Here is a 108,385-nt window from a genome sequence, read left to right on the forward strand (position 1 = left end):
GAGCGGGCGGGGTCAAGGCCGTCAGCCGCCGGAGGCGGGGGCGCGCAGCGCCAGCCTTGAGCCCGCTCGATCACCGGTCTACTTCAACACAGTTGCTCCTCGGGGAGCGATGCACTATTGCCCCCGTCGCCTTGCCGATGGCTGATGCCGCGGTCCGGTTGGGCCGCTCACATCACCGCAAGACTTGGCGCACAGACCCCGGGCGCCAGGACCACACGATTTTGCCGTACGCCGATCACACCGGTCGAGTGCGCGAGGCTCTTCGCTCACGGCTCTCCGCCCTGCGAAGCTCTTCGCGCCGATGTAACCTGCGTCCACCGCCGCCCGGCCCGCGTGTCGTGACGATCGCGATACCCCCCTCTTGCTTGGGCCGGGTTGCCGCGACACATACGCGATTTCCGAATTTCGGTAAAGCGGAATGTTTTGGATGGCGCGCGTTGACCCACGGCTGGCGTGTTTTGCCCCGCCGGCAACGCGATATCATGTAGCCTGGATGGAGCGCAGCGTAATCCGGGATTCCATCCGCTCCCGGATTACGGTTCGCTCCGTCCGGGCTGCCGCCGTTATCGCGCGTGACTGCTTCAACATCGTCCTTGCGCTTGCAATGACGCAGGCGGCGACAACGGCGATCTTCAGCTCACAATGTATGCCGCAAAAAGAACGACCCGCCGCTCGATGAAGCGGCGGGTCCTTGCAACGAAGCCCGATTCGCTACCAGTTGCGATAGCTGCCGGTCAGCGTGCCGTTGTTGTTGCCGTCAGGACCGACATCGCCCTGCGTTGAGCTCGGGGTCGGATGGCGGGTGCCGTTGTACGCGCCATATGGTCCGGCGACATCCGGATAGTACGCGCGCGGCTGAACCGGTTCGTAGGCGGGGGCGGTGCGGTCCCAACCCACGCGCGGCCCATTCCAGTCGTAGCCCTGCGCCGATGCGGCTGTTGCGCCTGCGACGAGCGATGCCGTGACCAGGCAGAGGAGTTTTGACTTGTTCTGCATTGAAGATGCTCCTTGCTTGTGTCGGGGCCAACGGTTGCAATGCGGGAGCGTTCCGGACGTATTGGCCGGGGAGCGATCAACTCCGATCAACTGGTTATGAATCGCGTGCCGCGGAACGAAGTCGCTGAAATGGGACGGAAATTCCAGGCGTTCTGCCGCACCATGTTCCCCATTAATCCCGTGGCTTAACCAATAATTAATTATACGTTTGCTGGCGGGCGACAGCCCGGCCTAGCGTGTGGTGGGGGAGCCGCGACCCGCGAAGCCAAACGAGTTGGTGCGTATCATGATGTCGAGATCACAAGGGGCGCTATTCGCCTCGCTCAGCGCAGCCGCGCTGCTCCTTAGCCCCAGCGACAGTTTTGCCAGGCCCGGTGGCGCCGCGCCGCACGGGCTGGCCGCCGCGCCTCCAAATGCAATGGCGCGTGCGCCGATCGGGCCTGGCGCCCGGTTCCACCGGCGCGGCAATCCCTGGGTCTATTGGCCGGGTGGCGGCGGGTTCTTCTACGACGGTGCGACGTATAGCCAACCTTTCGGCGAGGCGGCTCAGTCGTTCTCCAGCGATGTGCGCTATACCTATACGTATGACGTTCCCTGGGATTGGGCGCACCGCTTTCCGCCGAATGTCGTGCCGTCCGACCGGCCCTATGTGCCGAGCTGCCCGACGGAGCAGGTGACGGTGCCCGGCCGCGGCGGCGGCGAGCACACCGTCAACATCATGCGCTGCTACTGAGCTAGGCCGTGTACTCATAAAGCAATGTCGGCTCCTGAGGGCCGAGCGGAAGGGTCCGCTCGGTGAGACATAGCGGACTAGATTCGCTACCCCGAGTTCTCCGCATCTTGACCCCAAATCGAAGTCGGACTTGCGGAGCCGCGCGTCCATTGCCAGCGGAGCTTGCCCACGCTCTTGGGACCGTTCCTATGCGGCGCGAACGTAGCCGTAGCGCAGGTTCGATGGTTGCTTCGAAGCTTGCGTGTACTCGTTCTTGAGTGCCGCGAGGCGGTCCTCGGAAAAGGCCGGCATCCTGGTATTCTCGGCCGCCTTCAGCTTGATCTTGTAGAATCTGGTTGCGTTGCCCGCGAAGATCAGCTGCTTGGTAGCGCTGTTGGCGTCGCCAAGCGCCGCAAACCCGTACTTCTTCTGCATATCCTCCGGGATTTCGAGCCGGCGCAGCGCCTCGATCTGCCACTGTGGTGAACCGTACCAGACCGAGTCGGTGCCCCACATGACGTGGTCAACACCCATCCCCTTTATCAGCGTGCCAATGAGCGCGGCGCAGAACTTCGGATGCGCCACCGCCGAGTTGGCAAAGGACGTGCCGAGCTCGGCATAGACGTTGGTGACGCCGAACTTCTGCGGGATTTCCGCGAGATCGGTAGCCCACTGGATACGGCCGGTCTGCTCGAAATCCGCCCACGCACGATCGGGTAGCTCGAGGAACGGCCGCAGCGCCGAATGATAGATCACGAAGTTCATCTGCGGCCAATCCTTCGCGGCTTTTCCGATGTCCCACGCCGTTGCATATTCCCAGACGCCGGCGAACGACTTCTCGTAATCGGGCGGCAGCAACCCCTTGTGGATGCACAGCGTGTTGATGCCGGCCTTCACTGCTTTCTCGTAGAACGGATACATCACCTGCTCGTCGTCGAGCCGCCATGGGAACTTCGAGGGCGCCAGCGGATCACCAATCGTGTAGGACTTCCAGGAATCCGGTTTGTAGACCTCGATCGCCTTGTCCACCTCGTCCATCCAGCCGGGTTGCTTGGGGGTGATGACGCTATGCGCCAGCAGGCGGCGCGAACCGGCGAAGTCGTTGATCAGTTCTCGCGCCTTGACGATCTGCTCATTGGATAGCAGCCACCAACTCGGGTCGTCGAAGGGCGCGCCGCTCAGGAGCGCCATGTTGGTGTCGCTGTCGTAGTAGATCTCTTTCACATAGTTCTGGAACTTGTAGCGGGCGAGCGAGGAGACGCCTTCCTCCTTCATCTTCGGATTCCAGTGCTGGCTCGCAAAGTCCGCCAGCCCCAACAGTTCCTTGTGGTCGAAGTCGTCCCGCACGAAATGAGTCTGGACATCGAAGATGAATTGGCCTGCAAGGCTTTGCGCGCGGGCCAGCATCAGCTCGGGCTCGCGGGCTTCAGCGGGCGCGACCTGGAAAACATTGCCGTAGATGTCGTTCATGGCGAGGAACGCTGCCGCCATGCCGCAGCTCGTGTGCAAGAACTGCCTGCGGCTCAAGCCGAGATGCCTGCCGTTGACATCAGCGAGCTCGTTGATCCGTGCCTCGACTTTCTTTTGCGTATCGCTCTGCGGGGGCGGGAGATACTCGCCATTGGAGACAATCTGGGTCGGGATAGGCGTTGCCGCCGATGCCGCCTCCGCGCCCGCGACGAGACGCTGTTCTCGCTCACTAAGCCAGGTGCTCATTGTTGTCCTCCCGTTTGTTGGCCGTCGACCGCGCTAGGTGCGCGCATGAGGCGCGTGTGGCTACTCCCAATCAGTTGGCAGGACCGACTAGGCGTACCTCTCCGGTTCAGCTACGCATGAAGCCATCACGCGCCCAAAGCCTAGGCGAATCTCTGCATCGCTTCATCCTGCGAGAGCGCAGGCATACCCGAGAAACCACTTGCAGTTATGGGTATCATCGCTGATTCAATGCTCAAACTTCTACTCGCGCAAGCGATGTGATTCGACAGTCACGCTGTCCCAACGCCGCATCATTCTTTCATCTGATCGTTTTCAGCTGGAGTAAAAGACTCGTTGCTCAAATGGACTGCGTCGGCTCATGACTCCGAGCCGAACACCGCAGCAGCGGCCGCTATGTCGGCACTCTGCCGGAGACCGAACCTCATACGGTGGCTGCGTTAACTGCTGCTTTAGGACCCAGAGCCATCCTGCGCCACACGGCTCATTTCGGCCCAGCATCGCAGTTCGTGCAACCATCGAACGTGATAAGCTGTCTCCATCCTCCTCAAGGTGCGATGAGGATCGAATGAAGCGGGGGAGTTCATAGCGGCTACTGCGGCGCTGCTCGCTTCGCAAAAGCATGCGGGGGCTCAGCTGGCTGGCCGTGCTGTTTGTGCCGCTCTTGAGGGATGAGCGGACATCTGGAGCACCCAAACTAAGCGCGTAATTTATGAGTACACGCCCTAGCCCAGCTCGAAGCTGGTGACGCCGAAGACGCGGTCGATCCGCAGCGACCGGATCGGTCCCGTGTACATCCGCGCCGTCTCGAACACTGGTTTGAGCCCGAGCTCGCCCGCGAGCGCGATGGCCTCGCGATTGACGGCGGGGACATCGAGGAACACTTCGCCGCCGGCCACACCCGCAAGCAGGGCCTGAACGATCGCTTCCGCCGCCGCGCGATCGTCGGCAACGAGCGGACCGATCTTGTGACCCGTTTGGCACGGCCGGATCACGCCCCATGCGGACAGCTTGCCGTCGCGCAGCAGCGCGCGGCCGACATGGCCTGATGTGTTGATCCAGGCGTGCAGGAACGCGCTACGCGCGGCAGGGAAGACGGTGGCATCATCGGCTTCAACACGTGCAAACGGGATGTTATCGAGGGCGACGACATCGGCAGGCGGTTTCGGTGGCGCGGCTACGGTGCCGCCATAGCGGATATTGGCGTAGGCGAGCTGGAAGCCCGATTTTCTGTAATTGTCTTGCTGCGCGACCACGCCATCGAGCCCGATCACGCGAGTGCCCGCGTGCGCGATCGCCGCGTTCCAGATGCGCAGGCCATGGCCTTTGCCGCGAAAACTCTCGCGCACGATATAGAAGCCGAGGAAGGCGAAGCGGTCATCGTAATTGACGCAGGAGACGGTCGCGACCGGCTCGCCGTCGATCTCGCCGAGAAAGAAGCCTTGCGCATCGGGGATCGCAAAGCAGGCGGCATCGGCCAGGCCCGGATTCCAGCCCTCGGCCGCGGCCCAATCGATGGGGACGGCGATCTCCTCCGGACGCAAAATGCGGATCTGCAAATCGCTCATGACGAATGCTCTCGACGATGGACCTGCCGGCGGGTCTGGCGGTAGAAGGCCTCATGATAGGTCGGGCATGCGGCTCGCCTCAACGATATTCGCAAGGGATGATCGGTCATGGCGGAGAAGGTTGCACTCGTCACCGCGGGCGGCAGCGGCATGGGGGCTGGGGCGGCACGGCGGCTGGCAGCAGATGGGTTTCGCGTCGCGATCCTGTCGTCCTCCGGCAAAGGCGAGGCGCTCGCCGCCGAGCTCGGCGGCTTCGGCGTCACCGGTTCGAACAAGTCCAACGACGATCTGAAGCACCTCGTCGAGGGCGCGATGACCAGGTGGGGACGGATCGACGTGCTCGTCAACAGCGCCGGCCACGGGCCGCGCGCGCCAATCACGGAGATCACCGACGAGCAATGGCATGCCGGGCTCGATACGTACCTTCTCAACGTGATCCGTCCCACCCGGCTGGTCACGCCAGTGATGCAGGCGCAGAAGAGCGGCGCCATCATCAACATCTCGACCGCCTGGGCGTTCGAGCCGAGCGCGATGTTTCCGACTTCGGCCGTATTCCGGGCAGGGCTTGCTGCCTTCACGAAAATCTTCACCGACGCGCATGCGGCCGACAACATCCGCATGAACAACGTGCTGCCGGGCTGGATCGACAGCCTGCCGCAGACCGAGGCGCGGCGCGACAGCGTGCCGATGAAGCGCTACGGCAAGGTCGAGGAGATCGCGGCGACGGTCTCGTTCCTGGCCTCCGACGGCGCGGCCTACATCACCGGCCAGAACATTCGCGTCGACGGCGGACTGACGCGCTCGGTTTGAGCGGACCCTCAATGTGAGGCGACGAGCCGCGCCAGTTCCGGCAGGATCTTGTAGCGCGCAATCTCGTGCGGATATTCGCCGCGATTGGCGAGCAGGATCAGGCCGAGCCGTCGCGCCGGCACGAGACCGATATAGCCGGAAGCGTTGTTGAGACCGCCCGGCTTGTCCACGAGGGCGACGCCGGGCAGATGCACGCTCTCCCAGGCCATGCCTTGTCCGAATTTTTCGTCGATGCGGAAGGCCTCATGCTGCGTCATCCGCAACGCCTCGCGCAGATGCGGATCGAGCGAGCGGCCATCGACGCAGGCGGCAACGAAGCTCGCGAGATCCCGCGCCGAAGAGAACATCTGGCCCGTGCCGGAAAAGTCAAAATAGCTCTGCTGGTTGCCGATCGGGCCGATTGCCATGCCCTGGTCCGAATAGCCCTGGACCACGCGCCGCATCCAGGCCTCGTCCATGACAGCGCGGTTGTCTTCGCCGCGCTCGGGGACACAGGTCGCGGTCATGCCGAGCGGTCCAAGGATGCGCTGTTCGAACAGGGTCGCGATCGGAGCGCCGTAGCGGCGCTCGAGCACGAGCTGAAGCAGGACGTAGCCGGCGTGGGTGTAGATGCGCTGCCGTCCGGGTGCGACGCCGGGCGGCGGTGCGAAGGCGTTCAGCATGGCGATGAACTGGTCGCGCGTAAACTGCTCGTCCGGCCAGGGCGGATGATCGGTCGGCAGCAACAGCCCCGAGGTGTGCGTGACCAGCTCGCCGATGGTGACGCGGCGGACGTAGTCGCCGTTCAGCTCGGGAAGGTATTTCGGCAAATGGTCGTCGAGCCCCAGCTCGCCGCGCAGCGCACCGAGCGCCACGAGAGTCGCCTCGAAGGGTTTTCGCAAGGAGGCGACATTGAACAGCGTGTCCGGCGTCACCGGCCGTTTTGCCGCATCATCGGCAAAGCCGTAGGTGAAGAACTCGACATGGCGGCCGGCATAGAGCGCGGCGGCAAGGCCGCCCGCATGATCCGGCGTCGCGGTCGCCGTAAGCCCGTTCGCGACGATGTCGCGCATCTGCGCAATCATGTCGGAATCCGCCGAGGCGCGGCCGGGCAAGGCCAGTGCGAGTGGAACGAGCGCTGCCCGGGAGAGCGCCCTCCGGGCCCTTCTTAACGTGACGGCGCGCACGCCCCAATTCACGATTGCGCGTTGAGGGTTCCGCCTGGCGGGGCCCGAGACCGAATCACTTAGCCTGTGGGCTAACAATGATTGACGCGAAACGGTGCTGGCGCTATAGTTAGCTTCATGGCTAACCAATTGTCCCGGCTCGATCAGATCTTTGCCGCGCTCGCCGACCCCACGCGGCGGGCGATCGTGATGCGGCTCTGCGCGGGCGAGGCCTCCGTCGGCGAGCTCGCCGATCCCTTCGACATGGCGCTGCCGAGTTTCATGAAACACATCCATGTGCTGGAGACGAGCGGGCTCGTGCTGTCGGAGAAATCCGGCCGCGTCCGTACCTGCCGCCTCAGCCCGGATGCGCTGATCAGCGCGGAAGACTGGTTCCAGCAGCAGCGTGCCGTCTGGGAGATGCGGCTCGACCGGTTCGCAGTCTATGTGATGAAGCTCAAGAAAGAGAAGGAAAGGGCGGCCGCCAAGCGTCCGTCCCGGACAACCAAACGGAAAGGTTCTGAGTGATGACGAGTTCTGCCAATGCCGCCCTGTCGCAATGGTCGCTCGACCGCGAGATCGTGATGTCGCGCGTGATCGACGCGCCGCGCGATCTCGTGTTCGAGGCCTGGTCCGATCCGAAACACCTGCCGCAATGGTTCGGACCGAAGGGGTTCAAGGTCGAGACCTTCGAGATCGACGTGCGCGTCGGCGGAGTCTGGCGCTTCAACATGGTCGGCCCCGACGGCACCGTCTATCCGAACCGCATGCGCTTCCGCCGCATCGAGCGGCCGTCTCTGATGGAGATGGATCACGGCGCCGACCAGGACGACGATCCCGGCCTGTTCCGCTTCACCGTCACCTTTGCCGAGCAAAGCAACGGCAAGACCGTGCTGACGCTGCGCCAATTGGCCTCGAGCACCGAGCAGCGCGACGCCATGATCGGATTCGGCGCCGTCGAATACGGCTACCAGACACTGGACAAGCTGGCGGGGTATGTGGCCGGGATGAAGGGCTGAGAAGGGCCGCACTCATTCCGAGGTCGATGCTTCGCATTGAGCTAGCTGAACGCGTTCTAGGTTCAGCAGCTCGGAAGGTTCTAAGTTCGGTAGCTCGGCAAGACCGGTGCGGCCCCGGCGGAGAGAATTCGGCGGGGTCGCATTAACGCGTGGCTCGGTCGTGCTCGGCTTTCGGAGGACCTGACCGATTGTCCCGCTAGCGTCGCGGTGTGGTGCCGTCTGACGGTGGGGTAGTCTCGTTGCGCATGCCTTTGGGACTGGAGGCACCTTGTCCGCCGCGCTCCACATGCGTGATGTCGCCACCGCCGCCGGCTCCGGAACCGCCTGCGCCCGCACCGCCTCCATCGCCCGAACCTGCGCCGGCTCCCGCGCCGGCACCCGCGCCGGCGCCGGCACCAGCTCCGCCGCCGGCGCCCCCAGCACCACCACCGGCGCCGCCGCCGCCCGCTTGTGCGAACGCTGCGCCGACTGAAGCGCCGGCCAGCATCGCGGCCGTGAAGATCGTCAGAAATGTCTTACGCATGATCTTGCTCCTTGAAGTTTTACCACGGACCAATCACGCGCGTCGCCAACCGTTCCTACGTTCATTGATGTTGGAGGACCTTCCGGCGGTGGACCGGAACGCCCGGCTCCGATGCAGGTCGCCTGCGGCAATCAGCCCGGTACCCTTAGGAACAATCGCCCCTTCTTCCTGGTTGCGGCACGAAGCCACTCAAACGGAGGACAGGAAAATGGCTGACGCAGCCCGCGATACGTTCGTGGTCGGACTACGCAACGCGCACGCGATGGAAATTCAAGCGAGAGAACTGATGGAGCGCCAGTCGGAGCGGCTGGACGAATATCCCGAAGTCAAGGCAAAGGTCACCGCGCACCTTCAAGAAACCAATGAGCAACTGAATCGGCTGGAGAAGTGCCTCGAGGCCTGCGGCGAGAGCACGTCCAGCCTGAAGGACACGACGCAGTCGGTCATGGCCAATATGATGGCGATGGCGCATTCGGTCGCCGGCGACGAGATCCTCAAGAATACCTTCGCCAACAACGCGTTCGAGAATTTCGAGATCGCCGCCTACAAGTCGCTCCTGACGCTCTGCGGCGCCGCCGGAGCGCCCGAAGCCAAGCCGCTGCTCGAAGTCTCGTTGAAGGAAGAGCAGCGCATGGCCGCCTGGATCGACTCAAATGTCGAGAAGGTGACCATGGAGTACCTGACGCATCAGCGCCAGGCCGCGTAGTTCTCCGCGTTCCCAGGATATCGAACCACCGGCGCGCCAGGGCGGCCGGTGGTTTCTCACGATTGCCAACGGGAGCGAGCGTTCGGCCCCGAGGAACGATCGCTGCACTCCGGCTTTGGCAGTGATGACGCACATCATCTTCAGTGACTATCGCAACCCCGCCGCCGAGCAGGCCTTCGAGATTGCCTGGGATTTTCTCGCGCGAACTGGCGCCATTCGCGACGAATTCGAGGCCTGCGCGTTCCTGGCCCAACGTATCGCCGTGATGGTAGACGAGGGTCAGACGAACCGGATCCGCATGGCCAATCGCGCGATCTCCGAATATCAGCATCAAGTCGACGAAGCCGATAGCCTCATCCGCAGCGGCGGCCGCCGTGCCGAGGGACGTTCCTGACCGTCATTCGCCTTTGAGGCCGGCGTCGCGGATCAGCTTGGTCCATTTCCGCGTCTCGTTGTCGATGAATTGGCCGAACTCGGTCGCGGTGCCGGGGCGCACTTCGAGGCCCTGGGCGGTCAGCTTGTCCTTGATTGCGGGTTCGGCGAGCGCGCGCAGCACCTCGGCCTGGAGCTTGTTGACGATCGTGCGTGGTGTCGTCGATGGCGCCATGAAGCCGTACCAGCCGGCGGCGGCCACGTTGGGAAAGCCCTGTTCGCGCAAGGTCGGCGCCTGCGGGTAGAGCGCGCTGCGCTCGGGCGAAGCGACGCCGAGCACGATGAACTTGCCGCTCTGGATGTAGGGCAGCGCGGTCGGCAGCGCCGTCAGCGTGGCGTCGACGCGGCCGGCGAGCAGCTCGGTGTAGGAGGCGGCATCACCGCGGAACGGGATGTTGAGGCCCTTGACGCCGGCGTCCCGGAACAGGAGCTCGCCGGCAAGGTGCGGCTGCGAGCCCGCGCCGGGCGAAGCGAAGGTGAGGCCGTCGGGCTTCGATTTGCCGTAGGCGATCATCTCCGGCAGCGTCTTGAACGACGCGTCCGCGCTGATAATCAAGAACAGCGGCGCGATCACCGCCATTGCCACGGGTTGCAGATCCTTTCGCTCGTAGGTCAGCTTGCCGAACAGCGCTTCGGCGGTGGCATAGGGAGCTGCGACATAGAGAATGGTGTAACCGTCGCCCGGCGCATGCGCGACCAAAACGTTGGCGATGCGCGTGCCGGCGCCCGGCTTGTTCTCGACGATGAACTGCTGGCGCAGGCTGCGGCCGAGCTCCTCCGCCAGGAGACGCAGCGAGATATCGTTGGAGCCGCCGGGCCCGTAGGGTGAGATTAGCCGCACCAGACGTGACGGCCAGGCGTCCTCAGCGCGAGCGGAAAATGGCGGGTTCGCCAGGCAGGCGGCGAGGGCGCCCAGCAATGTTCGGCGTGTGATGATCATGATGGCCTCCCCGACGTGGGGCGCCAGCTTGTTTGTTCATGTCCTGGCGCCCTTCTTGTCTTGCTTGCGTGTCTCGGCTGCCGGCTCCGCCGCCTTGACGGTCGCACGGATGCTGTCGGCGAGCGCCGCGATGCGCGGGCCGATCTCGCCCTCCAGCTGCCCCGGCTGGAGTCGGAATGCCGGGATGCCGCAATTGATCGAGAACGACTGCTTCGCTTCGCTCGCGTGAAACAGCGGCGCGGCGACGGCGTGGATCGAAGCCATATACTCGCCCCAGCAGGTGCAGAAGCCGCGGCTGACGCATTGAGCGAGGCCCGCTCGGTATTTGTCCTGGAAGGCGGCCCACAACTCGGAATCTTCGGCAGCGATGCGCCGTTCCAGTTGGGCCGCTTCGGCCGGCGGCAAGATCGCTGCCGCGGCGCGGCCCATGGCGGTCATTACAACCGGAATCGGCATGCCGATGTCAGGGACGTGCGGGCCGACGTCGCCGGAGCGCGCAGTCTCGACATAGATCATGGAGGTCGCATCCAGCAGCCCGATCGAGACGGTGCCGCGGACACTCTGCGCGAGCTCCTGCATCATGGGCCGTGCAATCTGGCGAAATTGCATGTCGGCGAGCAGCGGATGCGCCATGCGCAAGGCCCGTGCGCCGACGCGATATTTGGCGCGCTCGGGGACGGAGCGGAGATAGCCGAGCTCGGCCAGCGTGTGAGTCAGCCGCGCCACTGTCGGTCGCGGAATCCCGGTCAGTGTCGACAGCTCCATGTTGCCGAGCTCCGTTGCTCCGGCCCTGAAGGCTTCGAGCACCACGAGGCCCTTTGCCAATGTCGTCGCAAACGCAGCGTCGTCTGCGCTGTCGGCGAGCACCGCGGCGGCCGACGAAGAGGCGAGGAGCGGTTTGGAGCGGGATCGGGCCATCCGGGCTTTAATGAACCGCGCGGGGACGGTTGTCCAATAAATTCAGAAAATACGCCGTTTCTGTCCAGTATACGGACAAAGATAAATCCCTCCAGCCTGGTCAGGAGCCGCACGGAAGGTGCCGCTACACACACGTTTTTGTCGTGATTCCACGGCGTCTTGTGACAGGATTATTACGAACACATGTCACATCGATTACAGCGGAGCGATTCATGTTGCAGTGGCAGGCACGGTCAAATCCCCTCGCGTGGTGGTGGGGGTCCCTGACGCTGGTCAGCGCTGCCAATATCCTCGTCTGGTTCATGCTGTACCGCGAGTTCTACCCGACCGTTGCGGGCAGCCTCAGTGGCGGCTCGGATATCGGCCTGATGTTCCTGCTGTGCGCGGCCTATGTGTTCGGTTGCGCGTTTCGCTCAGTGCTGCCGCGCGCCGATGTGCAGCGCATCTGCCTGTTCGATACCTGGCTGTCGAGCGTGTTCGTCGGCCGTACGGTCGCAACCGTCGCCGAAGTCTGCTTCGCGGCGCAATGGGCGATCATTCTGCATCAGCTCGGGACCATGACCGGCGCGCAGACCGCGGTGAACATCGCGCTCGTGATCGTGCCGATCGTCATCATCGCGGAGTGCTTCTCCTGGTACGCGGTGGTGACCACCAACTTCCTCTACAACGCAATCGAGAATTCGCTGTGGGCGGTGACCTTCTTCCTCGCCGGCATCGCACTGTGCCGCCTAATGCCGGAATTCCAGGGCGTGGTGCGCTGGGCGCTGATCGCGGGAATCGTCGGCATCGCCTGCTTCCTCGCCTTCCTCGTGACCGTCGACGTGCCGATGTATCTCAGCCGCTGGCGGGCAGGGCACGCCGAGGGCGGCAGGTTCCTGGGCTTCCTCGAAGGCCTGCACGATGTCGCGACGCGCTGGGTCGTGACTCACGACATCGCGCATTGGAAGGGCGAGCTGACCTGGATGTTCCTGTATTTCAGCGCCGCGGTGTGGTCGAGCTTGGCGCTCTGCGCACTCTACGCGATGGAAGGCTATCTGGTGCGCTATCTCGCCTGACGGTCAGATTTTCGGTTGACGCGTACTCTTGAAGCGAAGCGGCATCCAGCTTCGCTTCAAGGGGCTTTACTTGCCGACCAGGCTGCATTTGCTGCGGTCGAGCGGACGAAAGGCCTGGTCGGGCGGGATCGTCGCGACCAGCTTGACGAAATCCCAGCGACCTCTGGATTCCTCGGGCGTCTTGACCTGCACCAGGTAGAGATCGTGCACCATGCGCTGGTCCTCGCGAATGCGGCCGTTGGGCGTATAGGCATCCGACACCGGCGTCGCCTTCATCTTGGCCATCACGGACGCGCTGTCGTCGGAGTCGGTGTCCTTCACGGCTTGCAGATAGTGGCGCACGGCGGAATAGACGCCCGCCTGGATCTGCGAGGGCATCGCTTTTCTGCGCGCATAGAACGCATCGGAGAACTTCCGCGCGGCGGGCGAGACGTCCTCGAAGAAGGAGGTGACGATGAGATCGCCGCGCGTCGCCTTGAGCCCGACCGCCTCGATGTCGACGTTCTGGAACGACATCGGCACGATCTTCATGCCCTGGGCGGCGAGGCCGAATTCCTCAGCCTGCTTGATCGCGGTGGCGTTGTCGCCGGCGACGTTGATGGCCAGGATCCTGGCGCCCGAGGACTGCGCCTGCAGCAGGAACGAGCTGTAGTCGGGCGTGCCGAGCTGGGCTTTCACACTGCCGGCGACCTTGCCGCCGAGCGCAGCGATGCGCTCGCGCGCGGTTGCCTCGATCGAATGGCCGAAAGCGTAGTCCCCGGTGATGAAGAACCATGGCTCCTTGCTGGTCTGCATGATGCCGGACACAACCGCCGTCGCGGTGGAATAGGCGTCCTGGGTCCATTGCACGCTGGTCGGCGCGCAGGCTTCATCGGTGAGCTGGTTGGCGCCGGCACCGGAGACGAGGAAGATTTTGCCGTTCCCGCGCACCAGCTCCTGCACCGCGAGTGCGGCGCCGGAGCTGCCGCCATCGGCGATGGCCTGGACCCCGTCGCTGAACCATTTTCGCGCCAGCGATGCGGCGAGATCCGGCTTGTTCTGGTGATCGGCCTGCAAGATCTCGATCGGCTTGCCGTTGATCTTGCCGCCGAACTCCTCCGCGGCCATGCGCGCCGCCTCGACCGAGCCCGGGCCCATGGCGGTCGCGAACACGCCGTTCATGTCCGTGAGAACGCCGATTCGGATGGCGTCAGCCTTGATCTCGGCGTGCGCGCTGGTGCCTGCAAGTGCCAGCGCGATTAGCACAGTGGCAACGGATGTCGTGCGGAGGGTGGCCATGGCGTTTCCTGATGTCGTTATGTTTGATTGATTGGCATCGGTGATCAGGCCGGTTCGGCGATGACCGTGTTGCGCAACGTGCCGATGCCGGAGATTTCGACCTCGACGGTGTCGCCGGGGCGCATCCACAGCGGCGGCGAGCGCTTGGCGCCGACGCCGCCGGGCGTACCCGTGACGACGACGTCGCCGGGGACGAGCGGGCAGATCGTCGAGATGTAGGAGATCAGCTTGGGGATGGCGGTGATCAGGAGGTCGGTGGTGGTATCCTGCACGATGGTGCCGTTCAGGCGCGTCTGCAAGGTGAGCCTTGACGGATCTGGAATTTCGTCCGCCGTCACCAGCCATGGGCCAAAGCTGCCGCTTTCGGCAAAGGTCTTGCCGGAGAGGAACTGGCTGGTGTGGCGCTGCCAGTCGCGGATGCTGCCTTCGTTGTAGCAGGAATAGCCCGCGACATGGTCGAGCGCGCGGTGTGCGGGAATGTGCCGGCCTTCCTTGCCGATGACGAGTGCGAGCTCGCCTTCGTAGTCGAAATCGTCGCTGACCTTCGGCTTCACGATCGGCTGGAGATGGCCGACCTGGCTGCAGGCGAAGCGCGCAAACAGCGCCGGCTTTTCGGTGACGGTGCGACCGGTCTCGGCCACGTGATCGCGATAGTTGAGACCGACGCAGATAATCTTGCCGGGATCGGGGATCACGGGCGCGAAGCTGATCTTGTCGAGCGCGTGATCGGGGGCCGCGGAGTCGGCCAGCCTTGCCGCCTCGGCGAGGCGATCGGCCTCGAGCAGCTGCCGCAGCGTGGTGCACCCGGCTATGCGCGCGCCGAGATCGACGACACCGTTGTCCTTGACGGTGCCGAACGAGGGACGGCCGTCGACGATGAAAGAAAGCAGTTTCATGAGATATCCTCGAGAAAGTGTCCGCTCAGGCCGCTGACGGCACGTGGGTTGGAGGCGCAATGGGGGCGATGAGGCGGTCGAGCTCGGCCTCGTTGCGGGCGGACCCGCGCACATAGCGGTCCGGGCGAACGAGTGCGGCGATGATGCCGTGCTCGCGCAGCCAGGGGCTGATGCCGTTGGCATCCTCGCTGGTCAGGATCTTGAGCCCCGTCTGCGACAGCGCCAGGCGCGGCAGTGCGGCCGCCCTCTCGACGAGCAGGAGATGATGATAGCCGGTCCGGTCGTCGCTGCGGCGTCCGTCGCTCAGCATGAATTGCGGTGCGAGGTGTCCGGCGAGCGGCAGGTCGCCGAACGCGAGGCCGGGGCCGAGCAGGGGCTTCTTCACTTCCAACTTGACCGGCGCGTTCTCGCGCGCTTCGCCGGCGGCAAGGCCGGCCTCGATCGCCTTGGTGTTGATGATCCCGCCGAGGCGAATGGCGAGCTCGATGAACTCGCGCACATGCGGCAGGCGTTCGCTCTGATAAGTGTCGAGCAGATCGGGCGCGGCGCTCTCGCGGATCACGCTCGCCAGCTTCCAGGCGAGGTTGGCGGCATCGCGGATGCCGGCGCACATGCCCTGGCCGAGGAAGGGCGGAGTCTGGTGGGCGGAGTCTCCCGCGAGCAGCAGACGTCCGCTGCGCCATCGTTGCGCGATCACGGAATGAAACGTGTAAACCGCGGCGCGCTCGATCTCGGCATCGTCCGGCGTGATCCAGCGCGACAACAGCTCCCAGACTTTTGCCGGCTGCGTGACCTCCTGGGTGTCCTCGTCGGGCAGGACCGTAATTTCCCAGCGCCGCCGCGTGCCGGTGCCGCGCACGTAAGTTGCGGGCCGCCTCGGATCGCAATGCTGGAGGCTGTAGTCGCCGAGGTCGTCGCGCGCGCGCTTGAGCAGCACGTCGATCACAAGCCAGCGCTCGTGGAAGCCGAGGTCGTCCATGCCCGAGCCGATGAAGCGGCGCACCAGGGAGCGGGCGCCGTCGCAGCCGATCACGTAGCCGGCGCGAACTTCCCTGAGTCCTCCGTTGGAGAGGTCCTCATAGCGGACGCGCACGCCGGCCTCATCCTGATCCAGCGCGAACACGTCGCAGCGACTGCGCAAGGCGACATGTGGCCAGCGGGCGAGGCCGCCGATCAGCACGGTCTCCAGATCAGGCTGGTGGAAGCGGTAGCTGAGATTCCAGCCCATCGGTGTCGGCGTCTGCGGGCGCGACCAGTCCAGCAGCATGCGGCCGTTGGTATCGAGAAAGAGCATGCCGGGGCTGAGGATGACGTGCGGCAGGATCGCGTCAGCAAGGCCGATGGTCTGGAACACGCGCATGCATTCGTCGTCGAAATGCACCGCGCGCGGCAAATGATAAGTCCGGGCCTCGCGCTCGAGCACGAGCGTTCGCGCGCCGCACAGGCCGAGCAAATTGGCGAGCGTGGCGCCGACCGGACCGCGGCCGACGATCACGATGTCAAACTCTTCTGGGGCGGATTTATCTTGCATGGGGCTATCTTTTCCCCAAGCGGTGCGATCCCTTCAACACTGCCGCGCCAAGTGTCCGCCCAGCGGACGGCGACTAGACCTCGACGGGAATGGCTGACGCGGTCTCCTGAAGCTGGCCCGCGAACTGCGCCACCGCTTCCTCGATGCCCAGCGCGGAGCGGATCCAAATAATTGAGATGCAGCCGAATACGGTGCCGTTGCGAACGATGGGCACGGCGATCGAGGAGGTCTTGGGATTGTATTCGCCCTCGCTGCGGATCGCGTAACCGCGCGCGGCAGTCTCCGCGATCATGCGGTCGAGCCGGCCTTGGTCGAGGAAGGGGCGGTCGTCGGCCTCGTCGATGCGGCGCAAATGACTGACGATCAGATCGCGCTCGCGCGCGGGGCAGGCGGCGAGATAAGCGCGCCCCGCGGACGTTCGCAGCATCGGCAGGCGCTTGCCGATCATGCCGCGGTCGATCGAGAGGGGACTGCGCGAATGGGTGGTTTCCTGCACCACCATCGCGGCGTTCTCGTAGGTGGAGAGATCGACTGGCCAGATCAGGGTCTTGCTGAGTTCGGCGAGATAAGGCGCTGCCGCCTGACAGATCACCACGCCGGGGTCATAGCCGTCACCGAGGCTCAGCGCCCGCCGGGTCACACGAAATCGGTCGTCGCTGGCGCTGCGCGCGACATAGCCGAGTTCCTCCAGCGTTTCGAGCAGGCGATAGACGGTGGGACGGGGCAGGTCGAGCGCGCGGGCAACGTCGCCGGCGCGGATGCCGCCGGAGCGGTTGACTTCCTGCAGCACGTCCAGCCCGCGCTTGAAGGCGCGGACGCCGTCAGACTGCCGAGGCTGGCCGTTCCGCGTCCGCTCCTTGGACACTTTGTATTTCCTCCCTTGTGGCACATCCCGGCGCGCTTATTGTCGTTGCGAACGCGAGGCGATTGCGGAACGCCACCGTAGGATCGCGCGCGGCCGGTATCAAGCTCGCCGCAGTACGGCGATCGCGATGCCTTCGGGAAGGAATTCGATGGAAATCGCAGCGCTCGGGTATATCGGAATCAGTTCATCCCAGCTCGACCAATGGAGCCTGATGGCGACCGGGCTGCTCGGGATGCAGCAGGTCGATCGTGGCGGCAAGGTGCGGGCCTTCCGCATGGACGACCGCAAGCAGCGGCTGATCGTCGACGGCGGCAGCGATGCGGGCCTTGCGGTGATGGGATGGGAAGTTCCTTCGACCGCCGAACTGGACAAGTTGGCAGGACGGCTCGAAAGACATGGCACCAAGGTGACGAGGGGCTCGCGCGCACTCGCTGACGAGCGGCATGTCGGCGAGCTGATCGCGTTCGCCGATCCCGCCGGCAACCGGCTGGAGGCTTTCTGCAAGCCGGAGCTTGCGAGCGAGCCGTTCGAGCCGGGCCGCCCGATCTCGGGCTTCCGCACCGGGCCGCTTGGCATGGGGCATGTCGTGCTCAATGTGGAGAATGTCGAGGTGCTGTTGCCGTTCTATCGCGACGTGCTCGGTTTTCACGTTTCCGATTTCGGGCTGAAGCCTTACGGGCTTTATTTCTTCCACGTCAACGGCCGTCACCATTCCTTTGCGATGGTCGGATCGGGGCGGAAGGCGATGCATCACTTCATGGTCGAGCTCGGCTGCCTCGATGATGTCGGGCAGGGCTACGACCTCGCGCAGATGGACGAGGGACGCACCGCCTACACGCTGGGCCGGCACACCAATGACCACATGACCTCGTTCTACGTGAATACGCCGTCCGGCTTCTTCATTGAATACGGCTGGGGCGGACGCGTCATCGATCCCGAGGCCTGGCAGCCGCACGAGACCTCTGATGGGCCCTCCCTATGGGGTCACGAGCGGCTGCATATGCCCGAAGAGCAGCGCAAGCGGCTACGCGACATGCGGCTCGACGCGGCTGCCCGCGGCGTGCGCGTCGCCGATCCGCGTGTGCCGCCGCTCAACTGCGCGTGGCTGGACTCGGTGGTCGCGCGCGAATGATGCTCGGCGGCGCAGCTCAGGCCTCGCCGAGATCGACCTCGGTCAAGATTCCCTGGCGCAGCGCCAGCCGCACCAGCTCGATGTCGGAGCCGACGCCGAGCTTGTCCTTGATCAGCGAGTGCAGGTTCGCCACTGTCTTCGGGCTGACATGCAGCGTCGCGGCGATCTGCTCAGTCGTGTTCTCGGCGAGCAGCAGGCGGAGCACCTCGAATTCGCGCGGCGTGAGCACGTCGGCGGCCGAGCTCTCGCCGCCGATGCGGCTGAGAGCAAGCTCATGGTCGATGTCGGGGCTGATGGCGATCTTGCCGGCGAGCACGTCCTTCACCGCGCGCACCAAGGTCTCGGGTGGACTGGTCTTGGTGACGTAACCCCTGGCACCGGCGCGGATCGCCTGCACGGCAAAGCCGGCATTCTCGTGCATGGTGAAGACCAGGATCCTTGCCGCCTTGTCCCATTGCCGGATCCGCCTGACGGCCTCGATGCCGCCGATGCCGGGCATGCTGAGGTCCATGATGACGAGGTCGGGTGCCTCGGATTTGTACAGCCGGTAGGCTTCCGCGCCGTCGGCCGCCTCGGCGACGACGCGCAAACCCGGCTGTTTCTGGAGCACGGAGCGATACCCCTCGCGGACGACGGAATGGTCGTCGACCAGCAAGATGGTCGCTTCAGTCGTGCTCATGCGGCGTGCTCCAGTGCCTGCCGATCGGTGGCCGCGAGCGGAATGAACACGCGCAGCGCGGAGCCATTAGGGCCGGTCTCGAAGCTCAGCCGGCCGCGAAGCGCGGCGACGCGCTCGCGCATGCCGAGCAGGCCCATGCCGGATTTGACGGCCGCCTCGTTCGGCCGGCCGTCGTCCTCGATCGCGAGCGCGATCTCATTTTCGGCCATCGTCAGATGAAGGCTGACCTTCGTGGCCCCGGCGTGCTTGGCCGCGTTGGTGAGCGCTTCCTGCACGATCCGGTAGAGATTGGCGCTGACGGAGGCGGGCACGTTCTCGAAGGCGCCGTCGAACCGGATATCGACGCGGGTCTGGCCGCGGCTGCGGCCGTTCCACCCCGCCACCAGGCCTTCGAGGCTCGCGACAAGGCCGAGCTCGTCGACGTCGGGGGGCCGCAACCGGAACAGCGCGCCGCGCAGCGTCTCCATCATGCCGGTCGCGGTCCGGGCAATGCTGTCGCACTCTCCCAGCAGCCCCGGGCAGTCCTGCGCCGCCGTCTGGCGGGCGGACGCGGCAAGCGCGCGGATTGCGGCGAGCGACTGGCCGAACTCATCATGCAGCTCGCGCGCGAGATGGCGGCGCTCCTCGTCCTGTAGCGCGATCAGTTTCCGCGTCAGCTCGTTGCGTTCCGCAAGCGCGATGTCGAGGCTTTCGGCGAGGTGGTTGAAGACGTCGCGGATGGCAGAGAGCTCGGCGAGATCGAACGGCGGCAACCGGGTCGTGAGGTCGCCACCCGCGATTCGCTCAAGGCCGCTGCCGATCATGCGGGTGGGGCGCAGGGCGCGAGCGAGTGCGGCATAGACCAGCGCGCAGAGCAGCGGCAACGCGATCGCTAGCGCGATCATCAGGCGGCCAGCCTCGTGCCAGGCCTCGGCCGTCTGCACGGTGGGGTCGACCGAGACCACGGTCTCGCCGAGCGTCGTTCCGCGCACGATCACCGGGCGTGCCGCCTCGCGGCCGGGGTCGAACAGGCTGCGATAGAAGGCGGCGAAGGCTTGCGGCGGCGGGCTCGCCGGGGCAGGCGCGCCACTACAGAAGCGCTGAAGCATCTCGCCGCTAGCGCTCCGGAATCCAAGACACAGACCGGCGGTCATCACATGGGCCGAAACCGGATCAAGGTTCGGGAAGTCGGAGCGGGGGCTAGCTACCCACTGGACCTTGCCCTGTTGCAGCTCCAGTGTCTTCGCCACGATGGCGGCGATACCGTCGATGCGCGCATGCGCTGCGCGTTCGGCCGTAACAAGGAAATAGGCGGAGATCGCGGCGAAGCAGGCGGCCGATATTGCGGCCACGCGGAGCGTCAGACGGACCTTGAGATCGAACCTCGGGCGATTCCACATCGGCGGGCACCTGGTGCGAACGGGTTTTGTCGCTCGTCCATTAAACGGCAGAACGCAACCCGCGGGAAGCGTTCGCGTCCTTCCGCAGTGCAATGTCGTGAAATTTTCCCGGCGCTCGTCGGGACAATTACGGCTGCGTGGCCTCAGGCGACCCGTCCAGATTTGCAGGGCCGCTCCATCCCACGAGGCTCCTTCATGCACTGCTTCCGGCTGATTCTCTCTGCTTTTTTCCTCTTCGGCCTCTCTTCGTCGCGAGCCGATGCCGAGGCTGCGATTGGCGTTGCCATGGACGACTTCAGCTATACCGATACGTCGGGCGAGCCGGCCAACCAGACCGCCGCCCACGAGCGGCGGCTATCGGCGTTCATGGCCGCGCTGAGGCGGGATATCGGCACGGACCGGCGCTATCGGCTGCTGCGGTCTGCCGAGGACGGTGCGGCGTTCAAGGTCGTCGGCGGCATCCAGAAGACCAGCACGCTGGTGCAATGGGCCAAGGTCGCCGTGATCGACGTCGGCGCCAAAAGGCTCGTGATGGACAAGCTCTACACCTTCCGCGGCGACAATGATGAATCGTGGGAGCGCGCCGAGATCTTCGTGTCCCGCGAGGTCATGGCTGCGCTCGCCACGCCAGCTCCGGTCGCGCTTGCCGTGTTCGACTTCGAGCTCGAGGACATGACGGCCGCTTCCGCGATCGTCTCGGCTTCGGACGCCTCGTATCTGGCCGAGGTCAGCGCCGCCGTGCGCGAGGCGCTCGGCCATTCCGGCCGTTATCGGATCGTCGATGTCGGCGGAGGGACGGCGAGGACGGGCGCCTTGCGGGATTGCGGCGGCTGCGAGGCCGCGATTGCGCAGAAGCTCGGCGCGGACCTGTCGCTGATCGGGGTGGTGCGGCGTGTCAGCCGCACCGAATACACGCTCGGCTTCCAGGTGCGCGATGCCAAGACCGGCGCCGTGGTGGCGCGCGGCGACAGCGGCCTGCGCCTCGGCGCGGACTATTCCTGGAAGCGCGGCGCCGTGCGGCTGGTCAGCGACCGGCTGATCGAGAGTCAGCAGGCCACCGACGCTCCTAGAAAGTAAGCTGCACCTTCATCGATTGTGAGCGGTCGCTGGCGAGTTCGAAGGCGGCGACCGCGCTCTCGAACGGCATGGTGGCCGTGATCAGCGGCTTGACGTCGATCAGGCCTTCGCCCATCAGCCGCACCGCGAGCTCGAACTCGGAATCGAAGCGGAAGGTGCCGCGGAGCTGCAATTCCTTGGCGACGATGGAGTTGATCGGCAGCGTCATCTCGCCACCGAGGCCGAGCTGAACGAGCGTGGCACCGGGCCGCAATACGTCCAGCGCGGTACGGAGTGCGGCCTGGTTGCCCGAGGCTTCGAACAGCGTATCGAACACGCCCTTGCCGGCACGCCAGGAATCGAGCGCAGTGGCATTGGTCGCGACATTGATCGCGTGCGTGGCGCCGAGCTTCTTCGCGACCGCGAGCGGGGCGTCCGCGACATCGGTCACCACGATCTCGGCGGCGCCGCCGAAGCGCGAAACCAAGATCATCAGCGCGCCGATCGGGCCGCAGCCGGTGATCAGCACGCGTTTGCCGAGGAGAGAACCGGCCTGATTGCCGGCATGCAGACACACGGCGAGCGGTTCGGCGACCGCAGCTTCGGCGAGCGACAGTCTGTCGGCGATCGGTACGGCCCGCGTGGCGCCGACCGTAATGAATTCGCGAAAGCCGCCTTGCACATGGGGGACGCGCATCGCGCTGCCGAGGAAGCGCATGTCGAGGCACTGGTTGTGCATGCCTTCCCGGCAATGCAGGCACTGGCCGCACGGATTGCTCGGATTGACTGCAACGCGCGTGCCCGGCCTCACCTGGGTGACGCCGTCACCGACGGAAGCGACCACGCCGGCGATCTCATGCCCCAGCGCCATCGGCTGCTGGATGCGGACCACGCCGAAGCCGCCGTGATGGTAGTAGTGCAGATCGGAGCCGCAGATGCCGCCATTGGCAATCTTGACGCGGACTTCGCCCGGTCCGGGCTCCACATCCGGATAGAGGTCGATCCGCAAGTCTTTCGGGGCGTGAATGACGACGGCGCGCATGGTTTGTTCCTTCAGCGGTTCGCGGGTCACATCGCGGCAATCATGCCGCCGTCGACATAGATGATCTGGCCGTTGACGTAGGTGGAGGCGTCGGAGGCCAGGAAGATCGCCGCGCCGACCAGCTCATCCGGCTTGCCCCAACGTTTCGACGGGATGCGGCTCATCAGCCAGGTGTTGAAATCGGTGTTGTTGACCAGCGCCTCGTTCATGTCGGTCAGCATGTAGCCGGGGCCGATTGCATTGGCCTGGATACCGTGCTGGGCCCATTCCACCGCCATCGAGCGGGTGAGATTTTTGATGCCGCCCTTGGCCGCGGTGTAGGGCGCGATGGTCGGGCGCGCGAGCTCGCTGCCGAGCGAGCCGATGTTGATGATCTTGCCGCGCTTGCGTGGGATCATGCGCTTGGCCGCCTCGCGGCCGATCACGAAGGCGCTGGTGAGATTGGTCTCGATCACCTTGCGCCATTCGTCGGTAGTGAACTCGACCAGCGGCTTGCGGTGCTGGATACCGGCATTGTTGATGACGACGTCGACGGCGAGGCCTTGTCTGTCGAAGTCGTTGAAGGCAGCGACGATCGCGGGCTCGTCGGTGACGTTGAACGCGGCGCCTTCGGCCTGATGTCCGGCGCTGCGAAACTCGGCGACGGCCTGCTCGACGCGCTTGGGATCGACGCCGTTGATGATCAGCTTGGCGCCGGCCCTGGCCATGCCTTCGGCAATGGCGCGGCCGAGGCCGCGAGAGGAGCCGGTCACGAGCGCGGTACGGCCGGAAAGGTCGAAGAGGGCGGTGCTCATCTCAAGAATCCTTAGACGTTAGAGCGGCGCACGATCAGATCGGAGCGGTCGAAGACGGCCGGCAGGAGGTCGACGCCGAGGCCGGGGCCCTCCATCGGATAGACAAAACCATCCTTGATCATGGGCATGGTGGTGACGAGCTCATTGTACCAGCCCTTGTAGAAGGCGCGCACCGATTCCTGGATCAGCGTGTTGGGCTGGCTGAACGACATGTGGATGGCGGCTATGAAGCCGATCGGGCCAATGCAGTCATGCGGTGCGAAAGGCCGATGATAGGTTTCGGCCATCGCTGCGATCTTGCGCCCCTCGGTAAGGCCGCCGGTCCAGCACAGATCGGCCATCACCACGTGCATGGCGTCGCGGTCGAGCATGTCCTTGTAGGGGAAGCGCGAGCCCAGCGTCTCGCTGGCGCAGACCCAGACGTCGGTCGAGCGCGCATATTCGGCCAGGGCCTGCGGCGAGTTCATCCGGATCGGGTCCTCGTACCACGTCGGCTTGTAGGGCTCGAGCGCGCGCGCGATCTGCTTGGCAGTCGGCAGATTCCATAGCGAATGGAGCTCGACCATGATCTCCATCTTGTCGCCGACAGCTTTGCGGATCTTCTCGAACGGCTCGATCGCCTGCTTCATCTGAGCGGCGGTGATGTAGAGACCTTTGTTTTCCTGGGCGGCGGGATCGAACGGCCAGATCTTCATCGCGGAGATGCCGCTTTCCAGGAGATTTTCGGCGAGCGCGTCGGCGCGATGCATGAAGCCGTCGAGATCTTCGTAAGGTCCCTTGGAGGCGCCGAGATTCCAGTTCGCGACCGGGCTGATATTGGTCGAGCGGACATATTGGGTGCCGGCGCAGGTGTTGTAGATGCGCTGCTTGTCGCGGCAGAGGCCGCCGAGCATCTGGTGCACCGGCTGGCCGCAGACCTTGCCGAACAGGTCCCACAGCGCGATGTCGATCGCCGACGCCGCGCGGTATTCGACGCCGGTCGATGACTGCGCCATCGGCAGGTTCAGCATGTCGCGGTGGATGGCTTCGATGTGCAGGGGGTTGCGGCCGAGCAGCCGGCCGGCAAAGGTGTCGTGAATCTGCGCCTCGACCGCGCCCGCGCCGTAAAAGGTCTCACCGAGCCCGATCATGCCCGCATCGGTGTGGACGCGCACCCAGATGACGTTGGAGAATTCTTCAGTGCGCAGGGTCTCGATCGACGTGATCTTCACGGCAATAATCCTCCCGTCGGGCCCATAGCGCCCGCCTTGTTTGTCATTTCTGCGCCACCATTTGCCGGCGGGCCGATGGGCAGTCCTACGCCTGCTTGTAATATTTCACAATATGTTTTAGGGATGTCACAAGCAAGGCGCCAGCTCGCAACGAGAGCGCAGGTTGACGGAGGACGACATGGCACGGCGCAAGCGCGCGCTCGAGGTGGTGAGAAACGACGATAGCGGCGAGGGCAGGCCCTCCCGGCGCAACCGCCTCAACTTCTTCGAGCTGGCCTATCAGAGGATCGAGGAGCTCCTCGTCCACTGCGAGCTCAAGCCGGGCCAGTTCATGACCATGCTGGAATTACAGCAGATCACCGGCTTCGGCCGCACGCCGGTGCACCACGCCGTCAATCGTCTCTCAGCCGACACGCTCATCATCATTCGTCCACGGCACGGCCTGCACATCGCCCCGATCGATCTGGCGCGTGAGCGCATGCTGCTGGGCTTACGCCGCGACATGGAGCGCTTCGTGATCCGTCTCGCGGCCGATCGCGCCAGCCTGTCGCATCGCAATCAGGCGCTGCACATCGAGCGCCTGCTGCGCGAGCGCCGCGCCAGCCTGACCCTCGACGAATTCAACAGCATCGACCGTCGGATCGACGCGCTGGTGCTGGAGGCCGCGGGCGAGCCGTTCCTGGTGCACACGCTGCGGCCGCTGCACACGCTGTACCGGCGCATCGGCTACATCCACCACCGCTTCATGCCGGGACAGACCGAGCTGTCGGGCACGATCGATTGCCATCTCGCCGTTCTCGCTGCGGTCGCCAATCGCCGCGTCGAGGATGCGGTGAAAGCGAGCGATGCCCTGATCGATTACATGGATGCGATATTCACCGGCATGGAGGCGGGGATCGATCCGCGCCTGCTCGATTGCAGCATCGAGCCGCTGCTCGGCGCGTGAGAAAGTTTGAAGGAAGGAACACACATGTCGACGATGGCGATGCCACAACCGAGCGCGAGCGAGGCCGCGGTCCGCTACCTCATCACGAACTACAGTCCCAAAGGCAACAAGGTCGGCTGGCTGATGATGGCCTCGATCCTGGTCGAGGCCTGGGATCTGTATTCGATCGCCTTCGTGCTGATCTTCATCAAGGAGCAGTACAATCCCGATCCGCTGATGCTGGGCCTCGCCGCAGCCGGCACCCAAGGCGGCGCCCTGATCGGCGCGCTGCTCGGCGGCTGGCTATCCGACAAGATCGGCCGCCGCGTCATGTTCCTGGTGACGATGGTGATGTTCATCGTGCTGGCATTGGCGCAGGCGTTCGTGCCCAACGTTGCCTGGCTCGTCGTGATCCGCTTCCTGCTCGGCATCCCGCTCGGCTCGGACATTTCGACCGGCTACACCTACATCATGGAATCCATGGCCAAGGGTGAGCGCGAGGTGATGGGCAACAGGTGGCAGTTCATGTTCGCGGTCGGCGAGGTCCTGACCATCGGCGTCATCGTGATCTTCCTGCTGATCGACATGAACCACGAGATGCTGTGGCGCGTCACGCTCGGCCTCGGCGCGGTGCCGGCGCTGATCATCCTGATCATGCGCCACGACGTACCGGAGACGGCGGTGTGGCTGGTGCAGAAGGGGCGCTACCGCGAGGCCAAGCAGGTCGCGCGCGAGATGTTCAACGACAATCTCGACATGCTGCCGGACCGGGACGTCGAGGTGCCGAAGGTCTCGACCCGCGCGTTCCTCGCCGATCTCAAGAAGGATCCGATCCGCTGGCGTGCCACCCTATATGGCTGGATCGCCTGTTTCGCGCAGGCGAGCGAGTTCTCGACCTTCGCGTTCTACCTGCCGGTGCTATTCGTCATGGTCGGCGTGTCGAGCGTGCTCGGCAATAATCTGGTGACGATGGGGCTATTCAGCTTCGCCGCTCTGTCGGGGTGGGTCGGGCCGCTGCTGACGCCGAAGATCGGCCATCGCGGCATTGCGATCGCAGGCTTCTCCATCGTGCTGGTGTCACTGCTAGTCGCTGCGTTTGCGCTCTTCACGGACAACAAGATGCTGCTGCCGTTCGCCGCGGCCGGCATGCTCTGGGGCCACTATTGGGACGCGTCGAACTGCATGACCATCCCGACCATGGTCGCCCGGCCGCGATACCGCGGCACCGCCAGCGGCTTCGCCTATATGTTCGTGAAGCTGCCGTCGTTCCTGGCGATCTTCCTGTTCCCATCGCTGTTCGCGGCGATCGGGCAAGCCAATGCCACCCTGTTCGTCGCAATCTTCCCGGTGATCGGATTGCTGGCTGCGATCTTCATCCTGCCGGAGGTCTACGGCTACGAGAACGACTGACGAAGCACGACCTGGTCGCGGCGTCATCGCCGCGATCGGGCCGGACGGTCACGGGCTCAGAAGACCGGATCGATCCCACCTCACGGCCGAGCAGGCCGATCGTCTGCCGCAGCGTCGCCGGCCGCATTGATCTACCGCAAATAGCTCGCACCTGATTTCGAAAGCTGCGTCTGGCTTCCTTACCAGATTGCCGCCGCCAACGCCGCGATCAGTGCGGGCGGGGTCACCAGCAGGCCGAGCTTGAGGAATGGCCAGGCGCCGACCTCGATCTTCTCGCGCCGGAGCGCAACCAGCCAGAGGATGGTGGCGAGCGAGCCGGTCACCGACAGATTGGGGCCGAGGTCGACGCCGATCAGGATGGCGCTGACAACGGGCGCGGGCAGATGATCGCTGGCGGCGACGGAGCCGGCGACAAGGCCGACCGGAAGATTGTTGGCGATGTTGTCGGCGAGCGCGGTGGCAATGCCGACGCTCCAGGCGGCCTGCGGGACGGATTGCGCCACCGCTTGGTGCAGCAGCGCGCTGAGCTGCGCGATCACGCCGGTCTTCACCAGCGCCTCCACCATGACAAAGAGCCCGCCGACCAGCGGCAGCACGCTCCAGGAGACGCCGCGCAGCACGGGCATAGGCGATTGACGGTTGATCAACAGCACGGCGGCCGCCGTCGCGGTCCCGCAGACGAACGTCGGCAAGCCCAATTGCAGATCGAGCGCAGAGGCCCAGATCAGCACGATGCCGATGGCGCCGATGCCATAGGCGGTCAATCGGCCGCCGCGTCCGAGTTTCGGTTGAGGGACACTCGTTTCGATCGTTTCCTCCTTCAACTCGCGGTGCAGCGCAAGGCGCAATGCGACATAGGTGAAGCCGATCGAGGCGAGTGACGGCAGCGTGAACTGACGCAGCCATGCTCCAAGATGCGGCATGTGCTTGCCGAAGACCACGAGATTGGCCGGATTGGAAATCGGCAGCACGAAGCTCGCGGCATTGGCAATGAAGGCGCAGACGAACAGATAGGGCAGCGGCTTGGCGCCGGCCGCGCGAGTGGCGGCGTAAACGGCCGGCGTCAGCACGATCGCGGTGGCGTCGTTCGAGAGCAGCACCGTCACCAGCGTGCCGACGAGATAGATCAGCAGGAACAGCCGCTGCGGAGAGCCGCGTGCATGCTCGACGGCAAAGGCGGCCAGATAGTCGAACAGGCCTTCGAGCCGTGCCAGCTCGGCGATCAGCATCATGCCGATCAGAAACAGATAGACGTCGACACCCTTCTCGATGCCGGTGAGCGCATCCCGCCACGGCAGGAAGCCGAGGAGCACGAGAGCGGCGGCACCGATCGCTGCCCAGATCGCCTCGGGCAGGCGAAAAGGGCGGATGATCACGCCTGCGGTCGCAGCGACGATGATGCTCCAGGCCCAGATGGCGTCAGACGGCACGTTTCAGTCCTCAAGGTGAACCAGATCTATTCGGCAGCGATAGCCGATGCGGCGCAGCTGTCTTCCCCCGCGCGCACAGATCGCCGTCTGCGATTTGCCGCGTCTGCGGTAGCGCGAAGAAGCAGATCACGGCGCCGATCGCCGCCACAGCGCCAAGCGAGATGAACGCTGCATGGTAACCCGCGCGGACCACGACCAGGCCTGCCAGTGTCGTCGATAGTGCAGCTCCAATGCTCTGAGCGGTGATGACCGCGCCCTGCGCGACGTTGAAGCGGCCGGTGTTGCGCATGAGGTCGGCGACGATAACCGGAAAGATCGCGCCGAAAATGCCGGCACCAACACCGTCCAGAAGCTGCACACCGACCAGCCAGAACGGATTGTCCGAGAGCGTATAGAGGATGCCGCGGATCGGCAGGATCAGCAGCGCGGCGAGGAAGAAGCGCTTGTGGCCCCAGCGGTCGGCTTTGGCGCCGACCAGCATCGCGAACGGTACCATCACGACTTGCGCGGCGACGATGCAGGCCGACATCAGACTGGTGCCCATGTTCTTGTCCTGCAGCGCGAGCTTCTGGCCGACCAGAGGCAGCATGGCCGCGTTCGAGAGGTGAAACAGCACGACGCAGAGCGCGAAGACGAGCAGGGGGCGGCAGGTCAGGAGCACGCCGAGGCCCGAGGGGTGGTCGGGCAGATTGTTCGCGTGAGCGTGGTGCAGGCCGCGAGCAAGATCGTGGTCAATGGCTCGTTCGGGGATCGCGACAATGCTGGCGAGGCTCGCAATCGCCATGGCGCCGAGCAGGTAAAACACGACGGTCGGGCCGAACCAATAGGCGAGGACGCCTGCCAGACCCGCAGCGACAGCGTTGCCGGCATGGTTGAAGGTCTCGTTACGGCCGATCCGCCGGGTAAAAGCGGCATGGCCGAAGATGCCGAGCGAGACGGCGGCGATTGCAGGCGGAAAGATGACAGCGGCGGCCTGGGCAATCCCCTGCGAGATCGCGACTGGCCCGAAGTTCGGAAACAACGGCAGCGATAGCGAGGCAAGGGTCACCATAATGGCGGCTATCACCATCGCGAGCCGCTTCCTCGGCGTTGCATCGACCAGCGCACCTGCCGGCGTCTGCGCTACGATGCCGGCGATCGTTGCAATCGACATCACGAGCCCGATGCGCGCCTCGTCCCAGCGCTGCTCGGTGAGGAGATAGACGGCGAGGTAGGGCCCGAGCCCGTCGCGCACGTCGGCGAGGAAGAAATTGGCCGCATCGAGCGCGCGGCCGGCGTGCCTCGCTTGATCGGAGTTTGCGCTCGACATCGGATCTCTCGGCCGAGGCTCAAGGTGGCCCCGGCAGCAACCTTCGTGTTGCCGGCCTGGTTCCGCGGATCACGCCGGGCTCCTCAAAACTTGACCGCGAGCAGCACCGCGCCGCCGCCGATCATGGCAATGCCAAGCCAGCCCTGAGCCGTCGGGCGCTCGCCGAGAAAAGCGAAGGCGAACAGCGCGATCAAGACGACGCTGAGCTTATCGATCGGCGCGACCAGCGTTGCGGGCCCGAGCTTCAGCGCTCGGAAATAGCACAGCCAGGACGCGCCGGTCGCAAGCCCCGAGAGCACCAGGAATAACCAGGTTCTCGACGAGACCGCTGAGGGCATGGCGAACTGGCCGGTGCAGAGCAGCAGCACCGATAATGCGAGCAGGACCACGATGGTGCGGATACAAGTGGCGAGGTCCGGATTGATATTCTCGACGCCGACCTTGGCAAAGATCGCGGTCAGCGCGGCAAAGCAGGCGGAGAGGATCGCCCAGGTCTGCCAGGCGGAGAGGAGCGCGGGTTTCATCAGGGTCTTTACGTGTGGCGGCTGATCATCGTTGTGCGGGCAATTGCAGCCTAACACTCAAATGTCGTCTCGGCGAAGGCCGCGACCCACAAGCACGAAAAGGTGTTTGGCGAAGAGCGACGATGCGTGTGCCACAAGGGAAATCACGCGGTATGGATCCCGGCTTTCGCCCGGACGCCGAAAGAGGTTCACCGTGCCATCGACAGCTTCTCCGTGATCGCCTTGCGCAGGATGCGCGAGAGCGATTCCACCGAATACGGCTTCTGGATCAGCTCGAAGCCGCGATGGGCGTTCTCGGCGAGCACGTTGCTGTAGCCAGAGGTGAGCACGACCGGCAGACCCGGATACTGCTCGCGGATGACGCCGGCGAGCTCGACGCCGTTCATGCCGGGCATGATGACGTCGGAGAAGACGAGGTCCACGGCGAATTCGTTCTCGTCGAGGATGGTCAGCGCCGCATTGGCATTGGCGACGCGGCGGACGACGTAGCCGAGATCCTCCAGCAACTCGGTGGAGAAGCGGCCGACCTCGTCGTCGTCTTCGACCACGAGGACGCGATAGCCGCGCCCGGTGGCCGCCGCCTCATAGGTCAGTGCCGCTGCTTCCTTGTCCGTTACAGGGCTCTGCGCCCGCGGCAGATAGATGGTGAAGGTCGCGCCTTTGCCTTGCGCGCTCGTCACCGCGATGTCGCCCCCGGATTGTTTTGCGAAGCCGAAGGCTTGGCTGAGCCCGAGTCCCGTGCCCTTGCCAACCTCCTTGGTGGTGAAGAAGGGCTCGAATATCGAGTCGAGATGTTCCGGCGCGATGCCGCGACCCGTGTCGCTGACCGAGATGGCGATGTAGTCGCCGCCGCGCGGCGATTGTGCGCGCAGGCTCGGAATGCCCTCGACCTTGCGCACCGCGATGATGAGGCGGCCTTCGCCATCCATGGCGTCGCGGGCGTTGACGGCGAGGTTGATCAACGCGGTCTCGAACTGGGCGATGTCGGCCAGGGTGAAGCAGCGGGTATCGTCAATCTCGACCGCGATGTCGATGCGGCCCCCGACCAGCGGCCGGATCAGTTGCGCGATGCTCTCGACCTGGCTGCCGACATCGAAGATCTGCGGCTTGAGCGGCTGCCGCCGCGCGAATGCCAGCAGCTGCGCCGTCAGCTTGGAGGCGCGCTCGACCGTCTCGGAAATGGCGTCGACATAGCGGCGGCGGCGCTCCTCCGGCAGCTCGCGGCGGCGCAGGAAGTCGGTCGCCGAACGGATGATGGTGAGGAGATTGTTGAAGTCGTGCGCGACGCCGCCGGTAAGCTGACCGATCGCCTCCATCTTCTGCGACTGCCTTAGCGCTTCCTCGCCGCGCCGGCGCTCGGTGATGTCGACGGCCTCTGGCACGGCACCGGTGATGTTGCCGTGGCGATCGAGCACCGGACGCATGCCGAAGTCGAAATCGCGCTCGCCGACGGGAAGGTGCAGGCGCATCTCGAGCCGCACGGCTTCGCCCTTGAGCACCCTGTCGAAGGCCTCTCGCACGGCAGCACTCATGCCGCTCGTGCCGGTGAACCAGGGCGTCTCCCACAACGGCTTTCCGATCACGTCCGAGGAATTCGCCTTGATGCCGGCGAGCGCGGTCTTGTTGGCGTAAAGCAATTCGCCCGTGAGATTGACGAGGCCTTGATATTGGTTACTGGTCTCCAGGATCGCACGCAGACGCGCCTCGTTGGCTTCGAGCTCGGCGGTACGCTGGGCGATGCGCTCTTCCAGAGTCTCGTTGAGCTGCCGGAGCTCGATCTCGGCCTGCTTGGCCGCGGTGATGTCGTGGGCGACGCCGATGAAGCCGATATGCTTGCCAGTCGGATCCCAGCGCGGCTGCGATTCCGAGCGCAGCCAGCGCCATTCGCCCTTGGCATTCTTGTAGCGCGCTTCCAGCACGAACGGCTTTAGCGAAGCTTCGCCCTGGACGGATTGCTGAAGCACGTGCGGCAGGTCGTCCGGATGCAGCACCTTGCGCCAGTCGAAATCGATGGCCTGATCGTAGGGCAGGCCGACGAAATCGACATAGGCCTGGTTGGCGAAGGACCGCTTGCGGTCGAGCTTGGTCACCCAGATCGGCACCGGCGCGCTGTCGGCAATCAGCCGAAAGCGCTCCTCGCTCTCGCGCAGCGTCTCGCGCGCGAGCATCTGGTCGGTGATATCGATATGGGCGCCGACGAGCCGAATGGCGCGGCCGTCCCTGTCGCGCTCGATCTTGGCGACGACCCGGATCCAGCGGGTCTCGCCGTCGCTGGGACGGATGATGCGGTATTCGGCAGTGTAGTCTTGGCTCGTTCCGGCGAGAGCCTCGAAGAAATGGCTGACGGTCGCGTCGCGGTCCTCGGGATGGATGCGGTTGACCCAGTCCTCGTGCGTCTCGTCCGTGGCCTCCGGAGGCAGCCCGTGGATCATCAGATATTCGGGCGAACGGCGGTTCTTGAACCCTTCGCGGAAGTCGACCTCGACGCCGCCGACCTTGCCGATGCGCTGGATGCGTGCGAGCTCGGCCTCGCGCTCCTGAAGCGCGCGATAGGCGTTGTCGCGCTCGCGCGCGACGTCTTCGAGGTGCTGGCGCAGCCTTTCGGCAGCGAGGGTCTCGGGCAAAGGATCGGTCAAGGCGTCGGCCGTTGTCATGCAGGTGCGCACGTGCCGGACCGATATTCACACAGACGGAGCGTGATGGCCATCGCTTAGAGGGGAATATGCAGGTAAGGCGCAGGATGACGGAGGATATGAACGAACGCCTCCGCTGGCTATTTGTTCCTGACGTTGGAACGATGGGCCCTCTGCGCGCCTATCTGCGAGGCGCCACAACTCATTCACAAGCCTTCCTTTCCGAAGAGGCTAAATCTTGAAGCTCTTTGTCTGCCAAGCCTGCGGCAACGTCCTGTATTTCGAGAACCGCGCTTGCGAGCGCTGCGGCCACCGCGTCGCCTTCCTGCCGGAGAAGGAGACGATGTCGGCGATCGAGCCCGACGGCGGGGCCTGGAGGACGCTGGTCGACAAGGCCGAAAGCCGCATGCTGTGCCGTAATGCCGAATACGATTCCTGCAACTGGCTGACGGATACAGGTAACGGCACGGGTTATTGCCGCGCCTGCCGTCACAACGGCATCGTGCCGGATCTGTCGGATCCGGCGCAGCTCGCCGGCTGGCGCGAGCTGGAGGTGGCGAAGCACCGGCTGTTCTATTCCCTGATCCGCTGGAAGCTGCCGCTCCAGACCCGGCAGGACAATCCCGCGCATGGGCTGATCTTCAATTTCCTCGCCGACGATCCGCACAGCGGAGAGAAGATCATGACCGGCCATGACAACGGCCTGATCACGATCGCGCTCACCGAGGCCGACGACCTCGCGCGCGAGCGGCGCAGGCTCGAGATGGGCGAGCCCTACCGGACGCTGCTCGGGCATTTCCGCCACGAGGTCGGGCATTATTTCTGGGACGTGCTGGTGCGCGACGGGGACAAGCTAGACCAATTCCGCGCGATGTTCGGCGACGATTCGGCCGATTACGGCCAGGCCCTGCAGCGTCATTATGCCGAAGGCGCGCCGCCGAACTGGCAGCAGAACTACGTCGCGGCCTATGCGACGATGCATCCGTGGGAGGACTTTGCCGAGACCTGGGCGCACTATCTCCACATCGTCGACACGCTGGAGATGGCCGCCGAGTTCGGCATGGAGGTACGCCCCAAGGTCGACCGCGACGGGGAGCTGACGGCGCGCATCCGTTTCGACCCCTACGAGGCCCGGGATGTGGAAGCGCTGGTCAACGCATGGTTGCCCTTCACCTTCGCCATGAACAGCGTCAACCGCGCCATGGGCCTGCGCGACCTCTATCCCTTCATCCTGTCGCCCGCGGTGGTCGCCAAGCTTGGCTTTGTTCACGGCCTCGTGCGGGACGCGGCCAAGGCCGGGAAGCTGTAGGTGGTGCCAGGGCCAGCCGGCTCCGTTGCGCAAGCCCATTCCGGTCTTGCGCTGGTACGCCAGAGGGGAGGGATTTAGACCGTTGCCTCCGGCCCATTTTGATGTACCACGGGAGCCACACGGCCCGTTTCCCATAGGCCCCAGCGGCCAGGTAAGGGGTCCCCGCCCAAGGTCGAGACTCAAGAAAAGCATGTTCAAACGCATTCTGATCGCCAATCGCGGCGAAATCGCCTGCCGGGTCATCAAGACTGCCCGCCGGATGGGAATTCAGACCGTTGCGGTCTATTCCGAGGCCGACCGCGATGCCCTCCATGTCGAGATGGCCGACGAGGCCGTGCTGATCGGCCCACCCGCTGCGGCCGAGAGCTATTTGGTGATCGAAAAGGTCGTGGACGCCTGCCGCAAGACCGGCTCGGAAGCGGTGCATCCCGGCTACGGCTTCCTGTCCGAGCGCGAGGCGTTTCCGCGTGCGCTGGCGGCGGCCGGCATCGTCTTCATCGGCCCGAACCCCGGCGCGATCGCGGCGATGGGTGACAAGATCGAATCCAAGAAGGCGGCTGCCAAGGCCAAGGTCTCGACCGTGCCGGGCCATCTCGGCGTCATCGAGGACGACAAGCACGCGGTCCGCATTGCCGACGAGATCGGCTATCCCGTCATGATCAAGGCCTCCGCTGGCGGCGGCGGCAAGGGCATGCGCATCGCGCACTCCAAGGCCGAGGTCGCCGAGGGCTTCAATCTCGCCAAGGCCGAGGCCAAGGCCTCATTCGGCGACGACCGCGTCTTCGTCGAAAAATTCATCGTTGATCCCCGCCATATCGAGATCCAGGTGCTGGGCGACAAGCACGGCAACGTGATCTATCTCGGCGAGCGTGAATGCTCGATCCAGCGCCGCAACCAGAAGGTCATCGAGGAGGCACCGTCGCCGCTGCTGGACGAGGAAACCCGCCGCAAGATGGGCGAGCAGGCGGTCGCGCTGGCGAAAGCCGTGAACTACGATTCCGCCGGCACCGTCGAGTTCGTCGCAGGGCAGGACAAGAGCTTCTACTTCCTGGAGATGAACACGCGCCTCCAGGTCGAGCATCCCGTCACCGAACTCGTGACCGGAATCGATCTCGTCGAGCAGATGGTCCGCGTTGCCGCCGGCGAGAAGCTCGCCATTGCGCAGAAGGACGTCACGCTGACCGGCTGGGCGGTTGAATCGCGCCTCTATGCCGAAGATCCGTTCCGCAACTTCCTGCCTTCGATCGGGCGCCTGGTGAAATATCGCCCGCCGGCGGAAGCCAGCCAGGATGGTATCACCGTGCGTAACGACACCGGCGTCCAGGAGGGCGGCGAGATCTCGATCCATTACGATCCGATGATCGCCAAGCTGGTGACCCATGCCCCCTCGCGCGCGGCCGCGATCGAGGCGCAGGCGACAGCGCTGGATTCCTTCTATGTCGACGGTATCAGGCACAACATTCCGTTCCTGTCCGCGCTGATGCACCATCCGCGCTGGCGCGAGGGACGGCTCTCCACCGGCTTCATCGCCGAGGAGTTTCCCAAGGGCTTTGCGGTGCGCGTGCCCGAAGGCGAGGTCGCGCGGCGGATCGCTGCGGTCGGCGCCGCCATCGATCATGTGCTCGGCGAGCGCAAGCGGCAGATCTCGGGCCAGATGGGCGGCCGCATCGTGCAGCGCGAGCGCCGCCGCGCAGTCTGGCTCGATCGCCAGGAGATCCTGCTGGAGGTTGCGCGCGAGGGCGAAGCAATCACGGTGCGTTTCGTCGATGCGGACGGCAAGGCCGGCAATGCGCATCTGCTGCAATCGCCGTGGAAGCCCGGCGATCCGGTCTGGCAGGGCACCATCGATGGACAGTTCGTCGCGCTGCAGGCCCGCCCGATTGCCAACGGCATTCGTCTCGCGCATCAGGGCGTGGAGGTGCCCGTCTATGTCTGGACCGAGGCGGAAGCGGCCTCGGCCCGGCTGATGCCAGTGACAACGGCTTCCGACACCGGCAAGAAGCTGCTCTGTCCGATGCCGGGCCTCGTGGTCTCGATCGCCGTGAACGAGGGGCAGGAGGTCAAGGCCGGCGAGACGCTCGCCGTCGTCGAAGCCATGAAGATGCAGAACGTGCTGCGCGCCGAGCAGGACGGCACTGTGAAGAAGATCCACGCCAGCGCCGGCGCGACCCTCGCGGTGGACGCGCTGATTTTGGAGTTTGCGTGAAGCGCGCCGGAGCGCAACGCCAGACGCTCCTCAGGATGAGGAATGGAGAGTGAGGCAACCATGGCCTTTCGTTCCCGCCGCGAGAAACTGCGATCGATCCTGTCGGGCTCGGCTTGCGTCCATCCCGGCTCGGTCTACGACGCTATCTCGATCCGCATTGCCGAGGACCTCGGTTTTCCGCTCGGCATGTTCGGCGGTTCGGTGGCCTCGCTCGCCGTGCTCGGCGATCCCGACGTCACGCTGATCACGCTGAGCGAGCTTGCCGAGCAGATGCGGCGGATGTCGCGCGCCTCCGCGCTTCCCGTCCTCGTCGATGCCGATCACGGCTATGGCAACGCGCTGAACGTGCGCCGTACGGTGCAGGAGCTGGAGACGGCGGGGGCTGCCGGCCTCACCATCGAGGACACGCTGCTGCCGGCGGCGTTCGGCGAGGCGAAGACGCAACTGATCCCGCTCGAGGAAGGCGTCGGCAAGATGAAGGCGGCGCTCGACGGCCGCAGCGATCCCTCGCTCGTCATCATGGGGCGCACGGGAGCTGCCTCGATCACGTCCATCGAAGATGCGATCCGGCGCGCCATGGCCTATGAAGCCACCGGCGTGGACGCGCTGTTCTTCACCGGCATCAGGTCGCACGCGGAACTCGCGGCCATCGCATCCGCCACGCACCTGCCGCTCGTGCTCGGCGGCGCGCCGGAGGAATTGAACGCTACCGACTATCTCGAGAGCCAACGCGTGCGCATCGCGCTGCAGGGCCATGCGCCGATCGCGGCTGCAACGCAGGCAGTGTACGAGACTCAGAAGGCATTGCGTGAGGGCACGGCACCGAAAGCGCTGAAGGGATTGCCCACATCGGAACTGACCAGCCGCGTCATGCGCGAGGCCGATGTGAAGGCGCGCAGCGCCGATTATCTTGGACCGAGAAAATGACGCGGGCGATCCTCCAGGTCGTGATCCGCGGCCGCGTCCAGGGCGTCGGCTACCGCGCCTGGGTCGAATCCCAGGCGGCTGCATGCGGTCTCGAAGGCTGGGTCCGCAACCGCCGTGACGGCAGCGTCGAAGCGCTGTTCGCGGGGACGCCCAAGCACGTCGCCGACATGGTCGCGCTGTGCCGCCACGGCCCGCCGTCCTCGCGCGTCGACAGCGTCACCAGCGAGACTGCGGGTGCCGAGGAGCTGAACCTGCGCCGGGCAGGGGAGGCGTTTTCGGTGTTACCGACGGCGTAGGTGTGCTCCCGCTCCCCGGTTGCGGCAAGCTATCGCATCTTGAGAGCGTTTCCCTGCGGCCATCCTTCGAGACGCCAGCTTAGGCGGGCTCCTCAAGGATGAGGATGGAATGCGCGGCAGCAGTTTCAACGAGCACCGAAGCCGATTAGCCTCATCCTGGAGAAGACTGCGCAGAGGGTCGTCTCGAAGGGACGAGGCGCGCAATCAGAACGCCGCCATGCGATTGCCCTGCCGCAAGCGGGGAGAGGTGAGCAATCACCGCGGCAGCTTGGCGATCGCCTCGCTGAGCTCGTGGATCTCGTAGGGCTTGCGCAGGATCGGGAAATCGCCGCGCACGCCGGCGGCGACCTCGCTATAGCCGGTGGCGAGCAGGATCGGCAGGCCGGGCCGGATCTGGCGCAGGTGCTGGGCGAGGCCGAGCCCGTCCATCTTGCCGGGCATGACGATGTCCGAGAATACGAAGTCGACGCCGTTCTTCTCGATCTCGAGCAGCGCAGCTTCGGCATCGGCGACCCTGCGCACGCTGTAGCCGAGCTGTTCCAGCAGGCCGACGCTGACGGAGGCGACGTCCGGATTGTCCTCGACCAGCAGCACCGTGCCGCTGCCGCGGAACGATGATGCTCCCGCCGGCTCGCGCGATGGCGCGTCGTCCGCGCGCGGCAGCAGGATGGTGAACGTGGTCCCCTTGCCAAGCTCGCTGGCGACCTTGATCGTGCCGCCCGCCTGGTGGGCAAAGCCGTGCACCTGGGAGAGGCCGAGTCCGGTGCCTTTTCCGATCGGCTTGGTCGTGAAGAACGGCTCGAAGATCTTGTCGAGGACGTCATCGGGAATGCCGAACCCGGTATCGCTGACGTCGATCGCGACGAAGTTGCCGGCGAGCGTGGGCTCATGGAGTACGACGTTGTGCGCACCGATCGTCACCGTGCCCCCGTCGGGCATCGCATCGCGGGCATTGATGACGAGGTTGAGCAGCGCGGTCTCGAGTTCGGAGACGTCGGTCTTGATCGGCCACACTTCGCCGCTGATGTCGAAGACCAGACGCACGGAGCTGCCGACGCCGGCATCGAGCACCTCGCGGATCGCCGCGATACGCTCGGCGAAATCGACCGCCTGCGGATTGACGCTCTGTCGCCGTGCGAAGGTGAGGAGCTGGTTGGTCAGCGCCGCGCCGCGCTTGGTGGCGGTCTCGATGGCCGAGATCGCGCGCTGAACCTTGGCCTCGTCGTCAGTGCCCCTCTTCAACATGTGGAGGCTGCCGCTGATGATCATCAGGAGATTGTTGAAATCGTGAGCCACCCCTCCGGTGAGCTGGCCGAGCGCATCGAACTTCTGGGATTCGGCGAGCTGCTTCTGCATCACCTCGAGCTTGAGCTGCGTATTGCGGCGTTCGGTGATGTCGCGCGTGATCTTGGCGAAGCCGACCAGCTCGCCGTCCTCATAGATCGGATCGATCACGACGCTGGCCCAGAAGAACGTGCCGTCCTTGCGGACACGCCAGCCTTCCTCCTCGTAGCGGCCCTTTTCCCGCGCGATGCCCAGCGCCCGCGCCGGTTTGCCGTTGGCGCGGTCGGTCTCGGTGTAGAAGCGCGAAAAATGTTGGCCGAGGATTTCCCCGGGCGAGTAGCCCTTTATGCGCTCGCCACCGATGTTCCAGCTCGTGATGATCCCGCTGGGGTCGAGCATGTAAAGGGCGTAGTCGGCAACGCCTTCAACCAACAGCCGGAAACTGCGTTCGCTCTCGAACAAGTCTCTCTGCTGACTAGACTTTTTAACCATTCCGGACCCCGCCTCGACGGGGGCAAACGCCCGAGGCGCCGGATGGTTCCCCCAATCTGGGACATTTTTAGGCAAACATCGGGGGGCGTATGCAAATCGGCCGCCGCTCACGAGACGCTGCGCAGCGCGTTCGAGGCCATCTTGTGAGCGTTCGGCCTCAAGCCGCCGTGCCGCTCCGGAACGTCGCCGTCACTGCACGCAGCGCCGTAAGCTTAGCGGGATCGCTAACCTTGGAATGCAGCATCACTTTCGAGCTGCCGAGTTTCGGCAATTTGTGTGCCGGCCCGATGTCGACCAGCCCGGGAGGCGCAATCCGCCGCGCCAATGGCGCGACCGCGAGGCCGGCAAGCGCGGCCGCGACGGCTGCCGTGACGCCACCGCCGACGAAGCGCTCGCGCCAGGCGATGCCGGCCTTGTCGAGTGCGCGGACGGCAACGGCGCGGACGCCGCAAGGTGGGGCGAGCGTCGCAAGCGGCAACGGCTCACCCTTCCGTAGCGTGAAGCGTCTTGCGGCGAACCAGCCGAACTCGTCCTCGGCCAATTTTTCGCCGCCGCGACGGCTGCCCTCCTGGCGCACGATCACCGCATCGAGCCGCCCCGCGTCATAGGCATCCTGCATCTCGCGCGAGAAGCCGATGGTGACGGCGAGGGTGAGATTCGTAGACATCGCGTGCAGGCGTTCGAGCAGTGGGACGAGTTCGGGCCCCGCCGCATGGTCGGAGATGCCGAGCGAGAGCGTCTGCGCGACTGAAGCCTCACCTGACAGCGCCCGGTCATGCGCCTCCATCAGCGCGCTGGCACGATCGCGGAACGCGGCGCCCTCGGCGGTGAGCCGGACCGCGCGCGGCGAGCGTTCGACGAGACGCTTTCCGAGCAGCGTCTCCAGCCGCTGCAGCTTCAGGCTGACGGCCGCCTGTGTTGTGCCGAGCGCCTCCGCGGCGCGGGTGAAGCTCTGGAGCTCGGCGACCAGCAGGAAGGCCTGGACGGTGGCGATGTCGAGGACGGCTGTCATCACAAGTCGTTATCATTGATATCATCAACGATAACATACCAAAATGGCGAAGGGAGATCTAGCTTCTCATCAACGCCGCGCGACCTGCGCGGCTCCGGAGGAGAACATCCATGCCCCTGATCACCGTGTCCTACACCACATCCCGCCAGTCGCCCTCGCTGAAGGCCGACATTGCGAACGCCGTGTCCGAGCTCACCGCAACGATCCTGCACAAGGACCCCAAGGTGACTGCCATCATCGTGAAATCGGTCGATGCAAGCGACTGGTTCGCCGGCGGCAAGTCGCTCGCCGAGCAGAAGCTTGCGAGCTACTGGATCGACATCCACGTCAGCGAAGGCACCAACACCAAGGACGAGAAGGCGGCCTATCTCGCTGCCATGTTCAGGCGCATGGCCGAGCTTTTGGGCCCGCTGCATCCCGAGACCTATCTGCACGTCGACGAGGTCAAGGGCGATGCCTATGGCTTCGGCGGCCTCACTCAGGAGCGCCGCTACATCGCCGGCAAGCTCGAGGTCCCGCTCAAGGCGGCGTGATGCCGGAGGTCGCGGGTGACGATCTCACCCGCGGCACGGACCGGACATGGAGGATGGTCAGCTCGCGAGCCGGAGCTGAACTTCGGAGTTGTTCAGAAAGCACATCTTGTCGAACAGCTTCAGGTCCAGCGGATTTGGCAGCCTGACATCGCCGAGATCGGGGCATGGCTTGACGGAGGGGTCGTAGGATCGATTGATCTGCGAAATGAAGACGACGACCAATCCCCTGTCGTGTGCGAACGATTTCAGTGCGCGCACCTGAACGGAGAGGTCCGGCTTGTCCCGCCTCTGATCGAGCAATTGCAGATAGTCTATCACCACGACCGTGCCGCAGGGAGCTGCGGCCATTTGCTTGACGACGTAGTCGGCGCTGATGGCGTCGGAGCAATCGATCTCGAACAGCCTGTCGAATTGTGCGGGGTCCACGCCGATCGCGCGGAGGCGGTCCAGAACCTCTTTCTCGGTATATTCGAGCGAGAAGAACGCAGCGCGATGGCCCGACCGCATTGCCTCCACCGCAAGCTCGAGGCTCATCAGGGTTTTGCCGTGACCAGGACGCGCGCCGACCAGCACCAGGTCGCCCGGCCGGAATTGCGAGAATAGCCTGCTGGCCGGCGTCACCGCCGCCGCCTTCGCCGCGAGCATGCTCCAGGCCGAAAACCCCTCAATCGTCGCGATGCGGTCAAGCGCCTCGTGAAGCGGAATGCCTCGCTCGCGGGACATGCGTTTCGCCTTGCGCTTCAGATGATAGATGGGCGCAGATAATTTCATCGCGAGAACCTCCCATTGCGAGCATGATCGCAACCCCTCCTTATGCCTGGCGCTCGAACAGTCGGTCGAAGATCAATTCGCCCGGTATGAAGTCTACTTTCCCGGCGGAGGGGGGGAGGTGTGGGCGACACCGAAACAAGCATAGCTGATTCCGCGAAGACCACGGAAGCGTCAGACCGCCGCTTCCGGCACCAGCGCGCGTGTCGGCCCGAACAATTGCTCGAACGCCTGGCGCAGCGCGATGTCGACATCGGCCATGGCCACGAGCTGGCCGAGATCGACCAGCGAGGTGACGCCATAGCGGGGATCGGCGACGCCGCAAGGGATGATGCCGGCGAAATGCGACAGCTCCGGCTCGACGTTGATCGCAATGCCATGGAATGACACCCAGCGTCTCAGCCGGACGCCGATCGCCGCGATCTTGTCCTCATGCTCTGGCCCCTTGTCCGGCCGCCTGACCCAGACCCCGACCCGGTCCTCGCGCCGCTCGCCGCGCACGTTGAAGGCCGCCAGCGTGCGTAGAATCAACTCCTCCAGGCTCGCCACATAGGCCCGGACGTCCGGCCGGCGGCGCTTGAGGTCAAGCATGACATAGGCCACCCGCTGGCCGGGGCCGTGATAGGTGAGCTGGCCGCCGCGTCCGGTCGCAAATGTCGGGAATCGTGGATCGAGCAGGTCGGATTCTTTGCCCGAAGTGCCGGAGGTGTAGAGCGGGGGATGTTCGAGCAGCCAGACCAGCTCGGCAGCCTCGCCCGCGGCGATCGCCGCGACTCGGGCCTCCATGGCGGCTACCGCGTCCGGATAGGGCACCGGAGCGTGCGAAATAAGCCACGTGACGGGCTCGCCGCCGGCGGCGGAAAACGACGCCAAATCGAGCCCGTGACGCGGGTTTTGGCGGGGGTTTTCAGGCGAATTAACCATTGGCTAACCATAACGTGGTGATCATGACCGGAGCAAATGCCAAGTTCTTTGGTTCAAAGTCCTTTGGTTCACAGTCCCAAGTTGCGGCGGTCCTGACAGTGCCCACTCTCGATAAAGTCACCGTGGATCTCATGGTCGTCCTCGGGACGACCACCATGCCGATCCATCAGGTATTACGTCTTTCCCGCGGCGCCATCATCGAACTGGACGCAACCGAGGCCGACGAGGTCAAGGTTTTGGCCAATAATTTGCCGGTCGCCTCCGGCGTCGTGCTGGTCGATCGCAACCGGATCGCGGTCGAGGTCAAGCAGATGCTGCCGCGCACGCCGGGGACGCGGTAGCGCCCCGGGGACGAGGTAAAGGCCTGGGCACGGGCTGAAGCCAGATCCCAAGGGAAGGGGCATGAACTTTCCTGCCTTGTGGAATTCGGGGCCTTTGCAGGCTTGTATCCCCCTGATGGATTTGTTAGATCGGCGGCCGCTGATCCGGCCAGCCTAAGACCTCAGGCCGGCATCTCCTAGCGCTCGTGGCGGAACTGGTAGACGCGCTGCCTTGAGGTGGCAGTGGGTAACACCGTGGGGGTTCGAGTCCCTCCGAGCGCACCACACCCACATATTCGGAGCGTCCGGAGCGGTCGCTTCGTCTGCGGACGGCTGGTCGAATATTCATCCCCTTTGTCCGGTCCACGAATTCAGGCCGGACGCCCCACCAAAAGCGCCATTCACGCGGGTCCGCGAGCGAACCCGCTCGCATCAGGCCACGTTAGCGCAGAATTACCAGTCATTTGGTACGAAGGAACTAGTTCCGGGGGCGGGCGTTATCCAGGCAAATCCAAGCAAGTCGAATTCCGCAACCAGAGGGGAGCCAGGCCATGGGCCGAATGGCGAGCGATGATGCGCGCGAAAACGAACCTTGGACCGCGATTTTGTCTGCTCTCGAGAACGGCGCCATCGTGGTCGATAGGAAGGGAAACCTCGTTTGGGTCGATGAGAAGACCCGAAGTCGGCTGGATGGAAGTCTCAAGAGCCTTGAGCTGCCCCTTCGGAGGCCGGCAGGTCAAAGCATCGATTGCTTCGTTTCGGTTCGAACGCTGACGCTGTCGGATGCGCCGACCGCCATCTGCATCATTCAGGAAACGGAAGAGGCAAACCAGGACACGATGTCGGCGATCGAGTCGGTCCTGGCAGATACAACGTCTTTTGCCCGAACCATTATCGAGAAGCTGAAGGGTGTCCGTATCGCTCAACCGAATCCTTCTGTGGCGGATATCGAACTGCTCACCGATCGCGAGCGGGAGATTCTTGGACTGATCTGTCAGGGCAAGAGCGACCTGCACATGAGCGAGCAGCTGCACCTGTCCCAGAACACGATCCGCAACCACGTTGCATCGCTCTATCGCAAGATCGGCGTCAATCGGCGAAGCGCGGCAATCCTTTGGGCGCGTGAGCGCGGGATCACCAACGAGGCTTTGGCGGAGGCAAGACGGCGGCGACCGCGTGCGGATCGAGCGGAACGTTAGCCGCTACTAGTCGCCTAGTATTTCTCTCTCTCTTGCGCTCCGGGGAACCATGTTGTTCCTTCGGAGCGCAGGCTTGTTGAGCGACCGAAGACCGCCGGAGGGGCGAGCAGTGGCAGCTTTGGTTCGGCATTGGCCCGACGATCAAAAAAGTAAGGCTATGTCCGGTGGCTGCTCCGCTCGTGCTACGACTCTACATTGCGGGTAACTCGGCGAGCTCCCGCCGCGCCCAGCAGAATCTTGAGCGCCTTCGCGCCTCGGTGAGCAGCAAAGGCTGGGACGTCGAGATCATCGACGTGCTCACGCGTCCTGATCTCGCCGACCGCGCCGGCATCATTGCCACGCCGACCCTTTCGTACGAGGACGGCCCTCGCTCCCGTCGCATCGTCGGAGACCTCAGCGATACCAAACGCATCCTTGAATTCATGGGAATCGAAGGAGATCACGCATGACCGCCCAGGATAGCGGCCAAGACGGCGACCAGGAGACCGAGATCTCCAGCGTACTGGAGCGGGTCAGGACCGGCGTCGATGCGTTCGATGAATTGGTGATGGGTGGGCTCCCGCGCGCCCGAACGACGGTCGTCGGCGGCACGCCTGGAAGCGGCAAGACGGTGTTCGCCACCCAGTTTCTCGCGCACGGCATCGAGACGTTCAACGAGAACGGCGTGCTGGTCACGTTCGAGGAGCCGCCCGCCGATATCGAGGCCAATATGAGCGGGTTCGGCTGGGAACTGGCAAAGTGGCGGAAGGCCGGTCGCCTCGCGTTCGTCGACGCGAGCCCACCGAGCACGGACGAACTGGTCATCGGCGACTTCGACCTGGAGGGGCTGCTGTCCCGAATCATGCATGCAGCCAGGAGCGTCAACGCCAAGCGCGTGGTGCTGGACTCACTCACTCAGCTTTTCGATCATTTCATCAGCGATCCCAAGATACTGAGGCGCGAGCTGTTTCGCATCAGCACGGCCTTGAAGAAGGCGGGCCTGACCGTGCTGATGACGGCGGAGCGAAACAGCGAATATGGAGAGATCACGCGGCATCGGCTCGAGGAATTCGTCGCCGACAATGTCGTCATCCTGCGTAATCTCCTCTACCGAGAGAAGCGCCGGCGGACGATCGAGGTGCTCAAGATGCGAGGCAGCCATCACGCGGAGGGCGAGGCGCCATTCACGCTGTTGACAGGACGCGGGGTCGTCGCCATTCCGCTGTCGTCTCTCCGGCTCGAGCAACAGTCCAGCACCGTGCGGGTCACCAGCGGAAATTCTGCAATCGACGAGATGTGCGGCGGAGGCTTCTTCCGAGACAGCGTGACGCTCGTGAGCGGAGCCACAGGCACCGGAAAGACGCTGCTGGTCACGAATTTTCTCGCAGGCGGCGTCGAGGCCGGGGAAAGAGCCATTCTGTTCGGATACGAGGAGAGCAAGGGCCAGCTCTTCCGAAATGCCACGGGCTGGGGCGCCGATTTCGCGCGGATGGAGGCGGAAGGAAAATTGAAGATCGTTTGCCTGTACCCCGAAGCCCAGGGGCTGCCCGATCACCTGTTGACGATCCAGGCGCTGGTTGACGAATTCAAGCCCAACCGAATTGCCGTCGACAGCCTTTCGGCCCTGGAGCGAATTGCCCCCGAGACCGGCTTCCGCGAGTTCCTGATCAGCCTGACATCCTTCATCAAGAAGCGGGAGATCGCCGGTTTGTGCACGGCGACCAGCAAGTCTCTGGTGGGCGGCGAAAGCGCAAGCGAGCAGCACATTTCCACCATGACCGACTCCATAATTCTGCTGCGATACATCCAGGAGCAGGAGATCATGCATCGCGGGCTGATGGTGTTGAAGATGCGCGGCAGCGAGCATGCCAAGGAGATCCGGCGTTTCACGATAGACGGCGCCGGCATGCATTTGGGTGAGCCGTTCAGTCGGGCTCCGAACGTATTCAGGGAATGAGCTCGCCGACGCATTTCACATGGCCGCTTCAGGTGAATCATGAGCATAGCGGGTCCGTCCACAAAGCCGGCGATCGATCAGTCCGAGGTCCGGTTTCTGATCGAAAAGAATGCCGACGGCATCATTGTCGTCGATGAATCCGGCGTCGTGCTGTTTGCCAATCCGGCCTCGGAAACGATCTTTGGCCGCCCGATCGGATCGTTGATCGGATCACCCATCGGCATTCCCTTTGTCGTGGACGATATGACCGAGATCTCGGTTCATCAGCCGGGCGCACGCGTCATCGATGCGGAAATCCGCACGGTTGAGACGACTTGGGATGGCCGGCCTGCGCGCCTTGCGAGCATTCGCGACATTTCGAGCCGCAGAGCCACCGAGGAGCGTCTGCGCCATGCCGCCAAGATGGAGGCAGTGGGTCGGCTGACCGCCGGCATCGCACACGATTTCAACAATCTGCTAACGGTCGTGCTCGGAAATCTGGAAAGCGCCATGCGCGTGACTGCAGGAGCCGACAGCCGGATTGCCAATGCGCTCGAAAATGCCGCGCGGGGTGCCCGGCAGGCCGCGCAGCTGACGGCGAAGCTGCTGAGTTTTGCCCGCCAGAAGCCGCTGGAGGCCCGACTCGTCGATCTCAAGGAGCTGATCTCGAGCTTGTCCGATCTGCTGCAACGGACGCTCGGAGAGACGATCGTCGTCAGAACGACGGTCGCAGAGGATCTTTGGCCGGTCGAAGTGGATCCGACGGAGCTGGAATCGGCGATTCTGAACTTGGCCGTGAACGCGCGAGACGCGATGCCGGAGGGCGGAAGTATCGCAATTGAAGTGACGAATATCGATCGAAAGCTCGCCGATGAAACCCGCGAGGATGAAGGGCGGCTAGGCCCTCACGTCCTCATCGCCGTGACCGATTCAGGCTGTGGAATGACTCCTGACGTGCTCAGTCGCGTGTTCGAGCCTTTCTTCACGACAAAGCCGGATGGAAGAGGAACGGGGCTGGGCCTCAGTCAGGTCTACGGCTTTGTGAGGCAGAGTGGGGGCCACATCACGTTGTCAAGCAAGCCAAATGGCGGAACAAGGATCGAGATCCTGCTTCCGAAGGCGGCGGCGCAATCCGACGCTCTGCCGCCGCCGCAAGCCTCAAAGCAAGACAGCCCGTTTGTCCTCCACTCCCGAGAGGGCGAAACCATCCTTGTCGTTGAAGACAACGAGGATGTGCGGGCTTTCACGAGCAACAGCCTCCGCGAGTTCGGATATGTGGTGATCGAAGCGAGCGACGCGCATTCGGCGCTGAAGATACTCGAGCGCGGCGCAAGGGTCGACCTTCTGTTCACGGATCTTGGCCTTCCCGGCCAGCTCACCGGCAAGGACCTCGCCGAGTGTGCTCGTGCGCATCGCCCCGGGTTGAAGGTTCTCATCACCACCGGCTACGCCGGTGACGTCCTCATTCGCGAAGGCCGCCTCGAGGCCGGCACCAGACTGCTCAGCAAACCGTTCTCCTCGGCGGAGCTTGGTGGCAGGGTGCGCGAACTCTTGAACCAGGGAAACGCCCCCACGCGGCGCGTCCTTGTCGTCGAAGACGAATTCCTCTTGAGCCTGCTGCTCACGGACATGCTCTCGGAGAGGGGCTTCGTCACCGAGGCCGCGACAAGCTTCGAGGAGGCAGTCCTGAAGGCGAGAAGCACGCACCACGAGCTGGCGGCCGCCGTGGTCGATCTCGGGCTTCCCGACCGACCCGGAGATGGACTGGTTGAGGAGCTTCGGGCCCTGCGGTCAGACCTGCCCATCGTCCTGACAACTGGCTACGCCGATGACGAGATTCGGCAACGCTTCGCGCCTGCGGCGCGACTTGAAATTCTGACCAAGCCCTTCGACGTGGATCAGCTGATCGCCGCGCTTGAGCGAATGGAGGTTCACTCGTAGATGCTGAATGTGCAGCTGAACTCCGTGAGCAATTCCCTGTATTTCATGCCGGTTTTATGGGATTTCGTAATTGGAACCAGGCTTCCCTCGGGCCGTTAAAGGCCCATCTTGCCGGACGCTCCTGCACTTCGGCCGGCAATATTCGCAGCGAGGAGAGTGGCGATGGCAAGTGCGGCAGATCGTGATCCCCGACACCATACACAGAAGATGCAGAAGGCTCTCCGCGATATCCGGAGCCATTTGCGCGAGGACATCGAGAAGGTCGACGAACCGCAGTTGAAGGCGATGTTCGAAACGTCCGCCGAGGTTTTGGGCGGCCTCGAGAAGGCTTTCAAAGACTACGAACAAAAGAACGAGAAGGCATGGCGCTGATCACAGCACGGTGCGGCCCCATTCACGGCAGGGCTATCGCATATGAAGGAAGCGTGGCGGATAGCTCGCCGCGGTCTCGTTTGGCGGCCGAACTTCATGGCCTTGCTCGGCGCGAGCGTCGCAACAGGAGCGCCGCGTGCTGTCAGCTGGTGAGGCCCGCTTTGCGCAAACCATCGAGAAAGTGCTCGCGGTCGGCGGGATCGCGATAGCGGTCGGCTCGGGCCCGGGCCAAGTCGAGTGTCTTCGCGGGTGCGGCCTCGCCACGCGCGTTAAGTTCTCGACGCCGCTCGCTGACGAATGCCTCTGCTTCGGATCGGGCCTCGTTGAGCCGTCCGATCTGCGCATAGCAGGCCGCGAGGAGAGCGTGTGACCACCTATCGAGCGATCGCGCCTCCATCAACGCATTGACCGCCTGCGTATACTCGCGGCCCGAATAGAGGGCGAGCGCGTGATACCAATGGTACAGGTTGGGCGGAAAGGGATTCAGCCGTTTGGCTGACCCGATCCATAGGAGCGCCTCGCGCCAGCGTCCCCAGTAGACCAGAATGTTGGCGAAGACGGCGACGACGTCGGCATCGTTTGGATTGAGTGCGAGAGCTCGACTGAAATGGATTTCGGCCTTGGCGTCTTCATTCAGCAGGAACAATAGCTGTGCGAAGACGCCATGAGTCCAGGCGTCGCCGCCGTCGATGTCGAGCGCGGTCTCGATCTCGCGAAGCGCCTCGTCCAAAGTCGCGATGGTCGGCGATTCGAGAAACGCGTCGCAGACCATGGTCCAGGCGATGTTGACGTGGGCGCGGGCATATTGCGGGTCGAGCGCGACGGCGTTCCGGAAATACTCCCTGGCTTCGGCCATGCCCTTCACGGTCAGCTGACGCCACCGCTCGTTCCCCAGTAGAACCAGATCGTAGGCGGTCACGCTGGCGGTCGGCTTGCGTCGGGCGATCTCGCGGCCGGCGTCCTCAAGCCGGCCCGGCAGAGCCGCGACGATGGCCCTGACGATCTCGTCCTGGAGCGCGAAGATGACATCGAGCTCACGGTCGTAGCGCTCGGTCCAGAGATTATAGCCGCTCGTGGCGTCGAGCAGTTGAACGGTCGCCCGCACCCGGCTGCCGATCTTGCGCACGCTGCCCTCAGCGACATACCTGACGCCAAGCTCGCGGCCGACGCGCTTGATCTCGGGAGGCTTTTCCTTGTAGGCGAAGCTGGAGTGGCGGGCGACGACGAACAGCGACCTGAACCGCGATAGTTCGGCGATGATGTCGCCTGTGATGCCGTCGGAAAAGTAATCCTGCCGGGGGTCGCCGCTCAGATTCGAGAACGGAAGCACTGCAAGTGACAGCCTATCGGACCCTGCAGGCGCCGATGAGGCAGGCTGGCCGGCTCCAAAGTCGATGGCGACCGGCGGCCCGACATAACGGTAGCCGCGGCGCGGCAGCGTCTCGATCCAAGCCGCGCCCCTGTCGCCGTCGGCAAATATTCGCCGCAGGGCGGCGATCTGAACCGTCAGATTGCTCTCCTCGATCGCAAGCCCCGGCCACGCCGCCTGCATCAATGCGTCCTTGGAAACCGGTGTTCCGGCCCGTTCGATCAGGAGCCGCAGCAGCACCACGGCGCGCCGACCGAGCGCGACCGGTTCGGCCTCGCGAAACAGCATCTCGGCCTCTGCATCGAGCCGGTAGGGACCAAATTCGTGGGTGGTCATCGCCTGGAGACTACATTTTTCGCGACTTTTTCGGAACTGATTTAGGACCTCCGGGAAGCGCGGGATCATGCTGCGGCGGCGCTGCCAATTTGGAGGTTTGCCCAATGCGCGACCATTGCGATGTGCTCGAGGCGGACGACCTGCTGCCTCGCCCTGATCCGGACGTGATTGCCGGCACCCCGGAGCCGGCTCGCCACCTGCTCGAGACCATCCAGGGACTTGCCCCGCTGATCGCTGCGCAGCGCAGCAAGTTCGACGATGCGCGGCGCTTGCCCGACGCGGTGTTCGCGGCACTCGCTGACGCCGGTCTATTCCGCCTGTGGCTGCCGCGTGCGCTCGGTGGACCCGAGTTGTCTCCCTTCGCGTTCATGCGCGTTGTCGAGCCCGCCTCGGCGCTCGATGGTTCAGTCGGCTGGCTGGTCGGCAACGGCGGCGGCATGAGCCGGCTCGGCGGCTATCTCGGCGAGGCCGTTGCACGCGAGTGGTTTGCCGACCCGCGCGCCTTCGTCGTCAGCGCGACTGGCGCAGTCGGCATGGCAACGGCGGTTGCAGGGGGATACCGCCTCTGGGGACGCTGGCCGTTCGGCAGCGGCGCGGATCATGCGACCCGTTTCATGGTGCTGGCTAGCATCAAGCCTGAGGACCCGGCGTCGCCACTTCTCTGCTGCTATCTCGATCGGGCAGACGTGACCATCCACGACAACTGGCATGTGTCCGGACTGCGCGGCACCGGAAGTTGCGATTTCGAAGCGCGCGATGTGTTCGTGCCGGCCGCTCACGTCCATCCGTTTTTCGCGCCGCGACCGACCCAGCCCGGACTGCTCTATCGCATGCCGCCATTATCGGTATTCGCGTGGAGCATCTGCGGCGTGCCGCTCGGCATAGCGTCCGGCGCCATGACCTCGTTCGCGGAGCTCGCCTGCCGGAAAAGCAACGTTGGCAGCCGGGTCCTGCTGCGCGATCGTGAGACAGTCCAGGCAACGCTGGGTCGGGCGAGAGCAACGCTTCGCGCCGCCCGCGCCTTCCTGAGTCATGCCATGACGGACCTGATGGCCGCTACCGCTACGGGCGGCAAGCGACTGGTGGAGGCGCGGGCGGACATTCGGATCGCCAACGCACACGCGGCAGAGACTGCGATGTCCATTACCGATGAGCTGGCCACCAGTGTGGGCGCGGCCGCCATCTTCGAGACCTGCGTCCTGGAGCGCGCCGTCCGCGACGTGCGCGCCGTCGCGACGCATATCGCGATGAGTCCGAACAACTACATCATCGCCGGCCGGCTGGCGCTTGGGCTCGATTCCGGCACCGCGAGATTTTGAACGTCACCTGATCACCAGCGGAGTTGCCCGATGTCTGTGATTTACCGGCTGGCGCGCGCCCAGGATCTGGAAGTCGCCGATGCTCTCGTCGTGTCCAGCATCAACGATCTCACGCAACGGCATGGCTTTGGGCCGATGGCCGCTTCTTCTCCTCCCCGGTTTCAGTTGTATTCCATGCAGGACGACCCCGACGGTCTGTGGGTGGCGGAGGAGGGCGAGCGGATTCTCGGCTTCGCCTGGAGCTGGGTCTGCGGTGACATGTGGTTTCTGGCCCAGCTCTTCGTGTCTCCCGATCAGCAGGGACGCAGCATCGGCCACGAACTGATCAAGCGGACCCTGGAGCACGCCGAGACATCGGCCGCCTCCAACCGGGTGCTCATTACCTTCAGCTTCAACACGGTCTCGCAAGGTCTCTATATCCGCCATGGATTGCTGCCGCGATTTCCCATCTACAGCGTCGGCGTATCGCGAGAGCATCTGATGGGTCGTCTGCACGGTGCGCGGTTTCAATTCACGCCGCTCGATGATGCGGCTTCGACGCTGCGTCGCCTGGTTCAGGCGGACGAGCGGGTGCTTGGCGTGTCCCGCGAAAAGCATCATCGCTATCTCATGAGCGACCGCGCGACGAGAGGGGTCAATCTCTACGACGGCAGCGACTGGGCGGGCTACGCTTACGTGGACGCCGGCGGACACATCGGACCGCTCGCGGTCCTGCAGGCGAATGCCGTCGCTCCCGCGTTCAGGACGGCGCTGCATTTGGCGCTTGAGAGTGGCTCGTCGCGGATATCGGCCTTCCTGCCCGGCGCAAGCGGGCCGGCTCTCAACACCGCGATCGAGCACGGAATGCGGATCAAGTGTCCGATGTTGCTGATGTCCTCGCGTGAGTTCGGAGACTGGGCCCAGTATCTGCCGCGCAACCCGGGCTTCATGTGACCGGACGGGAAGCGCAAGCGGGCCCAAGGTCAGCTCAAGGGCAGCCCAAGGGCAGTTCCCAGGAACCAAAGCCTTTGCGTTCGCATTGCCGTCGCTGAACTCGGCGGGGAATGCCAGCTGACGGCGTGCGGCCGAGCGCCTGACGGTGGAGAACGATGAGGGATAGTAGCTCGGAGATTGCCGAGATCAGGGATGCCGTTCACCTCTGCATCGACATGCAGAACATCTTTGCGCCGAGCGGGCTCTGGGCGACGCCCTGGATGGAGCGGGTGCTGCCGACGATCGCCTCAATCGTTTCCCGCCATCCGACCAGAACGATCTTCACGCGCTTCATCACGCCGCAGGATCCGGAAGACCGTCCCGGCCAATGGCAGAGCTATTTCCATCGCTGGCGCCAGGCCACTCGCAGGTATCTTCCGCCATCCGGTCTCGAACTCGTGCCGGCCCTGAGCGAGTTCGTTCCTCCGGCCGTCATTATCGATAAGCCGGCCTATTCCGCATTCAGCAATCCCGGACTCGCGAGTCTGCTGATCGAAAAGAATGTCGGTGCGGTCGTGGTCACGGGCGCAGAGACCGACGTCTGCGTGCTGTCGACGGTGTTGAGCGCCGTCGACCTCGGCTTCAGGGTCGTCATCGTCGAGGACGCGCTGTGCAGTTCGTCCGACGTCGGGCACGATGCGCTCATGACGATGTACCGCACCCGCTTTCACGGCCAGGTCGACCTCGTGACCGCGGAGGAACTGGAGGAGTTCTGGCGGGAGTAGATGGCCGATGAAGCGCGGCGCCCGATTCACATAACCTAGTGCGCGGGTCCCCCAAGGTGGTCAAAGTGTGCGGGCTGGAAAGGGGGCTGCGATGGCGATGGACCGCATCGAACAGGCTTTTATCGCCACTGCAATCACGGGCTTTCTCGTGATGATGGCGGCCATCGTTTGGATGATGATGGAGTGACCGCGCGAGGTTTCCTGTCTTGCGCGCCGCGCTGCCCTATGTCACCCCTGGCTCGCTGTCGCGCATCTGTTCTGATCGTCAACCGCGCGGATCGGCGATGAGTGCGGCCAGCTTCCGCGCCATCGCGCCGAGATCGATTGGCTTTTCCGGAAGCGGCACGTCCTCGAATTCCGGACCGACGGTGATCTTGTCATAGCCTGTGGTGAACACGAACGGGATGTTGCGCGCCTTCAGTTCGCGCGCAATCGGAAAAATCATCTCGCTGCGGATGTTCACGTCCAGCACCGCGCCATGCAGGATGCTGCCGTCGTGCAGGATTTTGACGGCATCCTCGAAATGACCGGCCGGACCCGCAATCTCCGCGCCCAGCGCGCGAAACGTGTTGCCGATGTCATCGGCGAGAAAATACTCGTCCTCAACAACGAAAATGCGACGCCCGGCGAGCGGCCCGCGCTGATGCGACGGGTTGGGCGATGTTGCCATGGTGCCTCAAGCCTCCGCTTCCAGCCCCTTGGAACATACAAGGGGGACCCGCCTTGGTAAAAAACGATGCGACCCAAATGGCTAACCGCGACATCATCGTCATCGGGGGCTCGGCGGGAGCGACCCAGCCCCTGAAGCAGATCCTCGGCCGCTTGCCGCCCGATCTGCCGGCAGCCGTCTTCATCGTCCTGCACATCCCGGCGCAAGGGATCGGCATTCTCTCGACCGTCGCCAGCAGCGTCGCCGCCCTGCCAGTCCGGCAGGCGGAAAGCGGCATGAAGATCGAGCCTAGCCGGATCTATCTGGCTGCACCTGACCACCATCTCCTGCTGGCGGAGGATCACGTGTTGCTCGGGCGCGGCCCGCGCGAGAACATGGTCCGGCCGGCGATCGACCCCTTGTTCCGCTCAGCAGCCCTCTATCACGGGCCGCGCGTGATCGGAGTGCTCTTGAGCGGCCTGTTGTCGGACGGGGCGGCTGGCCTCAATGCCATCAAGCGCTGCGGCGGGATGACCGTAGTCCAAGACCCCTCCGACGCCATTGCCGACGAGATGCCGCAACGCGCGATGGAGGCGACCACTGTTGATGTCTGTGTTCCCAGCGCCGGTATGGGCGACGTTCTCTCCGAACTCGTCAGAGAGCAGGCCGGAGCCATTCTGCCGATCCCGCCCGAGATCAGGCTTGAGGTGGAGATCGCAGCCGGCGACCGGATCGGCAGTGACAAGCTTGTCTCGATGGCCGATCCCGTCGCGCTGACCTGTCCGGCGTGCGGGGGCGTGCTGTCCGAGGTCAAGGAATCGCGCCCGATACGTTTCCGCTGTCAGGTCGGTCATGCTTTCGGTGCCGATGTCCTTGCCAAGGAGCAGGAAGGGCGGGTCGACGAAGCCCTGCGTGTTGCTTTGCGCATCATCGAGGAACGCGCGGAACTGGTGCAGCGCATGGCCGCGGATGGGCGTCGCAGTGGCCGGTCCGCCGTTGCCGAGATGTATGAGGCGAGGGCAGCCGAATATCGCGAATATGCCGACATGATCAGGCGCGTCGTGCTAAGGTCGCTGGATGCTCCGTTGCGCAAGCGGGAAGGTTGAGGGCGCTGTCATGGCCATCTCCGTTACCGAATGCTCCGAGCAACTCGATTCCGAGCGCCGCCATCTAACCAAGGCCAATGAGGACATCGAAGAGGGCTCGAAACGTATCCGTGACCAGGAGGATCGGGTTCGAGAGCTCATGGCTGGTGGCCATGACGCGGGTGAGGCCGAGCGGCTCGTCGCCCTTCTCAAACAGACGCTGACCGAGTGGGAGCGCCACCGCGTCCTGATCGAGGAGCGTGTCGCCTATCTCCAGCACGAGATTGATCCTGCGCTGCCGAGATAAGGCTGACGTTGGACGCTCAATTCCACACGATCTCAACCCCGGACGGTCGCGCTGCCGGCCCGAGCTGCGCAGCCTCTATTTTTCCGCGGGTTCAAAATGGGAAGGTCGGCATGCGGGCTGAGCCGCCCTCGGGCCACTATTGGCTCTAAGCATTTCTGCCTTCCATCTATTGGGATAACATCCATTTCTGCTATGTGCTTGGGGGGAGCGGTTCGCCCCGCCAGCCAATGAAAGCTAGCAAGGACATGCACGAAGTCGGCGACCAGCCGGTCGAAAGAGAGCGCCAGATCAGGTCCCCGCTGATCGTGGGGGTGGGTGCCTCGCCGACTGCCCTGGACAGTATCGAGCGCTTCTTTGCCAAGCTCACCGTTGAGCCTGATCAGGCTGTCGTACTGGCGCTTCAGCATCATGAGGCGTTGGACGAGCCGCGGCTGCGCGAAATCCTGCAAAATGCGAGCGCTGCCGTGGTCTCCGGCATCGGCGACGGCCAAACCATCGAGGGCGGTACGATCTATCTTTGTCCACCGGCGATGATCACCACGATCCATGGCGGCCGTTTTGCGATCCGCGAGGCCGAGCAGGCGCCCGGTGAGCGGGCCACGATCGACAGCTTCCTGGTGTCGCTGGCGGAAGAACGCGCCGAGCAATCGATCGGTGTCATACTGGCCGGCACCGGCGGCAACGGCACGCTCGGCGCAGCGACGCTGAAGGATCATGGCGGTCTTGCCATCGCCGAAAAAGTCGCGAGCGAGGAGCTGGATCATCTCGAGGACGCCAACACGCCAGCGGCCATCGCGGACTACGTGCTGCCGCCGCAAGACATTCCGGAGCACATCCGGGTTTATGCCCGCCATCTGCGACGGTTGGACGAGAAGCAGGGGTTTGATGAGGTGCTGGCCGCGGCCGCGGCCTCGCTATCACGCATCGCCGACATTCTGCGCAACAAGACCGGAAACGATTTCCACGGCTACAAGCAGAACACCTTCTTGCGCCGCGTGCAGCGGCGCATGCAGGTGGTCCAGATCGACGAAATCGCCGCCTATGTCGATTTCCTGCGCAACGATAAGGACGAAGTCCAGCACCTCTTCAACGACCTTCTGATCGGCGTCACCGAATTCTTCCGGGACAAGCGCGAATTTGAGGTCCTGGAGACCCAAATCGTCCCGAAGATATTCGAAGGCAAGGGCGCGGGGCAGCAGGTGCGCGTCTGGGTGCTCGGTTGCGCAACTGGCGAAGAAGCTTATTCCATCGCCATCCTTCTCCGCGAGCAGATGGCGCGGATGGATTCCCCGCCGCAGGTGCAGATCTTCGCGACCGACATCGATGGCCGGGCGCTCGCAACGGCGCGCGTCGGCCGCTATCGCACCAATATCGAGGCCGATATGAGCAGCGAGCGCCTGGCGCGCTGGTTCGTCCGGGAGGGCGACACCTATTGCGTGGTGAAGGAACTGCGCGAGATGTGCATCTTCTCCCCAGCACAACGTCATCAAGGATGCGCCGTTCTCCAAGCTCGACCTGGTCTCCTGCCGCAACCTGCTCATCTATCTCAATGCCGAGTTGCAGAGCCGGGTGATCCCGCTGTTCCACTTCGCGCTGCTCCCCGATCGCTTCCTGTTTCTTGGCAATTCCGAGAACGTGACGCGGCATCCAAAATTGTTCGCGCCGGTGGACCGCCGCGCCCGCATCTTCAAGCGGCTCGAGACAGGAACGCGGCTGCCGCCGGAGTTTCCGATCACGACCGTGGCGGGAAGGGTCCCCGTCGAGCTGCCGCCGGTGCGTTCGTTCGGCCCCGACGTCGGCCTCGAGCGCCGCGCACAGCGCATCGCGGAGCGCTATGCGCCCGCTTACGTTATCACTGACGACAATTTTCAGGTCCTGCACTTCTCCGGGCGCACCGGCCGCTACATCGAGCCGACGGCGGGCGCCGCCACGCTCGACCTGCTCCAGCTCGTACACCGCGATCTGCGCCTGGAAGTACGCACAGCGCTGGGCCGCGCGGCAGAGACTAACGAGCCGGCCCATGCCGAGCAGGTGCAACTCGGGGTGCATGGCCATCGTATCCTCGTTGACGTCACGGTCGAGCCCATCCAGGACGGCGCCGGTGGCCATCGCAGCTTCGTCGTGCTGTTCAAGGATGGTCCACTCCGCACGATCGAGGCCGGCCAGGCCAATCCAAATGCGCTGGTCAGGACCGAGCATGTCGAGCGGCTCGAAAACGAGCTGCGTGCCACGCGCGAGCGCCTCCAGGCCACCATCGAGGAGCTCGAAAGTACGAACGAGGAGCTGAAGTCCTCCAACGAGGAGTACCAGTCGCTCAACGAAGAGCTGCAATCGGCCAATGAGGAGCTCGAAACCTCGCGTGAGGAATTGCAGTCGGTCAACGAGGAGCTGACCACCGTCAACGGCGAGCTGGCTCATCGCGTTCAGGAATTGACCCGCGCCACCAGCGACCTCAAGAATTTCCTCGAAAGCACGCAGATCGCAACCGTATTTCTCGACAATGATTTGCGGGTGATGACCTTCACGCCCGCGATTACGCAGGTTTTGCATCTGGTCGAAACCGACACAGGTCGTCCCATCAGTCATATTAAGGCGCGCGTCCCGATCGAGGAGCTCTATGACGACGTCCGCCGCGTGCTGCGCACGCTGGCCAGCGCGGAGCGCGAGCTGAGCGCGCCCGACAACGGTACGCGCTACATTGCGCGCGTCCTGCCCTACCGCAGCATCGACAATTTCATCGCCGGTGTCGTCATCACCTTCATCGACGTCACCGCCATCACCCGCGCCGAGGAGCGGCAACGTCTGCTGCTGGCCGAGCTCCAGCACCGCGTCCGCAACACGCTGGGCGTCGTGCGCTCGATCGCTCGTCGCACGGCCGACACAAGCCAGAGCGTCGAGGAGTTTGCTTCCCATCTCGATGGCCGGCTGAGCGCATTCGCCCGCACCCAGGCAATGGTGACCCGCGATCCCGAAAGCGGTGTCGATCTCGAATACCTCGCCGTCGAGGAGCTGCTGGCCTATAATGCCCGGGAAGGCGAGCAGGTGCGTTTGACCGGTCCGAAGGTGCGTTTGCAGTCCAAAGCCGCGGAAACCTTTGCGCTGGCTCTTCACGAACTCGCGACCAACGCGCTGAAATACGGCGCCCTGAGCCAGCCGACCGGGCGCATCGAGATCTCATGGCGAATCGAGGAGAGCACCGAGCCGGCAGTGATGATGTTCCAATGGCGGGAACGGGGCGGGCCGGTGGTCGCACCGCCGCCGCGCAAAGGTTTCGGCACCGAGCTCCTGGAGCGCACACTTGCGTTTGACTTCAAGGGGCAGACCACGATGGCATTCGATCCTGCCGGCCTGCAATGCACGATCACGGTCCCCCTGAGCAGACGCACTTTCCATACGCCGGCGGTGGCTGACTGATGCCGCTTTCAACATCCGACCGCAGCCTCGCTGAACCGGTCATTCGCCGATTGAACGTGCTCAGGCCGATGTCGGCTGAGGCGCGGCAATCACTCGAATACGCGTTGCTTGAGGCATTGCAGCGCACCAGATCGGGCGAGGACCTGATCTCCGAGGGCGATGCCGTCGATAGCGTCCGTCTCGTGCTGTCGGGCTGGCTCTGCCGCTACAAAACCCTTGAGGATGGCCGGCGCCAGATCGTCAACTTCATTTTTCCGGGCGAGAGCTGCGACGCGCACGCATTCCTGATGCCGGCCATCGACCATTCCATCGCGACGATGACGCCCGTCGTATACGCCGAGATCAAGCGTGCACACTTCGAGAGCCTGGTGGCCAACCACCGCTCGCTCGCCGAAGCGTTCCTGTGCGAGACCCTCGTCAACGCCGCGATTCAGCGCGAATGGGCCATCAATCTCGGCCGTCGCGTCGCCCTGGAGCGCGTCGCGCATCTGTTCTGCGAGATCATCGAGCGGCTTCGTCCCGTCGGCATGGTCGACGGCAATTCTTGTGTCATGCCGATCACGCAGACGGACCTTGCGGACGCCACCGGGCTCTCGGTGGTCCATCTCAATCGCACGCTCCAGGAGCTGCGCGCCTCCGGCCTCATCGTGCTGCGCGAGCGCACGCTGACCATCAACGATCTCGGCGCGCTCAAGAACGCTGCCCTGTTCTCGCCGAGCTATCTGCAGCTCTATCGGCGCGGCTGAAATTTCGGATGAGGCCGGCGAGCCGCTGAGCCAGTTCCAGAGTCGTTTCTCTGCCGAGGGCCAGCTTGGGCCGTGTGCTACCGTTGGATTCGCTGCGATCTATCTCACTATGAAGTGGAAGCAATCTGGAGTATTGTGCCTGCATCACCGGCCAAGGCTTTGCCCGTAGGCGCCGGTGGCTGAGAGATCGCGTGCTCCCGCCTGCATTGATCGGGAGCATGCTATGGACGACGATCCTTTCGCCTTTGAAACCCAAGACCTGCTAGAGCGCGCTGATCGCGTAATTGAGGAGAGTGTCCGCCTGCGGGCTCTCAACGCTGAGATCAGGAAGCAGCTACATCTCGCCCGTGATCAATTGGAATGGCAGCTCGCCGGGGCGGTCCTCAAGAAGTAGGGGCGCCGTCCTGTCTGCGACTGGTGAGCGCGCGGGCTTTCGCAAACTTCCACGAACCAAGCGTCGATCGTCCCGCTTCCGAGCGGCTCATTTCGACAGGCACGGCAACGCCGTTAAGATCTTAATCCAAGTTAGTGCCTGCATGAATTTTGAGCCGGCGGCGCATTTTGAGTAACTTGCGTAAAAGGCACTTTCACGCTGGCGTCCTATCATGGACCGATGCGCGATCCCCTCCTTTGCCGCGCAGCCGGCACGATAGACATCAGCCGCGCTCTGCGGGAGCAGCATCGACTGCTTGCGGCCGAGCACCGCCAGGCCGCGGGTGAACTGCGCCTTGCGCTCATGGAGAGCGCCATGGTCCTCACCGAGGTGAAGGCTCATCGTGACAATCGGGAAGACGAGTTCACATCGAGTGCCGGTTAGGCGATCTGCTGCCAGGTTTTTTGCGGAACCCGGCAACCGCTCCGCTTCTGGAGCGTTGATGGTTCGCCCACGCCGTTTGGGTGTGGCTAGCGCCTGACCATGGGGAACGCAACGGCGCGCTCTGCCCGATCATCAGGGAGAACGCCTCATGTTGATGCGGCATCGATCGAAGCAGACGGATCCGCTGGAGATACGCCTCGCCGCTGAAGCGCAGCGGCTGCGCGAAGAAGCCAAGGCGCTGCCGCCGGGAGCGGCACGGGACGAGATGTTGCGCAAGGCGAGGCAAGCCGAGACCGGCTCTCAGATGAGCGAATGGCTTCGATCACCAGGCTTGCAGCCGCCCGACTAGAACCACGCAGAGGCATGCGCAGACTGGCGCGCAAGGCCGCGGCGCAAATAATGCGACGCGGGTCCGGGCTGCACGCACCGGGAACAGGTTAGATGTCGGCGCGTACCGATGCGCTGGTGTCGTGGGCAGAAACCGGAAAAATGAGCACCACGTCCATCGTCCCCGTTGCGTCCGGTTGTCACCCGGCGGTGCCTTCCGTCAACGCCGCTTCGCGGCTTTGGTTCGCCTGTTATACGGCGAGCGATTGGTGGGCCTCAACGAAATCCCTTCACGCTGCGCCTTGCTGCGGATGGCTGCGGCCGGACGCTGAAGCTTAATGCTCATGACGCCGGTTGGCGTGTTGCCTTTCGCGAGCTGCTTCAGCTTGCTCACGTCCGCAGGCGTCCACGGCTCGCGCGCGCGGCGCTTGTAGGCGGGATGCGCCTTGCGTGGTCCTTTGCGGCCGATCGGTGAGCCCGGCCGTTTCCATGCTGCTTTCGCCATGATGATCCTCCTTCAAGTCCCCCATGAACATGCGAATCAGAATTTCGGTTCCGGCGCAGTCGAATTGCGCTGCGACGCAAACCTGCTGCGTAGCCGCGAGCAAAATCACGCATTGTTAACTTATTGAAATGCCGGAACCCGCTGATGCGGCGGAAGCTACAAACATCGCCGGGCTGGGCCGCCCCAGCCGGTACGAAACCTGGGCCCCGGTGCCCGACCTCCCGCCGGGGCCAATTTCCTTCCATCCAAATGATTTGTGAAACGACAATGACCGCCAAACGCAACCGCAGGAAACAGACCCAATCGCTCCAGGAGCGGCTGGCTGCATTCGCCGAAAACGCCCGCGCACGTGCGCGCAGCCTGCCGCCCGGTAGGGAGCGCGAGATGCTGCTGCAACGGGCCAAGCAGAACGAGGTGACCTCGAACCTGACGGACTGGCTGAGCGCGCCCGCCCATCCCAGGCGAGATCGATGACGATGCCGGGCATGAAGCACTATCGCGCTTTCCAGATCGATCGCGACGGTCATGTGTTCGGATGCATCAATCTCGTCTGCGGCGATGACGAGCAGGCCAAACGCGAGGCCGCCGCGCTCGTGCTGGTCCATCGCATCGAGCTATGGCGGCTGGACCGGCGGATCGCGCATTTCGATCTGGCTCAGGAAGCCGTTCGCCAACAGGCATTCGGGAACTAGCCGCTGCGCCCCGGGTTGGTCGAACGCGCCCGACTTTGCCAGGAGCCAGCATGACGGAAGCCGACATTCGCAAGGGGATGCCGCCCGTCAGGCTGTCGCGCGAAGAATTCGAGAGCCGTTACAGGAGCCAGTTCGTCGATCCTGCCTTTGCCCCCCTGCAACGCGAGCTTGATGCCATCGTCGGCGCCGCCTGGGACGCTTACAGCCATTCGCGCAAGGCGCCGCTGACGCGCAAGGCGGGAGCAGGCTTCGCCGATCCCGATTACGACATTGCCGTCGATTGGCTGGAGGCGCGTGCCGCCGTGCTTGCGGCGCAGCGACGGCATGACGATGCCAGTGAGACGCTGCGGATCCTGATCATCAACGGCTCGGCCCGCAGCGAGCACACCTGTCCCGGCGAGATGTCCAAGACCTGGCGCCTGGTCAAGTTGGCCGAGCCGGTCTTCACCGAGATGGGATTTGCCGTCGACATCCTCGATCTCTCGCGCCTCGCTTCGGAATTCGGCAAGAATATCCATCCCTGCAAATCCTGCGTCGCAACCGCGATGCCGCTCTGCCACTGGCCATGCAGCTGCTATCCGAACTATTCGCTGGGGCAGGTGGGCGACTGGATGAACGAGATCTATCCGCTCTGGGTCGCCGCCCACGGCATCCTGATCGTGGCGCCGGTGAACTGGTATCACGTGCCCGCCGGACTGAAAGCGATGATGGACCGGATGGTCTGCGCCGACGGCGGCAATCCCGATCCGAGCTCGACCCATGGCAAGAGGGCCGCTGAAGCCAAGGCGATCGAGCTGAAGGGCTGGCCTTATCCGCGTCATCTCGCCGGCCGTCATTACGGCGTCGTCGTTCACGGCGATGCGGTCGGCGCCGAGGGGGTGCGCCGCGCCTTGTCCGACTGGCTTACCGACATGCAGCTGATCCCGGCGGGCCGTTACGCCGAGCTCGACGGTTATGTCGGCTATATGGAGCCATACGCCAATTCGCATCGCGAGCTCGACGAAGACGACGAATTCCAGCAGCAGGTGCGGAATGCGGCGCGCGCGCTCGGCAACGCGGTCCGGCTGGCGCGGAGCGGGCGGCTCCAGGACCCCGGTGCTGGTGTTCAGGACCCAAACCCCAAATGACCAGCGCGCCACTCGATTGCTTGATCGTCGGCGGCGGCCCGGCCGGACTAATGGCCGCAATCTATCTGGCGCGATTTCGCCGCAGCGTCTGTGTCGTGGACGCCGGCGCGAGCCGGGCGGCGCTGATCCCGCGCAGTCACAACGTCCCCGGCTTCGTCCACGGTCTGTCCGGCACCGAATTGATCGCGCGCATGTCGGCGCAACTGGACGAGCTCGTCGTGGCGCGGGTCGACGCAGAGGTCACCACATTGCAGCGGCACGCGCATGGCTTTGAAGCGAGCTGGAACGGTCGCGCACATCAGGCCGTCACCGTCGTTCTCGCCTGCGGCATCGTCGACACCCATCCGCCGTTCGTGGAATGGCGCGCGGCGGTCGCGGACGGGCTGTTGCGCTATTGTCCCGTCTGCGACGCCTTCGAGGCCGCCGGCCGCCGCACCGGCGTCGTCGGCCCTCTTCACCGCGCTGCCGGCAAGGCGTTGTTCCTGCGCGGCTACTCGCGCGACGTGACGCTGCTCGCAACCGGTCCGGACGACGGGAAGGCAGCAACGTCAGAGCTGTCTGAAGCGGGTGTGAGGCTCGTGTTCGCGCCCGACCTGCACTTGCGGCGACGCGACAACGGCGTCGAAGCCGCCTTCGCGGACGGCCGGACGGCGCAATTCGACATAGTCTATCCCGCGATGGGCGCGGAGGTCCGCTCGCAGCTCGCGATGGTGCTGGGCGCCGAACATACCGCCGAAGGCTATTTGAAGGTCGACGACCATCAGCGCACGTCGATCGATGGGCTCTACGGCATCGGCGATATCGTCACCGACCTGCACCAGATCTCGGTCGCCTTCGGCCACGCCGCAATTGCCGCCTGCACGATCCATAACAGCCTGCCGCGGCTCTTGGCATGACGCGGCCGGGCCTGGCAGAGCCACACAATCGAGCGGAACCTGGAACGAAGCGCGTTGCCCCGCTTTGGTCGAGCGGAGTGAGGCGCGCGATGGGAGAGAACGGATGGCCCAATCCGAAGACATGACCCGCTGCATCGGGCTCTGCATGAGCTGCTATCAGACATGCCTCGGCACGGCGATGAATCACTGCCTCGAGACCGGCGGCAAGCACGTGGAGCCAAAGCACTTCCGCCTGATGATGGCCTGCGCCGAGATCTGCCGGACGGCGGCGCATTTCATGCTGATCAACACGCCCCATCACAGGCACACCTGCAGCGAATGCGCTGAAATTTGCGCCGAATGCGCCGAGGATTGCGAGCGGATCGGCGGCATGGACGAATGCGTCGCGATGTGCCGCTCCTGCGCCCAATCCTGCCGCGCGATGGCGGCCTGAAGGACGACGCCCCATGCTGGAAGAGAAACTCAAGGAAGCCATCATCGGCGAGCTGCAAAGACAGGCCGCCGAGCGGCCGCAAGCGCTTAGGGTTCAAGGCGCGGATGATGCCGAACGCTCGGAGGAGCTGAACGTCAACGGCAAGGTCGACCTTGGCGCGCTGGTCATGGTGATCGCGGGATCGGTTGCCGGCGGCCCTTAGCTCGATCGTCGACCGCCCCTTAGCCGTATTCCTCTCCGATGCCGTATTCCCGGTAGATCTCCAGCGGATCGAGGTCGGGGAACAGGCGGCATTTGGCCTGGGCCAGGTGCAGGCTTACCGCGGCCGGCTCCTTGCCATTCGAGAGCATCTTGCGGATGTCGTCCATATGTGCGTTCGGCCGGTGCTTGGGCTCGAGTTGCTCCAGTGCGACCAGCGCGGTCGCGAGGGCCTCGGTCAGAACCCAGTCGTCGTGGCCCGTGATTCCCTTCTTCGACATCGGCAGACCCCACATCTGGTGGCGGTCGATAGTCTATCGCGACTTCCGCCAAATCGCCATTGAACCGTTGCGGGCTACCGGCGTGCAATGGACCGACGGCATGCTCCGTCTTGCATTATGGCCGCGTGTGGCTAAATGGCGGCGAACTGCGAGGCGATAGTATCTTTGTTGAAACAAATTTGGCGTAGACGGACCTGCACGGTCTCCAGGCCGGCTGCTCCGTCCGGCCCCCTGATTCCGTATGCGCAACGATCCGGTTGCGCATCCCTCAAGGCTCGAGCCAGCATGGTCTTTCTTAGCTTCGTCTACCGCTTCATCACCAATTTCGCTTTCCTGGCGGTGGTCTATTTCAGCCTGAACTTCATGGAGAAGTATCCGAACCGGGCGATCCTGGCGATCCTGGTGCTGGTCTATGCCGCCATGCGCGCCGCCTCGACGCTGCGCGCGTTCTACTTCTTCCAGAAGATCGAGAAGCTGGAAGCCGAGACGCGGCGCCTTCAGGCTCCCATCAATGATGGCTCGGGCGGAAGCTCGGCACGCAAGCAGGTCGTCGCCGACGTTGCGCGGCTGCGGCGCGACGGCGAGCTCAAGTCCTATATGGACCTGTTCTTCCTGGCGCTGATCGTGCTGCTCTGCGTCGCCGCGATCATGCGGCAGTAGGACCTTAAGCACGCTTCTTCAGGCTGGCGACGCCGGTCGGGTGTGGGGCAGCGCTCTTGGTCTGCGCGGCGGGCTTCGGCGCGGCTGGCGCTGCCTGCGCGGTGCGCCGTCCTTGCGATCTCGCTGCCTTGCCCCTGGCTGCCTTGTCCTTGGCCGCGTGCGGCGTCTGGGCTGCCATGGCCAGCCGCGTCGCGCGCCGCGACAAGGACGTCGACAGCAGCACCTCGACCGAGCCCTCGGGGATCGCAAACAGATCGCGGCCCGGCACGGGCAGGGTAGCCTCGACATTCGCCTGCGCCATGGTCCGGCGCGGCAGCAGCGGCTGGTGCTCGGTCTGCGCATTGAGATCGGCAAGGGCGGGCGCCGGCAGCATCCGGGTCTGCGCGAACACGAAATTCGGCACGCGCGGCCAGCGCGCGATCGGCGTCGTCTCGGTCGGCGAATGCAGCAGCCATTCCACCGGCGTGGTCGGCGTCGCCGGCCGATCGGCGGTCGCGGGCACCACATGGACGATACGATAGCCCCGCGCCTTGAGGTCACGGATGATCTTCGGCAGCGCCGCCACCGTGCGGGCCTGGATGTCGTGCAGCAGCAGGATGCCCTTGCCCTTGGCCTCGAGGCGCTGGATCGCGAGCTGATAGACGCGATCCGACGACACATGGCGCCAATCGTCGGCCGGAAAATCGGCGCTCCAGACCTGGATGCCGCGCGAGATCAGATGGTTCTCCACGCCTTCGGCGCGCATCAGGCCGGGAATGCGGAAGAACGGCGCAAGCTTGGTCGGATCCGTCATTGCGGCCGCGGTCCATTCGATGCCGCCGTTGATCTCGGCCTCGGCCTTCTCGATCGGCATGCGATCGAACGTCAGCGGATGGTCCATGCTGTGCGTGCCGACGGTGTGGCCCGCCGCCACCAGCTTGCGCACCCCTTCCGGGTTGGCCTTGGCCTGGTTGCCGATGATGAAGAAGGTCGCCTTGATGCACTCGTCGGCTAAGATCTGGAGCACCTGGTTGGAATATTTCGGCAGCGGACCGTCGTCGAAGGTCAGGACCACTTCATGGTCCTTCAGGGGCAGCGTCTCGCGATATTGCATGGTGCCGATCAGCGGATGCTCGCGCGGATCGACCACGAGGGTACGGGACGTCCCGAGCGCGTCGGGATGGCCGGGACAGTCGGCCGCGAGCGCCGCCGGCGAAGCGGTCGTCAGCAATCCCAGCAACAGGCCAAGGGCCGTCCACGATCGCGTCCGCAAACCAACGCTACTTCCGATCATGAACCTCGTCTGCCCCCATGAGATTGCCGCCTTAATAGGTCGGAGATGCCCCAAAACGGTTCAACCGGAGCCGCCCTCAACTTTGCATGGGGTAGCATGAACAGAGTATTAATTGGCCCCAAATCACCCATTTTGCGCCGGCGTGACATTCCGGCATCAATGCGCATCGGCATTCTTCTGCGCTGGGCCTGCCGGAACGATGTGAACAACTCGATACCCGTTCTCCCTCAGATACCGCAGGAAGGCCGGCATGATCGCGGCCGTGCGCGCCTTGGGGTCGTGGAACAGGATGATGCCCTTGCCGCTCGCGGCGAGGCGCTCGGTCACGAGCTTCAATTCCTGCTCCGGCGTGATCTCGTTCCAGTCGCTGGCCCAGAGGTCAGCCCCGAACACCACGATGCCGCGCGCCTGGAGCAGGTCGAGCTGTGCGGGCGTGGACTCGAAATAGGGGAAGCGGAAGAACGGCGTCGAGGGCGTCGTGGTCGAAACCCCGCGCAGCGCCATCTCGTCGGCCGCGATGCCGCGGTCGATCTCGCTCTTGGCCTTGTCGAACGGGATCCGCGCCATGAACGGGTGCGAGAAAGTGTGGTGGCCGATGGTGTGGCCCTCGCTGGCGATGCGCTTGACCATGTCCGGATGTTCGGAGGCGTGCAGGCCGATCAGGAAAAAGGTCGCACGTACGCATTCCTGCGCCAGCGCCGCCAGCACCTTCGACGTGGTCGGTGGATGTGGGCCGTCATCGAAGGTCAGCACGACCTCGCGATCGGCGAGTGGCAGCGTCTGCGGAAAGCTCTTCAGGCCCACGCGCGGGGTGGCCTTGACGTCGACACTCAGAACGCGCGCAGTGCCGAGCGCGTCCTTGCGCGGGCACTCGGCGGCTTCAAGCGAGGTCGCGCCGACGAGGCCGGCCAGCACCGCGCCCAGCGCCATCGGCGTCCATTCCGGGCATTGCATCTTTGTCATTGCGCTCGCTGTTCGCTTGTGGGTATTGCCTGAACCGTCAGCCCAGACCATCTGATCCAACCTGTCAAACGGCGAGGCGCGCCATGGATGAACATCTGGACGTTGCCGCTCCCGCCGCGGATTCGGTACTCGACCACGTACCGATGCGCAATGAAGACGGCGAAATTCGTCACGAATTCGTCGAGGAGATCGCGCATGCGATCGAGGCCGCAGACTCGGCACAGCTGCGCGCGATCGTCGCCGAGCTGCACGAGGCCGACCTGGGCGACCTGATCGGCGCGTTGCAGCCCGACGACCGCGTCCGCCTGGTCGAGCTGACCGGGCGCGACTTCGACTTCTCCGCGCTGAACGAGGTCGACGAGGCCGTGCGCGAGGAGATCCTCGAGGAACTGCCGCCGGAGACCGTCGCTGAAGGTGTCCGCGAGCTCGAATCCGACGACGCGGTCGAGCTCCTGGAAACGCTCGATGCCGAGGAACAGGAGGAGATCCTCGAGAAGCTGCCGCTGAAGGAGCGCGTCGCGCTCGAGCGCAGCCTGCTCTATCCGGAGAATTCCGCCGGCCGGCGGATGCAGACCGAATTCATCGCGGTGCCCCAGGACTTCACCGTGGGCCAGGCGATCGACTACATGCGCGAGACGCCGGACCTGCCCGACCGCTTTTATGAGATCTACGTCGTCGACAAGGACCAGCACTGGCAGGGTGCGGTGCCGCTCGACGTGCTGCTGCGGGCGCGCCGTCCGGTGCCGCTCACCGAGCTGACCGACGAGGATCGCCGCCGCGTCTCCGTCCTGGAGGACCAGGAGGAGGTGGCCCGCATGTTCGGCAAGTACAATCTCGTCGCAGCGCCTGTGCTCGACACCCAGGATCGCCTGGTCGGCGTCATCACCGTCGACGATGTCGTCGACGTCATCGAGGAGGAGGCGGACGAGGACCTCAAGGCGCTCGGCGGCGTCACCAGCGACGAGGAGCTGTCGGACACTTTTCTCACCATTGCGCGCGGCCGCTTCAACTGGCTGCTGGTCAATCTCGCCACCGCCTTCCTGGCGTCCTCCGTGCTCGGCCTGTTCGAAGGCCAGCTCGAGAAGATGGTGGCGCTCGCCGTGCTGGCGCCGATCGTGGCGAGCCAGGGCGGCAATGCCGCGACCCAGACCATGACGGTCGCGGTGCGGGCGCTGGCGACGCGCGAGCTCGGCTCCTCCAACGCCTGGCGCGTGGTGATGCGCGAGAGCCTGGTCGGCCTCGTCAACGGTCTCGCCTTCGCCGTGATCACCGGCATCGCGGCCGTGGCCTGGTTCAAGATCCCCGGCCTCGGCATCGTCATCGGGCTTGCGATGATCTGCAACCTCATTGCCGGCGCGCTCGGCGGAATCCTGATCCCGATGGCGCTCGACCGTGTCAGGGCCGATCCCGCGGTGGCGTCCGGCACCTTCGTCACCACCGTGACCGACGTCGTCGGCTTCTTCTCCTTCCTCGGCATCGCGACGCTCTGGTTCGGGTTGAAGTAGGACGGACGTGCGGCAACCTCACTCTCGTGTCCCGGGCGCGCAGCAACGCCCTTAGCGTTGCTGCGCAGAACCGGGACCCAAAAAGCGATAGGGACGAGACCCACGAGATGGGCCCCGACACTGCAGCGCAACGCTGAAGAAGTGCTGCGCTGCGTCCGGGGCACGAGACCGCTCTCTTAATCCGAACTTAAGCGACCTGCCGCATCATCGCCCCGCTTGGGGGAATGAGCATGCGGTTGCGGCTGAAGGCGGACGGACGGATCGTCGAATTGCGGGACGGACAGGAATTTCCGGTCCAGCCGGCGGCCAATGTCGCGCCGGGCGATGCCGGCCCGCTCGCGGTGCGCGATTTGCGCCGCCGCGCCTGCCTCACGCAGATGGAGTTCGCCGCAAAACTCGGCGTCCCAGTCGAGACCATTCGCAACTGGGAGCAGGGCAAGCGCGCCCCGCGCGGACCGGCCCGCGCGCTGCTCGCCGTGATCGCGCATGCGCCGGATACGGTCTTCCAGGCGCTCGCCAAAGTTTGACGCTAAGGACGGAACGCCAAGAGCTCGCGCGAACCTGCCGTTAGCATTGCGTTGAATATCCGGCCGAACTGTCGCGGCGTCCGTTGGCAGCGTCATGGGCCGGGTCCATAATGACGGCCGGATGATTTGGGGCTGCCGCAACAGAGAGGATTCCTCATGCTGTTCGTCGAGGCCAATGGTGCAAGGATCCCGGCGATCGGGCTCGGGACCTGGGAATTGGGCGGCCGGCCATGCGCTCGCATTGTCGAGCAGGCGCTGCGGCTCGGCTATCGCCACATCGATACCGCGCAGGCCTATGACAACGAGCGCGAGGTCGGCGACGGCTTGCGGTCCTCGGGCGTGCGCCGCGACGACATCTTCCTCACGACGAAAGTCTGGACCAACCATTTCGCGCCCCACGATCTCGAACGCTCGGTCAAGGAGAGCCTCGCCCGCCTGCGACTTCCCTCCGTCGATCTGTTGCTGCTGCACTGGCCGAATTCGCATGTGCCGCTGGCGGAGACGCTTGGAGCGCTGTCGCATGCGAAGCGCATGGGCCTGACCCGCCACATCGGCGTTTCCAATTTCACGGTGGCGCTGATCGAGCAGGCGGTGGCGTTATCGCCCGAGCCGCTTGTCTGCAATCAGGTCGAATATCACCCTTATCTGGATCAGGCGAAGGTGAGGGCGGCCTGCGACCAGCATGGTCTTGCTCTCGTCGCCTACAGTCCCATCGCCAAGGGCCGCATCAAGTCCGACCAGACGCTCGCGGAGATCGGCCGCGTCCATCGCAAGAGCCCGGCGCAGGTGTGCCTGCGCTGGCTGATGCAGCAGAATGTCGCCGCGATCCCGCGCACCTCGCGCGTCGAGCGTCTGTCGGAAAACATCGAGATCTTCGATTTCGAACTGTCGGAGGACGAGATGGGCCGGATCGCCGCGCTCGCCAATCCCAGGGGACGCCTGACCGACTTCGGCTTCGCGCCGAAATGGGATTGAGGGGGGCTTCCATTATGCTAGGACCAGCGCGGCAACCTGAAGTCAATCGATGGAACTGCGGAAGATCATACGGACGGACCTGGCGGCGTCGGCAATCGCGCATCTGACGCTGGTGGCGCTGATCATCCTGATCAGCGAAGTCCATCCGTTCCACGCCGCGCCACCCGAGACTGTTACGGTCGACATCGTCACGCCGGAGCAGGTGAAGGAGGAGGCCAAAGCCGAGCAGAGGGCCCAGGAAGAGGCGAGGGAGAAGCCGCCGGAGCCGAAACCCGACCTGAAGCTGCCGAAGCTGGATTTCGCCGACAAGTCGGATGCGACGGCCAAGCAGCAAGCCGCGCCATCGCCCTCACCGCAGGCTTCGCCCGAGCCGCAACGTTCTGCGCAGCAGCAACAATTGCAGAAACAGCCTTCGCCGCCGAACCCGCGCGAGGTCAATGCACAGCCGCAACAGCCTCCGCAGCAAGCCCTGCCGCAGCCGATGCCGCAACCGCCGCCTCAGGGCATGCCGCTGCCTCCGACGCCGCCATCACAGGTGATGCAGCAGCCCCAGGCCGCACCGCCGCCGGACTATCAGGCTCCGGAGCCCGACGTCACCGTCAAGTACGGCGTCATGCTGGGCCTGCCACCTGAATTGACGGAGCTGCCGAAAGACGCCCCCAAGAACGACGGCGGCGACGCCAAGGATTCGATCGCCGCCAAGCTGCCGTCCGAGGTCATCGCCGAGCTGCGCCGTCACCTGAAAAACTGCGCCAAGCTGCCGTCCGGGGTCGCGCCGACCGACAACGTCTATATCAAGCTGCGCACGGTGTTCGCCACCGACGGCACGCTGGCACGCGAGCCGATCCTGATGGAAGCCCCGCCGTCCGCGAAGGGCGTCGCCATCGTCAAGTCCGCAATGAGCGCACTCCAGAATTGCCAGCCCTACAAGATGCTGCCGGCCGACAAATACGGGGAATGGAAGGTGCTGGATTTGCCGTTCAGCCCGCGGGATTTCGGCGGGGGCTAGGACATAGTCGTGTAGCCCGAACGGAGCGCAGCGTAATCCGGGTGATTGCTCGCCATTGACACTTTCCCCGATCGCGCCGCGCTCGATCCGTCGCCGCGCCTGTGTCGCGGCTCTGTCAATCCCGATTGCGCAAAATATTCTCCTTTACCGAAATTCGGAAATGACGTATGTATCGCCCACCCCGGTTCATCCGAGAGGGGCGATCATGTGTCGTGATGATCGCGGAGCCGGGCTTGCGGTGGACGCGGCAGCGTCGGGCGCGAGAGGCCAAGGGCAGGGCGGATTGCTCTCCGTGAGCCCTTAAGCTTCGCGCAGACGGACGGCGCTGTCAGGTTCGTCGCGCCAGCATGTCGATGGCAAGGTGCACAACGCCGTCGAACCCTGCGGCGCAGGCGAGCCGCGCGTACGGCAAAACCGTGTGGTCCTGGCCGTCGTTGCTACGGTCAAGCCCTGGCGGATGCGGCATGGGCGTCAACCGGCGCGGTGTCCGTGACTTTCGCTGGAGTGAGGGAGGCCAGAACGAACTCGGCTCCCGGGAGAGCGCGGCATAAGCCGTCAAACCACTGCGCAGGGAAGGCCGTGTGTTGGGCTTCACCTGTATGCCGCTGTGCAGTTCTTCTGCGTGTGCCTTTCGCACAGCGGACCGTGGGTGCCAGCCGGCACCCGGCCTTTCCTGCGCCCTCCGGCTTTGAGGGTGGAGAGATCAAGCAAAGCTCGGGCGAAACGCGCCGCGAGAATGCGAAGGCGTGTCTGCACGTTGAATGTGTGTTGGAGAATGACGTTGGTTCACCATGCTCCGTCATTGCGAGCGCAGCGAAGCAAATCCAGAGTCTTTCCGCGGAGGGATTCTGGATTGCTTCGCTGCGCTCGCAATGACGTTGAGAGAGCATGCCTCACTCTCCTCTCGTGCCCCGGACGCAGCGCAGCGCCCTTCAGCGATGCGCTGCAGAGCCGGGGCCTATATCGCAGCGCCTTCCCGTGTGGGCCGGGTCCCGGCTCTGCGTCGCGTCACTTCGTGCCGCGCCGTGTCCGGCACGGCAGTGCATCAATGACCGCGCTTCTTCTCCTCGTCAGCCGCCACCACCTCCGGCGCCATCGCCGCCCAGGCACTGGACGCGAATTGCCGTCGCCAGGTCACGACCACCACGGCCGCCGTGGTCGCGAACAGCAGCCAGGGGCTGACGAACCAGCCGAGATAGCCGAGCGCGAAGAAGAAAGCGCGCTGGCCGCGGTTGAAATGGCGGCCTGCGGATTCGAACAGGCGCGTGGTGCGGATGACATGGGCTTCCGCCTCCACCGTGTCGCGCTGGGACGCTGGCGGCATGCCGCCGAACAGGATCGCGACATAGTTGAACAGGCGATAGGCCCAGGCGAACTTGAAGAAGGCGTAGACGCAGATCAGCACGAGGCCGACGCATTTCAGCTCCCACAGTGCGGGCGAGGGGCTGAGGTCGATCGGCAGCTTGCTCAGGATCGTGATGGCGTCGTTGGTGGCGTGCAGCAGCGCCAGCGCGCCGCCCAGCGCGAACAGGCTGGTGGAGGCGAAGAAGGCGGTGCCGTTCTGGAGCGAGGCCATGATCTGCATGTCGACCATGCGCGTGTCGCGCTCGAGCAGCTGGCGCACCCAGACCTCGCGGTAGCGATTCATGCGCGCCGACAGGCTGTCGCGGCCATAGGCCGAATGCTCCAGCGTCAGCGCGTAGACCAGCCATTCGATGATGAAGAAGCCGACGGCGGTAATGTCGACCCAGTGCCTGCTCATGTCCGTCTCCTCGCGGGCGGCAACGATTGCCACGCATGGCAAGGCGCGGCAACGATTGATTGGGGGCAGGCTATGGCGTTAAAAGCAGCTCGCTTCAGGACGTCTCGGGGAGGATTGACGACATGGCTGCGCTGAAACTCGCGATCGGCAACAAGAACTACTCGTCATGGTCGATGCGGCCTTGGCTTGCACTGCGCGCCAGCGACATCCCCTTCGTGGAGACCGTCATCCCGCTCTACACCGACAATCCCGCCGACAAGGAGCAGATCCTGTCCTTCAGCCGCGCCGGCAAGGTGCCGGTGTTGGTCGATGGCGACATCACGGTGTGGGACTCGCTCAGCATCATCGAATACATCGCCGAGCGCTACCCGGAGAAAAAGCTGTGGCCCGACGATGTCGCCGCGCGCGCTTATGCCCGGTCGGTGTGCGCCGAGATGCATTCCGGCTTCATGGCCTTACGTAACGAATGCGGCATGAACCTGCACCGCCCCGTGCGCCCGGTGACGTTGTCGGCGGACGCCAAGGCCAATATCGCGCGCGTGCAGGAGATCTGGCGCGAGTGCCGGACCCGGTATGGCGCCAAGGGACCGTTCCTGTTCGGCCGCTTCGGCGCGGCGGATGCGATGTACGCGCCGGTCGTGCACCGCTTCCGCACCTATGCGATCGAGGTCACGCCCGAGACCAAGGCCTACATGGACACGATGCAGGCGCTGCCGGCGTTCCAGGAATGGACCCGGGACGGGCTCGCCGAAACGCTTCGCATCGAGAAGTTCGAGGACGCCTGACCGCTGGTCCGGACGGGAAGGCCGGCCCGCGCGCCGGCTGGCGGCGCTCCTGCCACCGCCGTGATTCCCCACGCTGCGACATCCGGCTGCGACATGCCGCCGGACGGGGCTGCTCCGGCGGTATCATCGGCCCGCCGGTCCATCTCTATCGTTCTGAAAAGACTGTCAAATTGGCGCGGTTGTCATGCCGGCATGACGCTGGCCAAACGGGCGGGGCTCGTGCTATACGACGGCCCGGGTTTCCGGCCGGCCATCGCAGTGGGACACTGGGCGAGGCAGGCGCTGTTTGAGTGATGGAGAGGGTGTTGAAGCACAAATTCCCCGTGGGAACGCGCGTGTTGTTCACGGCCAGCAATGTGGCGCGTCCGGCTGCCAGCGGCGCGTATGAGATCATCCGTCTGCTGCCGACCGATGGCGACGACTGCCAGTACCGGATCAAGAGCTCGACCGAAGCCTTCGAGCGCGTCGCCAAGGAAAGCCAGCTCGCGCTCTCCTGAAGACGGACGCTACCCTGCGCATTGGCGCCTCCCGGAATTGTATCCTCTCGCCGTCAAAAGGCCCGCTTCGGCTTCGCAAGGTGGGGCGGGGGCAGTTGCCGACTCGCGGTGCTCGCTTGACCATTCGCTCTTTGCTCGCGTGAGAGGACGTCGCGTATGACCTGGTCGCTCGACCAAATTTGGCGCTGGCCGGCCTTCCCGATGTGGATGACGCTGCTGGCTGCCGGATTCTTCGGGCTGATCCTGCTGATCACGCTGCTGCGCGCCGACAGGTCGGTCGCCAACGGCGCGTTGACCGTGATCACGCTGCTGTCCATTGCGATCGCCGGGGCGGCCACGGTGCGCGTCTATGGTTCAGAGGGGCAGGCCACCCCGGCCGAAGCGCGCGCGCAGGCGGTAACGGCGAGCCTGCCGGCGCTGTCCTGCCTCGACGATCTCGCCGGCGATGCCGTGGCCGTTGGCTGCGAGAAGGCGCTGTTCGGCGCGCCTGAGGCAGCGGCTGCCGCCGTCTCCTATACCGCCGCCAGGATCGACCGGCTGACCGCGCTCGGCGACGTCGCCACGGCCGACAAGAGCCTGACGCTGGACCTGAAGGTGCTGCGCAAATCGCTGGAGCGTGATCGCTACGGCCTCGTCGCCCATGTGCTGGTCGCGCGCGACGGCTGCACGCAGTTCGATTGCGCTGCGTTCCGCTCGCTGACCGACCAGCAGCAGGTCGCCGCCAACATGGATTCCCATCGCTACGACACGCTGGTTGCGCGCTATGCGCCGACCTGGAACGCGCCCGCAACGGCGCTGGCGATGCCGGCTACCGGCGCGCTTTCCGGATTGCCGCCGTCGATGCCGACGGGCAAGCCGACCAATGCCGAGTTCCCGAGCGCCTCGTCGACGCCGCCGGTCAGCATCATGAATCCGGAGCCGCCGACCGCGGCGACGCGCCAGGCGGCACCGGCCGCAAACGCAGCGCCGGCAGCGCGCGCGCCGGCAGCGGCCTCGGCACAGGCCGCAGCGCCTGCGGCACCAACTGCATCGGCCGCGAAGAAGCCGCCTGCTCCAAAGGCAGCGCGTTCTCCCGCAGCGCCGGTTCCGCTCGCGCCCCCGCCAGCCTCGGCGGCTGCTCCAGCGGCTGCGGATAACGAGTAGATCGGCATTCCAAATGCGCGGCTGCCCGGCTAATGCTGGGGCATGCCGCTACACCTGATCAAGCTCGCTGTCGGCTGCGACTCCGTCAAGGAATTGAAGGAGTGGATCGCCGAACGGATGCAGACCGCCAAGAAGAAGGGTCTGCCGCAACGTCACATCCACATCACCCGCATGGTGCCCAAGCGCGACGCCGAGATCCTCTCGGGCGGTTCGCTCTATTGGGTCATCAAGGGCGAGATCGCCGCGCGGGAGAAGATCATCGGGATCGAGCCGTTCCGTGATAAGGACGGCATCGGGCGCTGCCGGATCGTGATGCAGCCGAAGGTGATCTCGGTGTCGCCGCGGCCGATGCGCCCGTTCCAGGGCTGGCGCTATCTGACCGATGATTCGGTGCCCGCCGATCTCGGCAAGTCCGCCGCCGGCTCGATCGCGGCGATGCCGGAGCCGATGCGGCGCGAGCTGCGTGATCTCGGATTGCTCTAAACCGCGATATTGTCGATCAGCCGGGTGGTGCCGAGCTTGGCCGCGACCAGGATCCGCAAGGGTCCGTCCTTGCGCGAGGTGACCGGCGCCAGCGTCGCGGCATGGCGGGCTTCGAAATAGTCGAGGGCGAAACCGGCCGCCTTGATCATCTCGGCGCCGCCGGCCATGGCGGGCGCGATCGCATCGCCTGCACGGATGCGCCCGGCGCTCTCCTTCATGGCGCGGTAAAGCGTGATTGCGGTCTGCCGCTCCTGTGGTGACAAATAGACGTTGCGCGAGGACATCGCGAGCCCGTCGCGCTCGCGCACGGTGCGGGAGCCGATGACCTTGACGCCGAGGTCGAGATCCCGCGCCATCTGCGCCACCACCCGCAGCTGCTGAAAATCCTTCTCGCCGAAGATCGCAAAGTCGGGCCGGCATTGCGTGAACAGCTTGCCGACGACGGTGGCGACGCCGCCGAAGAAATGCGGGCGGAAGCGGTCCTCGAGCCCGGCCAGCGCCGGCCCCTCCGGCACGATGCGGGTGGCAAAGCCCTCCGGATACATGGCCTCGACGCCGGGGTGCCAGACTACATCGACGTCCTCGGCCGCGAGCTTGGCGATGTCGGCCTTCCAGGTGCGCGGATAGGCGCCAAAATCCTCGGTCGGGGCGAACTGAGTGGGGTTGACGAAGATCGACACCACGACGCGGCTCGCGCGTCGCTTGGCGAGGCGAACCAGCGACACATGCCCATCATGGAGTGCCCCCATGGTCGGGACCAGTGCGATCGTGGCCTTTCGCTTGCGGAGAGTGTCGACGGCGCGCCGCAGGGCAGGGACCGTGCGGGCGATCAAGGGACTTGATGACATCAGGACTCGATCGGGTTGGGAATCAGTGCGGGTGCGGCCGGCGCGCGACCGGCTAACCTTAACAAGCGGCGATCATGGACACCATGCATCCGGATGCGGCACAGCATCCCGGCCAAGGCTGCGCAGAATGTCGCGACATTGTGGGCTGGACCACAGTCGAAAAGATGCCGCCGCAATTCATAACGAAGAACGGCGCATTGCAATTTGCATTACCTGTCACGCATTTCACTTGACCGCCGATGCGGTCAACTCGAAGATATTCGTTAGGGGTATTGAGGATCGCCATGCTTGTGCAGGCTAGCCAAGGCCAATCCGGCTCGGCGCATGTGGTCGTGCTCGGCAATGAGAAAGGCGGCTCCGGAAAATCGACGACCGCCCTGCACATCGCGGTTGCGCTCCTGAAGGCCGGCCAGCGCGTCGCCACCATCGATCTCGACTGCCGCCAGCAGAGCTTTACCCGCTACATCAGCAACCGTTCAGCCTGGGCGCGCCGCACCAAGCTCGACCTCGAGCTGCCGGTGCATCGCTGCATCAAGCTCGGCGAGACCATGCAGATCGCCGAGAACGAGAATGCCGAGTTCCTGCAATTCATGGAGGCGGTCTCGGCAGTCGAAAGCAGCTTCGACTTCATCGTCATCGATACGCCCGGCACCGACAGCTACCTGATGCGGCTGGCGCATTCGATGGCCGACACGCTGGTGACGCCGATCAACGACAGCTTTCTCGATTTCGACGTGCTCGGCACCGTCGATGCCGCCAACTACGCGGTCACGGGGGAGAGCCATTACGCGGAGATGGTGCGCGACGTCAGGCGCAAGCGCCGCCAGCTCGACGGCGCGACCACCGACTGGATCGTGGTGCGCAACCGCCTGTCGATGCTCGGCTCCCGCAACAAGCAGCTCGTCGCCGAGGGGTTGAAGGATTTGTCGCTGCGGCTCGGCTTCCGCTACGTCGACGGCTTCGCCGAACGTGTCGTCTATCGCGAATTCTTCCCGCGTGGCCTGACCGCCCTCGACGAGATCGACGAGGCCACGCTCGGCATGCGGCCCAATCTCGGCCATCTCACCGCGCGGGAGGAGGTGACCAGCCTGCTCCGCCAGCTCAAGCTGCCGCTCGATGAGCGCGGCCGCCGCCGCGCCGCCAACCGTGCCGAATGGTTCAATCAGGTCGACAAGCCGCTCGAGGTCCACGACATCCTCGGCGCCTGAGGCCGCGGTATATTGCTACTTTCCGTCAAATCCGAGCCAGTTGCCGCGGGAACTCGGTCCGCGCTCCGCGCGTTTTCATCTCACGTTGACTACGAATTGAACCCGATCGGGCCCGGTTGCGTCGGATGGTGACCTGCACCCTGACGAAGCCTTATGACAAAGGGTGCCCAACAAACGTGTGCGACGCACAATGAAAGGGCTGCCGGTTCACAATATTTAGCCTTCCTGTCACGCTGCTGTGACATATATTAGGGAATAGGCGACAAGGGGACAAAGAGCCCCGGAGAACACGATTTTCAACAGGGATCAGGCCGCAAGAGCCTGCGGCTGAGGACGAAGATGAAGCGTGGAATTGCCGTTCTGGTTTCGGTCAGTGCTCTCTGCGGCATCGCCTATTTCACGGCGAGCAAGTGGGCCATCAAGCACGAGACCATCACCTTCTACGACGCTTCGCGCGACAATCGCCCGGTGCCCGTCCACATCGCGGTGCGCCGCGACAAGGAAATGCAGGCCAACGCCGGCATGATTAAGTTGCCTGTCGCCGTGATCAATCATGGCAACACCGTCAAGAACACCGAGTACGGCTTCCTCGCCAACATCTTCGCTGCGCGCGGCTACATGGTCGTGAGCCCGCAGCATGATTTGCCGACCGACCCTCCGATGGTGACCAAGCCGGGCGAGCTCTATGTCGGCCGGCTGCCGCAGATCCTGCGCGGCGTCGCCAACATTCATCTCGCCATGCAGGAGATGAAGAAGGTCCAGCCGAATGCCGACTACGACAAGGTGACCATGGTCGGTCACTCCATGGGCGGCGACATCACGATGTATTTCGCCAAGCAGTATCCGGATGAGGTCAAGAAGGTCGTCACGCTCGACAATCTGCGCGTTCCCTTCGTCACGGCCGGCAAATTCAAGATCCTGTCGTTCCGTTCCACCGATCCCCAGTTCAAGGCCGATGCGGGCGTGATCCCCACGGACGAGGAGTGCGAGAAGGCGGGCATTCAGGTCGTGAAGACCGAGTTCCAACATAATGACATGCGCGACACCGGTCCGGATGCGGCCAAGAACTCGATCCAGAGCATGCTCGACAGGTTCCTGAGCGCCACCGACAGCGACGTCGGACCGGTCGACACGCAATCGTCTCCGCCCAAGATTCTCGAGCCGGGTCCAGTTGCATTGATGGCGCCTGCCAAGAGCTGACGCCTCCCTCATTGATACCGATCTCGAAGCCTCCGCCGGCTTACGTCCGCGGAGGCTTTGCACATTGACCGGGCTGTCCGCGCCCACCACATTAATCGCCCACGCATGGTTGAGCAGCGATGTCGGGCGACCCCATCAAACCGCGCGGCGATGCCGTCTCGACGAAAGCCGGCGGCGCAGTGCCGCAGGCCGGAACGTCCACCTCGGATGACATTGCCGCCTTTGTCGCCAAGGCGCGTGCGTTGTCACCGCATGCGCCCGGCGCGAGGGGGCGGCTGATCTTCGCGCTGGATGCGACGATGAGCCGGCAGCCGACCTGGGACATGGCCTGCGCGCTCCAAGCCGACATGTTTCGCGAGACTGCGGCGCTCGGCAGCCTCGACGTCCGGCTCGTCTACTATCGCGGCTTCAACGAATGCCGTGCGACGGCGTGGATCTCCGACAGCGCCAGGCTTGCGACGCTGATGAGCAAGATCGATTGCCGCGGCGGCGACACCCAGATCGGCAAGGTGCTGAGCGAGGCCCGGCGCGAGGCCGTCGCGTCCGGCGTGCGGGCCGTCGTCTTCGTTGGCGATGCCATGGAGGAGAACGCCGACGAACTCTGCGCCAGGGCCGGCGAGCTTGGCATGCTCAAGGTGCCGGTGTTTGTGTTTCAGGAAGGCCATGACGCCGTGGCCGAGCGGACCTTTCGCGAGATCGCGCGCCTGACCGGCGGTGCCTGGTGCCGGTTCGATCCTGGCGCGGCGGCGCAGTTGCGCGAGCTGTTGCGGGCGGCCGCGGCTTACGCCGCCGGCGGCCGTGAAGCGCTGCTGGAATTGGCGAAGAGCGCGAGCGCTGCGGCGAAGCTGATCGGCCAGATGAGGTAGCGATCAGGCTGGCGACCGGCTGCGGAAGCTGAACGCGATGCATTTTGCCGAGAGCGCGACTATATTCCGCCCATGACCCTGCTCGCCGGCGCTGTCGCCGTTATCACGCTTTATCTGCTGCTCCAGATGTTCCGCTCCGCCAATCCGGCGGTGCTGGCGCGCACCATCAAGCTCGGTGGCGGCGTGGTGGCGCTGGCGGTCGCAGCGTTCACGGGTCTGCGGGGAGAACTGGCGGTCGCGATTCCGCTCGGCATCTTCGGCGCCGGGCTGCTCGGCTGGACACCCTTGGCCAACGCCGGCTTCGGCAATGTCGGAGGGCTGTTCGGCGGCGGCGCGACGCGCGCCTCCGGACAGGCCTCGCGCGTGCGTTCGCAATTCCTCGACATGCGGCTCGACCACGACACCGGCCAGCTGACAGGCCGGATCGTTGCCGGACCTCATGCCGGGCGCGATCTCGGCGAGTTCGATCTTGCCGGCCTGCTGGCGATGGTGCCGGCGTTCGATGCCGAGAGTGTGGCCTTACTTGAAAGCTATCTGGACCGCCGGTTTCCCGCTTGGCGTCAGAACGCGCAGGGCGATGCGGCAGGGCGGCAGCGTCGCACGGCGGCGAGCGGCAAAATGACGGCGGAGGAGGCCTATCAGATCCTTGGCTTGCAGCCGGGCGCGGGGCGTGACGACATCAGCAGGGCTCACAAGTCCCTGATGAAGAAACTCCATCCCGACCAGGGGGGCTCGACGTATCTCGCTGCCCGTGTAAACGAGGCCAAGGATACTCTGCTTCGTACGCATAACGGCTAACTCCGGCACCACGCTACAAACGCCCGTACCGCGTGAGCTCCGCTTGCTCTGTCTGCCGTCGCCCCGATGCCCGCCATTGTCGGCGTGGTCGATCCCTTGAGGAAAGTTTTAACCGTAAATTGTTGACGAGAGGTTGTCGCGGAACAGCCTCGGCGTCACCCCAAAACGAAAATGCCCGCGCAAGGCGGGCATTTGCTTTGAGAGACTCGAGAGATCAGTTGCGCACGGTGATGCAGGAGATTTCGGCGCGCTTCAGGGTGCGGCAGACCGCTTCGGCCTGGTCGCGCTCGAGCCCGGCGAAGCGGGCACGGTAGAGCTTGCGATTGTCCTTGGCGACGACCGGCTCGGTGAACGGGTCGGCCTTGCTGAGCAGGCCGCGGGCCGAGCTGCGGGCGGCGTCGATGCGTTGCTGGGCTTCGCTCTCGCTCTCGAGCGCACCGACCTGGACGATCCAGCCGCTGTGGGTGACGACTGGCTTGGTCGTGGCGCTCATCTGGATTGGCCGCGGCGCCGGATCGGCGGAAGCAAGCTTCGGAGCGGCCGGGGCGGGAGCGGCGGCGGGTGCGGCTGGCAGCACGCCGAGGATGCCGTTGCCGGTGCCGAAGCCCGCCGGCTGCCGTGGCAGCTCGGTGCGGGCGATCTCGGACTTCGGCGCTTCCGGCTGGCTCGGGATTTCGGGCCTGTTGATGAGATCGGCCCGGGCGACGACGGCGCCGGACGTTTCCGGGACATCGGACCGGGACGGAATGGTGTTCGTGACCGGTGGCGACACCTGCGCCGGGGCAGCGGAGGCGACTTTCACGGCGCCGGCCTTGACCTGAACGGTCTTGACCCGGACCGGCTTCATCGGTTCGGACGAGCCGGGGATGATGGACAGCGGCTGGCTTGAGATCACGCCATTGGTGAGCGGCGCCGGCTCGATCTTGGCTTCAGCCGGGCGAACTTCAGGCTTGGCCTGAGCCGGCGGCATCGCGGCAGTCGCAGCCGCCAGCGTCGACAGACGCGCGGCAAGGCGGGACGAGGCGGCCTCGGGAGCAGGGGCCGCCGCGGCCTGGACCTGCGGGGCAGAGCGTGGAGCATCCGAGGCGTCGGCGACCTCGGCACTGGCGTCGGCGCCGTTGCGCTCGGTGACGGCGGCGACGGTGTGGGTGGTCGCGCCCTTCTCGAGATTCTCCGCGAGCAGATTGCGCATGATCGCGTCGCGGGAGCTGCCGCTGCGGCCGCCGAGCACAACGCCGATCAGATGGCGATTGCCGCGGCGCATCGAGGTGACGAGGTTGAAACCGGAAGCGCGGGTGTAGCCGGTCTTGATGCCGTCCACGCCCTCGACATTGCCGAGCAGGTGATTGTGGTTCCGGATCGACTGTCCGCGCCAGTTGAACGAGGCGGTCGCGAAGTAGCGATAGTAGCGCGGGAAGCGCTCCTGGATGGCGCGGCCGAGCGTGGCCTGGTCGCGTGCGGTCGTCACCTGCTCGTCGTTCGGCAGGCCCGAAGCGTTGCGATAGACGGTCTTGGACATGCCGAGCGCGCGTGCCTTGCGCGTCATCATCTGGGCGAAATCGCTCTCGTCGCCGCCGATCGTTTCTGCGATCACCACGGCGGCGTCATTGGCGGAACGCGTCACGAGGCCCTTGATCGCGTCCTCGACGCGGATGGTCTGGCCGGGGCGGAGGTTGAGCTTGGTCGGATCTTGGTCGGCGGCATGCTGCGACACCGGCATCTCGCTGTCGAGCTTCAGCTTGCCGGATTCGAGGCGCTCGAACAGCAAGTAGAGCGTCATGATCTTGGTGAGCGAGGCGGGGTGACGCAGTGCGTCGGGGCTGGTCGACTGGAGCACCGTGCCGGAATTGCCGTCGACAATGATGGACGCAAATTTTGAGCTGGAGCTCTCGGACACCTCGCGCTGCACCCGATGGTGCGCGTAATGGCGCCGGTGGCGCCGTGCTTCGGCAGCGTCGGTGGTGACGATGATTACGGTGGTGACCGTAAGAAGCCCGAAAACGCCAACCCGCGCCAAGCGCGAGGCAGACAAGTTGTTACGAAGCATGGAACCCCGTCCCCGTTTCTGACTTGATCACCGGCTCGTGAGGCAAAATTGTGCCCAATCGACCCGGGATCATTACCTGCTCAGGCTGTCCCTCCGCTGATGTTCACCGCGGGGGACGTTTGGACCTGAGCCGCTGTTCTGGCTAAGGTGATGTTCTCAAACGGCTTTGGCCGCCTGCGAAAGTGAACACGTCCAGGGAATCAGGGTAGGGGGCCGCGGTTTCCAAAAGCTTAAGGAACCCTTGCGGAAAACCCCGGGAATCTTCGCGATTTAAATCTGCTTTTGTGCGACGCACAAGATTCTTGACTTTTTTGTGCGCTGCACTAATTGTAGGCAAAGTCAGGGAGCCGGGGCTTCCCGACGAGAGCCAGGGAAAAGGATTCCGACATGTTCAAGGTTGAAGACTTTCAGAACTACGGGAAAGAGCAGTTCGAGCAGTGCGTCGCCTCCGCGACCTCCGTGCAGCACGGCCTTCAGGCGATCGCGAGCGCTTATGGCGACTACACCAAGAAGTCGTTCGAAGACACCAAGTCCTTCGTCGAAAAGCTCTCGGGCGTGAAGTCGCTGGACAAGGCGATGGAAGCGCAGACCGATTTCGCCCGTTCCGCCTACGAGACCTTCGTTGCGGAATCGCAGAAGATCGCCGGTCTCTACAGCGACCTCGCCAAGCAGGCGCTCAAGCCGGTCGAGACCATTGTGTCGAAGTTCACCCCGGCTGCGAACTGAGCTTTCCGGGACGTCTTGGAATCGAAAAGCCCGGCTGATCAGCCGGGCTTTTTTTGCCGGTGGGAAACGTTGATCACCTCGCCAGGCGCAGCTTGCTCAGCGCGGTTCCGATCGTATTGAAAATGGTCGCGATCTCGGTCGAGCTCTTGATCTCGTAGAACTTGTCCGGGCTGCTCGCGCAATATTTGAGGATGGCCGAAGTCGGGTCGCCGCTGGTGTTCACCTGGATTGCGTAAATCGTGTACATCGATGCGCCATTGGAATCCTTGGCGTTGTGCAGGTTGTCGCACAGGACTTGCTGTCGGGCGTCAATCGAGCCGGGGAAGGTGCTGTTGCCGTAGGTGGTGGTCTGATTGCTGCCGTTGCCATATGCCGGCCAGCGGTCCTCGGTATTGAGACCGTCAGACAACAGGATGATCACCCGATTGTAAGTGGTGTTGACGGTTCCAGTCTCTGCGGGCGCGTTCAGGGGATTGCCCTGCAGCAGAGATTGCCAGGCCCAAGCCAGGCCGACCGCCTGATTTGTGCCGCCGGTGGGTTGCATGGCGTTGACCGCCGTCTTCAATGCGCTCCAATTGTAGGTGAGCGGCATGATCGGCTTGAGCTGGGGCGAAGAGCTGTCGCTGCAATAGGCGGTGCTGTTTTCGAAATATTGGTTGGCCGGGAACAGCGTTGCGGTATTGGACGACGAAGGGGACGTACCGGTTGCGTCGTTGGGCTGGGTGCGATCAGCGATACAGCCCGTCCATGTGTTGATCGGGTTGGTGGATGCCTGCTGCCAATTGTTCTGAACGGTGGGGGTCGGGTTGCTGGCAGTCCATTTGTTGTTGGCGAAGCCGACGACGGCGCTCACCCGCGGCTGATTCAGGTTATGGGTGAGGTCGTTCGGCCCAGGCTGTGTCCAATCGTGGGTATAGAGCTGGCCGGTGCACGATTTTCCGTTGCCGCTGCCGGTGCAACTGCAACCGGAGACGCTGTTGCCCGAGGCATCGAGCGGGCAGCTGCAGCTTGAGCTGCCGGAGCAGAACGTTCCATTGCCCGCAGACTTGCTCTCCCAGCAGCCGTTGTACATGGTGTGGGAATTGGCGTCGACGCCCGGGCAGATGTAGCCGCTCGGGGGAACAACGTTGACGCCACTGACCGTGTATTTCGAGCTGTTGTTGGTCGCTCCGCTCGTGCAGTAGAAGCCGCCGCTGTTGTTTGACCAGGGGCAGCGCGCCCCGGGTCCCACTGCGTGCCAATTCATCGGAAGACTCGCCTGGTAATTCCCGACCACGTTCGCCGGCTGTGCGGTGGGCGGATTGAGCCAGTCCGTCCAGTCAATCCAGCTCTGGCCGTAATTGCTTGCTCCGACATTGACGGTTTTGGCAAAAGGAACGAGTGAAATGTAGACGTCGCCATCGTTCTTGCTGAGCGCGCTGAGCTGGTCGATCAGGCCGCCGCTTCCGGCCACTGCATTCCTCAATGCCGTCATTTTTCCGTTCTGAGCCATCGACCCCGTGTTGTCGAGCGCGAGCGCCACGCGCATCTTCGCGTTGCCCCAGGTTGCGGTCGACGTGGTATTGAAGCCGAGCGTCGGATAGCCGGCGATCTGCATGAACATGGAATCGATGTAGCTGGAGCCTTCCAGAAGGATCTTCGCTGCCGCGCTTGTGGTCGCCGCAGTGTAGGTTGCCGTTAGCTGAACCCTTGTCTTTGCTGCCGTGTCCGCGGCTTCGCTACCGGCGAACAGGCCCTTGAAATAGTCTGCCGCTTTCTGGCTGATCTGGGACTGGGAGATGGTACCGGCTGTCAGGTCCCTCGACAGCATCAGCGCGGTCGAATCCAGGGCGGCCTGCATTGACGATCGCGCGCGGGTGGCCCGGCTGTAATCGATCGCGGCACCGACGAAGGTCAGCACTGGGACGAGCGCGATGGCGAAGATCACCGCGATGTTGCCTTGCTCGGCCTTCCCGAAGCTGGCGAGCTGTCGACCAATGCGGCGGACAACGGGCAGGTGAAGCATGACGACCCCCGAAATCTGTGGTTTGCCCGATTTCGCCCCAGGCCCTTGAAGGGTCGGTAAATGGGACCGTAGAAAGCCGGAGATATCCCGTCGAAACCGTCGCAGTCGCGCTAACGGCCGGGTTCCTGGTCAACAGGTCCAAACAGTCACAGTGGAAATTTTTGTCAAATCGATCCGGATTGATTAACCTTGGTTTGGATCGCCGGGCCGGGAATCGGGACCGCCGCGGCCGCATCGGCCAAACCTTTGCACGCTTGCGGCGAGCCGGGGGCAGGGCCATATTGCTAGCGAACGATCCGGTTCGGACCGGACCGCTCGGAAGCGGCGATCCGGAAAGGCGGCGCGCTTGTGCGAGGCTCCGAGGTACTGAGCTGCGCCGCAGACCGTCATTCGCTTCCCTGGGGAATTTGAACGCCTGTGCCATGCCGCAACTGACTTCCAGACTGGACCTGCCAGCGGTCACCGCCGCCTCCGCTCCCCGGATGAGCAACGACGAAAACCGTTCGGGCGGCCCTTCCGGGCCGAACACGTCGGTCATTACAAAGGTCAAGCCGAAGACCAAACGGCCGAACCTGTATCGTGTGCTGATCCTCAACGATGACTACACGCCGATGGAATTCGTCGTCCATGTACTGGAGAAATTCTTCCAAAAGGACGTCGAGGCTGCGACCAAGATCATGCTGCACGTCCATCATCACGGCATCGGCGAGTGCGGCGTATTCACCTACGAGATTGCCGAGACCAAGGTGACGCAGGTGATGGACTTCGCCCGCAAGCACCAGCATCCGCTGCAATGCGTGATGGAAAAGAAGTAAGATGCCTCACGGCGCGCTTGAAGCCGGCTCTTGCGTAGTGGCGGTGTGATCGTCGCGCGAGGTCTGCGCGCGGCATCCGCTGCAGCCGGCAGAACTACGGAATTCTGTGCCGGCGCCGATCCCGCCCAAATCGGAACGGGTCTTGCATCGAAAATGCCGGCCTTGTGTGCAGCCGCCTGAGTCGCGGAACCGGTCTTTCGCCGCGCTCTTGTATAACTATATGTGAGAAAGGTTGTTGTTGCCTGACCGGGCGATGACGATCATGATGGTGGGGGCCATAGAGGACGCGAATGCCGACTTTTTCCCAAAGCCTTGAACAATCCCTGCATCGTGCACTGGCGATCGCAAACGAGCGTCATCACCAATACGCGACGCTCGAGCATCTATTGCTCTCTTTGATCGACGACTCCGATGCAGCCGCCGTCATGCGCGCCTGTAGCGTCGATCTCGACAAGCTCCGCACGAGTCTCGTCAACTATCTTGAGACCGAATTCGAGAACCTGGTGACGGATGGCGCCGACGACGCCAAGCCGACCGCCGGCTTCCAGCGCGTGATCCAGCGCGCGGTGATCCACGTGCAGTCGTCCGGTCGCGAAGAGGTGACCGGCGCCAACGTGCTGATCGCAATCTTCGCCGAGCGCGAGAGCCATGCCGCGTATTTCCTGCAGGAGCAGGACATGACGCGCTATGACGCGGTCAACTACATCAGCCACGGCATCGCCAAGCGGCCAGGCGTCTCCGAAGCGCGGCCCGTGCGCGGCGTCGACGAGGAGACGGAGGCCAAGGGCAACGAGGACGCCAAGAAGAAGGGCGAGGCGCTCGAGACCTATTGCGTCAACCTCAACAAGAAGGCCCGCGACGGCAAGATCGACCCGGTGATCGGACGCAATTCCGAGATCAACCGCGCGATCCAGGTGCTGTGCCGCCGGCAGAAGAACAACCCGCTGTTCGTCGGCGAAGCCGGCGTCGGCAAGACCGCGATCGCGGAAGGCCTCGCCAAGCGCATCGTCGACAGCGAGGTGCCGGAGGTGCTGGCGGCCGCGACGGTGTTCTCGCTCGACATGGGCACGCTGCTCGCCGGCACGCGTTATCGCGGCGACTTCGAAGAGCGCCTGAAGCAGGTGCTGAAGGAGCTCGAGGCGCACCCCAACGCCATCCTGTTCATCGACGAGATCCACACCGTGATCGGTGCGGGTGCGACGTCGGGCGGGGCGATGGACGCATCGAACCTGCTCAAGCCGGCGCTGGCCTCGGGCACCATCCGCTGCATGGGCTCGACCACCTACAAGGAATACCGTCAGCACTTCGAGAAGGACCGTGCGCTGGTGCGGCGCTTCCAGAAGATCGACATCAACGAGCCGACGGTCGAGGATGCGATCGCGATCCTCAAGGGCCTCAAGCCGTATTTCGAGGACTACCACCGGCTGAAATACACCAACGAGGCGATCGAGGCCGCCGTCCAGCTCTCCTCGCGCTACATCCACGACCGCAAGCTGCCGGACAAGGCGATCGACGTGATCGACGAATCCGGTGCGGCACAGATGCTGGTCTCCGAGAACAAGCGCAAGAAGACCATCGGCATCAAGGAGATCGAGACCACGATCGCCTCGATGGCGCGGATTCCTCCGAAGAGCGTGTCGAAGGACGATGCCGAGGTGCTCAAGCATCTCGAGCAGACCTTAAAGCGCACCGTTTTCGGCCAGGATAGGGCAATCGAGTCGCTCGCCGCTTCGATCAAGCTGGCGCGTGCTGGCCTGCGCGAGCCGGAGAAGCCGATCGGCTGCTACCTGTTCTCGGGTCCGACCGGCGTCGGCAAGACCGAGGTCGCAAAGCAGCTCGCGGCGACGCTCGGCGTCGAGCTGCTGCGCTTCGACATGTCGGAGTACATGGAGCGGCACACCGTGTCGCGCCTGATCGGCGCGCCTCCCGGCTATGTCGGCTTTGACCAGGGCGGCCTGCTCACCGACGGCGTCGACCAGCATCCGCATTGCGTGGTGCTGCTGGACGAGATCGAGAAGGCGCATCCCGATCTCTACAACGTGCTGCTCCAGATCATGGATCACGGCCGGCTTACCGACCACAACGGCAAGCAGGTCAATTTCCGCAACGTGATCCTGATCATGACCACGAATGCGGGCGCGGCGGATCTCGCCAAGCAGGCGTTCGGCTTCACCCGTTCGAAGCGGGAAGGCGACGACCACGAGGCGATTAACCGGCAGTTCGCGCCGGAATTCCGCAACCGCCTCGATGCCATCGTCTCGTTCAGCCATCTCAGCGTCGAGGTGATCGGCACCGTCGTCGAGAAGTTCGTGCTTCAGCTCGAGGCGCAGCTTGGCGATCGCGACGTCACCATCGAGCTGTCCGAGCCGGCCAAGACCTGGCTGGTCCAGCACGGTTACGACGAGCAGATGGGTGCACGTCCCATGGCCCGCGTGATCCAGGAGCACATCAAGAAGCCGCTGGCGGACGAGGTGCTGTTCGGCAAGCTCAAGGGCGGCGGCCATGTTCGTGTCGTTCTCGTCAAGGACGAGGCCGACGAGACCAAGGAGAAGATCGGCTTCGAGTTCGTTGAGGGCCCGGTCACGCCGAAGCAGGAGAAGCTGCCCGGCGCCCGCAAGCGTCCGCCAGGCAAGTCCAAGCCGGGCGGTCCCGGCGGCTCCAAGGGGCCGACCTCGAAAGGGCCACTGGTCAAAGTCTGATTTGCACGCGATGAGTTGAAAAGGCCGGCTGAAAAGCCGGTCTTTTTGTTGCTCGCATCACCGTAGCGGCGTCATTCACCCCGCAGGCGCTGGTCGTCCTGCACGCGAACGTGCTCGGCGCCGCGCGCGCCCGGGGGCGACAGTCGCAGCATGCTCAGCACCGCGCCGCAGAGTGCAAAGCCGACACCGGCGAGGAGCGCCAGCCGGGTTCCTTCGACCGGATAGCGGCCGAGGAACAGCGCCACCAGTGCCGCGCCGGTGGTCTGGCCGAGCAGGCGGGCCGTTCCCAGCATGCCGCTGGCGCCGCCGGCGCGCTCGCGCGGGGCGGCCGCGATCATGGTGCGGTTGTTGGGGGTCTGGAACAGGCCGAAGCCGGCGCCGGCCAGCGCCATGCGCCAGATCACGTCGAACGGCGCGGGCGTTGCAGGCAGCAAGGCGAGCGCGCCGAGGCCGCAGGCGAACAGCGTGAGCCCGATACCACCGAGCAGGCCGGCGGGATAATGCTCGACAAGGCGGCCAGCGAGGGGCGCGGCGAAAACCACCGCGATCGGCCAGGGCGTGATCAAGAGGCCCATGTGCACGGCGGAATAGCCGAAGCGGCTCTGCAGATAAAAGGGGATCGCGACGAAGGCCAGCATCTGTCCGCAGAACGATGCGATCGAGGTCGCAATCGACAGCGCGAACACCGGGATGCGCAACAGATCGATCGGCAACAGCGGCGAGGTCATGTGGGTTTCGCGATAGATCAGCAGCGCGCCGGCGACGATGGCGATGGCGAACTGCACGAGGCAGGTGACCGCCGCCTCGCCATGGCCGACGCTGTCGACGGCGGCGATGCCGACGCCGAACGTGATCGCGGAGAGCCCCGCGCTCTGCCAATCGAAGGAACGGCTTGCGGGCCTGGTGTGCGGCAGGCTGCGCAAGCCGATCAGCAATGTCACCGCACCGAGCGGGAGGTTGATGGCGAACAGCCAGGGCCAGCTTCCGATCGCGAGAATCCCGGCGGCGAGCGTCGGGCCAACCGCGGCCGAGAAGGCGACCACGAGCGCGTTGAGCCCGATGCCGCGGCCGAGCTGGCTGCGCGGATAGGTGAAGCGCACCAGCGCCGCGTTGACGCTCATGATTCCGGCCGCGCCAAAGCCCTGGATGATGCGCGCGATTGTCAGGAGCGGCAGCGTGTGTGCCAGCGCGCACAACGCGGATGCGAGCGTGAACAGTGCGAGCCCGACCAGATAGACGCGACGATAGCCGACGATCTCGCCAAGCGAAGCCAGCGGCAGCAGCGAGATCGTGATCGCGAGCTGGTAACCGTTGACGATCCAGATCGAGAAGGCCGGGCTCGCATCGAGGTCGGCCGCGATCGTCGGCAGCGCCACATTGGCGATGGCGCTGTCGACCACCGCCATGATGATGCCAAGCGCAATGGTCAGCACCGCCTGGCTGCGCTGCGGCTGCGGCAGGCCGTCGGCATGCTCGATCGGGGCGGATGACATGATGGAGGCGCGGTTGATTCGAGCCGTGATTCATCTCCGAATAGGAAATTGCCGGATCGACAGCAACCCGTCAGGACACGGACAGTTCCCCTGCCGGGAGCCGGGCTTCCGCCATGAAAAGAAAGGAGTCGGGAGCGCTTTCGCGAGAGCCCGGCATGGCTTGGCAATGCCCTAGTCGTGCCGCAGCATGTCAGCGAAGGCCGCGTCGGCAACGCGCGGGTCGATCGCTTTCGCCTCGGGCTGGATTTCGATCGTCGTTGCGGACGAGGAGAAGCAGGCGAGCTGGTAGTCACCCGGCTGCCGCGGCAGGAGCGTCAACCCCCAGCCTACCAGGACGAGCAGCGCGAGCCGGATGGCGATCACACCAAGCAATAGCTCCGTTCCGCTTATGGTGGCGTCGGTCCTCATGCGTGCCAGCTTGAGGCAGGTCAGCAGGCAAGACAATTTGGAATTGGCGAGCGCTGCCTTCGCTCGAAGCGAAGGCTCGAGGTGATCGCTGACTGGACTGTCAGTGCCGCGACTGGCTCTGCCGGAAGTCGCGCGGCGACATGCCGAAATGGTCGCGGAAGACGCGGCCGAAATGCGAGAGGTCGTTGAAGCCCCAGGCGAAGGCGATCTCGCTAATGTGGCGATGGGCGAGCACGGGCGAGGCGAGGTCGCGCCTGCATTGGGCGAGGCGTTCGGCGAGGACATGGCGCTGGAACGAGGTGTCCTCGTCGGCGAGGAGATCGTTGACATAGCGCGGCGAGATGCCGAGCGCGGCCGCGGCCTCCGCGAGCGAGAGGTCGGGATCAGCAAGATGCGCGCGGATGTGCGCCTTTAGCCGGTAGAGCAGGGCGGAGCGATGGGTCGAGGACGGCAGCGACGTCTTGCCGAGCCGCTCGCCGAGCGCCATCGCAAGGAGATCGACCGCCTGCTCCGACAGTGCGGCCGCGTTGTTTGGAGCAAGTTGGTCCGCGCTCTGGCAGAGCCTGACAATGAAATCATAGGCGAGCCGTTCGAGCGGCACATCGGCGCCGAACGCAATCGCGGTCAGTGCCTCGGTGCCGCCGAGCCGGCGCTGCAGCATCTCACGCGGCACCTTGAAGATGGTCTGCGTGAAGCTGTCGTTGAACTTCAGCTCATACGGCCGCGTGGTGTCATACAGCGCGAATTCGCCGGGATGGATCACGGTCTCGCGGCCATCCTGCACCACGCCGCCGTTCCCGCGATTGCCGAGCGCGACCAGGACGAAATCCTGATCAGAGCGCGCGATGCGCGAGGGCGTGCGGAAGACATGCTGGCGGTCGGAGCAGACCTCGGAGCACACGGCCCTGCCGAGCGAAGCCTGCGTGACCGAGCCGTGAAAGGCGCTACCAACGTCCGACTTGCAGTCGAGCCCGACGAAGACGTCGCAGACAATGTCCTGCCAGAGGGCCAGCCGCCGGTAGCCGGGGCTGCCGTCCGTCGTGAACTGGATTGGCATCTGAGGAGCCTCCCTTTCACACCCTGCAAAAATCGCCTGTTGGCGGATCCAGCCTGCCCGGAGGCAAATCCCGTACCGGTTGGCGGGCGCGTCCAGTCGAGTTTTTGTTCCGCCCTGGTCGAGCGCCCGGCCGTCCGGCTTGGCCAAATAGACTGCATCGGACGTGGCTTCCGATCAACCGGCGATGGAGGCGGGAATGGGCATCGAACATCCGAAATACAAGGTGGCAGTGGTACAGGCGGCGCCGGCCTGGCTCGACCTCGACGCCTCGATCGCCAAGTCGATCGCGTTGATCACGGAGGCCGCGGAAAAGGGCGCCAAGCTGGTCGCCTTTCCTGAGGCGTTCATCCCCGGTTACCCCTGGCATATCTGGATGGACTCGCCGGCATGGGCGATCGGCCGCGGCTTCGTGCAGCGCTATTTCGACAATTCACTGTCCTATGACAGCCCGCAGGCTGAAAAGCTGCGCGAGGCCGTGCGCAAGGCAAAGCTCACCGCCGTGATCGGCCTGTCCGAGCGCGACGGCGGCAGCCTCTATCTGGCGCAATGGCTGATCGGGCCCGGCGGCGAGACCATCGCAAAGCGCCGCAAGCTGCGGCCGACCCATGCCGAGCGCACCGTCTATGGCGAGGGCGACGGCAGCGACCTTGCCGTGCATGCGAGAGCCGACATCGGCCGCCTCGGCGCACTGTGCTGCTGGGAGCATCTCCAGCCGCTGTCGAAATACGCGATGTACGCCCAGAACGAGCAGGTGCATGTCGCCGCCTGGCCGAGCTTCTCGCTCTACGATCCCTTCGCGCCGGCGCTCGGCGCCGAGGTCAACAATGCGGCTTCGCGCGTTTACGCGGTGGAAGGCTCCTGCTTCGTGCTCGCGCCTTGCGCGACGGTGTCGCAAGGAATGATCGACGAGCTTTGCGACCGGCCCGACAAGCATGCTCTGCTGCATGCCGGCGGCGGCTTTGCCGCGATCTATGGCCCCGACGGCAGCCAGATCGGCGAGAAGCTGGCGCCGGACCAGGAGGGTCTCCTGATTGCCGAGATCGACCTCGGCGCCATCGGTGTTGCAAAGAACGCCGCCGATCCCGCCGGGCATTATTCGCGGCCCGACGTGACGCGGCTCCTGCTCAACAACAAGCCGTACAAGCGGGTCGAGCAGTTTGCGCTGCCGGTCGATATGGTCGAGCCCACGGACATCGCCGCCGCGGCGAGCTGATCGCCGGGACCACGGGAAAGCATGATCATGGAATCCGCAATTCCTCTGCATCTCGAAACCCAGCGCACGCGCCACAAGCGCGTGCCGGACGACTACCAGCCGCCATATCCGTCGTTCGTGGCGCGCTACAAGCCAGCCGTGAACCGCGTCGTGATGGCCTATCTCGGTGTCCAGTATCGCGGTGTGGCACCGGCGGCGACGGACGCTCTGATAGAAATTGCGGAGCTCTTCGCTGCAGAGAACGGTCCGTCCCACTGGGACCGCGCGCATTATGTCGACCAGTTCGGCCATGAGAACGTTGTCTCCGTCGGTTATTGGGACGACGTCGCACGCTTCGATGCCTGGTTCGCACCTGCGCGAGAGGCGTGGACCGGAAGTCAGCGAGACGATATCGGCACCTTCATCGAGGTGCTGCGACCCATTGTGGCGCGGCACGAGACGCTGTTCTCCTCGCCTGACCGGCCCGAAGGTGTCGCCGCAATCGCCGCCGACATGAGCGGCGAGGTGCAGGAGCACGCGTATTGGGGCGGCATGCGTGATCGCATTCCGCTGTCCCAAACGGATGCGATGACGCCAGGCGGCGCACCGGAGCTGATCCGCGCTGGCGCGCGGCTGCGCGTCGTGGCGCACGACAATCTCTGCCTGATCCGCTCTGGGCAGGACTGGAGCGATACCGAGACGTCCGAGCGCAAGCTCTATCTCGACGACGTCGAGCCGGTGCTGCGCCAGGGCATGGATTTCCTGCGCGACGACGGCCTTGGCATCGGCTGTTACGCCCATCGCTACATGCGGATGCTCGCGGCTGATGGCAGCGTCAGCGAAAAGTCCTATGGCCAGAGCTGGTGGAAGAGTCTCGCTGCGCTCGAACGCTGGGCGGAGTCGCATCCGACCCACCTCAAGATTTTCGGCGCCGCGATGAAATATCTGTCGACGCTCGGGCCGTCAGCCAAGTTGCGGCTCTATCACGAAGTCACGGTGGCTGCCGCCGACGAGCAGTTCTTCGAATATCTGAACTGTCATCCGAAGACGGGCATGCTGGCGGCGGTGTAGGCCGTCCGCGCCTGATCGGCTAGGTCACGCAGTGGCGGAGCAGCTCGGGATGTGCGGCGCAGATGTGATGAGCGCCGGCGTCGAGCAGCTCGGCCTCGCTGCCGTAGCCGTAGAGCACGCCGATGGCGGTTATGCCGTTGGCGCGGGCGCCGACCACGTCATGGCTGCGATCGCCGATCATGACCGCGTGCTGCGGATCAACCCTGGCTTCCTCGAGCGCGTAGCGGAGCAGGTCGCGCTTGTCGACGCGCGTGCCGTCGAGCTCGGAGCCGAACACGCGCTCGAAATAGGGCTTCAGGGCGAAATGATCGACGATGCGCGTGGCGTAGACGGCAGGCTTGCTGGTTGCCACGAACATGCGCTGACGTGTCGCTGCGAGCCTCGACAATGTGTCCGTAATTCCGCTGTAAGCCTCATTCTCGAACAGGCCGATGTCGCTGAAGCGCTCGCGATAGAGCAGGAGCGCACGGTCAGCGAGTTCATCGGTCCCGGTGAGCTTCTTGAGGCTGGCATGCAGCGGTGGGCCGATGCACCAGGTCAGTTCGTCCTCGCTCGGCACCGAAACGCCGAGCCGTTCCAGCGCGTACTGGATCGAGCGGGTGATCCCGGGCTTTGGGTTGGTCAGTGTGCCGTCGAGATCAAAAAAGATTGTCACCATCAGGGCGCGACCTGCATTGATATTGCTGCTCGTTGCTAGAGGGCTGGGGTTCCAAGTCAAGGTCTGAATTGTCCCATAGCGGCAATGCCATGCGAATAGCTCGGATCATCGCTGTCTTGTGCCAGACCCTCGTGCTGTCGCCGGCGCTGGCGGAGGAGGCGCCTGGGCCCGTCGTGTCACCGAATGCCCAGGAACCAGAGAAACCGGCGGAGAAACCGAAAGATGCCCGCGAGAGCGACACGCGGGAGTCGCTCTGCCTGATCATCGAGGCGGCCGCGCGCCAGGCCAATCTGCCGCTGGAGTTCTTCGCCCGCGTGATCTGGCAGGAGAGCCGCTTCCAGTCCGACGCCGTCGGACCGGTGACCCGCAACGGCGAACGCGCGCAGGGCATCGCACAGTTCATGCCAGGCACCGCCGGCGAGCGCGGGCTGCTTGATCCCTTCAATCCGGTGCAGGCGCTGCCCAAGTCGGCCGAATTCCTCAATGAGCTGCGCAACCAGTTCGGCAATCTCGGCCTCGCGGCTGCCGCCTACAACGCCGGCCCGCGGCGGGTGCAGGAATGGCTCGCGGGCACCGGTTCAATGCCGGAGCAGACCCGCAACTACGTTCTCGCCATTACCGGTGCGACAGTGGAGACGTGGGCCAAGGCCGGCGCGACCGGAAGCGGCCCGCCGAGCGCGCCGCCGACGGGCTGCCGCGATCTCATGGCGTTGCTCAAGCGCGCTCCCAATCCGTTCGTGGCCGAACTCGAGCAGCATGTCGAGCTTGCCGCCGCAAAGGTCTGGGGCGTACAGCTCGCCGCTGGCTTCGACCGCAATAGGGCGCTGGCGATGTATTCCCGCGCGGTCACGCGGCTGAGCACCGTGATCGGTGATCGCGATCCGAGCTTGCTGTCTTCCGTGATGCGCAGCCGCGGCACGCGCGCCTTCTATCAAGTGCGCATCGGCGCCGACACGCGCAGCGAAGCGGATGATCTGTGCAACCGCATCCGCAAGGCGGGCGGTGCGTGCTTTGTGCTGAAGAACCGCGGTGTGAGCGGGTAGGGGATGCGCGCATGCCAGCCCCGCCGCGGGCTTCCTTGACGCGAGCCGCTGCGTCGCCCGTTATGCAGGCACGATTCCTCTCCTCGGCCAAAGCTTCCGTGGCGCTTCCTCCGCTTGATTCATCTCAATGGCAAAGCCCCTTGCGCGCATTTGCGTGGGGGCTGCGTTCGATTACGCAGACCATCCTCACCATCGTGCTGTTCGTGACCTATCTCGGCATCGGCGCGCTCGCCCACGACACCCATTTCAGCCTGCTCTGGGCGCTTTGCTCGACATTGTTCGTCTGGGCCGGTCCCGCGCAGATCATCCTGATCACCACGCTCGGCTCGGGCGCGACCGTCATCCAATCCGCGCTCGCGGTGACCGTCAGCGCGATCCGTCTGTTTCCGATGGTGGTCTCGGTGCTACCGCTGATGCGCACACGGACGACCAAGCGACGCGAGTTGGTCTTCGCCGCGCATCTCACGGCCGTGACGCTGTGGGTCGAGTGCCATCGCTTCCTACCGCTTGTGCCGCGCGAGCGGCGCATCGCCTTCGTTCACGGGCTCGGCTGCGGCCTTGTGTCGGTGTGCCTCTGTGCCAACACGGTCGGCTATTTCCTCGCCGCCAACCTGACGCAGACGCTTGGAGCTGCGATCCTGTTGCTGACGCCGCTGTCGTTCCTGTTCTCGACTGCGCGCAACAGCCGCGAGATCGCCGATGTCGTCGCGCTCGTGCTCGGCATATTGCTCTATCCGCTGGCCGCGAATATGAACTCCGGCGTGGACATCCTCGTCAGCGGCGTGGTGGCCGGTACGATCGCCTATGGCGTGCATTGGTGGCGGGCGGTGCGCGCATGAGCTTTTCGCACCTCATTGGCGACTGGCACGCGCTCGCCGTTCTGTTCGTCGCCGGCGTCGTTCCAAACCAGATATGGCGCATGCTGGGCCTGTGGTTCGGCGGCGGCATCGACGAGGGCTCCGAGCTGCTGGTCTGGGTGCGGGCAGTCGCCACCGCGATCCTGGCCGGCGTCATCGCCCAGATCGTGGTCGAGCCGCCGGGCGCGCTTGCCAGCGTCCCCGGTGCCTTACGCTATGGCGCGGTCGGGGCCGGGCTCGTCGTCTTCCTGCTGACCCGTCGCTCGATCTTTGCCGGCGTGGTCACGGGCGAAGTCTTCATGCTGGCCGGCAAGTGGTGGTTGGGCTAAAACCACCGGCGAACAGCAAGGAAACAGGAAATATGGTTCGCGAACAGGAGCTCCGCGAGGGCGAGGTCGCCATCGAGCTGCCACCGACGCAAGATGCCGGTCTCGTCTTCATCGGGCGCATCCGCACCCCCTGGACGTCGCGGCTGGAGACGCCGCGGCAAGGGCGGCATGACGGCCCGGTCTGCCGGCTTGAGATCTTCGAGCCGTTCGTGCCGGCGATCAAGGGCGTCGACTTCTACAGCAATCTCGAAGTGCTGTACTGGCTCGACAAGTCGCGCCGCGATATCATCCTGCAAAGCCCGAAGAATAACGAGAAAACCCGCGGCACGTTTTCGCTGCGCTCGCCGGTGAGGCCCAATCCGATCGGCACCTCGGTCGTGAAGCTGGTCGGCATCGAAGGCAATGCGATCCTGGTGCGCGGGCTCGATTGCCTCGACAACACGCCACTGATCGACATCAAGCCGGACCGTTGCGAGTTCACGCCGTTGGCGGCGCCGCAAGCGGGAGATTTCGAAACGGAGTGAGGGGCGCACTGTGACCCCTTCGTCATTGCGAGCGAAGCGAAGCAATCCAGGCTGCTTCCGCAGAGACAGTCTGGATTGCTTCGTCGCAAGGGCTCCTCGCAATGACGATGTGGAAAGACCTACGCCGCTTGCAGCGCCGCGATCAGCTTGGACGCGTGCTCTTCCAGCACCTTGGCGTCTTCCTTGCGGCTGGCGGGCGGCAGCATCGCGACGCCGTCGTGGCGCGGCATCACGTGCATGTGCAAGTGAAACACCACCTGTCCGCCGGCGGGCTCGTTGAACTGCTGCACCGTGATGCCGTCGGCGTTGAATGCCCTCATCGCGGCCACCGCGATCTTGTGCGCGCCGCGGGCGACATGGGCGAAGTCGTCAGGCTTGATGTCGAGGATGTTGCGGGCAGGGGCCTTCGGGATCACCAGCGTGTGGCCTGGCACGCGCGGCATGATGTCGAGGAAGGCGAAGACGTGCTCGTCCTCGTACACCTTGTAGCAGGGCAGCTCGCCGCGCAGGATCTTTGCGAAGATGTTGTTGGTGTCGTAGGCGGTCATTGGTGGGTCCTCGAGATTTTGCGCTTACTGTCACCAGCCACGGCAAACCGTCAAGACGCCTCGTCGGCCCCTTTGCGGAACGGGCCGAGTTCGGCGAGCTCACGTCCGGCTTCCGCAACATAAGCGCGCTCGCGCTTAAGATAGTCGTCGATGGCGCGCCGCAGGCCCGGGTCGGCAATGAAGTGCGCGGAATAGGTCGTCGTCGGCAGGTAGCCGCGTGCGATCTTGTGCTCGCCCTGCGCGCCGGCCTCGACGTGCCGGAGGCCGCGCTTGATGGCGAAATCAATCGCCTGATAGTAGCAGACCTCGAAATGCAGGAACGGGTGATGCTCGACCGCGCCCCAGTTGCGGCCGAACAGCGTGTCCGAGCCGATGAAGTTAATCGCGCCCGCGATCCAACGATTGTTGCGGCGGGCCATTACCAGCAGCACGTCCTCGCTCATGGTCTCGCCGATCAGCGAGAAGAACTCGCGCGTCAGATATGGCCGGCCCCATTTGCGCGACCCGGTCTCCATGTAAAATTCGAAAAATGCGTCCCAGGCATCCTCGGTGATGTCCTTGCCCGTCAGCCAGTGGATGGTGATGCCGGCGGCGAGCGCATCGCGTCGCTCGCGCTTGATCGACTTGCGGTGGCGCGAGTTCAGCGTCGCCAGGAAGTCGTCGAAACTCGCAAACCCCTCATTGTGCCAGTGGAACTGCTGATCGGTACGCTGAAGGAAGCCGTGCCTGGCGAGTAGCTTCCACTCGGCCTCGCGCGCGAAGGTGACGTGCACCGAAGAGGCCTTGCTGACCCCGCACAGCGCCACCAGCCCGCTCGCCAGGGCCTCGGTGATCTGCTCGCGGTCGACACCGTCGCGGACCAGCAGGCGCGGCCCCGTTGCCGGGGTGAAGGGAACCGAGACCTGGAGCTTCGGATAGTACCGCCCGCCGGCACGCTCATAGGCATCCGCCCAGCCGCGGTCGAAAACGTATTCGCCCTGCGAGTGCGATTTCAGATAACAGGGCACGATTCCCGCGACGCGGCCGTCGAGCTTGGCCACGAGATGCCGCGGTCCCCAGCCGGTGCGGATCGTCGCCGAACCCGATTTCTCGACGGCGGAGAGAAATGCGTGTGAGACGAACGGGTTATAGGCCGAGCTTAAGAGGCCGGCGGAATCGCCTGGAAAAGCGGATGAGGTTCCCTTGCCATGCCCATTACAAGCTTTGCCGGGATTGGCGCAGGCGTCCCAATCCTCCGGTGTCACTTCGCCAATCGAAGGTACGGCCTCGAGCGTGATTTCCGATGATGCCATCATGCCCAAGATCGTGCATTGCAGCAGCGACTTCAAGAGGTCGGGAACGCGCTCGCATGCCTGACGCAGCGCAGCGCTCTTCTAACGGTGCGCTTGCAGAGCGGGGCCCACGGGCAGCGCGTTCGCGGCGGGATGGTCCCGGCTCTGCGCCGCAACGCTAAAGGCGTCGCGGCTTGTCCGGGACACGAGAGGTGCCGTGCCCTTACGGCACAAACCCTTCAAAGATCATCTGGTCCGCATATCGCCCGACCCGCGTCCGCTGCTGCGGCGTGCGCACGGTCCAGCCGAGCAGGGCGCAGCCGAACAGGTTGCGAGCAAGCCAAGGGGCGGGGGCGGGGAGATCGTCGACTCTGAAAGCGACGAAGTGGGGCTGGGTCTGGAAGCCGTGGCGGAGGTACAGCATGCTGTCGCGCTGCTCCTGCGTGAGCTTGGCCCAGTACTCGTCCTCATAGGTCCGCTGCGCGACGATGCCGCGCGGACGGGAGGGCAGCAGCTCGCGCAGCGCCAGCACCTGGTCAGGATCGAAGGACATACCGACGGCGGGACCGTCATAGGACGCCAGCACTTCGACCATCCGCTTCACCAGCTTGCGGTCGCCGCCAAAATGGCTCTTCAGCTCGATCACCAGCGGTACCCGGCCGGCGACCAGGGCGCAGAGGTCGCCGAGCGACATCATCCGCTCCGGTGTGTCGTTGAACTTGACGGATTTCAGCTCGGCGGCGGTCTTGTCGATCACCTCTCCGGTCGCTTCGGTGAGGCGGCCGAGCGCATGGTCGTGATGCACCATGGCCTCGCCGTCGGCGGAGAGTTGAATATCGACCTCGACCGAAAAATTGCCTGCGATCGCGGCCTGCACCGCGCCTGGCATGTTTTCCACGATGCCCCGTGAAATGTTATGCAGGCCGCGATGGGCGACCGGCCGGGCTGTCAGCCAATCCGGAGCGCGCATTCGCGTCAGGCGACCTCGAACACGCCATCGACCTCGACCGCGGCGTCCGCGGGCAGCGAGGCGACCCCGACGGTGGTGCGGGCATGACGGCCCTTGTCACCGAAGGCCGCGACCATCAGGTCGGAGGCGCCGTTCAGCACCTTGGGCCCGTCCAGGAAGTCAGGCGCCGAGTTGATGAAGCCGCCGAGGCGGACCACGCGCACCACCTTGTCGAGATCGCCGAGGGCCGCCTTGACCTGGGCCAGCAGGTTCACTGCGCAGCCGCGAGCGGCCGCAGCGCCGTCTTCGATCGAGACCCCGGCACCCAGCTTGCCCTTGGCAATCAGCTTGCCGGCCGGGTCGAAGCAGACCTGGCCGGAGACGAACAGCAAATTGCCGGTGCGCACGAACGGCACGTAATTGGCAACGGGGGTGGGGGCCTCGTGCAGCTTGATGCCCTGTTCCGCCAGTTTCTGCTCGACCGTGCCCGCCATGTCTCGACCTCGATGTCCAGGATTCCATTCGTCCCCGGCACGTCTGTGGGAGGCCGGGCGCGCCCTGTTTCGCCCATCGTGCCGCCACATGCAAGCAACTGGAGGGGGATGTACTTTGTTGAGGCAGGGGAGCAGGTTCAACGCGGGCGGGGCAACTTTACGTGAAACGGCCTCAGTTGCGACGCAATGGAACGGTCATTAAAATGTCGAATCTGCGCTTCCCCAAGGACGCGTCCTCAAGGAACAGACATGGTGCACCTTTTCCGGATTTCGCTCGGTGTAATGGCGCTCGCGGCGGCCATTGTCGGCTTTGGCGGTGGCGCCCAGGCCGCCAACGGTCCGTTCCTCGCGCACCAGGCGCTTTATGACCTCAGCCTCGTGAAATCGCGCTCCAACTCGGTGAACAGTGCGCGCGGCCGCATCCTCTACAATTTCACGGGCAACGCTTGCGAGGGCTACACCTCCGAATTCCGCCAGGTCTCCGAGCTCGACAGCGGCGAGGGCAAGGTCACGCTGAGCGACCTCCGCTCCAATTCCTGGGAGGACGCCGCCGGAAAAAGCTACCACTTCAAGATCGAGACGCGCATGAACGAGGCGGATGCCGGCCGTGTCGACGGCTCGGCCGAGCGCGACGGTGACCACATCAACGTCAAGCTGAAGCTGCCGGCGCCGAAGACATTCACCCTCGACGGCAAGATCGTATTCCCGACCGAGCAGATCCAGCGCATCATCGCCGCCGCCAAGGAGGGCAAGTCGCTGCTAGAGCTCTCCGTCTATGACGGCTCCGACGACGGCCAGAAGGTCTACAACACGCTCACCGTGATCGGCCAGCCGATCCCCGCCGACCGTGCTACCTCGTCCGATCCGTCGACCTCCGACGAGCATATGAAAGCGCTGAAGCGCTGGCCCGTCACCGTCAGTTATTTCGATCGCGACGCCCAGCAGAAGGAAGGCGAGCAGACGCCGGTCTACGCGATGGCGTTCGAGCTCTACGAAAACGGCGTCTCGCGCCAGCTCGTGCTCGACTACAACGATTTCGTGATTTCGGGCGCGATGGGCAAGTTCGACGTGAAGGACAGCAAGCCCTGTAATTGAGGGCGTGGTCTCCTCCGTGTCATCGCAAGCGCAGCGAAGCAATCCAGACTGTTTCCACGGTGGCAGTCTGGGTTGTTTCGTCGCAAAAGCTCCTCGCAATGACTGGGCTGGTCCTCGGCGTCCTCTCCGGCTAGGCTCCTCCCAACCATAACTTCGGGAGGCCAGCACCATGCCCAAGCTCGACCATCTCCGCCCCAGCGGCCTGCATCACAATCCGGCTTATTCCCACGTCGTGACGGCGACCGGTGCGCGCACCATCTACATCTCCGGCCAGGTGTCGGTGGACGAGGAGGGGCGGATCGTCGGCGAGGGCGATATTGCCGCGCAGACGACGCAGGTGATGCAGAATCTCGGCCACGCGCTGAAGGCGGCGGGGGCGAGCTACGCCAACATCGTCAAGATCACGACCTTCGTCGTGAACTACAAGCCGGAGCTGCGCCCCATCATCGGCAAGGCCCGCTCCGTCTTCTTCGAAGGCATGGAGCCGCCGGCCTCTACGCTCGTCGGCGTCTCCGCGCTGGCCGCGCCGGAGTGGCTGATCGAGATCGAAGCGGTGGCAGTCGCGGATTGAGGTGACTGGTAGGATGGTTAGAGCGGAGCGAAACCCATCGCCCTTGTTGTGCGGATGGAGCTTGATGGGTGTCGCTTCGCTCTACCTATCCGACTTGCCTTTGGCCATCTCTTGCAAAACAGCCATCGTCTCGTTGGCTCGGTCCGCCGGCACGAAGAGGTGATCGTGATGGAAGGCCGAAACCGCATTCACGTTGATCCCCGCTTCGGCAAGACGCGCCGTGATTGCCGCCAGAGTCGGCGACAGAGGCTGTGGGAGCAATGGTCAACATACCTTTGTATATCTCCTCTAATCCTTCTCATGCGCTGAGCTTACACTGGTAGAATTGAGCGACGGCGGGAGATTCTTACAATTTGAGTCCACTCGGGTCACTGCGGGGAGAGGCTCAAATGAACGTTGTCATTCGAAAGCTCAACGGCCTGTGGCACCTCATCGTCGGGTCTTGTCAGATCCGAACGCCGTTCGTGGAAACTCAGGATCGGCAATTGGTAGTTCAGTATGCCCGGCGCGCCTATCCGGGTGCACGGATATTTGAACGCGACTGAGTTGAGCAGGACTTGATCACTCCTGCGCCTTCTCCGGCCCCTCATACGCAATGCCGCGGATCACCGCAGCGCTGCCGAACTTCTTGCGCAGACTGTCCACCGCGCGCTCGGCGTGCGCGGCGCGGCGGTCGAGCATGTCGGTGTCGTCCAAGACCGAACCGTCACGCAGCGCGCTGACGCCGGCGCCCATCAGGCGGAAGGCGGTGCCGTCGATCTCTTTTGCCAGCATCTCGCGGCAGATCGAGAAGATCTTTGCGGCGAGCTGCGTCGGGGCGGCGATCGACTGCGAGCGCGTGCGCTGGCGGAAATCGGCGGTCTTCAGTTTCAACGTGACAGTCGAGCCGGCGAGCTCGCCGCTCTTGAGACGCGACGACGTCTTCTCGCACAGCCGCCACAAGATCTTCTCCAGCGCCGCGAAATCGCGGATGTCGGTCTCGAACGTGGTTTCGCTGGAAATCGTCTTGGCGCCGCGATCGGGCTCCACGCGGCGTTCGTCGATGCCGCGCGCGAGCCGCCACAGCCGGCGGCCGTCGCTCGGAAACTGCCGCATCATCTCGATCTCGTCGGCCTTCTGCAGGTCGGCGATGATGCGGAAGCCACGCTGCGCGAGGCGCTCCTGCGTGGCTGGTCCGACGCCAAAGATGAAGCCGACGGGCTTCTCCGACAGCATCAAGCGCGCTTCGTCCTGATCGAGCGCGGCAAAGCCGCGCGGCTTGTCGAGATCGGAGGCGATCTTGGCCAAAAACTTGTTGCAGGACAGGCCGACGGAGACGGTGATGCCGATATCGCGCTCGACGTCGCGCGCGAAGCGCGCCAGCACCTTTGCCGGGATCGTGCCGTGAACCCGCTCGGTGCCGGACAGATCAAGGAAGGCCTCGTCGATCGACAGCGGCTCGACCAGCGGGGTCAGCGCCTGCATGGCCTGGCGCACCTCGCGGCCGATCCGGACATATTTCGCCATATCCGGCCGGATCACGGTCGCATGCGGGCAGGCCTCCAGGGCCTTGAACATCGGCATGGCCGAGCGGACGCCATAGGTGCGGGCGATGTAGCAGGCGGCCGACACCACGCCGCGCTTGCCCCCGCCGATGATGACGGGCTTATCGGCGATATCAGGATTGTCGCGCTTCTCGACCGTCGCATAGAAGGCATCGCAGTCGATGTGGGCGATGGTCAGGCTCGATAGCGCGCGGTGGCGGACCAGGCGAGGGGACCCGCAAGCGGAACAGCGCCGCACGCCCGTGTCCAGATCGGCCAGACAATCCCGGCAGAAGCAGCGGGGCCCTGCCGGATCGGGTTCGGTCACGGCACGTCGCGCTCCCAGGTGGGGTCGCCGAGCGCGTCGCCCAGCACCTGCCGTGCTGCGGCAACGTTGGTCGGATGTAGTTCCGCGGCCTTCGCAAAGGCCTTCACGGTCTCGTCATCGCGCAGCACGAAATCGAGCACGCTGAGGAGAAAATTGGGGTCCGAGGCAGCATTGCGCAGGGTCTCCGGACCGACCCCTGTCTCAGCCAGGAACAGGCCCAGCCGCTCGGGCTCGCCGGCGACGAAGGACAGTGCTTGAATCGCAACGATTTCAGCGACTTCGCGGGGGTTGTGAACAGGCTTTTTCACGCGGCCGGTTTGCCTTTCCGTTAACTTTCAGTGTCTACTTTGGAATCATCATGCCCGAGTCTTCGCCTCGAGTCTTGCGACCCCCGACAAGCAACTGGAAACCAAATCGCAGAAAGTCGGCCCTCGGGTTTAACGAAACTAGAGCGAATCTGAGGCTAGTTTGAATCCAGTTTTCGAAGCGCCGGGGAGCGGCGCCTGAGGCGTCACATGTATGGGTCTGCGGACCAAACAGGAGGGCGGGATGGCTAAGACCGTCCTGATTGTGGAAGACAACGAGCTTAACATGAAGCTCTTCCGCGACCTGTTGGAGGCACACGGCTACCAGACCACTGGCACCAGCAACGGCTACGAGGCGCTTGACCTCGTTCGCAAGATGCGGCCGGACCTCGTGCTGATGGATATCCAATTGCCGCAGGTCTCGGGACTCGAGGTGACGCGGTGGATCAAGGACGATCCGGAGTTGCGCGCCATTCCCGTCGTTGCGGTCACCGCGTTCGCGATGAAGGGCGACGAAGAGCGTATCCGCGAGGGCGGCTGCGAGGCCTATTTGTCCAAGCCGATCTCGGTCGGCAAGTTCATTGAGACGGTCCGGCGTTTTATCGGATAGGAAGTGAGTTCAAAGTGTCCGCGCGTATCCTGGTTGTCGATGACGTTCCTGCCAACGTGAAGCTCCTCGAAGCTCGTCTGTCCGCCGAATATTTCGACGTGATGACCGCGGCGAACGGCGCCGAGGCGCTGGCGATCAGCCGGCGCGCCGAATGCGATATCATCCTGCTCGACGTGATGATGCCCGATATGGACGGTTTCGAGGTTTGCCGCCGTCTGAAGACCGATCCGGCCACCCACCACATTCCTGTCGTGATGGTCACCGCGCTCGACAGCCCCTCCGACCGCAACCGGGGGCTCGAAGCCGGCGCCGATGATTTCCTCACCAAACCCGTCTCCGACGTCGTGCTGATCGCGCGCGTGCGTTCGCTGACGCGGCTGAAGATGATGACGGACGAGCTGCGCATGCGCGCCATCACCTCGCTCGAGATCGGCATGCAGGCGCCGGAGCGCAGCGCCGTGGCCGACACCGGCAGGGGCGGCCGCATCCTCCTGGTCGACGACCGCGAATCCTCCTATGAGCGGCTGGGGACGATCCTCGCCGCCGAGCACACCATCGACGTCGAGCCGAGCCCGACGGAGGCGCTGTTCCACGCCGCGGAAGGCAATTACGACCTCTTGATCGTCTCACTCGATCTCAACAATTTCGATGGCCTGCGGCTCTGCAGCCAAGCGCGCTCGCTGGAGCGCACGCGCCACGTTCCGATCCTGGCGATCGCCGACCCCGAGAACTCGACGCGGCTGCTCCGCGGCCTCGAGATCGGCGTCAACGACTATCTGCTGCGTCCGATCGACAAGACCGAACTCTTGGCGCGGGCCCGCACCCAGATCCGCCGCCGCCGCTACACCGATCACTTGCGCGACAACGTGCAGAACTCGATCGAGATGGCGATCACCGACGCGCTCACCGGCCTGCACAACCGCCGCTACATGGAGAGCCATCTCGCCACGCTCGCCGAGCAGGCCGCGACCCGCGGCAAGCCGCTGGCGCTGATGATTCTGGACATCGACTACTTCAAGTCGATCAACGACAATTACGGCCACGATGCCGGTGACGACGTGCTGCGCGAATTCGCAGTGCGGGTGCGCAAGTCGATCCGCGGCATCGACCTTGCCTGCCGCTATGGCGGGGAGGAATTCGTCATCGTGATGCCGGAGACCGATCTCCACGTCGCCGGCATGGTCGCCGAGCGCCTGCGCCGCTCGATCGCGGGCGAGCCGTTTGCGATCCACAAAGGGACGAAGCGCATCGAGGTCACGATCTCGATTGGCCTGACTACGCTGGAGCAGAAGGGCGAGGCGGTCGGCGACGTCCTCAAGCGCGCCGACACCGCGCTCTACCGCGCCAAGCACGACGGTCGCAACCGCGTGGTGTCGCAGGCGGCGTAAAGGCTACTGCGACACAATAATTGCGAAAACAACCCCATGCACAGTAGCCGGCGCTAGTCGGATCAATGGCCTACGCGGGTAGCAAAGCGGCTGACGCCGACAGCAAGTCCGTTTGACACGTCGGGCAAAACAGGCGCATTCTGCTATCATCCCGAACATCCTACAAACTCCGCTGTCATTCCCCGCCAACGGGTCGTGCCTTCGGCGAGCCCGATGACAGGCTCCAGCGGGGGAATCCTGTACGCCCGCGGCTTTTCGGTTCTAGCCTCAGTGTCTCTTGAATACTGGATCACCCGCTTTCGCGGGTGATGACAGCAAGCGATATGGCGACAGCAGCTAGTCTGGCGCGCGCTTGCTCCCCTTCATTGGTTTCTTCGCATCGCTACCGACATCCACCCCTGCATTCCGCAGCAGCACTTTCGCCGCTTCTTTCGCCGCCCTGGCCATCGCAGGATCGTCGCGCACGAGGTCCTGCGCGATGGAGCCGTCGACCAGCAGCACGAGCTGGGTTGCCAGCGCCTCCGCGTCCGCAACGCCGAGCTCGTTCAGGCGATCGCGAAACCAGACGCGGCGGCTCTCCTTGAAGGCGATCGCGATCTTCTTCACGGCGCGGTCCTGTGGCCCGAGCTCGGCCACCGCATTCACGAACGGGCAGCCGCGAAAATCCTTGGCCGCAAACCGCCGCTCCAGCGAATCGAACGTCGCAAGGATCTGCTCGGCCGGCGGTTTGTCGGACGCGCGCGCGTGCACGAAGCGGCGCTCGAGGTAAGCCGCGATCAGCGCGTTCTTGGAGGGGAAGTGGTTGTAGAGCGTGCGCTTGGAGATGCCGATCTCGGCTGCAATGGTGTCGACGCCGATGGCGCGAATGCCTTGCAGGTAGAACAGCTTATCGGCGGTCTCGAGGATCCGCTCTTTCATCGTCTGTGGGGCGGGCGGGGGAGCCATGCGGTAGCGCGCGTCCTGTTCGCTTGACAGCACCGGCCCTTTGTAGCCTAAGTACACAGGTCTGTGTAACCAAAATCAACGGCAAAAGCAGACGGCGGCGTTCGCGCCGTGCCCAAAAGGGAGAAGAAAAATGCCCCTGTTGCAGGTTCTGCGTCCGACATTGCCGATCCTGATCGGCGCCTCGATCATGCTGACCCTGAGCATGGGGCTGCGGCAGTCGCTCGGCATCTTCCTGCAACCGCTGACGCATGACATCCACATCTCGGTGTCGGATTTCACGTTGGCGCTGGCTGTGCAAAACCTCGCCTGGGGCTTTCTCCAGCCGCTGGCCGGCGCGATGACGGTGCGTTACGGCTTCCGTCCCATCATGATCGTGGGCGCGCTGATGTACATCGTGGGCCTCTCTCTGATGGCGACGGCCAATGGGCTCGTCAGCGTGATGATTGGCGGCGGCGTCCTGATCGGGACTTCGCTGGCCTGCACCGCGGCGGCGATCGCGATGTCGGTAGCGGCGCGTGCTGTGCCCGAAACCGTGCGCTCGACGGTGCTCGGCATCGTCTCCGGTGCGGGCTCGCTCGGCGCGCTGTTGTCGGCGCCGATCGGGC

At 64.4% G+C, this 108,385-nt stretch carries 111 protein-coding genes, 1 tRNA gene and 2 pseudogenes (1 of these 114 cut by a window edge); 67 read left to right on the forward strand and 47 right to left on the reverse strand.

Annotated elements, in window-relative coordinates:
• Positions 1–711: 711 nt before the first annotated feature.
• Positions 712–996 carry a hypothetical protein gene (locus IVB01_RS11070; protein WP_247275622.1) on the reverse strand — a complete coding sequence of 95 codons (285 nt, stop codon included), beginning with the start codon at positions 994–996 and terminating at the stop codon, positions 712–714.
• A gap of 286 nt (positions 997–1,282) precedes the next feature.
• On the opposite strand from IVB01_RS11070, the gene IVB01_RS11075 reads away from it, so the two are divergent.
• On the forward strand, positions 1,283–1,729 hold the full coding sequence (locus tag IVB01_RS11075; protein WP_247275621.1) for a hypothetical protein: 447 nt from the start codon (positions 1,283–1,285) through the stop codon (positions 1,727–1,729).
• 186 nt (positions 1,730–1,915) lie between these two features.
• On the opposite strand, the gene IVB01_RS11080 is transcribed toward IVB01_RS11075, so the two are convergent.
• Positions 1,916–3,424: an amidohydrolase family protein gene (locus tag IVB01_RS11080; protein ID WP_247275620.1), complete on the reverse strand. Its 1,509-nt coding sequence runs from the start codon at positions 3,422–3,424 to the stop codon at positions 1,916–1,918.
• 722 nt (positions 3,425–4,146) lie between these two features.
• The gene (locus IVB01_RS11085; RefSeq protein ID WP_247275682.1) at positions 4,147–4,989 is read right to left on the reverse strand and encodes a GNAT family N-acetyltransferase; all 843 of its coding nucleotides are present in this window, start codon (positions 4,987–4,989) and stop codon (positions 4,147–4,149) included.
• 108 nt (positions 4,990–5,097) lie between these two features.
• On the opposite strand from IVB01_RS11085, the gene IVB01_RS11090 reads away from it, so the two are divergent.
• Entirely contained in the window at positions 5,098–5,799 is a 702-nt protein-coding gene (locus IVB01_RS11090) for an SDR family oxidoreductase (protein WP_247420507.1), read from the forward strand.
• Positions 5,800–5,807: 8 nt separating this feature from the next.
• Here IVB01_RS11090 and IVB01_RS11095 read toward each other — a convergent pair whose 3' ends face one another.
• The gene (locus IVB01_RS11095) at positions 5,808–6,863 is read right to left on the reverse strand and encodes a serine hydrolase (RefSeq protein ID WP_247420510.1); all 1,056 of its coding nucleotides are present in this window, start codon (positions 6,861–6,863) and stop codon (positions 5,808–5,810) included.
• 219 nt (positions 6,864–7,082) lie between these two features.
• Here IVB01_RS11095 and IVB01_RS11100 point away from each other — a divergent pair, with 219 nt between their 5' ends.
• Both IVB01_RS11100 and IVB01_RS11105 read left to right on the forward strand, forming a co-directional pair.
• Positions 7,083–7,472: a metalloregulator ArsR/SmtB family transcription factor gene (locus IVB01_RS11100; protein ID WP_247275685.1), complete on the forward strand. Its 390-nt coding sequence runs from the start codon at positions 7,083–7,085 to the stop codon at positions 7,470–7,472.
• Positions 7,472–7,963: an SRPBCC family protein gene (locus IVB01_RS11105; protein WP_247275686.1), complete on the forward strand. Its 492-nt coding sequence runs from the start codon at positions 7,472–7,474 to the stop codon at positions 7,961–7,963. The genes IVB01_RS11100 and IVB01_RS11105 overlap by 1 nt, the downstream gene beginning before the upstream one ends.
• A gap of 196 nt (positions 7,964–8,159) precedes the next feature.
• Here IVB01_RS11105 and IVB01_RS11110 read toward each other — a convergent pair whose 3' ends face one another.
• Positions 8,160–8,486 carry a hypothetical protein gene (locus tag IVB01_RS11110; RefSeq protein WP_247275687.1) on the reverse strand — a complete coding sequence of 109 codons (327 nt, stop codon included), beginning with the start codon at positions 8,484–8,486 and terminating at the stop codon, positions 8,160–8,162.
• Between the two features lie 208 nt (positions 8,487–8,694).
• Here IVB01_RS11110 and IVB01_RS11115 point away from each other — a divergent pair, with 208 nt between their 5' ends.
• Positions 8,695–9,192 (forward strand): ferritin-like domain-containing protein, encoded by a 498-nt coding sequence (locus IVB01_RS11115; protein ID WP_247275688.1) that lies wholly within the window; start codon positions 8,695–8,697, stop codon positions 9,190–9,192.
• A gap of 124 nt (positions 9,193–9,316) precedes the next feature.
• Positions 9,317–9,586, forward strand: coding sequence for a hypothetical protein (locus IVB01_RS11120; RefSeq protein WP_247275689.1), 270 nt, complete (start codon positions 9,317–9,319; stop codon positions 9,584–9,586).
• A gap of 3 nt (positions 9,587–9,589) precedes the next feature.
• On the opposite strand, the gene IVB01_RS11125 is transcribed toward IVB01_RS11120, so the two are convergent.
• Together IVB01_RS11125 and IVB01_RS11130 are read right to left on the reverse strand one after the other, a co-directional pair.
• A complete protein-coding gene (locus IVB01_RS11125) occupies positions 9,590–10,564 on the reverse strand; it encodes a tripartite tricarboxylate transporter substrate binding protein (protein ID WP_247275690.1) in 975 nt (324 codons plus the stop codon).
• A 36-nt stretch (positions 10,565–10,600) separates the two neighbouring features.
• The gene (locus tag IVB01_RS11130) at positions 10,601–11,482 is read right to left on the reverse strand and encodes an IclR family transcriptional regulator (protein WP_247275691.1); all 882 of its coding nucleotides are present in this window, start codon (positions 11,480–11,482) and stop codon (positions 10,601–10,603) included.
• A 212-nt stretch (positions 11,483–11,694) separates the two neighbouring features.
• Here IVB01_RS11130 and IVB01_RS11135 point away from each other — a divergent pair, with 212 nt between their 5' ends.
• Positions 11,695–12,537 carry a hypothetical protein gene (locus IVB01_RS11135; RefSeq protein ID WP_247275692.1) on the forward strand — a complete coding sequence of 281 codons (843 nt, stop codon included), beginning with the start codon at positions 11,695–11,697 and terminating at the stop codon, positions 12,535–12,537.
• Positions 12,538–12,603: 66 nt separating this feature from the next.
• Here IVB01_RS11135 and IVB01_RS11140 read toward each other — a convergent pair whose 3' ends face one another.
• The 4 genes from IVB01_RS11140 to IVB01_RS11155 all read right to left on the reverse strand — a co-directional run bounded on the left by IVB01_RS11140 (position 12,604) and on the right by IVB01_RS11155 (position 17,107).
• Entirely contained in the window at positions 12,604–13,815 is a 1,212-nt protein-coding gene (locus IVB01_RS11140; protein ID WP_247275693.1) for an ABC transporter substrate-binding protein, read from the reverse strand.
• A 44-nt stretch (positions 13,816–13,859) separates the two neighbouring features.
• Complete coding sequence (locus tag IVB01_RS11145) at positions 13,860–14,711, reverse strand: fumarylacetoacetate hydrolase family protein (protein ID WP_247275694.1); 852 nt, start codon at positions 14,709–14,711, stop codon at positions 13,860–13,862.
• A gap of 25 nt (positions 14,712–14,736) precedes the next feature.
• Positions 14,737–16,242, reverse strand: coding sequence for a bifunctional 3-(3-hydroxy-phenyl)propionate/3-hydroxycinnamic acid hydroxylase (locus tag IVB01_RS11150; RefSeq protein WP_247275695.1), 1,506 nt, complete (start codon positions 16,240–16,242; stop codon positions 14,737–14,739).
• 73 nt (positions 16,243–16,315) lie between these two features.
• Complete coding sequence (locus IVB01_RS11155; RefSeq protein ID WP_247275696.1) at positions 16,316–17,107, reverse strand: DNA-binding transcriptional regulator; 792 nt, start codon at positions 17,105–17,107, stop codon at positions 16,316–16,318.
• Between the two features lie 148 nt (positions 17,108–17,255).
• On the opposite strand from IVB01_RS11155, the gene IVB01_RS11160 reads away from it, so the two are divergent.
• A complete protein-coding gene (locus IVB01_RS11160) occupies positions 17,256–18,239 on the forward strand; it encodes a VOC family protein (RefSeq protein ID WP_247275697.1) in 984 nt (327 codons plus the stop codon).
• Between the two features lie 16 nt (positions 18,240–18,255).
• Here the strand turns inward: IVB01_RS11160 and IVB01_RS11165 are convergent, their stop codons facing one another.
• The gene (locus IVB01_RS11165; RefSeq protein WP_247275698.1) at positions 18,256–18,918 is read right to left on the reverse strand and encodes a response regulator transcription factor; all 663 of its coding nucleotides are present in this window, start codon (positions 18,916–18,918) and stop codon (positions 18,256–18,258) included.
• Complete coding sequence (locus tag IVB01_RS11170) at positions 18,915–20,297, reverse strand: histidine kinase (RefSeq protein WP_247275699.1); 1,383 nt, start codon at positions 20,295–20,297, stop codon at positions 18,915–18,917. Before IVB01_RS11170 ends, IVB01_RS11165 begins: the two co-directional genes overlap by 4 nt.
• Before the next feature lie 195 nt (positions 20,298–20,492).
• Between IVB01_RS11170 and IVB01_RS11175 the strand changes: the two genes are divergently transcribed.
• Complete coding sequence (locus IVB01_RS11175) at positions 20,493–21,374, forward strand: DUF3280 domain-containing protein (RefSeq protein ID WP_247275700.1); 882 nt, start codon at positions 20,493–20,495, stop codon at positions 21,372–21,374.
• Here IVB01_RS11175 and IVB01_RS11180 read toward each other — a convergent pair.
• Genes IVB01_RS11180 through IVB01_RS11190 form a run of 3 tightly spaced genes read right to left on the reverse strand, consistent with a single transcriptional unit; the run spans position 21,364 to position 24,400 of the window.
• The gene (locus IVB01_RS11180) at positions 21,364–22,395 is read right to left on the reverse strand and encodes an L-idonate 5-dehydrogenase (protein ID WP_247275701.1); all 1,032 of its coding nucleotides are present in this window, start codon (positions 22,393–22,395) and stop codon (positions 21,364–21,366) included. The two genes, IVB01_RS11175 and IVB01_RS11180, sit on opposite strands and share 11 nt — an antisense overlap.
• Positions 22,396–22,421: 26 nt before the next feature.
• Positions 22,422–23,189, reverse strand: coding sequence for an SDR family oxidoreductase (locus IVB01_RS11185; protein WP_247275702.1), 768 nt, complete (start codon positions 23,187–23,189; stop codon positions 22,422–22,424).
• Positions 23,190–23,200: 11 nt separating this feature from the next.
• On the reverse strand, positions 23,201–24,400 hold the full coding sequence (locus IVB01_RS11190) for a mandelate racemase/muconate lactonizing enzyme family protein (protein ID WP_247275703.1): 1,200 nt from the start codon (positions 24,398–24,400) through the stop codon (positions 23,201–23,203).
• A 178-nt stretch (positions 24,401–24,578) separates the two neighbouring features.
• Between IVB01_RS11190 and IVB01_RS11195 the strand changes: the two genes are divergently transcribed.
• The gene (locus IVB01_RS11195; protein ID WP_247275704.1) at positions 24,579–25,346 is read left to right on the forward strand and encodes a GntR family transcriptional regulator; all 768 of its coding nucleotides are present in this window, start codon (positions 24,579–24,581) and stop codon (positions 25,344–25,346) included.
• A 24-nt stretch (positions 25,347–25,370) separates the two neighbouring features.
• Positions 25,371–26,735 (forward strand): MFS transporter, encoded by a 1,365-nt coding sequence (locus IVB01_RS11200; protein ID WP_247275705.1) that lies wholly within the window; start codon positions 25,371–25,373, stop codon positions 26,733–26,735.
• Positions 26,736–26,914: 179 nt separating this feature from the next.
• On the opposite strand, the gene IVB01_RS11205 is transcribed toward IVB01_RS11200, so the two are convergent.
• From IVB01_RS11205 to IVB01_RS11220, 4 genes are all read right to left on the reverse strand, one after another.
• Positions 26,915–28,165 (reverse strand): arsenic transporter, encoded by a 1,251-nt coding sequence (locus IVB01_RS11205; RefSeq protein WP_247275706.1) that lies wholly within the window; start codon positions 28,163–28,165, stop codon positions 26,915–26,917.
• A 10-nt stretch (positions 28,166–28,175) separates the two neighbouring features.
• Positions 28,176–29,474, reverse strand: a complete 1,299-nt coding sequence (locus IVB01_RS11210; protein WP_247275707.1) for an MFS transporter — start codon at positions 29,472–29,474, stop codon at positions 28,176–28,178.
• Positions 29,475–29,557: 83 nt separating this feature from the next.
• Positions 29,558–29,998, reverse strand: a complete 441-nt coding sequence (locus IVB01_RS11215) for an EamA family transporter (protein ID WP_247275708.1) — start codon at positions 29,996–29,998, stop codon at positions 29,558–29,560.
• Positions 29,999–30,186: 188 nt separating this feature from the next.
• Positions 30,187–32,664: a PAS domain S-box protein gene (locus tag IVB01_RS11220; RefSeq protein WP_247275709.1), complete on the reverse strand. Its 2,478-nt coding sequence runs from the start codon at positions 32,662–32,664 to the stop codon at positions 30,187–30,189.
• A gap of 205 nt (positions 32,665–32,869) precedes the next feature.
• On the opposite strand from IVB01_RS11220, the gene IVB01_RS11225 reads away from it, so the two are divergent.
• From IVB01_RS11225 to IVB01_RS11240, 4 genes are all read left to right on the forward strand, one after another.
• A complete protein-coding gene (locus IVB01_RS11225) occupies positions 32,870–33,940 on the forward strand; it encodes a putative zinc-binding peptidase (RefSeq protein WP_247275710.1) in 1,071 nt (356 codons plus the stop codon).
• A gap of 190 nt (positions 33,941–34,130) precedes the next feature.
• A complete protein-coding gene (locus IVB01_RS11230) occupies positions 34,131–36,146 on the forward strand; it encodes an acetyl/propionyl/methylcrotonyl-CoA carboxylase subunit alpha (protein ID WP_247275711.1) in 2,016 nt (671 codons plus the stop codon).
• Between the two features lie 60 nt (positions 36,147–36,206).
• On the forward strand, positions 36,207–37,073 hold the full coding sequence (locus tag IVB01_RS11235) for an isocitrate lyase/PEP mutase family protein (protein WP_247275712.1): 867 nt from the start codon (positions 36,207–36,209) through the stop codon (positions 37,071–37,073).
• Positions 37,070–37,369 carry an acylphosphatase gene (locus IVB01_RS11240; protein ID WP_247275713.1) on the forward strand — a complete coding sequence of 100 codons (300 nt, stop codon included), beginning with the start codon at positions 37,070–37,072 and terminating at the stop codon, positions 37,367–37,369. Before IVB01_RS11235 ends, IVB01_RS11240 begins: the two co-directional genes overlap by 4 nt.
• 255 nt (positions 37,370–37,624) lie before the next feature.
• Here the strand turns inward: IVB01_RS11240 and IVB01_RS11245 are convergent, their stop codons facing one another.
• Both IVB01_RS11245 and IVB01_RS11250 read right to left on the reverse strand, forming a co-directional pair.
• Positions 37,625–39,145: a PAS domain-containing sensor histidine kinase gene (locus IVB01_RS11245; RefSeq protein ID WP_247275714.1), complete on the reverse strand. Its 1,521-nt coding sequence runs from the start codon at positions 39,143–39,145 to the stop codon at positions 37,625–37,627.
• A 157-nt stretch (positions 39,146–39,302) separates the two neighbouring features.
• Complete coding sequence (locus IVB01_RS11250; protein ID WP_247275715.1) at positions 39,303–40,157, reverse strand: LysR substrate-binding domain-containing protein; 855 nt, start codon at positions 40,155–40,157, stop codon at positions 39,303–39,305.
• 110 nt (positions 40,158–40,267) lie between these two features.
• On the opposite strand from IVB01_RS11250, the gene IVB01_RS11255 reads away from it, so the two are divergent.
• Positions 40,268–40,690: a 4-oxalocrotonate tautomerase family protein gene (locus tag IVB01_RS11255; protein WP_247420552.1), complete on the forward strand. Its 423-nt coding sequence runs from the start codon at positions 40,268–40,270 to the stop codon at positions 40,688–40,690.
• Between the two features lie 57 nt (positions 40,691–40,747).
• On the opposite strand, the gene IVB01_RS11260 is transcribed toward IVB01_RS11255, so the two are convergent.
• Positions 40,748–41,461 (reverse strand): DNA helicase, encoded by a 714-nt coding sequence (locus IVB01_RS11260; protein WP_247275717.1) that lies wholly within the window; start codon positions 41,459–41,461, stop codon positions 40,748–40,750.
• 171 nt (positions 41,462–41,632) lie between these two features.
• Positions 41,633–42,382: a lipoyl(octanoyl) transferase LipB gene (lipB, locus tag IVB01_RS11265; RefSeq protein ID WP_247275718.1), complete on the reverse strand. Its 750-nt coding sequence runs from the start codon at positions 42,380–42,382 to the stop codon at positions 41,633–41,635.
• Positions 42,383–42,480: 98 nt separating this feature from the next.
• Between lipB and IVB01_RS11270 the strand changes: the two genes are divergently transcribed.
• The 7 genes from IVB01_RS11270 to IVB01_RS11300 all read left to right on the forward strand — a co-directional run bounded on the left by IVB01_RS11270 (position 42,481) and on the right by IVB01_RS11300 (position 48,129).
• A complete protein-coding gene (locus tag IVB01_RS11270) occupies positions 42,481–42,723 on the forward strand; it encodes a FliM/FliN family flagellar motor switch protein (protein ID WP_011088012.1) in 243 nt (80 codons plus the stop codon).
• A gap of 179 nt (positions 42,724–42,902) precedes the next feature.
• A tRNA-Leu gene (locus tag IVB01_RS11275) sits at positions 42,903–42,987 on the forward strand.
• Between the two features lie 266 nt (positions 42,988–43,253).
• The gene (locus IVB01_RS11280; RefSeq protein WP_247275719.1) at positions 43,254–43,901 is read left to right on the forward strand and encodes a response regulator transcription factor; all 648 of its coding nucleotides are present in this window, start codon (positions 43,254–43,256) and stop codon (positions 43,899–43,901) included.
• Between the two features lie 164 nt (positions 43,902–44,065).
• On the forward strand, positions 44,066–44,350 hold the full coding sequence (locus IVB01_RS11285; protein ID WP_247275720.1) for a circadian clock KaiB family protein: 285 nt from the start codon (positions 44,066–44,068) through the stop codon (positions 44,348–44,350).
• Positions 44,347–45,837: a circadian clock protein KaiC gene (gene kaiC / locus IVB01_RS11290; RefSeq protein ID WP_247275721.1), complete on the forward strand. Its 1,491-nt coding sequence runs from the start codon at positions 44,347–44,349 to the stop codon at positions 45,835–45,837. Before IVB01_RS11285 ends, kaiC begins: the two co-directional genes overlap by 4 nt.
• A 39-nt stretch (positions 45,838–45,876) precedes the next feature.
• Positions 45,877–47,757, forward strand: a complete 1,881-nt coding sequence (locus IVB01_RS11295; RefSeq protein ID WP_247275722.1) for a response regulator — start codon at positions 45,877–45,879, stop codon at positions 47,755–47,757.
• 162 nt (positions 47,758–47,919) lie between these two features.
• Entirely contained in the window at positions 47,920–48,129 is a 210-nt protein-coding gene (locus IVB01_RS11300; protein WP_247275783.1) for a hypothetical protein, read from the forward strand.
• Positions 48,130–48,271: 142 nt separating this feature from the next.
• On the opposite strand, the gene IVB01_RS11305 is transcribed toward IVB01_RS11300, so the two are convergent.
• The gene (locus IVB01_RS11305) at positions 48,272–49,834 is read right to left on the reverse strand and encodes a winged helix-turn-helix domain-containing protein (protein ID WP_247275723.1); all 1,563 of its coding nucleotides are present in this window, start codon (positions 49,832–49,834) and stop codon (positions 48,272–48,274) included.
• 104 nt (positions 49,835–49,938) lie between these two features.
• Here IVB01_RS11305 and IVB01_RS11310 point away from each other — a divergent pair, with 104 nt between their 5' ends.
• The 3 genes from IVB01_RS11310 to IVB01_RS11320 all read left to right on the forward strand — a co-directional run bounded on the left by IVB01_RS11310 (position 49,939) and on the right by IVB01_RS11320 (position 52,850).
• The gene (locus tag IVB01_RS11310) at positions 49,939–51,153 is read left to right on the forward strand and encodes an acyl-CoA dehydrogenase family protein (RefSeq protein WP_247450858.1); all 1,215 of its coding nucleotides are present in this window, start codon (positions 49,939–49,941) and stop codon (positions 51,151–51,153) included.
• Positions 51,154–51,183: 30 nt separating this feature from the next.
• A complete protein-coding gene (locus IVB01_RS11315; protein WP_247275725.1) occupies positions 51,184–52,086 on the forward strand; it encodes a GNAT family N-acetyltransferase in 903 nt (300 codons plus the stop codon).
• Between the two features lie 155 nt (positions 52,087–52,241).
• Positions 52,242–52,850 (forward strand): isochorismatase family cysteine hydrolase, encoded by a 609-nt coding sequence (locus IVB01_RS11320; protein ID WP_247275726.1) that lies wholly within the window; start codon positions 52,242–52,244, stop codon positions 52,848–52,850.
• 265 nt (positions 52,851–53,115) lie between these two features.
• Here IVB01_RS11320 and IVB01_RS11325 read toward each other — a convergent pair whose 3' ends face one another.
• Positions 53,116–53,520 carry a response regulator gene (locus IVB01_RS11325; protein WP_247275727.1) on the reverse strand — a complete coding sequence of 135 codons (405 nt, stop codon included), beginning with the start codon at positions 53,518–53,520 and terminating at the stop codon, positions 53,116–53,118.
• Between the two features lie 77 nt (positions 53,521–53,597).
• On the opposite strand from IVB01_RS11325, the gene IVB01_RS11330 reads away from it, so the two are divergent.
• The 5 genes and pseudogenes from IVB01_RS11330 to IVB01_RS11350 all read left to right on the forward strand — a co-directional run bounded on the left by IVB01_RS11330 (position 53,598) and on the right by IVB01_RS11350 (position 59,445).
• Positions 53,598–54,605: a chemotaxis protein CheB gene (locus IVB01_RS11330; RefSeq protein WP_247420569.1), complete on the forward strand. Its 1,008-nt coding sequence runs from the start codon at positions 53,598–53,600 to the stop codon at positions 54,603–54,605.
• Positions 54,606–54,615: 10 nt separating this feature from the next.
• Positions 54,616–54,891 (forward strand): hypothetical protein, encoded by a 276-nt coding sequence (locus IVB01_RS11335; RefSeq protein WP_247275729.1) that lies wholly within the window; start codon positions 54,616–54,618, stop codon positions 54,889–54,891.
• 245 nt (positions 54,892–55,136) lie between these two features.
• Positions 55,137–58,305, forward strand: a pseudogene (locus IVB01_RS11340) (CheR family methyltransferase).
• Complete coding sequence (locus IVB01_RS11345; RefSeq protein WP_247275730.1) at positions 58,305–59,051, forward strand: Crp/Fnr family transcriptional regulator; 747 nt, start codon at positions 58,305–58,307, stop codon at positions 59,049–59,051. The pseudogene IVB01_RS11340 and the gene IVB01_RS11345 overlap by 1 nt, the downstream one beginning before the upstream one ends.
• A gap of 223 nt (positions 59,052–59,274) precedes the next feature.
• Positions 59,275–59,445 carry a hypothetical protein gene (locus IVB01_RS11350; RefSeq protein ID WP_247275731.1) on the forward strand — a complete coding sequence of 57 codons (171 nt, stop codon included), beginning with the start codon at positions 59,275–59,277 and terminating at the stop codon, positions 59,443–59,445.
• 87 nt (positions 59,446–59,532) lie between these two features.
• Here the strand turns inward: IVB01_RS11350 and IVB01_RS11355 are convergent, their stop codons facing one another.
• Positions 59,533–59,826 carry a hypothetical protein gene (locus tag IVB01_RS11355; protein WP_247275732.1) on the reverse strand — a complete coding sequence of 98 codons (294 nt, stop codon included), beginning with the start codon at positions 59,824–59,826 and terminating at the stop codon, positions 59,533–59,535.
• Between the two features lie 190 nt (positions 59,827–60,016).
• Between IVB01_RS11355 and IVB01_RS11360 the strand changes: the two genes are divergently transcribed.
• Positions 60,017–60,217, forward strand: a complete 201-nt coding sequence (locus IVB01_RS11360; protein ID WP_247275733.1) for a hypothetical protein — start codon at positions 60,017–60,019, stop codon at positions 60,215–60,217.
• Between the two features lie 198 nt (positions 60,218–60,415).
• On the opposite strand, the gene IVB01_RS11365 is transcribed toward IVB01_RS11360, so the two are convergent.
• Positions 60,416–60,700 (reverse strand): hypothetical protein, encoded by a 285-nt coding sequence (locus IVB01_RS11365; protein ID WP_247275734.1) that lies wholly within the window; start codon positions 60,698–60,700, stop codon positions 60,416–60,418.
• Between the two features lie 267 nt (positions 60,701–60,967).
• Between IVB01_RS11365 and IVB01_RS11370 the strand changes: the two genes are divergently transcribed.
• The 6 genes from IVB01_RS11370 (at position 60,968) to IVB01_RS11395 (ending at position 64,050) form a co-directional block, all read left to right on the forward strand.
• On the forward strand, positions 60,968–61,174 hold the full coding sequence (locus IVB01_RS11370) for a hypothetical protein (protein WP_247275735.1): 207 nt from the start codon (positions 60,968–60,970) through the stop codon (positions 61,172–61,174).
• Positions 61,171–61,392: a hypothetical protein gene (locus IVB01_RS11375; protein ID WP_247275736.1), complete on the forward strand. Its 222-nt coding sequence runs from the start codon at positions 61,171–61,173 to the stop codon at positions 61,390–61,392. The genes IVB01_RS11370 and IVB01_RS11375 overlap by 4 nt, the downstream gene beginning before the upstream one ends.
• 50 nt (positions 61,393–61,442) lie before the next feature.
• Positions 61,443–62,519, forward strand: coding sequence for a flavodoxin family protein (locus IVB01_RS11380; protein ID WP_247494529.1), 1,077 nt, complete (start codon positions 61,443–61,445; stop codon positions 62,517–62,519).
• On the forward strand, positions 62,516–63,415 hold the full coding sequence (locus IVB01_RS11385) for an NAD(P)/FAD-dependent oxidoreductase (RefSeq protein ID WP_247275738.1): 900 nt from the start codon (positions 62,516–62,518) through the stop codon (positions 63,413–63,415). The genes IVB01_RS11380 and IVB01_RS11385 overlap by 4 nt, the downstream gene beginning before the upstream one ends.
• 103 nt (positions 63,416–63,518) lie before the next feature.
• Positions 63,519–63,848 (forward strand): four-helix bundle copper-binding protein, encoded by a 330-nt coding sequence (locus IVB01_RS11390; protein ID WP_247275739.1) that lies wholly within the window; start codon positions 63,519–63,521, stop codon positions 63,846–63,848.
• A 13-nt stretch (positions 63,849–63,861) separates the two neighbouring features.
• Positions 63,862–64,050 carry a hypothetical protein gene (locus IVB01_RS11395; protein ID WP_247275740.1) on the forward strand — a complete coding sequence of 63 codons (189 nt, stop codon included), beginning with the start codon at positions 63,862–63,864 and terminating at the stop codon, positions 64,048–64,050.
• 19 nt (positions 64,051–64,069) lie between these two features.
• On the opposite strand, the gene IVB01_RS11400 is transcribed toward IVB01_RS11395, so the two are convergent.
• Positions 64,070–64,327: a hypothetical protein gene (locus IVB01_RS11400; protein WP_164940018.1), complete on the reverse strand. Its 258-nt coding sequence runs from the start codon at positions 64,325–64,327 to the stop codon at positions 64,070–64,072.
• A 285-nt stretch (positions 64,328–64,612) separates the two neighbouring features.
• Between IVB01_RS11400 and IVB01_RS11405 the strand changes: the two genes are divergently transcribed.
• The gene (locus IVB01_RS11405; protein ID WP_247275741.1) at positions 64,613–64,987 is read left to right on the forward strand and encodes a hypothetical protein; all 375 of its coding nucleotides are present in this window, start codon (positions 64,613–64,615) and stop codon (positions 64,985–64,987) included.
• Between the two features lie 4 nt (positions 64,988–64,991).
• On the opposite strand, the gene IVB01_RS11410 is transcribed toward IVB01_RS11405, so the two are convergent.
• Together IVB01_RS11410 and IVB01_RS11415 are read right to left on the reverse strand one after the other, a co-directional pair.
• Positions 64,992–66,260 carry a polysaccharide deacetylase family protein gene (locus IVB01_RS11410; protein ID WP_247420604.1) on the reverse strand — a complete coding sequence of 423 codons (1,269 nt, stop codon included), beginning with the start codon at positions 66,258–66,260 and terminating at the stop codon, positions 64,992–64,994.
• 156 nt (positions 66,261–66,416) lie between these two features.
• Complete coding sequence (locus IVB01_RS11415) at positions 66,417–67,190, reverse strand: polysaccharide deacetylase family protein (RefSeq protein ID WP_247275785.1); 774 nt, start codon at positions 67,188–67,190, stop codon at positions 66,417–66,419.
• Positions 67,191–67,306: 116 nt separating this feature from the next.
• Between IVB01_RS11415 and mgtE the strand changes: the two genes are divergently transcribed.
• From mgtE to IVB01_RS11435, 4 genes are all read left to right on the forward strand, one after another.
• A complete protein-coding gene (gene mgtE / locus IVB01_RS11420) occupies positions 67,307–68,728 on the forward strand; it encodes a magnesium transporter (protein WP_247275743.1) in 1,422 nt (473 codons plus the stop codon).
• Positions 68,729–68,952: 224 nt separating this feature from the next.
• The gene (locus tag IVB01_RS11425) at positions 68,953–69,255 is read left to right on the forward strand and encodes a helix-turn-helix domain-containing protein (protein ID WP_247275744.1); all 303 of its coding nucleotides are present in this window, start codon (positions 68,953–68,955) and stop codon (positions 69,253–69,255) included.
• A 156-nt stretch (positions 69,256–69,411) separates the two neighbouring features.
• Entirely contained in the window at positions 69,412–70,230 is an 819-nt protein-coding gene (locus tag IVB01_RS11430) for an aldo/keto reductase (RefSeq protein WP_247275745.1), read from the forward strand.
• Positions 70,231–70,279: 49 nt separating this feature from the next.
• A complete protein-coding gene (locus tag IVB01_RS11435) occupies positions 70,280–71,239 on the forward strand; it encodes a hypothetical protein (protein WP_247494530.1) in 960 nt (319 codons plus the stop codon).
• A 1,045-nt stretch (positions 71,240–72,284) separates the two neighbouring features.
• On the opposite strand, the gene IVB01_RS11440 is transcribed toward IVB01_RS11435, so the two are convergent.
• A complete protein-coding gene (locus IVB01_RS11440; RefSeq protein ID WP_247275747.1) occupies positions 72,285–73,001 on the reverse strand; it encodes a DUF599 domain-containing protein in 717 nt (238 codons plus the stop codon).
• Positions 73,002–73,123: 122 nt separating this feature from the next.
• Here IVB01_RS11440 and IVB01_RS11445 point away from each other — a divergent pair, with 122 nt between their 5' ends.
• From IVB01_RS11445 to IVB01_RS11460, 4 genes are all read left to right on the forward strand, one after another.
• Positions 73,124–73,786, forward strand: coding sequence for a glutathione S-transferase family protein (locus IVB01_RS11445; protein ID WP_247275748.1), 663 nt, complete (start codon positions 73,124–73,126; stop codon positions 73,784–73,786).
• Between the two features lie 293 nt (positions 73,787–74,079).
• Complete coding sequence (locus IVB01_RS11450; RefSeq protein WP_247275749.1) at positions 74,080–74,283, forward strand: hypothetical protein; 204 nt, start codon at positions 74,080–74,082, stop codon at positions 74,281–74,283.
• A gap of 156 nt (positions 74,284–74,439) precedes the next feature.
• A complete protein-coding gene (locus tag IVB01_RS11455) occupies positions 74,440–75,426 on the forward strand; it encodes a hypothetical protein (RefSeq protein WP_247494531.1) in 987 nt (328 codons plus the stop codon).
• Positions 75,427–75,468: 42 nt separating this feature from the next.
• Positions 75,469–75,909, forward strand: a complete 441-nt coding sequence (locus IVB01_RS11460; RefSeq protein WP_247275751.1) for a DUF1489 domain-containing protein — start codon at positions 75,469–75,471, stop codon at positions 75,907–75,909.
• Here IVB01_RS11460 and panC read toward each other — a convergent pair.
• Positions 75,906–76,757, reverse strand: a complete 852-nt coding sequence (gene panC, locus IVB01_RS11465; RefSeq protein WP_247420616.1) for a pantoate--beta-alanine ligase — start codon at positions 76,755–76,757, stop codon at positions 75,906–75,908. The genes IVB01_RS11460 and panC overlap by 4 nt on opposite strands.
• A 74-nt stretch (positions 76,758–76,831) precedes the next feature.
• Between panC and IVB01_RS11470 the strand changes: the two genes are divergently transcribed.
• The 5 genes from IVB01_RS11470 to IVB01_RS11490 all read left to right on the forward strand — a co-directional run bounded on the left by IVB01_RS11470 (position 76,832) and on the right by IVB01_RS11490 (position 80,829).
• On the forward strand, positions 76,832–76,990 hold the full coding sequence (locus tag IVB01_RS11470) for a hypothetical protein (protein ID WP_247275753.1): 159 nt from the start codon (positions 76,832–76,834) through the stop codon (positions 76,988–76,990).
• A 51-nt stretch (positions 76,991–77,041) separates the two neighbouring features.
• Positions 77,042–77,965 (forward strand): division plane positioning ATPase MipZ, encoded by a 924-nt coding sequence (locus tag IVB01_RS11475; RefSeq protein WP_247275754.1) that lies wholly within the window; start codon positions 77,042–77,044, stop codon positions 77,963–77,965.
• A 339-nt stretch (positions 77,966–78,304) separates the two neighbouring features.
• Entirely contained in the window at positions 78,305–79,165 is an 861-nt protein-coding gene (locus IVB01_RS11480; RefSeq protein WP_247275755.1) for an alpha/beta fold hydrolase, read from the forward strand.
• A 119-nt stretch (positions 79,166–79,284) separates the two neighbouring features.
• A complete protein-coding gene (locus IVB01_RS11485) occupies positions 79,285–80,031 on the forward strand; it encodes a VWA domain-containing protein (RefSeq protein ID WP_247275756.1) in 747 nt (248 codons plus the stop codon).
• Between the two features lie 72 nt (positions 80,032–80,103).
• Entirely contained in the window at positions 80,104–80,829 is a 726-nt protein-coding gene (locus tag IVB01_RS11490; RefSeq protein ID WP_247275757.1) for a DnaJ domain-containing protein, read from the forward strand.
• A gap of 214 nt (positions 80,830–81,043) precedes the next feature.
• On the opposite strand, the gene IVB01_RS11495 is transcribed toward IVB01_RS11490, so the two are convergent.
• Positions 81,044–82,876: a D-alanyl-D-alanine carboxypeptidase gene (locus tag IVB01_RS11495; protein WP_247275758.1), complete on the reverse strand. Its 1,833-nt coding sequence runs from the start codon at positions 82,874–82,876 to the stop codon at positions 81,044–81,046.
• Positions 82,877–83,263: 387 nt separating this feature from the next.
• Here IVB01_RS11495 and IVB01_RS11500 point away from each other — a divergent pair, with 387 nt between their 5' ends.
• Positions 83,264–83,602, forward strand: coding sequence for a phasin family protein (locus tag IVB01_RS11500; RefSeq protein ID WP_247275759.1), 339 nt, complete (start codon positions 83,264–83,266; stop codon positions 83,600–83,602).
• Between the two features lie 73 nt (positions 83,603–83,675).
• Here the strand turns inward: IVB01_RS11500 and IVB01_RS11505 are convergent, their stop codons facing one another.
• The gene (locus tag IVB01_RS11505; RefSeq protein WP_346015507.1) at positions 83,676–85,529 is read right to left on the reverse strand and encodes a pilus assembly protein TadG-related protein; all 1,854 of its coding nucleotides are present in this window, start codon (positions 85,527–85,529) and stop codon (positions 83,676–83,678) included.
• A 560-nt stretch (positions 85,530–86,089) separates the two neighbouring features.
• Here IVB01_RS11505 and clpS point away from each other — a divergent pair.
• Positions 86,090–86,422, forward strand: coding sequence for an ATP-dependent Clp protease adapter ClpS (gene clpS / locus IVB01_RS11510; protein WP_164934959.1), 333 nt, complete (start codon positions 86,090–86,092; stop codon positions 86,420–86,422).
• Positions 86,423–86,712: 290 nt separating this feature from the next.
• On the forward strand, positions 86,713–89,121 hold the full coding sequence (clpA, locus tag IVB01_RS11515) for an ATP-dependent Clp protease ATP-binding subunit ClpA (RefSeq protein WP_247275761.1): 2,409 nt from the start codon (positions 86,713–86,715) through the stop codon (positions 89,119–89,121).
• 71 nt (positions 89,122–89,192) lie between these two features.
• Here the strand turns inward: clpA and IVB01_RS11520 are convergent, their stop codons facing one another.
• The 3 genes from IVB01_RS11520 to IVB01_RS11530 all read right to left on the reverse strand — a co-directional run bounded on the left by IVB01_RS11520 (position 89,193) and on the right by IVB01_RS11530 (position 92,079).
• The gene (locus IVB01_RS11520) at positions 89,193–90,614 is read right to left on the reverse strand and encodes an MFS transporter (protein WP_247275762.1); all 1,422 of its coding nucleotides are present in this window, start codon (positions 90,612–90,614) and stop codon (positions 89,193–89,195) included.
• 171 nt (positions 90,615–90,785) lie between these two features.
• A complete protein-coding gene (locus IVB01_RS11525; protein ID WP_247275763.1) occupies positions 90,786–91,022 on the reverse strand; it encodes a hypothetical protein in 237 nt (78 codons plus the stop codon).
• A 100-nt stretch (positions 91,023–91,122) separates the two neighbouring features.
• Complete coding sequence (locus tag IVB01_RS11530; protein ID WP_247275764.1) at positions 91,123–92,079, reverse strand: helix-turn-helix domain-containing protein; 957 nt, start codon at positions 92,077–92,079, stop codon at positions 91,123–91,125.
• A 196-nt stretch (positions 92,080–92,275) separates the two neighbouring features.
• Here IVB01_RS11530 and IVB01_RS11535 point away from each other — a divergent pair, with 196 nt between their 5' ends.
• Together IVB01_RS11535 and IVB01_RS11540 are read left to right on the forward strand one after the other, a co-directional pair.
• Positions 92,276–93,292, forward strand: a complete 1,017-nt coding sequence (locus tag IVB01_RS11535) for a carbon-nitrogen hydrolase family protein (protein ID WP_247275765.1) — start codon at positions 92,276–92,278, stop codon at positions 93,290–93,292.
• A gap of 27 nt (positions 93,293–93,319) precedes the next feature.
• Positions 93,320–94,342, forward strand: a complete 1,023-nt coding sequence (locus tag IVB01_RS11540; RefSeq protein ID WP_247275766.1) for a phenylacetaldoxime dehydratase family protein — start codon at positions 93,320–93,322, stop codon at positions 94,340–94,342.
• Positions 94,343–94,361: 19 nt separating this feature from the next.
• Here IVB01_RS11540 and IVB01_RS11545 read toward each other — a convergent pair whose 3' ends face one another.
• The gene (locus IVB01_RS11545; RefSeq protein WP_247275767.1) at positions 94,362–95,000 is read right to left on the reverse strand and encodes an HAD family hydrolase; all 639 of its coding nucleotides are present in this window, start codon (positions 94,998–95,000) and stop codon (positions 94,362–94,364) included.
• 89 nt (positions 95,001–95,089) lie between these two features.
• Between IVB01_RS11545 and IVB01_RS11550 the strand changes: the two genes are divergently transcribed.
• From IVB01_RS11550 to tsaA, 4 genes are all read left to right on the forward strand, one after another.
• Complete coding sequence (locus IVB01_RS11550) at positions 95,090–96,043, forward strand: lytic transglycosylase domain-containing protein (RefSeq protein ID WP_247420624.1); 954 nt, start codon at positions 95,090–95,092, stop codon at positions 96,041–96,043.
• 98 nt (positions 96,044–96,141) lie between these two features.
• Positions 96,142–96,882: an AzlC family ABC transporter permease gene (locus IVB01_RS11555; RefSeq protein ID WP_247275769.1), complete on the forward strand. Its 741-nt coding sequence runs from the start codon at positions 96,142–96,144 to the stop codon at positions 96,880–96,882.
• A complete protein-coding gene (locus tag IVB01_RS11560) occupies positions 96,879–97,229 on the forward strand; it encodes an AzlD domain-containing protein (protein WP_247275770.1) in 351 nt (116 codons plus the stop codon). Before IVB01_RS11555 ends, IVB01_RS11560 begins: the two co-directional genes overlap by 4 nt.
• Before the next feature lie 32 nt (positions 97,230–97,261).
• On the forward strand, positions 97,262–97,753 hold the full coding sequence (gene tsaA / locus IVB01_RS11565) for a tRNA (N6-threonylcarbamoyladenosine(37)-N6)-methyltransferase TrmO (protein WP_247275771.1): 492 nt from the start codon (positions 97,262–97,264) through the stop codon (positions 97,751–97,753).
• 119 nt (positions 97,754–97,872) lie between these two features.
• On the opposite strand, the gene IVB01_RS11570 is transcribed toward tsaA, so the two are convergent.
• The 4 genes from IVB01_RS11570 to IVB01_RS11585 form a co-directional block, all read right to left on the reverse strand.
• Complete coding sequence (locus tag IVB01_RS11570; protein WP_247275772.1) at positions 97,873–98,301, reverse strand: HIT family protein; 429 nt, start codon at positions 98,299–98,301, stop codon at positions 97,873–97,875.
• A 50-nt stretch (positions 98,302–98,351) separates the two neighbouring features.
• Entirely contained in the window at positions 98,352–99,593 is a 1,242-nt protein-coding gene (locus IVB01_RS11575; RefSeq protein WP_247275786.1) for a GNAT family N-acetyltransferase, read from the reverse strand.
• 202 nt (positions 99,594–99,795) lie between these two features.
• On the reverse strand, positions 99,796–100,542 hold the full coding sequence (locus IVB01_RS11580; RefSeq protein WP_247275773.1) for a glycerophosphodiester phosphodiesterase: 747 nt from the start codon (positions 100,540–100,542) through the stop codon (positions 99,796–99,798).
• A gap of 5 nt (positions 100,543–100,547) precedes the next feature.
• Positions 100,548–101,015 carry a RidA family protein gene (locus tag IVB01_RS11585; protein ID WP_018321130.1) on the reverse strand — a complete coding sequence of 156 codons (468 nt, stop codon included), beginning with the start codon at positions 101,013–101,015 and terminating at the stop codon, positions 100,548–100,550.
• A 249-nt stretch (positions 101,016–101,264) separates the two neighbouring features.
• Between IVB01_RS11585 and IVB01_RS11590 the strand changes: the two genes are divergently transcribed.
• Together IVB01_RS11590 and IVB01_RS11595 are read left to right on the forward strand one after the other, a co-directional pair.
• On the forward strand, positions 101,265–102,110 hold the full coding sequence (locus IVB01_RS11590) for a cell envelope integrity EipB family protein (RefSeq protein ID WP_247275774.1): 846 nt from the start codon (positions 101,265–101,267) through the stop codon (positions 102,108–102,110).
• Between the two features lie 169 nt (positions 102,111–102,279).
• Positions 102,280–102,681 carry a RidA family protein gene (locus tag IVB01_RS11595; RefSeq protein ID WP_091899125.1) on the forward strand — a complete coding sequence of 134 codons (402 nt, stop codon included), beginning with the start codon at positions 102,280–102,282 and terminating at the stop codon, positions 102,679–102,681.
• Positions 102,682–102,762: 81 nt separating this feature from the next.
• Here IVB01_RS11595 and IVB01_RS11600 read toward each other — a convergent pair.
• Positions 102,763–102,915 (reverse strand): annotated as a pseudogene (locus IVB01_RS11600) (ACT domain-containing protein); the annotation flags it as partial.
• Between the two features lie 155 nt (positions 102,916–103,070).
• On the opposite strand from IVB01_RS11600, the gene IVB01_RS11605 reads away from it, so the two are divergent.
• Positions 103,071–103,226 (forward strand): hypothetical protein, encoded by a 156-nt coding sequence (locus IVB01_RS11605; protein ID WP_247275775.1) that lies wholly within the window; start codon positions 103,071–103,073, stop codon positions 103,224–103,226.
• Between the two features lie 16 nt (positions 103,227–103,242).
• On the opposite strand, the gene IVB01_RS11610 is transcribed toward IVB01_RS11605, so the two are convergent.
• Positions 103,243–104,532: a DNA polymerase IV gene (locus IVB01_RS11610; RefSeq protein ID WP_247275776.1), complete on the reverse strand. Its 1,290-nt coding sequence runs from the start codon at positions 104,530–104,532 to the stop codon at positions 103,243–103,245.
• A complete protein-coding gene (locus IVB01_RS11615) occupies positions 104,529–104,840 on the reverse strand; it encodes a DUF3572 domain-containing protein (protein ID WP_247275777.1) in 312 nt (103 codons plus the stop codon). The genes IVB01_RS11610 and IVB01_RS11615 overlap by 4 nt, the downstream gene beginning before the upstream one ends.
• Before the next feature lie 241 nt (positions 104,841–105,081).
• Here IVB01_RS11615 and IVB01_RS11620 point away from each other — a divergent pair, with 241 nt between their 5' ends.
• A complete protein-coding gene (locus IVB01_RS11620) occupies positions 105,082–105,447 on the forward strand; it encodes a response regulator (protein ID WP_027547216.1) in 366 nt (121 codons plus the stop codon).
• A 14-nt stretch (positions 105,448–105,461) separates the two neighbouring features.
• Positions 105,462–106,835, forward strand: coding sequence for a PleD family two-component system response regulator (locus tag IVB01_RS11625; RefSeq protein ID WP_247275778.1), 1,374 nt, complete (start codon positions 105,462–105,464; stop codon positions 106,833–106,835).
• Positions 106,836–107,171: 336 nt separating this feature from the next.
• On the opposite strand, the gene IVB01_RS11630 is transcribed toward IVB01_RS11625, so the two are convergent.
• On the reverse strand, positions 107,172–107,780 hold the full coding sequence (locus IVB01_RS11630; RefSeq protein ID WP_247275779.1) for a TetR/AcrR family transcriptional regulator: 609 nt from the start codon (positions 107,778–107,780) through the stop codon (positions 107,172–107,174).
• Between the two features lie 130 nt (positions 107,781–107,910).
• On the opposite strand from IVB01_RS11630, the gene IVB01_RS11635 reads away from it, so the two are divergent.
• Positions 107,911–108,385, forward strand: partial view of an MFS transporter gene (locus IVB01_RS11635; RefSeq protein ID WP_247275780.1) — the 5' end (the start) only. 758 nt of this gene lie beyond the right edge of the window; only the first 475 of its 1,233 coding nucleotides appear in the window; its start codon is at positions 107,911–107,913; its stop codon lies off the right edge, out of view.

It is taken from the genome of Bradyrhizobium sp. 164 (assembly GCF_023073715.1).
Classification (GTDB): domain Bacteria; phylum Pseudomonadota; class Alphaproteobacteria; order Rhizobiales; family Xanthobacteraceae; genus Bradyrhizobium.

What these genes read in the sequence shown, in the direction of transcription:
- IVB01_RS11070 (WP_247275622.1), bottom strand. Translation starts at nt 996, where the DNA reads ATGCAGAACAAGTCAAAACTCCTCTGCCTGGTCACGGCATCGCTCGTC.
- IVB01_RS11075 (WP_247275621.1), top strand. Translation starts at nt 1,283, where the DNA reads ATGATGTCGAGATCACAAGGGGCGCTATTCGCCTCGCTCAGCGCAGCC.
- IVB01_RS11080 (WP_247275620.1), bottom strand. Translation starts at nt 3,424, where the DNA reads ATGAGCACCTGGCTTAGTGAGCGAGAACAGCGTCTCGTCGCGGGCGCG.
- IVB01_RS11085 (WP_247275682.1), bottom strand. Translation starts at nt 4,989, where the DNA reads ATGAGCGATTTGCAGATCCGCATTTTGCGTCCGGAGGAGATCGCCGTC.
- IVB01_RS11090 (WP_247420507.1), top strand. Translation starts at nt 5,098, where the DNA reads ATGGCGGAGAAGGTTGCACTCGTCACCGCGGGCGGCAGCGGCATGGGG.
- IVB01_RS11095 (WP_247420510.1), bottom strand. Translation starts at nt 6,863, where the DNA reads ATGATTGCGCAGATGCGCGACATCGTCGCGAACGGGCTTACGGCGACC.
- IVB01_RS11100 (WP_247275685.1), top strand. Translation starts at nt 7,083, where the DNA reads ATGGCTAACCAATTGTCCCGGCTCGATCAGATCTTTGCCGCGCTCGCC.
- IVB01_RS11105 (WP_247275686.1), top strand. Translation starts at nt 7,472, where the DNA reads ATGACGAGTTCTGCCAATGCCGCCCTGTCGCAATGGTCGCTCGACCGC.
- IVB01_RS11110 (WP_247275687.1), bottom strand. Translation starts at nt 8,486, where the DNA reads ATGCGTAAGACATTTCTGACGATCTTCACGGCCGCGATGCTGGCCGGC.
- IVB01_RS11115 (WP_247275688.1), top strand. Translation starts at nt 8,695, where the DNA reads ATGGCTGACGCAGCCCGCGATACGTTCGTGGTCGGACTACGCAACGCG.
- IVB01_RS11120 (WP_247275689.1), top strand. Translation starts at nt 9,317, where the DNA reads ATGACGCACATCATCTTCAGTGACTATCGCAACCCCGCCGCCGAGCAG.
- IVB01_RS11125 (WP_247275690.1), bottom strand. Translation starts at nt 10,564, where the DNA reads ATGATCATCACACGCCGAACATTGCTGGGCGCCCTCGCCGCCTGCCTG.
- IVB01_RS11130 (WP_247275691.1), bottom strand. Translation starts at nt 11,482, where the DNA reads ATGGCCCGATCCCGCTCCAAACCGCTCCTCGCCTCTTCGTCGGCCGCC.
- IVB01_RS11135 (WP_247275692.1), top strand. Translation starts at nt 11,695, where the DNA reads ATGTTGCAGTGGCAGGCACGGTCAAATCCCCTCGCGTGGTGGTGGGGG.
- IVB01_RS11140 (WP_247275693.1), bottom strand. Translation starts at nt 13,815, where the DNA reads ATGGCCACCCTCCGCACGACATCCGTTGCCACTGTGCTAATCGCGCTG.
- IVB01_RS11145 (WP_247275694.1), bottom strand. Translation starts at nt 14,711, where the DNA reads ATGAAACTGCTTTCTTTCATCGTCGACGGCCGTCCCTCGTTCGGCACC.
- IVB01_RS11150 (WP_247275695.1), bottom strand. Translation starts at nt 16,242, where the DNA reads ATGCAAGATAAATCCGCCCCAGAAGAGTTTGACATCGTGATCGTCGGC.
- IVB01_RS11160 (WP_247275697.1), top strand. Translation starts at nt 17,256, where the DNA reads ATGGAAATCGCAGCGCTCGGGTATATCGGAATCAGTTCATCCCAGCTC.
- IVB01_RS11165 (WP_247275698.1), bottom strand. Translation starts at nt 18,918, where the DNA reads ATGAGCACGACTGAAGCGACCATCTTGCTGGTCGACGACCATTCCGTC.
- IVB01_RS11170 (WP_247275699.1), bottom strand. Translation starts at nt 20,297, where the DNA reads ATGTGGAATCGCCCGAGGTTCGATCTCAAGGTCCGTCTGACGCTCCGC.
- IVB01_RS11175 (WP_247275700.1), top strand. Translation starts at nt 20,493, where the DNA reads ATGCACTGCTTCCGGCTGATTCTCTCTGCTTTTTTCCTCTTCGGCCTC.
- IVB01_RS11180 (WP_247275701.1), bottom strand. Translation starts at nt 22,395, where the DNA reads ATGCGCGCCGTCGTCATTCACGCCCCGAAAGACTTGCGGATCGACCTC.
- IVB01_RS11185 (WP_247275702.1), bottom strand. Translation starts at nt 23,189, where the DNA reads ATGAGCACCGCCCTCTTCGACCTTTCCGGCCGTACCGCGCTCGTGACC.
- IVB01_RS11195 (WP_247275704.1), top strand. Translation starts at nt 24,579, where the DNA reads ATGGCACGGCGCAAGCGCGCGCTCGAGGTGGTGAGAAACGACGATAGC.
- IVB01_RS11200 (WP_247275705.1), top strand. Translation starts at nt 25,371, where the DNA reads ATGTCGACGATGGCGATGCCACAACCGAGCGCGAGCGAGGCCGCGGTC.
- IVB01_RS11210 (WP_247275707.1), bottom strand. Translation starts at nt 29,474, where the DNA reads ATGTCGAGCGCAAACTCCGATCAAGCGAGGCACGCCGGCCGCGCGCTC.
- IVB01_RS11215 (WP_247275708.1), bottom strand. Translation starts at nt 29,998, where the DNA reads ATGAAACCCGCGCTCCTCTCCGCCTGGCAGACCTGGGCGATCCTCTCC.
- IVB01_RS11230 (WP_247275711.1), top strand. Translation starts at nt 34,131, where the DNA reads ATGTTCAAACGCATTCTGATCGCCAATCGCGGCGAAATCGCCTGCCGG.
- IVB01_RS11235 (WP_247275712.1), top strand. Translation starts at nt 36,207, where the DNA reads ATGGCCTTTCGTTCCCGCCGCGAGAAACTGCGATCGATCCTGTCGGGC.
- IVB01_RS11240 (WP_247275713.1), top strand. Translation starts at nt 37,070, where the DNA reads ATGACGCGGGCGATCCTCCAGGTCGTGATCCGCGGCCGCGTCCAGGGC.
- IVB01_RS11245 (WP_247275714.1), bottom strand. Translation starts at nt 39,145, where the DNA reads ATGGTTAAAAAGTCTAGTCAGCAGAGAGACTTGTTCGAGAGCGAACGC.
- IVB01_RS11250 (WP_247275715.1), bottom strand. Translation starts at nt 40,157, where the DNA reads ATGACAGCCGTCCTCGACATCGCCACCGTCCAGGCCTTCCTGCTGGTC.
- IVB01_RS11255 (WP_247420552.1), top strand. Translation starts at nt 40,268, where the DNA reads ATGCCCCTGATCACCGTGTCCTACACCACATCCCGCCAGTCGCCCTCG.
- IVB01_RS11260 (WP_247275717.1), bottom strand. Translation starts at nt 41,461, where the DNA reads ATGAAATTATCTGCGCCCATCTATCATCTGAAGCGCAAGGCGAAACGC.
- lipB (WP_247275718.1), bottom strand. Translation starts at nt 42,382, where the DNA reads ATGGTTAATTCGCCTGAAAACCCCCGCCAAAACCCGCGTCACGGGCTC.
- IVB01_RS11280 (WP_247275719.1), top strand. Translation starts at nt 43,254, where the DNA reads ATGGGCCGAATGGCGAGCGATGATGCGCGCGAAAACGAACCTTGGACC.
- kaiC (WP_247275721.1), top strand. Translation starts at nt 44,347, where the DNA reads ATGACCGCCCAGGATAGCGGCCAAGACGGCGACCAGGAGACCGAGATC.
- IVB01_RS11295 (WP_247275722.1), top strand. Translation starts at nt 45,877, where the DNA reads ATGAGCATAGCGGGTCCGTCCACAAAGCCGGCGATCGATCAGTCCGAG.
- IVB01_RS11300 (WP_247275783.1), top strand. Translation starts at nt 47,920, where the DNA reads ATGGCAAGTGCGGCAGATCGTGATCCCCGACACCATACACAGAAGATG.
- IVB01_RS11305 (WP_247275723.1), bottom strand. Translation starts at nt 49,834, where the DNA reads ATGACCACCCACGAATTTGGTCCCTACCGGCTCGATGCAGAGGCCGAG.
- IVB01_RS11310 (WP_247450858.1), top strand. Translation starts at nt 49,939, where the DNA reads ATGCGCGACCATTGCGATGTGCTCGAGGCGGACGACCTGCTGCCTCGC.
- IVB01_RS11315 (WP_247275725.1), top strand. Translation starts at nt 51,184, where the DNA reads ATGTCTGTGATTTACCGGCTGGCGCGCGCCCAGGATCTGGAAGTCGCC.
- IVB01_RS11320 (WP_247275726.1), top strand. Translation starts at nt 52,242, where the DNA reads ATGAGGGATAGTAGCTCGGAGATTGCCGAGATCAGGGATGCCGTTCAC.
- IVB01_RS11325 (WP_247275727.1), bottom strand. Translation starts at nt 53,520, where the DNA reads ATGGCAACATCGCCCAACCCGTCGCATCAGCGCGGGCCGCTCGCCGGG.
- IVB01_RS11330 (WP_247420569.1), top strand. Translation starts at nt 53,598, where the DNA reads ATGGCTAACCGCGACATCATCGTCATCGGGGGCTCGGCGGGAGCGACC.
- IVB01_RS11335 (WP_247275729.1), top strand. Translation starts at nt 54,616, where the DNA reads ATGGCCATCTCCGTTACCGAATGCTCCGAGCAACTCGATTCCGAGCGC.
- IVB01_RS11345 (WP_247275730.1), top strand. Translation starts at nt 58,305, where the DNA reads ATGCCGCTTTCAACATCCGACCGCAGCCTCGCTGAACCGGTCATTCGC.
- IVB01_RS11350 (WP_247275731.1), top strand. Translation starts at nt 59,275, where the DNA reads ATGGACGACGATCCTTTCGCCTTTGAAACCCAAGACCTGCTAGAGCGC.
- IVB01_RS11355 (WP_247275732.1), bottom strand. Translation starts at nt 59,826, where the DNA reads ATGAGCCTTCACCTCGGTGAGGACCATGGCGCTCTCCATGAGCGCAAG.
- IVB01_RS11360 (WP_247275733.1), top strand. Translation starts at nt 60,017, where the DNA reads ATGTTGATGCGGCATCGATCGAAGCAGACGGATCCGCTGGAGATACGC.
- IVB01_RS11365 (WP_247275734.1), bottom strand. Translation starts at nt 60,700, where the DNA reads ATGGCGAAAGCAGCATGGAAACGGCCGGGCTCACCGATCGGCCGCAAA.
- IVB01_RS11370 (WP_247275735.1), top strand. Translation starts at nt 60,968, where the DNA reads ATGACCGCCAAACGCAACCGCAGGAAACAGACCCAATCGCTCCAGGAG.
- IVB01_RS11375 (WP_247275736.1), top strand. Translation starts at nt 61,171, where the DNA reads ATGACGATGCCGGGCATGAAGCACTATCGCGCTTTCCAGATCGATCGC.
- IVB01_RS11380 (WP_247494529.1), top strand. Translation starts at nt 61,443, where the DNA reads ATGACGGAAGCCGACATTCGCAAGGGGATGCCGCCCGTCAGGCTGTCG.
- IVB01_RS11385 (WP_247275738.1), top strand. Translation starts at nt 62,516, where the DNA reads ATGACCAGCGCGCCACTCGATTGCTTGATCGTCGGCGGCGGCCCGGCC.
- IVB01_RS11390 (WP_247275739.1), top strand. Translation starts at nt 63,519, where the DNA reads ATGGCCCAATCCGAAGACATGACCCGCTGCATCGGGCTCTGCATGAGC.
- IVB01_RS11395 (WP_247275740.1), top strand. Translation starts at nt 63,862, where the DNA reads ATGCTGGAAGAGAAACTCAAGGAAGCCATCATCGGCGAGCTGCAAAGA.
- IVB01_RS11400 (WP_164940018.1), bottom strand. Translation starts at nt 64,327, where the DNA reads ATGTCGAAGAAGGGAATCACGGGCCACGACGACTGGGTTCTGACCGAG.
- IVB01_RS11405 (WP_247275741.1), top strand. Translation starts at nt 64,613, where the DNA reads ATGGTCTTTCTTAGCTTCGTCTACCGCTTCATCACCAATTTCGCTTTC.
- IVB01_RS11410 (WP_247420604.1), bottom strand. Translation starts at nt 66,260, where the DNA reads ATGATCGGAAGTAGCGTTGGTTTGCGGACGCGATCGTGGACGGCCCTT.
- IVB01_RS11415 (WP_247275785.1), bottom strand. Translation starts at nt 67,190, where the DNA reads ATGGCGCTGGGCGCGGTGCTGGCCGGCCTCGTCGGCGCGACCTCGCTT.
- mgtE (WP_247275743.1), top strand. Translation starts at nt 67,307, where the DNA reads ATGGATGAACATCTGGACGTTGCCGCTCCCGCCGCGGATTCGGTACTC.
- IVB01_RS11425 (WP_247275744.1), top strand. Translation starts at nt 68,953, where the DNA reads ATGAGCATGCGGTTGCGGCTGAAGGCGGACGGACGGATCGTCGAATTG.
- IVB01_RS11430 (WP_247275745.1), top strand. Translation starts at nt 69,412, where the DNA reads ATGCTGTTCGTCGAGGCCAATGGTGCAAGGATCCCGGCGATCGGGCTC.
- IVB01_RS11435 (WP_247494530.1), top strand. Translation starts at nt 70,280, where the DNA reads ATGGAACTGCGGAAGATCATACGGACGGACCTGGCGGCGTCGGCAATC.
- IVB01_RS11440 (WP_247275747.1), bottom strand. Translation starts at nt 73,001, where the DNA reads ATGAGCAGGCACTGGGTCGACATTACCGCCGTCGGCTTCTTCATCATC.
- IVB01_RS11445 (WP_247275748.1), top strand. Translation starts at nt 73,124, where the DNA reads ATGGCTGCGCTGAAACTCGCGATCGGCAACAAGAACTACTCGTCATGG.
- IVB01_RS11450 (WP_247275749.1), top strand. Translation starts at nt 74,080, where the DNA reads ATGGAGAGGGTGTTGAAGCACAAATTCCCCGTGGGAACGCGCGTGTTG.
- IVB01_RS11455 (WP_247494531.1), top strand. Translation starts at nt 74,440, where the DNA reads ATGACCTGGTCGCTCGACCAAATTTGGCGCTGGCCGGCCTTCCCGATG.
- IVB01_RS11460 (WP_247275751.1), top strand. Translation starts at nt 75,469, where the DNA reads ATGCCGCTACACCTGATCAAGCTCGCTGTCGGCTGCGACTCCGTCAAG.
- panC (WP_247420616.1), bottom strand. Translation starts at nt 76,757, where the DNA reads ATGTCATCAAGTCCCTTGATCGCCCGCACGGTCCCTGCCCTGCGGCGC.
- IVB01_RS11470 (WP_247275753.1), top strand. Translation starts at nt 76,832, where the DNA reads ATGGACACCATGCATCCGGATGCGGCACAGCATCCCGGCCAAGGCTGC.
- IVB01_RS11475 (WP_247275754.1), top strand. Translation starts at nt 77,042, where the DNA reads ATGCTTGTGCAGGCTAGCCAAGGCCAATCCGGCTCGGCGCATGTGGTC.
- IVB01_RS11480 (WP_247275755.1), top strand. Translation starts at nt 78,305, where the DNA reads ATGAAGCGTGGAATTGCCGTTCTGGTTTCGGTCAGTGCTCTCTGCGGC.
- IVB01_RS11485 (WP_247275756.1), top strand. Translation starts at nt 79,285, where the DNA reads ATGTCGGGCGACCCCATCAAACCGCGCGGCGATGCCGTCTCGACGAAA.
- IVB01_RS11490 (WP_247275757.1), top strand. Translation starts at nt 80,104, where the DNA reads ATGACCCTGCTCGCCGGCGCTGTCGCCGTTATCACGCTTTATCTGCTG.
- IVB01_RS11495 (WP_247275758.1), bottom strand. Translation starts at nt 82,876, where the DNA reads ATGCTTCGTAACAACTTGTCTGCCTCGCGCTTGGCGCGGGTTGGCGTT.
- IVB01_RS11500 (WP_247275759.1), top strand. Translation starts at nt 83,264, where the DNA reads ATGTTCAAGGTTGAAGACTTTCAGAACTACGGGAAAGAGCAGTTCGAG.
- clpS (WP_164934959.1), top strand. Translation starts at nt 86,090, where the DNA reads ATGAGCAACGACGAAAACCGTTCGGGCGGCCCTTCCGGGCCGAACACG.
- clpA (WP_247275761.1), top strand. Translation starts at nt 86,713, where the DNA reads ATGCCGACTTTTTCCCAAAGCCTTGAACAATCCCTGCATCGTGCACTG.
- IVB01_RS11520 (WP_247275762.1), bottom strand. Translation starts at nt 90,614, where the DNA reads ATGTCATCCGCCCCGATCGAGCATGCCGACGGCCTGCCGCAGCCGCAG.
- IVB01_RS11525 (WP_247275763.1), bottom strand. Translation starts at nt 91,022, where the DNA reads ATGAGGACCGACGCCACCATAAGCGGAACGGAGCTATTGCTTGGTGTG.
- IVB01_RS11530 (WP_247275764.1), bottom strand. Translation starts at nt 92,079, where the DNA reads ATGCCAATCCAGTTCACGACGGACGGCAGCCCCGGCTACCGGCGGCTG.
- IVB01_RS11535 (WP_247275765.1), top strand. Translation starts at nt 92,276, where the DNA reads ATGGGCATCGAACATCCGAAATACAAGGTGGCAGTGGTACAGGCGGCG.
- IVB01_RS11540 (WP_247275766.1), top strand. Translation starts at nt 93,320, where the DNA reads ATGGAATCCGCAATTCCTCTGCATCTCGAAACCCAGCGCACGCGCCAC.
- IVB01_RS11545 (WP_247275767.1), bottom strand. Translation starts at nt 95,000, where the DNA reads ATGGTGACAATCTTTTTTGATCTCGACGGCACACTGACCAACCCAAAG.
- IVB01_RS11550 (WP_247420624.1), top strand. Translation starts at nt 95,090, where the DNA reads ATGCGAATAGCTCGGATCATCGCTGTCTTGTGCCAGACCCTCGTGCTG.
- IVB01_RS11560 (WP_247275770.1), top strand. Translation starts at nt 96,879, where the DNA reads ATGAGCTTTTCGCACCTCATTGGCGACTGGCACGCGCTCGCCGTTCTG.
- tsaA (WP_247275771.1), top strand. Translation starts at nt 97,262, where the DNA reads ATGGTTCGCGAACAGGAGCTCCGCGAGGGCGAGGTCGCCATCGAGCTG.
- IVB01_RS11570 (WP_247275772.1), bottom strand. Translation starts at nt 98,301, where the DNA reads ATGACCGCCTACGACACCAACAACATCTTCGCAAAGATCCTGCGCGGC.
- IVB01_RS11575 (WP_247275786.1), bottom strand. Translation starts at nt 99,593, where the DNA reads ATGGCATCATCGGAAATCACGCTCGAGGCCGTACCTTCGATTGGCGAA.
- IVB01_RS11580 (WP_247275773.1), bottom strand. Translation starts at nt 100,542, where the DNA reads ATGCGCGCTCCGGATTGGCTGACAGCCCGGCCGGTCGCCCATCGCGGC.
- IVB01_RS11585 (WP_018321130.1), bottom strand. Translation starts at nt 101,015, where the DNA reads ATGGCGGGCACGGTCGAGCAGAAACTGGCGGAACAGGGCATCAAGCTG.
- IVB01_RS11590 (WP_247275774.1), top strand. Translation starts at nt 101,265, where the DNA reads ATGGTGCACCTTTTCCGGATTTCGCTCGGTGTAATGGCGCTCGCGGCG.
- IVB01_RS11595 (WP_091899125.1), top strand. Translation starts at nt 102,280, where the DNA reads ATGCCCAAGCTCGACCATCTCCGCCCCAGCGGCCTGCATCACAATCCG.
- IVB01_RS11605 (WP_247275775.1), top strand. Translation starts at nt 103,071, where the DNA reads ATGAACGTTGTCATTCGAAAGCTCAACGGCCTGTGGCACCTCATCGTC.
- IVB01_RS11620 (WP_027547216.1), top strand. Translation starts at nt 105,082, where the DNA reads ATGGCTAAGACCGTCCTGATTGTGGAAGACAACGAGCTTAACATGAAG.
- IVB01_RS11630 (WP_247275779.1), bottom strand. Translation starts at nt 107,780, where the DNA reads ATGGCTCCCCCGCCCGCCCCACAGACGATGAAAGAGCGGATCCTCGAG.